Source organism: Photobacterium sp. R1 (assembly GCF_054600795.1).
In genome coordinates this window covers 115343-230685 of record NZ_BAAHZP010000006.1, presented here as the reverse complement: position 1 = coordinate 230685, position 115343 = coordinate 115343, and the positions used below count along the sequence as shown (strand labels likewise).

The window sequence follows — 115343 nt, the reverse complement described above, 5'->3', positions numbered from 1 at the left end:
TTGCGTCGTCCGCCAGGGACCACGGTAAATCACACCGCCAGCTTTAGGTGACTCATCCAGCACGGTTGAACGCACGCCATATTCAGACAAAGTCGCCGCAATCGACATCCCGGCAGGACCAGCACCAACAATCACAATTTTCTCAGACATTCTTATCCGCTCCCTCAACAACACGGTTACTGCATGTATTAATTTGCATGCCGGGCTGAACGATGGTCTGGCAGGCACGTTTTTTGTGGCGCCCGTTAATTTTGACCATGCAGCAATGGCACACACCCATGCCACAAAATGCCCCGGACGACTGGCCATAATCATTTTTCATTAATCGTCTGAATTCGCTGGCCAGCAATGTACTCAGTACACTTTCACCCGGAACAGCGTCCACTTCAGTCTCGTTCACGCGTATCCGAAACGTCTCATCGATGATTGGTGTAATATCCTGCGTTCTTGTTATATGTGTCATTTATTATCTATCTCATGTAGGTATAGTAAGAAATATCACTGACAAAACACACAGCAGTGATACCTAATGCATATTGCGAACGCTATCATGTAATTTTTTCCAACGATTGTTTTCGATCAATTTTTCACGCAATGGTTACGTTTTTTAACGAAAAATTCACAAAACCCTGAGCATACAATGCAAACGATTGCCAGTTTTGAGATCTAAAGATGGAATACGGCTTTACTTAGACAAGTCATACTTTTAGAATCGGTCGAATTTTTTTGGAGGGAGCTATTATGACGTCGATCACTATCACTCGTCCGGATGACTGGCACGTTCACCTTCGTGACGGAGATGTGCTGAAAGATACGGTTCGGGACATCAGTCGCTATATGGGACGGGCCATCGTCATGCCAAACCTGATTCCTCCCGTAACCGACACGCATGCTGCTCTGGCCTATCGTGATCGTATTCTGGCTGCCCAGCCAAGTGAAACTTTCTCCCCTCTGATGGTTTTATACCTCACCGACAACACCACTCCTGATGAAATCCGCAAGGCCAAGGCAACCGGTCATGTTTATGCGGCAAAACTCTATCCGGCCGGCGCCACAACTAACTCCGATTCAGGGGTGACCGACATCAGCAAACTGCTGCCAACCATGGAAGCCATGCAGGAAGTCGGGATGCCGCTGTTGATTCACGGTGAAGTGACCCAGCACGATGTGGATATTTTCGACCGCGAGAAAGTGTTCCTGGAAACTGTCCTGGCACCAATTGTCGCCCAAATGCCGGACCTGAAAGTGGTGCTGGAACATATCACCACCAAAGATGCGGTCGATTTTGTGAACAATGCAGGACCGAACGTGGGTGCCACCATCACGGCACATCACCTGCTGTATAACCGGAACCATATGCTGGCCGGCGGTATTCGCCCGCACTTCTACTGCCTGCCGATCCTGAAGCGCAACACGCATCAGGAAGCCCTGATTGCAGCGGCTACCAGCGGCAGCAAAAAATTCTTCCTGGGCACCGACTCTGCACCCCATGCAAAAGGGAAGAAAGAAGCGGCCTGCGGTTGTGCCGGTTCTTATACCGCACATGCTGCCATTGAACTCTATGCGGAAGTCTTTGAGCAGGCGGACGCCCTGGACAAGCTGGAAGCGTTTGCCAGCCACAATGGTCCGGATTTCTATGGCCTGCCACGTAACAGCGACACCATCACCCTGACCAAACAAAGTTGGGATGTGCCGGAAACCATGGCATTCGGCGGCGATGTTGTGGTCCCGATCCGCGCCGGGGAACAAATCAGCTGGAAAGTGGAAAACTAAACCCCTCGTTTAGCCAGAATCATCTCTTTAAGGCTCCCTTGCGGAGCCTTTTGTTTGGGGCTTCGCGAATTCATGAAATTCGCTTGCTTCATTGCCCTTTCCGTTTAGAGTATAAAAATCAATCACTTTTCCGGAGAGACTTCAGTGACTGGCTACGAATCTATCCCCTCGCTGGTGATGTTTGCTGTGCTGGGCTGGATAGCACTCAACACGATTTTTTACTTTTCTCATCGCTGGCGGATGTTTTCCGATATTACCTGGATCCTCTTACTGGGTCTGACCTACGGTGCATTTTCCGCTATGCCGGACTCAAACCTGCCGGATCTGGTTCTGGAACCGCATGTCGTCCTGTATGTCTTCGTCCCGTTGCTGGTGTTTTCCTCAACGCAGTGCATGTGCCTGTTTCATTTCCGGCATGTACTGGTTCCGGCAACGCTAGCGGGGACACTGGGCATCGTCATCAGTATGGGGGTGATTGCCGCTGTGCTTCACTGGTTGCTTGGCATTCCATGGATGCCCGCGCTGCTGTTCGGCGTCATTATTTCTGCCACAGACCCGCTGGCAATCAGTGCCTTGTTTAAAGACAACCAGAGTGTCACGGAAGATCAGAAACTGCTGGTCGAAGGCGAATCTATTCTGAATGACGGCTTTGTCGTCACCGTTGCGGGGATACTCTCGCTGGTTCTTTTCAGCGAAACCGAGCTGGATCTGGCTATCAGCAGCCTGAGTTTCTTCACCCATATCGCCGGTGCACTGGCCGTTGGTGCCCTGCTGGGCAGAGCCGCACGCTGGCTGCTGGCCCTCTTGCATGAACGGCACTATACGCTGACGACAAATATCACACTGGCACTGGCTTACGGCAGTTTTGTAGTTGCCGAAGAATTGCATTTCTCCGGAATTCTCGCTGTGTTCGCATCAGCCCTGGCCTATGGCTATAAGCCTTATGAAGATGATGCCGATCATCTGGCACATCAGGAAATCTGGGAGTATCTGGACTATGTCGCCAATGCCCTGCTGTTCTTCCTGCTGGGTTCCAGCGTGTTCACCCTGTTGTCACCCGACAACCTGTCCGTCAGCATTATCGTCCTGTCGATCACGCTGCTGTTTACCGCGCGGTTTATTTCTCTCTGGCTGATGCGCCCTATTCTGCATATTAACCACCGTAAACTGTCCCGGCTTGATTTCTGGCTGCTGAATTTCTCCGGCGCTCGCGGAGCAGTCTCAATTGCCCTGCTGCTGATGCTGCCGGCAGATTTCAGTTATAAGCCTCTGTTTCTGACCATGGCCGTGAGCATGATTTTATTCTCGCTCATTGTATATCCGGTGATCACCAAATCAATGCTCGCCCGGCACACACCCGTCAACCAGCAGCCTTAAAAAAAACAACCCGGCCAAAAGCCGGGTTGTTTCATCTGGTAGTCAAATCAGGCCTGCCTGGACGGCAAAGGAACACTGTGGAACAGACGGTAAAGCACCGGCACCACAACCAGAGTCAGCACGGTGGCAAACCCCAGACCGAACATGATGGTCACCGCCATTGGTTTAAAGAATACATCCGGCAACAGCGGAAGCATCCCCAGAATCGTGGTAATCGCGGCCATACAGACCGGACGAACCCGGCTGACCGCCGCATCAACGACAGCCTCATATTTATCTTTCCCGCTGCTGATTTCGATCTCAATCTGATCAAGCAGTACGATCCCGTTTTTAATCAGCATTCCCGACAGACTCAGGAAACCCAGTAATGCCATAAAGCCAAAAGGCGTATTTAGCAACAGCAGACCGGTTGCCACCCCAATCACCGCCAGCGGAACGGTCGCCCAGACAATCAGTGCCTCTTTCACCTTGTTAAACAGGAAGATGGTGATCAGGAACATCATCAGATACCCCATCGGCATTGAACTGAACAGCGAGGCTTTCGCATCACCGGACGATTCGTATTCGCCGCCCCATTCCAGCGCATAACCCGGCGGCAGCTCCAAAGCATCAATCGCAGGCTGAATCCGTTTCTGCACGGTCGCTGCTGTTTCATCCCCCAACGGATCCGGATCGGCCATCACCGTCAGTACCCGTTTTCTGTCTTTCCGGGCAATCAGCGGATCTTCCCAGCGAACATTGACTGCAGAAATCACCTGCTGCAAAGGCACGTAACCCTGAACCGCAGGACTCCAGATTTTCATGCCCTCAATGGTACTGACATCAACCCGTTCCTGATCCGGCAAGCGCGCCACAATTGGCATCAACGTGGTGCCTTCTCGGTAAATACCGACCGACAGACCTGAAAAAGCCATTTGCAGGAAGTCATCAACATCCTTCTTGGTAATCCCGTAACGACGGGCCTGACTTTCATTGAACACCGGCTCCAGCACCTTGCTCCGTTCGCGCCAGTCATGACGGATATTGGCGGTTCCCGGATCGGCACGCATGATATCGACCACCTCTTTCGCGAGACCACGCAGCACTGTCGGATCCGGACCAATCAGCCGCGCTTCAATTTTCGCCCCCGAAGACGGGCCTAACATGATTTGCTTCAGCTTGTATTCCAGCTCCGGGAAGTCCTTCAGCATCACGGACTGTACCATCGACATGGTCGGAACGACATCTTCAAACTGTTTCACCCGGATAATCAGCTCACCATAAGCGGCATAGCTCTTCTCCGGAGAATACGTCAGCATAAACCGCTGTGAACCCTTGCCTGCACTGGTGCTGACAAACTCCACCATGTCGTCCTGCTCAATTTGCTGCTGCAAACGGTTCAGCGCATCATTGGTTGCGCGAATATCCGTTCCTTCCGGCATCCAGACATCCACCATGAACATCGGAGACGTTGAAGCCGGGAAGAATGACTGTTTAATCAGCGTGAAACCGTAGAGGCTCGCCCCCAGCATCAGCACCAGTGCGACCACGGTCAGCCATGCCCGACGCATACAGAATTCCAGGAACTTGCGATAAGCAACAAAGACAAAACCTTTGTACGGGTCATCCGCTTCACCGCCGTCCGAAATCTTCTGTGATTTGAAGAACAGATCGCCAAAGAAAGGCGTCAGGGAAATAGCGGTAAACCAGCTCAGCATCAGGGAGATCAGCAGGACGGTAAACAGGGTGCGGGTATACTCACCCGTTGAGTCCTGCGACAGTCCGATCGGTGCAAATGCCATCACTGCGATAACGGTCGCGCCCAACAGCGGCCATTTGGTTTGCGTGACAATGTCAGACGCCGCCTGCAGCCGGGTTCGGCCTTTCTGCATCCCGATCAGGATACCTTCCACCACGACAATGGCATTGTCCACCAGCATCCCGAGCGCAATGACCAGTGCCCCCAGCGAAATTCGCTGCAGATCGATTGCCATCCACTTCATGAACACGAAAGTCGCCAGAACCGTCAGCAGCAGGATCAGGCCGATCAAGAGTCCGGAACGCAGCCCCATGAAGAACAGCAGAACTACAATCACGATGACCACAGCCTGGCCCAGACTGATCACAAAACCACTGACTGACTTATCAACTTCCGAAGGCTGGCTGTACACCACGCCAATATCAATCCCGACAGGCTGCTGCTCTTTCAGCTCTGCCAGCCGGGCCATGACCCGTTTACCGCCGTCTACCACGTTGATCCCGGACACAAAGGAAACCCCGACATTCAATGCCTGCATCCCGTCATAGCTGACGAGATTGTCCGGAATTTCTTTAAAACCGCGTTTGATCGTAGCCACATCGCGCAGATAAATCAGTCCCTGAGAACCGGCATCTTTGATGATCAGATCACCCAGCGCATCCACATTCTGGAACTCACCTGTGGTCTGAACCCGGATATATTCGTCACCAACCCGGATACCACCAGCACTGGTCACCAGATTCTGCTGCTGAAGCGTGCCATAAATTGTTTGCGGTGAAATCCCCAGATTGCTCAGACGCTGCATGGAGATTTCAATGAAAACCTGCTCCTGCTGCGTCCCCGTCACTTGCACTTTGCCGACACCGTCAACCAGTTCCAGCTCTCGGCGCAGATAATCGACGTAGTCATTCAGTTCCCGATAGGAATACCCTTCACCGGTCACCGCCAGCAAAATACCGTACACATCACCAAAGTCGTCGATGACTTTGGGTGTACCGACACCCGGCGGCAGACTCGGTTTGAGATCATTCACCTTACGGCGTAATTCATCCCAGATTTGCGGCAAGTCATTCGGACCATATTTGTTTTTCATGGTCACCGTGATTTGCGACAGATTCCGACTGGAAATCGAGTTGACCTCGTCAACGTAAGGCAACTGACCAATCGCTTTTTCAATCGGGTACGTGACTTCTTCCTCAACCTGCTGAGCCGTGGCCCCCGGGTAAGAAGTAACCACCATGGCATCCTTGATCGTAAACTCAGGATCTTCCAGCCGTCCCAGATCCAGAAATGACATCGAGCCCCCAATCAGAAAAATCAGGGTCAGCATCCAGCTGATAACTTTATTTTTAATAAAGTAGGTTGCGATATCCTGTTTCATTAGCTGGCTGCCTCCTGGTCGACAATATTCACTTGCTGACCATCACGGAGACGGTTCACGCCTTCAGTCACAATCACTTCACCTTCTTTTAAGCCGGAGACCAGACGCACGCCGTTCGGGACAACTTTATCGGTCACCACCTGGCGTTTAGTCACGGTATGATCCTCGTTTACAACCCAGACAAACTTATTCGCAGGGCCAATGTCATCTCCGTCTTCGTTAAACACGGCTTCCAGCGGGATCACCACTTCATCTGAGCGGTAAACCTGCACGCGCTGGGCATCCACTTTCACTTCCACGGCCGTCCCGTCCAGAATAAATTCGTCCTTCGGCATCGGCATGGTTAAGGTGACCTTGAATGACCCCAATTCAGGATCCGGTTCGGTGGTGTACTCTTTCAGGTAAGCGGTATATTCATGACCGGTATCCAGAACCACTTTGGTACCCGGATGTCGGTCCTGAACCTGTCTGGCCGTACTTTTGGAATAAATCATGTCCGGCGCCTGAATGAGAATATCGACATTTTTAGCACTGTGGATATTCATCACCGCTTCCCCGACCTGAACATTCTCAAATTGCTCCACGGGAACACGGGAAATAACGCCGCTAAACGGTGCATGCAGTTCGGTAAAGGTCAGCCGGAGTTTAGCCAGATTCAGCCTCGCCTTAGCGATTTGTCGCTGAGCCGCCAGCTCATCAAATTGTGACTGGGCAAGATATCCCTGCTTCACCAGCTTGGCAGAGCGGCGGTACTGGCTGTCGGCCACATTAAACTTGGCCTGCGCATCATTGACTTCAAGCTGGTAATCCGTCGGATCCAGTTGTGCCAGCAACTGGCCTTCCTTTACGAACTCCCCGGGCTTCACATTCACCTTGATGATTTCACCCGGCAGACGGAAAGACAAAACAGATTTATCGGCGGCGGCAGCAACAGCCGGAAAAGACAAAATGGGGGCGCTGTCTTCCATGGTTACGGTGTAAACCGCAACAGGCTGCGGCATTTTCGGTTCATGCTGCGCTTCCCGGCCGCATCCGGCCAGAACCAAAGCGAAAGCACAAGCGGACAAACGGACTAAAAAGGTACTCTTCATCTTAAAGACCCCGCTCCTTCACCCATTCCCGCACAACCTGACCTTCTTTCAACTCAGTCACGCCAGAAACGGCAATCGTCTCACCATCTTCCAGTCCCTCAAGAATCCGGTCATTGTCATCCAGCACAACTTCTACCTGACTGACTTTACCGTCTTCAGCAACCCGCCAGACATAGGTTTTATCATTCTGACGCAGGATCGCCCGCTCCGGCAGAGCACCAGAACCGGTAAACGGAAGCGCTACCTTCACCTGAGCCGCCATGCCCGGCAGCAGATTCTGGCCAATCGGTTTCTCCATGGTCAGCGTGACCTGATAGCTCGCTGTTTTGGTATCCGCTTCGGTGTCAATTTCCTTCAGCCTCGCCTCAAAAGCCTGATCGGGAATCGTATCGAAAATCACCTGTGCGGTGCGGTCATCACTGGCACTGAGGCGGGTCAGCAACTGTTGCGGCAGCTGAAACGAGACACTCAGCAACCCTTCACTCTGAATGTGCATCACCGGCTGTTTTGCCAAGACGTATTCATAATCATTTGCCATCGAAATGGAGACCGTGCCGTTGTAAGGGGCAATGAGCGTCGCATATTTCAGATTCGCCTGCTGTTTATCCAATTCAGCTTTGGCCTGATTTCTGGCCGCTTTCGACTGGTCAAAATCCAATTCAGACACCACATTGGTTTTCAGCAGTTCCGCATTTCGCTTGTACTGCACATTCGCCAGGCTGTAGTTTGCTTTAGCCTGATCAACCAACAGAGTCAGTTCATCCGTTTTCAGCTGGGCAAGCCGCTGGCCTTTTTTGACCTCTTCCCCATCACGCACATCCACACTTTCCAGCACTCCGGAAACCCGAAAGGCCAGTACAGCTTTATCCCCTGCCTCTACCTGAGCAGGAAAAGTTCGATAGGTCTGGCTTTCGCCAACCTCAACCACCATCAGCTTTACCGGCCTGGATGCCGGTTCCGAGGCGGATTGGTTCTTTTCGCTGCAACCGGTTAAACCAGCCGTCAGACACAGGGCCAACAAAGTGAGCCTCATTGATTGCTCTCCAATTCACGACGTCAAAATTTTTCAGCATGATGTATTTACATACACACTTTATAGCAAAAAAATGCCATTTTATTGGCTGATACCTTAATAAGAGATTAAACCAACATGAAAAAAAGGAGCCATACGGCTCCTTTGTTTTTCAAAATATTTCTGACTGAACGTTATTTATTCGATCAGGCGTCCATTTCTGCAATTTTGACTTTCCAGATATCCGGACCTGTCTGGTGCGCATTCACACCGTCAGAATCTACAGCAACGGTGACTGGCATATCCTGAACGTCGAATTCATAGATGGCTTCCATCCCCAGATCTTCGAAGGCAACCACGCGGGATTGCTTAATCGCTTTGGCCACCAGATACGCAGCACCACCAACCGCCATCAGATAAACAGCTTTGTGATTTTTGATCGATTCAATGGCGATCGGACCACGTTCTGCTTTACCAATCATGCCGATCAGACCCGTGTCGGCCAGCATCATATCGGTAAACTTATCCATCCGGGTGGAGGTTGTCGGACCCGCAGGACCCACGACTTCATCACCAACAGCATCAACCGGACCAACGTAGTAGATAAAGCGATTGGTAAAATCAACGCCTTCCGGCAGACCCTGACCGCTTTTCAGCATCTCCTGAATACGCTTATGAGCCGCATCACGACCGGTCAGAATTTTACCGGACAGCAATACAGTTTCGCCGGACTTCCATTCCTGAATTTCTTCTTTGGTGATGTTGTCCAGATTTACACGGCGCGTATTCTGACCCACTTCCCAGGTCACTTCCGGCCAGTCTTCCAGCTTCGGCGGTGTCAGTTCAGCAGGTCCGTTACCGTCCAGTGTGAAGTGAACGTGACGAGTCGCTGCACAGTTCGGAATCATACACACCGGTTTTGACGCAGCATGGGTCGGCGCTGTCTTGATTTTCACATCCAGCACTGTGGTCAGGCCGCCCAGACCCTGAGCACCAATACCCAGCTTGTTCACGCGATTGAAGATATCCAGACGCAATTCTTCTTCCGCATTCTGCGGGCCGCGCTCCATCAGATCCTGAATATCAACGGATTCCATCAGCGATTCTTTCGCCAGTACCGCCGCTTTCTCTGCGGTACCACCGATACCAATGCCCAGCATGCCCGGCGGACACCAGCCAGCACCCATCAGCGGAACAGTCTTCTCGACCCATTCTGCGATGTCGTCAGACGGGTTGAGCATCACCATTTTGGTTTTGTTTTCAGAGCCGCCGCCTTTGGCCGCCAACTGAATTTCAACTTTGTTGCCCGGCACCATATCAATGTGCACAACTGCCGGTGCGTTGTCTTTGGTGTTGATGCGTTTACCCGCAGGATCGGCAACAACAGAAGCACGCAGCGGATTTACCGGGTTGTTATAAGCCTGACGCACACCCTCGTCGATCATTTCCTGCACGGTCAGATCGCTGTCCCACTGAACATTCATGCCGATCTTCACGAAACAGGTCACAATGCCTGTATCCTGACAGATCGGGCGATGGCCTTCAGCTGACATACGGGAGTTAATCAGGATCTGCGCCATGGCATCTTTTGCAGCCTGGCTCTGTTCTTTGTGATAAGCCTTTTCCAGGGCCTGAACAAAATCCAGCGGATGGTAGTAGGAAATGTATTGCAGCGCATCAGCTACGCTGCTAATCACATCGTCTTTACGGATGACGGTCATAGTTGCCCTCGTTGCTTATTGTCGTATTGCGCGCCTGCGATTTGACGGGTCTGACCCGGACTGGACAGTAGGGTGCCAGAGGCAGACCAGAGTCTTGAGCTGAATCATCAACAAACCGGAGAAAAGTCGCGGTGCAGGCGTCGCATTTTCATTTTTATGATACTCTTGCCCGCAATCTCGCGCTATGCGCCAATCGAACACCTGTCACAAAAAAGAAAATGAAATATTCTGCTGTCTCTCAACTTCAGGTTTTGCATCTGGACTATAGCAAGGATGCTATCCTGAGCTGGTTCGAACCCCTTTCTGCTTCGCCGTGGGCGATGTTGCTGCGCTCTGCGGCCGAAGGCCACCCGGACAACCGCTACGACATCCTGGTTGCCAACCCGCTGGCAACCCTCGAAACCCGCGGCGATACCAACACCATCACCTATGCCGACGGCACCCGGGAAATCAGACAACAGGACCCGTTCGCCCTGCTGCAAACTCTGCAAGCGGATTTACTGCCCAATGCTGAACCTGTAGCCAATTTACCCTTCATTGGCGGTACACTGGGCTACTTCGCCTATGATCTGGGCCGTCAGGTTGAAAAAATGCCGTCGCTTGCCATACAGGATATCCATGCGCCGGATATGGCTGTCGGTCTTTACGACTGGGCACTGATTGCAGACCATCAGACACAAACACTGACGCTAGTCGCGCCGGAAGTGGACTCTCGCCTTTCCTGGTTAACGCAGCAACAGGCGCAGCGCCAGCAGCAATCTGCCGGATTCCGGCTGACTTCTGAGTGGCAGGCCAATATGTCACCGGAAAGCTACCGAACCAAATTCGACCAGGTCCAGGCGTATCTGAAAGCCGGTGATTGCTATCAGATCAATCTGGCCCAACGTTTTCAGGCTGGCTACGAAGGCGATGCATGGCAGGCGTACCAAAAACTGGAACACAGTAATGGTGCGCCGTTCTCAGCCTTTATCCGTCTTGAGCAGGCCGCAGTATTGTCTGTATCACCGGAGCGCTTCCTGAAACTGGAAGCCAACCAGATTGAAACCAAACCCATTAAAGGTACCCGGCCGCGTTCTGAAGATCCGGCTCAGGATCAGGCCAATGCAGATGATCTGCGACATGCAGAGAAAGACCGTGCCGAAAACCTGATGATTGTCGACCTGCTTCGCAATGATATCGGACGGGTTGCGACACCGGGCTCTGTTCGTGTTCCCAGCCTGTTTGCCATAGAAAGTTTTCCGGCAGTCCACCATCTGGTCAGTACGGTCACTGCAACGCTGAACCCGGAACAGCATTCTGCCGCTGATCTGCTCCGGGCCTGCTTCCCCGGCGGTTCGATTACCGGTGCTCCGAAGGTACGGGCGATGGAAATTATTGAAGAGCTGGAACCTCATCGGCGCAGCGTTTATTGCGGCAGTATCGGTTATCTCAGCCGCTGTGGCCGTATGGACACCAGTATCACAATTCGGACGCTGATTACAGAAAACAGCCAGATCTATGCGTGGGCTGGCGGCGGTGTTGTCGCAGACAGTGAGGCAAACAGCGAATACCAGGAAACGCTGGACAAGTTGAGCAGGATTCTGCCAATCTTGTAACAGACCCTCAACATTTCGCCGGGAGGGGGCGCTGTCAGGATAGTTTCATGATCACTCAGCATCACATGCTCAGCCGTTTTCTGCTTGCCCAGCCCGGCCAGTATGACCGCAGCCACCACAGACGCATCAAACAACTTTTGCCTGACAGCAGCCGCTTCAAACCTGCGGCTGTGATGATTCCTCTGGTAGCCCGCAATGACGGTTATCATGTGATTCTCACCCGCCGTGCCCGTCATTTGAAACATCATCCCGGCCAGGTGGCCTTTCCGGGCGGCCGGTTTGAAATTGAAGACGGCGAACTGATGACCACAGCCATCCGGGAAACGCAGGAAGAAATTGGTATTCTCTGCGATAGAAAAGATATTCTCGGCCAGCTGCCTGCACTGCCGACGCTGAGCGGGTATATGGTGACCCCCTTCCTGTCAACCATCACCGCCGACTACCAGCCAGTTCTGGATCACAATGAAGTCGACAGCATCTTTGAAGTGCCCATCACCTTCCTCCTCGACCCGCGGAATATGCGCACGCAACATTTTATGTTCCGGGGACGATCACATACGATCTACGCGATCCCATACAAGGAATATGCCATTTGGGGTGCCACAGCGCAGATCGTCAAAGCTTTGTCACATCAAATATGGGTCGATATCCCAAAGTCAGTTCAGAATACAGACTCAAACTGCTGAACCTTTCGCCATCTGAAACAGATTTATAAAAACTTTTGGTGATCAAACTCTCATTTCCTTGCAACAAATGTTAAATAGTGAGCCAGTTTTTTCACAGATCATTTTTTCATACGCCAAATAAGGGAAAATACGCCTGTTCCTGTTCCCTATCTAATTTGGATTTTCCTATGCAAACAAAAACTGCAACTGTATCTGCGGCGCCAAAAAGCCGCTGGACTGCGCAGGATACAACCTGGGTACTCTCGCTGTTTGGTACAGCGGTCGGTGCCGGTATCCTGTTCCTGCCAATTAATGCGGGTATGAGTGGTTTCTGGCCACTGGTCGCAATGACCATTCTGGTTGGCCCGATGACCTATTTTGCACACCGCGGTCTGGCCCGCTTCGTGCTGTCATCTTCCAAGCCGGGAAGCGACATTACTGAAGTTGTTGAAGAACATTTTGGCGTGAACGCCGGTAAACTCATCACACTCCTCTACTTCTTCGCGATTTATCCGATTGTGTTGATCTATGGCGTTGGTATCACCAATACCGTTGATTCTTTCATGGTCAATCAGCTGGGCATGGAATCCATGCCGCGCGCATTGCTGTCTATCATCCTGATTCTGGGCATGATGTCTGTGATGGTCGCTGGTGAGAAACTGATGCTGAAAGTGACCCAATTCCTGGTTTACCCGCTGGTCGGCATCCTGCTGTTCATGTCGGTCTACCTGATCCCGGAATGGAACCTGTCTGCCGTGAGCATGGACACCATGCCATCTCTGGGTGATTTTGCGGTGACCCTGTGGATCACCATCCCGGTTCTGGTCTTCTCGTTCAACCACAGCCCGATCATTTCTGCCTTCTCACAAGCGCAGGCTCGTGACCATGGTATCCATGCAGAAGAGAAAGCATCACGCATTCTGTCCCGTGCTGCACTGATGCTGTTGGGCTTTGTCATGTTCTTTGTATTCTCTTGCGTACTGAGCCTGTCTCCGGAAGATCTGGCTGCTGCGAAGAAAGCAAACCTGGCCATCCTGTCTTATCTGGCAAACAAACACGATAATCCGTTTATTTCATATCTCGGCCCGATCGTTGCGTTTGTTGCGATTGTATCGTCCTTTTTTGGTCACTACCTGGGTGCTCGCGAAGGCCTGAATGGATTGGTTTCTAAACAATTAAAGTCGTCTGGTAAGCAAGTTAACGAAAAGAAGATTGACAAATTTACTGTTGTCTTCATGATTGCAACTATCTGGTTGGTCGCGACAGTTAATCCTAGTATTCTGGGAATGATTGAAACATTAGGCGGCCCGATTATTGCGACTATTTTGTTCCTGATGCCAATGTATGCAGTGCATAAAGTCCCTGCAATGAAGCAGTACAAGGGCGCAATAAGCAACGTATTTGTCACGCTGATGGGCCTGATCGCTATCTCAGCCATTCTGTACGGCCTGTTCTTCTAAGCGTCGCCTGTACAGCCTTACTGACAAAATACGTAAAAGAACCGATACTTAAGAGCAGGGGAGCTTTCATCGCCTGCTCTTTTGTTTTGACTATACTCGCCAAGGAAGGGGCGGGAGTTCATCAAAAAGATAACAGTCCTGGGCTGAAGCAAGACTGCTTCCCCGACTGAGGTACTACGCATGATCAGTATTTTTGATATCTTCAAAATTGGTGTGGGTCCTTCCAGTTCGCACACTGTAGGTCCAATGAAAGCAGGTAAAGAGTTTGTCGATGACCTGCGCGAGATGGGCACTATCAACGATGTCACCAAAATCACCGTTGATGTGTATGGCTCTCTGTCTCTGACAGGTAAAGGCCACCACACAGATATTGCCATCATCATGGGCCTGGCGGGCAACAGCCCCGAAACTGTGGATATCGACAGCATTCCTGGGTTTATCGCCAGTGTCGGCGAGACCGAACGTCTTCCAATTGCTGGTAACATTCACACGGTCGATTTCCCGCGTGACGGTGGCATGAATTTCCATAACACCAATCTGCCGCTGCATGAAAACGGTATGAGCATTCACGCCTGGGCGGGTGATGTAAAAGTTTACAGCAAGACTTATTACTCCATCGGTGGTGGTTTCATCGTCGATGAAGAACACTTCGGTAAAGATGAAGAATCTGAAGTTCAGGTTCCGTTCCCGTTTACGTCTGCACAAGAACTGGTGCAGCACTGTAAGGATCAGGGCCGCTCTATCAGTTCTGTGGTCATGGCAAACCAGCGCGCCATGCATACTGACGAAGAAATCAAAGACTACTTCTCCCGTATCTGGAAAACCATGCAGGAATGTATGGACCGCGGTATGAACGAAGAAGGTATTCTACCTGGCCCGCTGCGTGTTCCGCGTCGTGCTGCGGCACTGCGTCAGCAGCTGATTACTTCTGAACGCACCAACAACGACCCGATGACTGTTGTTGACTGGGTGAACATGTATGCGTTTGCTGTAAACGAAGAAAACGCCGCTGGCGGTCGTGTTGTGACGGCACCAACCAACGGTGCCTGCGGTATCATTCCGGCAGTACTGGCGTACTACGACAAGTTCATTCAGCCTGTAGGTGAGAAAGAGTACCTGCGTTACTTTGCTGCTTCCGGCGCGATCGGCGGTCTGTACAAGCGCAATGCATCTATTTCTGGTGCAGAAGTTGGTTGTCAGGGTGAAGTGGGTGTGGCCTGTTCTATGGCTGCAGCTGGCCTGGCTGAGCTGATGGGTGCAAGTCCGGAGCAGGTCTGTATGGCTGCTGAAATTGCAATGGAACACAACCTGGGTCTGACGTGTGACCCGGTTGCCGGTCAGGTACAGGTGCCTTGTATCGAGCGTAACGGTATTGCTGCGGTGAAATCGATCAACGCATCCCGGATGGCCCTGCGTCGTGCCTCTGAGCCACGCGTGTCTCTGGACAAAGTGATCGAGACCATGCTGGAAACCGGTAAAGACATGAACGCCAAATACCGTGAAACTTCTCAGGGTGGTCTGGCAATTAAAGTGATCTGCTAAATCAGCAAATCATATAGATGAAGGGAGGCCATGCCTCCCTTTTTTTATTCTGAATTTCCCGGACGATTACGTTTTGGTCCAGATTCGGGTATTGAGCGCCAAATCTTCCACAATCCCAGTAATGAAATCCAAGTCCTGATAAATATCTTTCACGGCATCAAAATTGGCTGCAGACTGAAACAACTTGGGTTCAAAATACTCTTTTCGGGAAGGAATCCCGATATGTAAGCTGTCCCCAACGAAGGATAACGCGACACTTGCGTTGGCTTCTTTCCTGAAGGCAACCAGCCGCTGCATCAGTGAAGTCGAGATCAGATAACGTGCTTCAATCTGATCATCACTGTACACCTCAAAATGACGTTCAAATTCAGGGTCCTCCATTGCAACACGTTCACCAAAACCACTCCCCCCCAACAGATTATTCAGCGATTTTCCAACCGATGACCAGAAGCCTTCACTGTCAGGCGTGATATAAGTTTTACCATTGAAGTGTTTATTGGCATCTGCAATAAATAACACCCCTTTGAAGATGGTGTGCCAGGTTGTCCGCCTCTTGCCTTTAGAGTCTGTCCTGGTCGTCTTATACTGGGTATGAAGCTCCGAAAACTCGATCGCAGTTTTTCCCACGACGCCCCGAACGTAATCCTCCCCGTTGTAGCGGTGATAATGACGGCGATATAAGCCACTGGCCTTATACTTCTCAGGGGAAATATGATCGCTGGGTGAGTACTCAAAACTGTCGTTGAATGTTTTCAGCAGTTTTCCGACGACCTGTGTTTTGTAACCGTCCCGGTAGACATTCCATTTGAGGGAAACATAATAATACATCGCGAGTGACATCAGGCTGGGAAGCCAAAAGATGATCCACTCATTACTTTTTCCCGTAAACGCGAAGTACATCGCTATCAATAGGCTGGTCAGGATAGGCACGGCTGACAAATAACAACGTTTCACAGCTTCTTTTCGGATCTTGTCCAAGTCCTCTAGCTGGTCTTTCAGCGTGGTGTCAAAGAGTGTTTTGAGTTCCACCAGATTCTCTCTGGTTTCCATTGAAGCTTCCATGACACTCCCGATTATTTGTGGAACAGTTGGCCAACATTGATATTTTGTCTTTCCTGCTCAGGAATTTCGAACAAGACACGCTGCTTCAGGTTCATTCGGCTGGCAAAAAGACTTGAAGGAAACATTTCGATCGCATTATTCAGGTCGGTCACCGAAGCATTGTAAGCGCGGCGCGCGGCTGAGATTTGCTCTTCAGCTTCATTGATCGAACGCTGCAGCATCACAAAATTTTCGCTGGCTTTCAGATCCGGATAATTTTCAACAGCGATGTTGAAACGCGACATTGTGGCATTCAATTGCTTATCCAGCGTGACTTTCTGTTCGCCGGCCAAACCGTCGTGCTGCACCTGAGTCCGGAGTGTCGTCAGTTCCTGCAGCAATGAAGATTCATGCGCCATATAAGCTTTCACGCTCTCCACCATATTAGGAATCAGGTCAAAACGCTTTTTCAGCATTACATCAATCGATGCTTCAGCATTTTCCACCTGATTCTTCTTACCAATAAGGCCGTTATACACAGAAATCGTTGCGACGACAGCAACGAGCACAATGCCCAGTATGATCCAGATTCCCAATTGAAGTCCTCCTGTCAGTTCAGATTCGTCGGTATGCTGCTCAAACAGCATCCCTGTCTTTATTCTCAGACAAATCATCATAGCGACCAATTCAACGATTACCTGAACACAACCCTATATTTCACGACCGAAGAGCCTTTTTTATGCGCCACAGAGCAAATCTGAGCGCCCAGAGATGAGTAAAATTTCAGTCTGCGTCCGCGAATCAACTCACTGAAACATTGAGCGCATTGATGAAAACAACCAACGAGAGCCTGATCACTTCTCCTTATGGTCATAAACACTCAAAAATAGCTCGCAAAAATGCAACACCTGACGTCATCTCTGCTGTCTGTCTACGCTAATCACGATTTCCCGCTCAGGGACATTCACCGTGGGAAGATCTATCGGTCACCCTGTCGAAGCTGTCATCACATATCCGGCCCCTGCCTTCCCGCTTTATCTGCTGAGTTGCCTTGCAGAACCGGGATTCACAAACTTAAGCCACCCGACATCTGTCACCGTCCTGCCGATTCTCTGAGCGCAGATATAAAAAAGCCCCGCACATGCGTGCGGGGCAAATCGCAGTTATTCAACGATATCAAGAATTATGCAGCAGCTTTTAACGGCTCAGCAGCAACAACTTTACGCTCGCCAATTGGCAGGATCGTACGGCCGAACTCATTGTTCAGCACCTGAGCCATTGCAAAGTAAATTGCACTCGCACCACAGATGATGCCTTCAAAACCAGCGATCGTACCGATCAATTCGCTGCCTGTGAAATCACGCGCTGCCAGCAGGAAGAACAGAATCGTCAGCGAAGCAAAAACAAATTGTTTTGCACGCGGGTAGTTCAGAGAACCAATGAACAGGAAAGCAGTGAAGATGCCCCACAGCGTCAGGTACCAAGCCATGAATTTAGCTGGTGACGCTGGCAGACCCATTTTTGGCATCACAATCAGACCAACCAGAGTCAGCCAGAACAAACCATAAGAAGTGAATGACGTGGTACCGAAGGTATCGCCACGCTTAAAGCACATCAAGCCAACCAGGATTTGTGCCAGACCACCATAAAAGATCCCCATAGCCAGGATCATTGAATCGATCGGGAAAAAGCCTGCATTATGGATGTTCAGCAGAATGGTTGTCATACCAAAACCCATCAATCCCAATGGTGCCGGATTTGCAAAATTCGTAGACATTTTATTCCTCTACAGGAAAATTTAAATAAAAGTGATATGAATTAAAAAATTTGCGCAATATAGTGCGGCGCGAATTCTAATCCATGTCTGTAGGGAAAACAACGCTTTCTTTGTGCAAAAAACAACCTTTCAGGGAAAATAGCTGAAAAATCCGGATAAAAGTAAAGAACAAAAATATTCATTTACCGCGAAAGATGTTACCAAATGCATCTGAAGGCCGCCAAATCCCTGATGAAACCAGCATGTCAACCAACCTCTTTACGCTCGATGCATTCAGAGTGAAATACTGAGTTTTTGCAATTACCCAACACCCTGAAAACCACATTTCCCTGAAAAAATCATAAAAAAACCGCTGCATAAGCAACGGTTTGAAAAGGACATCATGTTTTCAGCAATTTTCGCTGATTACTGAACCTGAGCTGGTGTTTCAGAAGACTGAGGCGACGCAGCCTGTGGTTCGGTTTCCGCTGCCATTTTCGTCTCCATCGGTGGTAGCGGAATTGGTGGCGCAACCTCGGTTTGTTCAGCCAGTTTACCTTTCAGCTGGCTGATCTGACGCTGTTGCTGCATGACCAGTGCATTCAGTTCACGGATATATTTTTCCTTCCCTGCGAGCAGCTCTTCATCTGATGAGTTGTTCACAACCGCCAGCTTAACCTGCTCTGCATTGTCTTTAATCAGCCGCGCCTGTTCCTGGATCGGCTGATCACGCCAGTCTTCATCCTTCAGCGCTTTGGAGATCCGCAGTAACTTATTCTCAAACTCAAGAATATAAGCTTCATAATTGTCTTTGCTTAAATCCCGTAAGCGCTGCACTTCCAGTGAAATATGCTGAGCATGAGCCAGTTCGAAACGGATCACCCGAGTTGCCTGCTGAATGGCGTCAAAATCTCTGGGAGTGCGATCCACCAGCGCTTTCCCGGCTTCAATACTACGCTCGATTTGCGCATAGCTGGCAGGGGCATTGTCTCTGACATCCTGACGGCGCAATTCAATCATCATGGCTTCAAGCGGCGCAATGTAAATTCTCTTAATCGTTTTGACTTCCAGACTGTTGCTCCGGGAAAGGAACTCATCCTGGTCTTCCCGCGCTTCATTCAAGTCGCCGCTTTCAACAAGCGAGAACAGGCTCTCGTATAAACGATACAGTCTTGTGTATTCACTGCGGTAGTACTGCTTTGCGTCCAGCGACTCAAGATAATTCATCTGGGTAATCGCCGGCGACAACACCGTATCAGCGACTTTCTGTAATTTTTTCAGCTGATTCAAAGCACTTTCGGCATGTTCCAGCTCCAGTTCCAGCTGCTGAAGATATGTCGTTGATGAAAACAGAGAATAACTCTTATAGGCCGTTGAAGGCGTTGCCGTAATTTCCTGATAGATCTGTGAGGCCTTCTCCCAGCTTGCACTCAGTACCTGATAATTATCCGGAGAGTAGATGGCCAGACTTTGCGACTTTTCTATCTTTTGCTGCCAATTGCGGTAAGCGGATGTAGCTCGCTGAAAGTCCCCTTGTTCCGAAATGACAGTCGTATCATCATTGTTTAATTCAGATGTACTCGAGCAAGCACTCAAAAATACAGCAGAGAGTAGCATCAGGGCTGAAAGGCCCGTTCTTTTCATAAATAATTCCGTAATGACTTGATTTGCCAGTAAAACCATTCAGACCTATGGATGGCTATATCAATAATGCGACAGAAGTCCAACCAGTATGAAATATCTGAATCCTGCGATAGGTGAGCGATTGGTATCCATCGTCTTCCATTAGAAGCAGATGGATGCCATTTCTTCAATCATGCAAAAACAAAAGTGAGTGAATGCTCAAATAGTTTAACTGAAGCTTAACGGGTACTAAAGCCTTTACTTGCAAGGAAATCCTTCATAAAGGGTCTCGCCTGTTTGGCCAGAGTCGCCGTAATTTGCTCAGACCAGCTCACCGCTTTATTTCCACCGGTGCGGGTCTGATAATAGCGACGAACTTCCTCATCGTACTCCGACAACAGCTGACGCGGCAGTTCATGCTGATAACTGTCCTGATGAACCACCAGCGACTGCGGTAAACGCGGTTTTAACTCCGGATTCTGTTCAGGATGTCCAAGACAGAGTCCGAATAAAGGAATCACATGATCAGGCAGATCCAGCACCACCGAGACATCCGCCGGATGATTCCGGATCCCGCCAATGTACACCCCGCCCAACCCTAAAGACTCAGCTGCCAGTAAAGCGTTCTGCGCCATCAGAGCGGCATCAATCGAACCAATTAAGGTTTGCTCCGTAAAGCCAAGTTGCGCTTCGGGATGAATTTGCAGATGGCGATGGAAATCCGCACAGAACACCAGAAACTCAGCCGCAGCGGCGACATAAGGCTGATCGCCGGCCAAATGGGCAAGCTGCGCCCGCTTTTCTGTATCCACTACCCGGATAACACTGACGCACTGGATAAAACTCGAAGTCGAAGCAGCAATTGCACAATCCAATATCGTCGCCAGCATTTCTGCCTGAATCGGCTCAGAAGTAAAACGACGAATAGAGCGATGTGCGAGTATCGTTTCAATGGTCTGATTCATAATTTCTCTTCATCTGTTGGCATTGAATTGCAGACTCTATCATATGCCGAAAGTTCAGTCCCTTTTGACAGAGCGCTCAAATAATAATCAAAAGTTACACTTATCCCTTTGATTTGGCTGATGGAAATGTCACTAAAGTGACTTTTGAACAACATTTTTTTGTCATATTCCCCCTCTATTCTGCACCTCATCAAAACAGCCATAAAAGCACTCGTATATAAAGCAGGGAAATGACAATGAATAAAACAGTTTTAGCATCAGCGCTTCTGGTCGCGCTTGCATCGGGTACTGCCGCTGCCTCAACCACGGTGTATGAGAAAGATGGTCAGTCTGTCGAGATTAAAGGCCGTATGGTCGGTATGTACTACAGCTCTGACGACAAAGACGAAAAAGGCGATCAAAGTTATTTCCGCTTTGGCGCGAAAGGGAAAGCAGACATCAACAACGACCTGTACGGTGTTGGTGTTTACGAAACCGAAGTCAATGCATCTTCTAAGAAAGATGGCCTGCAAACGCGTCTGTCTTATGCCGGACTGGGTGGTAACTTTGGCGAAGCCACTTACGGCCGCCAGTATGGTGCATATACACTGATTTCAGACTATACCGATACTCTGGAAGAGTTCGGTGCTGATGCCAGTGGTACGGGCACAGACCGTTTCGGTACGGGTAAAGCCAGCTCTGTACTGAAGTACACCGGCGAGTTCAGCGGACTGGCGGTAGAAGCCAGCTACCAGCTGGACAACAACGAAGTGACCCAACCTGACGGCGATACAGCAACATCTTACGGCATCGCAGCTTCTTACTCGCTGCCAATGGGCTTTAAGGTAGGTGCCGGTTATAACCAGGGTGAAGGCGTTGACGGTTCTGACGATGCCAAAGTCGCTGCCGTGTCTGCTGCTTATGATGCCAACAACATCTACGCTGCTTTCCTTTACAGCACCGGTGAAAACTGGGAAGACAAAAAAGGAACTGAGTCAGACACAGACTATGATGGCTACGAAGTCGTTCTGGGTTATGACTTTGGAAATGGTTTCTCAGCACAGGCTGTCTATAACTTCCTGGAAGCTGATGCCGGTTCAAGTGTCGATGTAGAAGATTACTACGTTGTTGGTGCTTATTATAAGTTCAACAAACAACTGCGTACTTACGCAGAGTACAAAGCAGACCAGATCGACGGCAACGAAGACATTCTGGCACTGGCGATTCGCTACGATTTCTGATTTCGCTCTACCACTACTGCCACGCAAAGCCAGGCTGCCCAGTCTGGCTTTTTTCGTCTGTCTTGGAGGAAAGGTTGAGCACTTTGTTGCTCCCTGCTCTTCATCGGAATTTTCTATTGATGCAAATGATAATTCCGACTTTGACTGCTGACTGAGTCACGATATAGTAGCCCCACAAGACAAAGGAGAAGTTCTATGTTCGTCGTTATTTTTGGCCGCCCTGGGTGCCCTTACTGTGTTCGTGCAAAAGAGTTAGCAGACAAACTGAAAGAAGATCGTGACGATTTCAACTACCGTTATGTAGATATCCATGCCGAAGGCATTACAAAAGCGGATCTGGAAAAGACTGTCGGTAAACCAGTTGAAACCGTGCCTCAGATCTTTATTGATCAAGACCATATTGGCGGCTGTACCGAATTCGAAGCTTACGCGAAAGAAAACCTGGCTCTGTTTCAGTAATCACTGACGCAACCGGTCATCACATTGCGGGTTTTTACGTTTTTGTGAACCCCTGACAGAAAGGCTGTTTAATCAGCCTTTTTTGTGTCTCAAATCTCGAAAATCTATATCGCATTACATTTGTTTAAGATAAAATTCCGTCTCATATCTCTAGTAGAAAGCGCTGACTCCGGAAAAATTTGTTGTGAACATCGACGTTGCTGACCTGCTTCGCCAGAATGATATTCTGCTCCTCTTTGTAGTTCTTGCTGTGGGTCTTACGGTCGGAAAACTCCGAATAGCCCAGTTACAGATTGGGAACTCCATTGGTGTCTTACTCACCGCCCTCATCTTTGGAAATGCTGGTTTCATTTTTGATGCTGAAGCACTGAATATCGGCTTTATGCTGTTTATTTTCTGTGTCGGTATTCAGGCAGGTCCCAACTTTTTTGGCATTTTCTTCCGTGACGGAAAACACTATCTGCTGCTGGCATTAGTCGTCCTGATCTCAGCCATCACGATCACCATTACCATGTCGCACTATCTGGGTCTGGATCTGGGTCTGGCGACAGGTTTAATGGCCGGTTCACTGACCGCTACACCAGTTCTGGTCGGTGCGAAAGACGCTCTGAGCGGCGGCTTATCCAGCCTTTCTGACCCGTTAGTGATTCAGGAGCTGATTGACAGCCTGAGTGTCGGCTACGCAATGTCGTATCTCATCGGTCTGATCAGCCTGATTTTACTGGCAAAACTAATGCCAAAACTGCAGAAGCAGGATCTGGCCGAATCGTCGCAGCAAATTGCGAAAGAGCGCGGCATCGGCGAAGTTGCACAGCGAAAAGTCTATTTGCCGATTATTCGTGCCTATCGCGTTGGTCCGGAGCTGATCGACTGGATTGACGGCCGGAATTTACGTGAGCTGGGTATTTACCGCCAGACGGGATGCTACATCGAACGCATTCGTCGCCACGGCATTCTCGCCAACCCTGATGGGGATGCCATCCTGCAGGAAGGGGATGAAATCGCACTGGTCGGTTACCCGGACAGCCATGCCCGTCTGGACCCGAGCTTCCGGAACGGGAAAGAAGTATTCGACCGTGATCTGCTGGATCTGCGCATCGTCGAAGAAGAAATCGTGGTCAAGAATGACAACATCGCCGGAAAACGCCTGTCAGAACTGAATCTGGCTGAGTATGGCTGTTTCCTGAACCGCGTGGTTCGCGCTCAGATTGAAATGCCGATGGATCACAGCACCCTGCTCAATAAAGGGGATATCCTTCAGGTCAGTGGCGAGAAAAGCCGGGTACTGGGACTGGCAGAACGTATCGGTTTTATCTCGATTCACAGCCAGATCGCCGATCTGCTGGCCTTCTGCTGCTTCTTTATCATGGGTCTGCTGTTTGGTTCGATCACAATGACATTCGGCCAGATCACCTTTGGCCTCGGAAGCGCCGCAGGCTTACTGCTGGCCGGGATCTCACTGGGTTTCCTGCGGGCAAACCACCCTACTTTCGGCTACGTCCCGCAAGGGGCGCTGAACATGGCAAAAGATCTGGGCCTGATGGTCTTCATGGTCGGGATTGGCCTGAGTGCAGGTTCCAACCTGTTTGAGTCCATTACTCAAATCGGTCCGAGCGTCTTTCTTGTCAGTATGATGGTCAGCGTCATTCCGGTCATGCTGGCTTACCTGTTTGGGGCTTATATCCTGAACATGAACCGCGCGCTGCTGTTCGGTGCCATTATCGGTGCCCGTACCTGTGCCCCGGCGATGGACATGATCAATGAACATGCCCGCAGTACCATTCCTGCTCTGGGGTATGCGGGCACTTACGCCATCGCAAACGTATTGCTCACCGTTGCCGGTACACTGATCATCATCCTCAGCTAGCGTGCTGATTGATAACCCGGCTGACTCGCTTTCCTCAGAGTCAGCCGAGATTCAGACGTTCAATGATATAATCCTTCACAATTTTCCGGATAGGTTTGTCCCCTGCAGTCCGCTTTGTTATCAATCGGACTTTCAGAGCCAAGCCACACGCTTTTATTGCCTCAGGTAACTAAATTATGATGCGCATCCTGATAGTCGAAGACGACCCAATTTTGTGCCACCATCTGAAAACTCAGCTCAGCGAACTGGGCAACCAGGTCCAATGTGCCAATACGGCTGAAGAAGGCCTGTTTTTTGCTGAAAACTACCCCAATGATGTGGCCATCGTCGATATCGGTCTGCCGGACCGTGATGGTATCACCCTGATTCGTGAGATCCGGGACAAAGGACTGCGACTGCCAATCCTCATTCTGACTGCACGTTCAAACTGGCAGGACAAAGTCACCGGCCTGGAAGCTGGTGCCGATGATTATCTGGTGAAACCGTTCCAGAAAGAAGAGTTGGTTGCCCGCCTGAGTGCCCTGGTCCGCCGCAGTGCCGGCTTTATCAAACCGGAAATGATTGCGGGTGAAATCCGCGTCGACCTGCTCGCGAAACAGGTTTTTGTCAGCGAAAACCTGCTTGAACTGACGGCCTTTGAATACGAACTGCTTGAATACCTGATGCGTCACAGCCGTCAGGTCGTTTCCAAACAGCGTCTGCTGGATGTCCTGTATGAAGATCAGGAAGGGGATCCAAACACCATTGAGGTGATGATCAGCCGTCTGCGTAAGAAAATCAGCCAGACCGGGCAGGAAAACCCAATCTCAACCATTCGAGGTCAGGGGTATATTTTTGAGATTGCCGCGCAATGAAGCTGGCCATCTTGCCCCGTCTGCGACACCGGGTCATGATTACTTCGATTGCAATCATTGCCCTGATCACTTCGGCCCTTGCCTGGGTGATCAATGAACTCTACAGCCAGAGTTACATGGCGGCCTATTCCACGGATCTGGTCGCCCAGATGCCGCTTGTCGTGGCCCAGCTGAACCGGGCCGGTCTGATTAAAGACGTCGATAAGTGGATTGACTCGCTGGATCCCTCTGCCACCGACTACATGTCTGTCCTTTGTGACCGGAGTGACAATACCATGTGGCTCTCGGATGAAGCGAAAGCCGCTGGCCTCAGCGAGATTTGCAGCAGCCTGCCGGATGCCATGCAAACCCCGACCCTGGTCAAAGCCGAGAACGATCAAAGCTATATCGCTTACGATATCAGCCGTGACCGCGAAAACGGCAATGCCTATCAGCTGATTGTGCTTCGCTCCGGGACAGCTTATGAAACGTCATTAAGCCGGCTTCATCACCGCACGGCACTTTACCTCGGTCTCTTCGTACTGATCGCAATTGCATTTTTGATTGCCGCCTTTCACTGGAGCTTTCAGCCGCTGCGTAAACTGGCCCGGCAGCTCAATCAGGTCACTGATGCCAAGCGTGACCAGCTTGACAATAACTATCCGACAGAATTGCAGGACGTGACTCAGTCACTGAACCGGCTAATTCGGATCAGTAATGACAAAACGTCCCGTTACCGGCATGCCATGGATGATCTGGCCCACAGCCTGAAAACCCGACTGGCTGCTGCAAATGCTCTGCTGGATGATCACTCTCTGCCCCGCTGCGATCTGAACTACCGGATGCTGGAGCAAATCAGCCAGATGGATGATTTAGTACAGTACCAGCTCAAGCGGGCACTGATGGGCCAGCAGGGCCTTCAGAAAGACCGAACGCTGCTCAATCCGGTTGTCGAAAGCTTTGAAGGGATGCTGAAAAAGATTTACAGCAGCAAGGAAGTCACTCTGAAGCGACAGTTTGACGCAACCTTATGCCTGCCCGTTAACCGGACGGACCTGATGGAACTGCTCGGGAATCTGCTCGAAAACGCCTTTCGCTTTTGTATCAGCGAAATTCGTCTGAGTGCAACCCGGCATCAGGGCAAGCTCGTGATTCGCCTGGAAGACGATGGTCCCGGCGTCAGTGATGATATGCGTGAAGCTATTTTCCAGCGGGGTATCCGGGCCGATCAACGCAATCCAGGTCAGGGAATTGGTTTGTCTGTCTGCCACGACATCGTGACCTGTTATGGCGGGCGCATCTATGTTGAGAAAGCCAGCATTGAAGGGGCTGCATTTGTCATTGAACTGCCGGAAGACAATAAAAGCTGAGGCAAAAAATGACTGACTGCTGATGAGCCTGTGACATTTCACCTCCAGAATCTCAACAGCAGTTATCTGCACCCATTGATCAATACCCATAAAAAAACCGCCTTTCACGGCGGTTTTTTCGTTTTGTTTCAGTGGCGCAATTACACGTCCTGAACGTCGAATTCAACAATTGGATTCACATCAGCGTCATAGTCCACGCCTTCAATGCCGAAACCGAACAGCTTCATGAATTCATCTTTGTACAGCTGATAATCAGTCAGCTCGAACAGGTTCTCATTGGTCACCTGTGGCCACAGCTTCGTACAATGCTCCTGAATGTCTTCACGCAGCTCCCAGTCATCCAGACGCAGACGGTTGTCGCTGTCCAGCTCTGCAGCAGTACCGTCAGCTTTGTACAGACGCTGTGAGAACATACGGAAGATCTGCTCCATACAACCCTCATGAACGCCTTCTTCGCGCATTTTCTTGAAGACCATCGCGATGTACAGAGGCATCACAGGAATTGCCGCACTGGCCTGAGTCACAACACTCTTCAGAACTGCCACGTTTGCAGTACCGTTAACAGCAGACAGTTTCTTGCTCAATTCATCCGCAGCACGGTCCAGGTCCATTTTGGCCTTGCCCAGTGCACCGTGCCAGTAAATCGGCCAGGTGATTTCTGTCCCAATGTAGCTGTAAGCAACAGTCTTACAACCTTCAGCCAGAACACCAGCATCTGCCAGTGCATTGATCCACAGCTCCCAGTCCTGGCCGCCCATGACTTTCACTGTATCTTCAACTTCCTGCTCAGTTGCAGGCTCAACACTGGCTTCAATCAGTACATCTTTGTTGGTATCAACCGCGGTCGCCGTGTAGGTTTCACCCATAGGTTTCAGGCTGGAGCGGATCAGCTCACCACTGTCCGGCATTTTACGGACCGGAGAAGCCAGGGAGTACACAACCATATCAATCTGACCCAGATCTTCTTTGATCAGCTCGATAACTTTTTGCTTCATCTCGTGAGAGAACGCATCACCGTTCAGACTCTTGGAATACAGGCCTTCTTCTTTGGCGAATTTGTCGAATGCCGCAGAGTTATACCAGCCCGCAGAGCCTGGTTTTTTCTCGGTGCCCTGCTTTTCCAGGAAAACACCAATGGTTGCAGCACCGGAGCCGAAAGCAGCAGCGATGCGGGAAGCCAGACCGTAGCCAGTGGAAGAGCCAACCACCAGTACACGCTTCGGACCGTTCTCCAGTTTCGGCTGGGCCTTGGTGTACTCAATTTGCTCTTTGACGTTTGCTTCACAACCCACAGGATGAGTTGTTGTACAAATGAATCCACGAATTTTTGGTTTGATGATCATTTCGTTTTCTTCCTTTGTTCTGTTGCCCGTAGGATAAAAGGTTAGTCACTAATTCGCATCAGTTTTATGTTCGAAATCGACAAAATTAGCCAGTGGTTGGAGGTGTTGAGGCAGAATATTTGATATTGAGCCATGAGTTGCCGAAGAAAACCGCAGTCTGTCTGCATCTCATTTCCCCCGGAACAGAAGATATCATGGTCGATCGATAAAAAAATACCGCGCAAATGCGCGGTATATTTGACCACCAGGTTTATTCTTCGACTAAGCAATCAAATTGCTTATCAGGCAGCTTTCCCTGGCTGTAAGACGCCCTTTTTAAACGCTTCCGGTGCAAAGTGATCCACTTGGATCGCACGGGATCTCAATTGGTCAGCATTATGCACTTTCTCAACTTCAGCGTCTGTGATAACGCCCGCATCCAGAGCAATTTTCAGCTTCTCAGCCAGCGGCGCCTTGCGTGGCACGGTGCCAGCTTTCACTGCTTTCGCAATTTTACGCTCAACGTCACGCACACCATACATCGCAACAAATGCACGTTCCATAATCGCAACCGGATCGCCGTCTTTCTCACCGACGTAGCAATTGGTCGTCAGGCGATCACGCGCTACTCCCGGCGTCATCATGAGTTTTGAAATCGCCAGCTTCAGCTCATCCTTCGGCGCTTCATAATGAATCCCCAGCGGGAATGTCAGTGTACGCAGCACACGACCCACACCTTTACGCGGGAAGTTGTTGAAGACTTCATCGAAAGCAATACCACACTTGTGCAGGCAGTGTTGCAGCGCGTAATGCACCATAGGTAAGTCTTCCTGCTGACGCCCTTCCGTTTCAAAACGTTTCAGAACCGCAGAAGCCAGGTACAGATGACTTAAAACGTCACCCAGACGAGCCGAGACCATTTCACGGCGTTTCAGCTCACCACCCAGCGTCAGCATGGAGAAATCAGCAGCCACAGCCAGTGCACGGCTCATCCGGGACAGATGGCGGTAGTAGTAAGCCGTTTCACCTGCAACAGGTGCACGGTTGAGCTGAGAACCGGTAAACGCGTTCAACAGTGCCTTACTGACGTTACCCACTGCAAAACCAATGTGCTTGAACAGCAACTGGTCAAAATCTTTTGCCGCCTGATCGGCATCAGGATTCGCCGCAGCTTCCATTTCCTGCAGAACGTATGGATGACAACGCGTGGCCCCCTGACCGAAGATCATCAGGTTACGGGTCAGAATGTTCGCACCTTCCACGGTGATTGCCACCGGAATACCAATATACTGATTCGCCAGATAGTTCATCGGACCAGCCTGAATCCCGCGACCGGCATGAATATCCATCGCATCATTCAAAATGGTACGGGCCATTTCTGTCATATGGTATTTGGCAATCGCAGTCACAATCCCCGGCTTCTCTTTCATATCCAGTGAAGTCGTGGTCAGTGTGCGGGCGGCCTCCAGCATGTAGGTCATCCCGCCGATACGGCCCAGCGATTCTGCGACACCTTCAAAGTGACCAATCGACATGCCAAACTGCTTCCGAACATAAGCGTAAGCACCGGTAGTCCTTGAAGTCAGGTGGCCGACAGCAGTTCCCAGTGCAGGCAGAGAGATACCACGTCCTGCAGACAGACATTCCACCAGCATCCGCCAGCCGCGGCCAACGTAATCCTGACCACCGATGACCCAGTCCATCGGAATGAACACATCTTCACCCCGGGTCGGACCGTTCATGAATGCACCGCCCAGCGGGTCATGACGTTCGCCGATTTCAACTCCGGCATGATTTGCAGGAATCAGGGCACAGGTAATGCCGATATCTTTCTGGTCACCAATCAGGCCATCCGGATCCTGAAGTTTGAATGCCAGTCCCAGAACCGTAGCAACCGGTGCCAGCGTGATGTAACGCTTGTTCCAGCTCACACGGATACCCAGCACTTCTTCACCTTCGTGTTCGCCGTAGCAAACAACACCCATATCCGGAATACCACCAGCATCTGAACCCGCTTCCGGGCCAGTCAGGGCAAAACAAGGAATATCTGTGCCATCGGCCAGACGCGGCAGCCAGTAATTTTTCTGTGCTTCCGTACCATAATGAGTCAGCAGTTCGCCCGGACCCAGAGAGTTCGGCACCATCACAGACACCGCCGCACTCTGGCTGCGGGTCGCAATCCGAGTCACAATCGTTGAGTTCGCATGTGCCGAAAACTCACGACCACCATACTGCTTACCAATGATCAGTGAGAAGAACTTTTCTTTGCGCAGGTATGTCCATACCTCAGATGGCAAATCACGGTCTTCCCGAACAATCTGGTTGTCATCCAGCATTGCCAGCAGGGTTTCCAGCTCATTATCAATGAAATGCTGTTCTTCCTCGCTCAGCTTGGGGGTCGGATATTTCAGCAACGTGTTCCAGTCTGGTTTTCCGGCAAACAACTGGCCATCCCACCAGACACTCCCCGCTTCCATCGCTTCTCGCTCTGTGTCGGATAGCGGCGGCAGTACTTTCTTAAAAACCTTGAAAGCCGGATCACTGATGTAGCGTTGTCTCAAGCTTTTGTTACTCATGGGTCACGTCCTTTTGTCTCTCTGCCTCATCTTGGCAACATTTATTGTTTTGCAGGGTTCAGTATGAGTTTTCTATTGCATTGCTGACTGGTGACGTCATCTCGATGGGGGCTGCAACGCCTGCAGCCAGATACGGCACCATACGATCAATTAAATCAGCGGTGGTGACGGCACATTTGAAATCGTTCTCTGCAATTTCCCGCAGCGCTGTACTGGAAGCCATCGTGAATACTGAAGCGCCCAGGGTGAAATGCAGACGCCAGAAAAGTGTTTCCGGATCCAGAGAAGGGTTCGCACGGCAAACGGCTTTTGTGAACAGATTCAGCACCTGACTGTAGCGGGTGACAATAAACCAGCGCAGGTGCCCCTGAACATCTGTATAGCCACGGCCAATCAGAGACATAAAAATCGTCGCGCCATTCGGGCGGAAATCACTGAGCTTCAGCAGCGGCTGTTTAGTACAGCGAAAGACATCTTCCATCGAGAAATCATCGCGGGTCAGCAGCACTTCCAGCTCTTGCTTCAGGGCAGGCATGAACTCTTCCAGATAGCGGCTGAGCACTGCACGAATCAGGGTTTTCTTATCACCATAGTGATAGTTCACAGAGGCCAGGTTGACTCCCGCTTTGCTGGTAATAGTACGCAGCGAAGTTTCCTTAAAGCCATGCTCAGCAAACAGCAGCTCAGCGGCATCCAGAATTCGGCTTTTTGTATCAGCTTTGATTGCCATGTTAAGTCACCCGTATTAAACACACGTTTAAACTCTACACCCTGCTAACAGATTTAACAAGCGATGAACAGAGTCGTGAGATTGAATAACAGAAAAAAATATAAAAAATGAGAGATGAAATGGGAACCATGCTTTATTGACGTAGTCATACATAGTGCCACTGCTTTTTCTTAGAAGATTTTCTTCAAAGCCCGTTTCCATTTGGTTACGGGTTTTCTTTCATTTGAAGCCAGTGAACGCCACATCGCCAACCTTAAATGCATTCTTCAAACAAATATCAGCTTTATTCCCGCTTCGAAATCAGCCAGTTAGAAAAAAACATGAAAAAAGTAATGTGAATGCGGAACTAAGCCCATGCCCTCAGGTCATAACAAGTGACATTAAGATTAACGAATTGACTGATTCACCGGCCGCCCATGAATGGTTCATTGAACAGCTTTAATCGACAATGCCACTGCTGCTAAACTCCTAATTGTGTTAAGGATACATTCCTCCCGCTGACAATTCAGCGGGATTTTTTTATCTGCGTCACGAAGCAAAATTCAGTCTGCAAGTCGGCTGAAGTCAGTACTCCGGCGCCAGTGACAACAGATCCTCATGTTGCCAATCAAGTCCCAACTCGCGGGCAGTCCTTTCTGCATTGATCCATTTTCCGTTTTCACCTTCTTGCAGAAACTCAGGAACCGGTAACCCGGCCAGCCTTGCCATTTCACGGTAATAAAGCTCACGACTCGGATGCTGCGGTGCACATAAATGCAGGGTGGTCATTGTCGGCCAGCGTTTCAGCATTGCCATGACAGCACGAATGACGTCATCGAGATGTACCAGATTCACAGGCGCCCTGCCGTTGGCAATTGCCTGCCCGCCGGCCAGGTATTTAACCGGGTGGCGATGAGGGCCAATCAGACCGGCAAGCCGCAAGACGATCAGATCCTGTCCCCACATCTGACGCAGACTTTGCTCCAGATGGAAATGAGCCTGACCAGATATCGTCGTGGGAACAGGTATCGTGTCTTCAGTGACTTCCCCTTCTGCATCACCATAAACTGATGTCGTGCTGATAAAAATCATCCGCTTGCAGCCCGCTTGTTTTGCAGCCTGCGACAAACCGGTAATTTTTTCGATATAAGATGCAGCAGTCATGTTACGGCGACCCGGCGGGACGTTCACGATGAGCAGATCGGCCGACAAAAAATCTTCAAGGGATGCAATATCAGCAGTACCTAACGGCAGCTGCAAGACAACACCATCGATCCCCGCTTGCCGAAGACTTTGAATACCAGACTCACTCTGTTTTGTGCCTGTCACCGGAAAACCGGCCTGACTCAGAGATTTAGCAAGAGGCTGCCCCAGCCAGCCACAACCGCAAATACTGATACGCATTTTTGTTTCCATTGAGATATTCCTTGTCGTCAGCGGGCGTTGTATTTTTGTTGTACATTTAATTCAATCTGTAAATTAATTCCGCCACTTGAAAATTAATAACGCAAACCAGCGGAATACTCGGTATTTCATTCATTTTTCCCCTTTAAAATCATTTCAAAACTGAAAGGGAAAGTAGATCGTGATCAAACTATAATAAAAAGGAAAAGTGATTTTCAGAGATTTACTAGGAGGCGTGAAAAGAAAAGTAGTATAGTTTCATCATATTCGACATCGTTCCTACGATCTCGCCAATTTTGAAATTCAGTAACGAATCGCGGTTATCGCTATGAATACCCTTGAAAAAATACAAAACAATCTGGAAAACTTCAGTAAGTCCGAGCGTAAAGTTGCTGAAGTGATCATTGCTTCCCCGCAAACCGCTATTCATTCAAGCATCGCGACACTGGCCAAAATGGCCGATGTCAGTGAGCCAACGGTCAACCGTTTTTGTCGTCGCCTGGATACCAAAGGCTTCCCGGATTTCAAACTCCACCTTGCCCAAAGTCTGGCAAACGGCACACCTTACGTGAACCGTAATGTTGAAGAAGACGACAGTGCTGAAGCCTACACGGCAAAAATTTTCGAATCAACAATGGCTTGCCTTGATGTTGCGAAAAGTAGTCTGGATGCCATGCAGATAAACCGCGCTGTGGATCTGCTCACGCAAGCCAAGCGTATTTCTTTCTTCGGGCTGGGTGCTTCAGCGTCCGTCGCGCATGATGCCATGAACAAATTCTTCCGCTTTAACATCCCAATTGTCTGTTTTGACGATGTTGTGATGCAGCGGATGAGTGTCATCAACTGCAGTGATAACGATGTTGTGGTTCTCATTTCTCACACCGGCCGGACCAAAAACCTGGTAGAAATTGCTGCCATGGCCCGTGAAAATGGTGCCACCGTGATCGGGATTACCGCTAAGGACTCGCCACTGGATCGTGAATGCTCGCTGTCTATCTGCCTGGATGTCCCGGAAGATACCGATATCTACATGCCGATGGCCAGCCGCGTCGTCCAGATGACTGTCATTGATGTGCTTGCCACAGGCTTTACCCTGCGCCGTGGCCCTGGCTTCAGAGAAAACCTCAAGCGCGTGAAAGAGTCGATCAAAGACTCCCGTATCGCGAAAGAAGGTCTGTTTTAAACGCAGAGCTCCGGCTACGGAAAAACAATCTCCGCAAAACCAATACGCTGAAAATCCCTGAAAGCATGGCTTTATCGCCATGCTTTTCTTTTTTATACTCTCAGAGTTTGAAACAGAACATTCACATTCAATTTTCATGGATGAAAATGACGAACATGGACTGTTAAATTCATCAATTCATTGTCCTATGTCGCCTTTTCATCACAATCACCTGTAATAATATTACAGATAGTGATAACACTATATAGCCACGCATCCTCAGGATGCCTGGGTATTATAATTACCTCATCTCAACGTATCCTTTCGACTAGATGGAGAGCTTCATGTCTCAAAGGCTAAGACGTACCAAGATTGTAACCACACTCGGCCCTGCTACCGATCGCGACAACAACCTCGAAGCCATCATTGCGGCCGGTGCTAACGTGGTACGCATGAACTTTTCTCACGGCAGCCCTGAAGACCATATCCAGCGCACTAAAAAAGTACGTGAAATTGCCGCTAAACTTGGCCGCCACGTTGCCATTCTTGGCGACCTGCAAGGCCCGAAAATCCGGATTTCGACCTTTAAAGAAGGCAAAATTCACCTGGCTGTCGGTGACACCTTTACGCTCGACAGCGAGCTGCCAAAAGGCGAAGGCAGCAAACAGGCTGTAGGCCTGGACTATAAAGAATTACCCAAAGATGTCGGCCCTGCCGATGTTCTGTTGTTGGATGACGGCCGTGTTCAGCTTGAAGTCACTCAGGTCGAAGGAAACAAAGTTCACACCAAAGTGATTGTTGGTGGTCCGCTGTCAAACAACAAAGGAATCAACAAAAAAGGCGGCGGCCTGTCTGCCGAAGCCCTGACTGAAAAAGATAAAGCCGACATCATCACTGCTGCGGCAATGAATGTTGATTACCTGGCTGTCTCCTTCCCGCGTAACGGCGAAGACATGCACTACGCTCGCCGCCTGGCGACAGATGCAGGCCTGAATGCGCGTCTGGTAGCAAAAGTTGAACGTGCTGAAGCTGTGGCCAGTGAAGAAGCCATGGATGACATCATCCTGGCTTCCGATGCCGTTATGGTCGCCCGGGGTGATCTGGGTGTTGAAATTGGCGATCCGGAACTGATTGGCGTTCAGAAGAAACTGATTCGACGCGCGCGCAGCCTGAACCGTACGGTTATCACCGCCACACAGATGATGGAATCAATGATCACAAGCCCGATGCCAACCCGTGCCGAAGTCATGGACGTTGCTAACGCCGTGCTGGATGGTACCGATGCCGTAATGCTGTCTGCGGAGACAGCGGCTGGGGATTACCCGGTTGAAACGGTACAAGCCATGTCGAGCGTGTGTCTGGGTGCGGAAAAAGAGCACAGCGTCAATGTTTCTTCTCACCGTATGGACCGTACTTTTGATACGGCCGAAGAAACCATTGCGATGTCTACCATGTATGCCGCAAACCACATGGTGGGTGTGAAGGCTATGATTACCCTGACAGAGTCCGGCCGTACTCCGCTGATGATGTCACGCATCTCTTCTGGTCTGCCTATCTTTGCGCTGTCGCGTAATGAACAGACTCTGAATCGTGCGGCGCTGTATCGTGGCGTTACACCAGTGTATTTTGACCGTGAAGGTGATGCGGGTCTGGATGTTGCAAAACACGCCGTGAACGATCTGAAAGAACTGAATCTGCTCAAATCGGGTGACCTGGTCATTATCACGCAGGGCGACATCATGGATACAGTCGGCAGCACGAACAACATGCGAATTCTGACTGTAGAATAAAGCTCGCTGCATTCAGTAAAAGAAAAAAGCTTGCGTACACCGCAAGCTTTTTTTCTTTCAAACAGTCACAATTCTGGCTGAATCCAGTGCGGATTGATCCGGGCGGTCAGAATATGATCTTCCCATCGCCCATTAATCAGCAGATATTCTCTAGCCACGCCTTCCTGTTCAAAGCCAGCTGATTTCAATACCGCTGCACTTCGCTGATTTCGAGGAATATACGCAGCCATCACCCGATGAAAATGCTGCTCCTCAAACATCCAGCGGATCGCGGCATTCAGGGCCCGTCGCATGATCCCCTTCCCCTGCAGCTTTTCATCCAGCGAATATCCCACATGACAGGCATAAAAAGGATGACGGACCAGATTGCTAAAATTAATCACGCCGCAGACTTCGTCTGACCCTTCTCTGAAAATCACAAAATAATAGGCCAGATGATGCTTATGAAGCTCTGTCAGCTGTGCCAGCCGTCGCTCCCACCCTGCCACCGTAAAAAAAGCAGGATCCCGAAGCGGCTCCCAAGGCTGAAGAAAATTTTTATTGCGCTGATAATAAGCAGCAATCTGATGTGCATCTCTGTTGGTCACCAGACGAACTGTCAATTCATCGACTTTCAAAGAGGATGAGCGCTGAATAATTGAATGAAACAAGCTGACCTCTGCTTACTGCATCTATACTTTCTAGTTAACGCGACCGGCATTTTTTGTCGAGCGTTGAATGGCCTGACCCAGGCAGAATTTGTCGCTCTCTGACTATCTAAGGCAACTATGTACTACGATCTCATCCACACGGAGCTCGGCCTTATTTTTCTGCAAGCCGACCAAGAGGGGCTTAAATTACTCGCCTTTGCCAGTGACGGTTTCCAACCCTCTCCAAGCTGGATTCATCACCCTGAGAAAATGCACGAATATTCCAGTCAGGTAAAGGAATACCTCAGAGGCCAGCGCCAGCAGTTTTCTCTGTCCCTGGCACCAACAGGCACAGACTTTCAAAAGAAAGTGTGGCTGGCAATTCAGGAAATTCCTTACGGGCAAATCATGACCTGCCAGCAAATTGCTGCACAGCTGGGAAACAAAAAGGCACATCAGGCGGTCGCACTGGCAAAGAATGTGAATCCCATCCCTCTGGTTATCCCCTGCCACCGTGTGGCTTGTGACCATCCCAGATTAAGCTGTCGTTTCGGGCTGGATCTGATTCATCGCCTGCGAGAACTGGAAGCCGGTCATATTCAGCCTCAGCTCTTACCGCTCTGAACTGTCTTCAGTTACAGAGCGGTTCACAGGTTAAGGTTTATTAATACCGTACTCACGCAGTTTATTTGCGACTGCCGTGTGAGAAACACCCAGGCGTTTCGCCAGTTTGCGGGTTGACGGATAACTGCGGTACAGGTTTGACAGAATGCCGGACTCATACCGCTTCATGATGTCATCCAGTGTCCCGTCAAGCGTCTCTTCGTTGATCACGCTGGCAGACTCATGTTCCGGCAAATGAATATCATCCACCGTCATTTCATTACTTTCCAGCTGTGTCATCGCACGGAACAGCACATTGCGAAGCTGGCGGATGTTCCCCGGCCACGCATACTGACTCAGCATCTGAGACAATTTGTCGGAAAGCGCAGGTTTCGGCTGCTGAAGTTCCTGAGCAAACTGAGACACAAACAACTCAGCCAATGGCACAATATCCGCAGCACGCTCCCGCAATGGCGGTACAACCAGCGACAGCACATTCAGACGATAGTAAAGATCCTCACGGAACTGTCCCGCAGCCACCAGATCCGGCAAGCGTTTCTGCGTCGAGCAAATCACCCGGACGTCGACCTTCACTTCATGTTCTTCACCCACGCGGCGGAAAGTACCGTCTTGCAGGAATCGCAGCAGTTTCACCTGCAGATGAGAGGACATCTCACCAATTTCATACAGGAAAACGGTCCCGCCGCTGGCTTGCTCGAAAATCCCTTTTTTGCCCGGTTCACCGCCTGTCCCGGCAACCCCGAACAATTCAGTTTCTGCAGCATTGTCTGGCATGGAGACACAGTTCACCAGCAAAAACGGTTTATCCCGTCTCAGAGAACGCTGATGGCAGGCACGGGCAAGCATTTCTTTACCGGTACCGGTTTCACCCTGAATCAGCAGCGGAGCATCCAGCAGCGACAATTTCTTCGCCTGCGCTATCAGATGGCGGAAACGCGAAGACTGACCAACCAGATGTTCGAAACCGTTATCACCGCTAATCTGACGCATCGCCAGCGGCATTTTCGCTTCAGAAAGTGATTTCAGCAGAATCACAGCACTGGCCAGCACTTCATTTTCCGCATCATCCGTAACATAAACCGGCAGGACTTCCATCAGATAATCCAGCCCGGCCAGTACGACCATTTCGCTGTAATGTTTGGCGCCGTCTTTCTCCAGCCAACGGTTGAAGTTAAACCCCAGAACACTGTGTATGGTCTCACCGAGGACTGCTTCACGGGATTTCCCCAGAACCAGCTCCGCGGGCTGATTGGTCAGGTCAATTTTGCCGTGCAGGTTGACCGAGAAAAACGGATCCGGCAACGCTTCCAACAAAGCTTTCAACTCTTTGTGCTCACGCTCGCTGGGCATGAACTGTATTTTGCGAACATCTGTAACACCGTCCAGCTGACGGATTTGAGACATCAGCTGACGAAATTCTTCGAATTCGATTTCCGGACAATTGAGATAAATGATCCCGCTACGATCGATTTCGATACCGTGCAAATCCAATTCACGGCTGGCGAGAATATCCAGTAGTTCGCGGGTCATTCCTAGCCGGTCGACACAAAAGACTTGTAGTCTCATAGCAATTGCCTATTCACTCCAGACTAACTGTCAACAATTCGTGACACGGAAGAAGTGTGCGCGGAAGTTTCCGGATCGTCAAGACAGTAAATGCACAAGGTGAGAGCTGTATCGTGATGATATGGCGGCAAAAAAGCCCAATTGATGATTCATGCCATAGATTGAATAAAAAACAACCAGCCTGAATCCCTGGCTGGTTGTCTGCAATATCCTGAATCAGGTCTTTGGTGTCTCTGATTGATCCGCCCCCAAGCGCCCGATTAAATCCCGGCGAATATCGCTTAATGCCGGTGCCTGATCCGGCTGCCAGGGCAATGGACGCATCAGATTCATCGCCTTCAGCCCCAGCCGCCCGGTCAGCAGGCCAATCCCCAGTCCCTGCGCAGCTCTGGCGGACAAACGCCCCGTCAGGTGGACAGACAACAGATCCATACTGCTGTCTGTGATTAACTCACTGGCCCCGGCAATCGCCATATTTTTCAGAACCAGTTTAAACAACTGAATTCGGGACCAGTAACCCAGTTCAATCCCATAGACAGCCGCAATCTGGTCAATCAAACGGAAATTACGCCAGGCCACCAGTAAAGCATCGGCAATCGCCAGCGGGCTGACTGCCACCATCAAAGCGGCTTCACGGGCATACTTCACCACCAGTTTCTTCGCCTGCTTATCCTGCTGACTGACCACCAGGTGATCGTACATCTGCATTACTTCCGCATCGTTATGCGTGGCGGCAAGCGACGCCAGCCATCGGCTGTAACCGGCATTTTCATGCGTAATCCCGCCTTGTTTTGCCAATCGGGTACAGAACGCTTTCCCCTGGCCGATACCGTCTTCCGCCAGCAATTGCTCTGCCTGCTCACGCTCCGTCTGCCGTGCTTTCAGACACCGCAGACGCACCCATTCACGGCCAATCGCACCAATTCCCGTGGCAGCCACAGAAGCCACCAGCACACTCCAGCCCAGTGATAGCCAGTCGCCACTCTGATAAGCCGTAGCGACATAATCCACACTCTGCCAGACGGTCAGACCCACGCCCCCGAGCAGCAACGTCTTCAGCCAGCGTCCTTTTGAGCTGCGCTTGCCCAGTGTTTTCTGCAACTGCGCCTCAGCCTGCGTTTCCTGCTCATCTTCAGGTCCGGCGGGCAGAAAGCTCTTCTGTTCGCCGGCAAATTCATAACGGGCTTTCAGCTCAGGCGACGCCTGAGCCTGTTCTTGTTCGTCGAATACAATCTTGCTTTGATACGATTTCGTCATCGTAATTTATCTCCCAGCAAAAACGACAGGGTTTTGTCCATCCGGATATGCGGCAACGGCTCATCACTTTGTTGTGGCAACGGCCGGAAGCTGACAAAGTCAAAGCGCTGCGCTTGCCAGAAACTGTCATCCGGCAGTCGTCTCGGAACTTCTCCCGGAAACAGGGTTTGTGCCTGTCCGGATAACGTATGCCCCCGCAGCGCCGGTACCTGCGTTCCCTGATGCGTGACAAAACCCGGTTCAGTCGCCTGAATCGCCGCCAGACTGGTACAACTCATATTGATGCCTTCAAACGATGCGGTCTGCCAGGCTTCGTTAACCATTTGCTGGAGCAGGCTGACCAGATTCGGGTGCTGTTCCGGGGTTACATGATCCGCTTTGGTGGCGGCAAACAGCACTTTATCAATCCGGGGCGAGAACAGACGACGCAACAACGAGCTGCGGCCATAATGAAAACTCTGCATCAGTTGATTGAGTGCGTGACGCATGTCGTTGAAAGACTCCGGCCCGGCATTCAGCGGCTGCAGACAATCAACCAGAATGATCTGCCGGTCAAAGCGAGAAAAATGCTCGCGGTAGAAGCCTTTCACCACATGCTGCTGATAGTACTTATAGCGGCTGCGCAACATGCCAAAGTTGGTGTTATCACCTGCATCCCTGAGCTGGCTTTCGCTGTATTTCTCCAGCCACATGAAAGGAAAGAACTGCAGCACCGGCGCACCGGCCAGTTCCCCCGGTAACACAAAACGCCCGGGCTGAACCCAGTGCAAACCCGCTTCAGCCTTACATTTATAGAGATATTCCGTAAATTGCGCGGCCAGTTTCGCCAATGCGCTTTCATCTGCAGCCGCCAGCGGGTCGAAGGCTTCTCCTGCGCTCAGCCAGCTCTTTGCCAGTGCCTGACGACGTCCCGTCATCAGCCGGGCCTGTTGTTTTGACCACGCCAGATAGTCCATCTCCAGCAACGGTAAATCGAGCAGCCATTCTCCCGGATAGTCAATAATATCCAGATACAGGGTGGCGGTATCCTGCAACAATTTCAGCGGGCCTTTCTGCGGCTTGAATCGCAATGCCATTCGGATCTGGCTGACATCCCGGGTCGGCTCAGGCCAGTGCGGCGGAGTCGTCAGCAAAGCCTGCATCCCCTCTTCATAACCGAAAGCTGGTACATGCATGTCAATCTGAGGCACCCGGCGGGCCCCCAGCAGATAACCATCGCTGACGGCCGGAAATAAAGGCAGCCTCGGGTTGGTACTGACATGCTGTAACTGATTAACCAACGAAGTAATAAATGCCGTTTTCCCTGCCCGGGATAATCCAGTCACGGCAAGCCTGACGTGCCTGTCCAGACCTCGGTTCACCAGCTTATTGAGCTCTTGCCCCAAATGAATCATATCCTGCCCTTTGAATTTGAGTTGTGATTGGCTGGAACAGAAAAGCAGGCCGCTGCCTGCTTTACTTCTGACACCTGAATTCATTCAGGTTCATTTTTACGGTTTAAAGCTGCTTAAAAGCTTTCTCGACATTGAAGGCAGAGGAAGTCACATAAGCTTCCATCTCCCGAAGCTTACTTTCCATCCCGTCCATCTCGGTCTCAAGATTATCAAGCACCTGTGATGGCGGTTGTCCCGACTGCCAGGGTTTCTGCTTCAGGGTATGCTCTTTATAAGCATTCTGCTGCATTTGTCGTTCCTCTGGCATCTTGTCCAGAAACAGGCAGGCTGCAACGTAAGCAAGGATGACAAAAAAACCTAACAGCAGAAACGCAGACACGGTGAGGATACGTACCACCCAGGCTTCCATACCGAAATACTCGGCAACCCCGGCACAGACGCCCCCCAACTTACCGTTCTTCGGATCGCGATATAAGGTTTTTGTCATGACTTCTGCCTCCAGTGCGGTGCTTCAGCATCCAGTATTTTTTCCAGCGTGATAATCCGCTGCTGCATTTGCTCAGCCCGCTCCACCAGCGCCTGTAATTTACTCGCCTCCTCACCGGAGAGACCCTGCGCGGAATGACGTTTACTGCGATAGTGCAGAATCAGCCACAAGGGGGCGACAAATACCAGAAAGACAATCAACGGCCCGATAATGAATCCCATAGACATGCTATTTCTCCTTCCTAGGCGTTATTCTTTGTCTTTCATACCAGCTTTCAGACGCTCAAGCTCCTTTTCAATCTCATCCTGCGCCTGAAGATCGGCAAACTCCTGTTCCAGGCTCTTGCCCCGGCCTAAATTATAGCTATCGGCTTCAGCTTCCATTTCATCAATACGACGCTCGTACTGTTCAAATTTAGACATCGCCTCATCAACTTTACTGGTGTCCAGCTGACGACGCACATCACGGCGGTTCCCCGCAGCCTGATGACGCATCACCAGTGCCTGCTGACGGGCGCGGGTTTCCTGCAGCTTCCGCTCCAGCTCAGCCACTTCATTCGCCAGCTTATTGATGGTTTCATCCACCAGCTTATATTCTTCCTCCAGCGCCAGTACCACATCACTGATTTTCTGTTTTTCAATCAGCGCGGCACGGGCCAGATCTTCACGATTTTTCTGCAGTGCCAGCGTTGCTTTATTCTGCCAGTCTTCAGACTGTGCCTGCAGGCTGGAAATCCGGCGTTGCAGCTCTTTTTTGTCTGCCATCGCTTTGGCAGAAGAAGTACGGACTTCAACCAGCGTATCTTCCATCTCCTGAATGATCAGGCGGATCATTTTTTGCGGATCTTCTGCTTTATCCAGTAATGAATTGACGTTGGCGTTCACGATATCCGCAAAACGAGAAAAAATACCCATAATTGTCTCTCCTTCATTGCCGTAACCGCGAAACCGGGTTACCAGCATTGTGATGTTTGATTTCACCAGACAGCCATCTGTCTATGACTCTGCGTTGTGTATTACAAAAGCCATGCCAACTTTCAAAAACATTGAATATCAGCACGTTAGCTTTACAGACATTGAAAGGGGCTGCTATCTTATGAATGTTTCAGCCAAGTATTGGCGAAATTGACCACCCCAGTTGCTGTAACCCCACTTTTTTGACTGAGACGGAAGAAATGATGCAAAAAACAGACAACCTGATTGGAGAATCAGAATCCTTTCTTGCAGCACTGGACCACGCTTCCCGCCTGGCACCGCTGGAACGCCCGATTCTGATTCTGGGCGAACGGGGAACCGGTAAAGAGCTGATTGCCCAGCGTATCCATTACCTTTCCAAGCGCTGGGATCAGCCGCTGGTATCCCTCAATTGTGCCGCCCTGAGCGAAGGTGTGATTGATTCTGAACTCTTCGGCCATGAAGCCGGTTCCTTTACGGGCGCCAAAGGCCGACATCAGGGCCGCTTTGAGCGGGCTGAAGGCGGCACGCTGTTCCTTGATGAGCTTGCGACTTCACCGCTTGGCATACAGGAAAAATTGCTCCGGGTGATTGAGTATGGAGAATATGAACGGGTCGGCGGCAGCAAAACCTGCCAGGCTAACGTCAGACTTATCTGCGCCACCAATGCTGACTTACCCGCCATGGCAGACACCGGTAAATTCAGAGCCGACCTGCTTGACCGGTTAGCTTTTGACATCATTCACTTGCCGCCATTGCGAGAGCGTAAAGACGATATTCTGCCCCTGGCAGAGTACTACGCGGTCCGTATGTGCCGTGAAATGGGTTACGGCTACTTTGCCGGTTTCAGCCCAACCGCCCGGCAATCCCTGCTACGTTATCAGTGGCCCGGTAATGTCCGCGAATTAAAAAATACTGTGGAGCGCTCCGTCTTCCGCCACAGCAGAGAAGACCAGCCTGTCTCCACGATCGTTCTGGATCCCTTCTCGCCTCCATGGCATGAAGCACCACAGACAAACAGCACTGAACCTGCTGAACAAAAAGCAGAACAAGCTCAGCCCCGATTACCGCTCGATTTACGCGTTTTTCAGGCTGAGCAGGAAGTTCAGCTCATCAATCAGGCACTGGAACAAGCCAAGTTCAACCAGCGAAAAGCCGCGCAACTGCTTGGATTAAGCTACCATCAACTCAGAGGCTTACTCCGTAAGCATGATATGGTTGGCAGCAACCAGGAAGAATAAGAAAACGACGAGATTTCAGAAAATCACTTTGGTAATTGAAGGAGATACCTTGGTGCTTGACGCGGAAAGTGGTAAATTTAGCTACTTGTTTTTACTCTACACCTTTTGATAAGAGCGTTGTTATGAACGCCTGTTTCCGATTGCTGCTCGTCTTTACCGGATTGCTGGGTTTGACCGCCTGTTCTCAGCCCCAAGAAGACAATACCATCCGTAAGTGGGGATTTATTTATTGTGGTCAGGATACCCCATGGACCTTCAATCCGCAGTTAACTGACGGCGGCCATACGGCAGACAGCCTTGCAGCCCAGATTTTTGATCGCCTGCTCCAGTTGGACCCGGTCAGTCATTTGCCGCAGCCCGCACTTGCCAGTCGCTGGGATGTCAGTGAAGACGGCCTCGAGTACACATTTACGCTCAGAGACGATGTGCGGTTTCAGCGGACTGCGAATTTTTCGCCGACACGGCGCTTTAATGCTGAAGACGTGCTGTTCAGTTTCAAGCGGATCATCGATCCCAAGCATCCGTATCATGCCGTCTCAGGTGGCCATTATCCCTGGTTTGAAAGTCAGTCGTTTGCCCGTTTAATCGATCGCATTCAGATCATCGACAAACACCAGATCAAATTTATCCTGACCCGGCCAGACAATGCGTTTCTTTCGACGCTGGCAAGCTCTTATGCGGCCATTCATTCCGCAGAATATGCTGACCAGCTGCTGCGTCAGGGACATCCGGATTATATCGATACCAGACCGGTCGGCACCGGCCCGTTCTATATGGATGAATATCAGCCACACGATCTGATCCGGCTGAAACGCCACCCTTATTACTGGCGCGGCGCACCTTTTATGCATCAGGTGGTCTTTGATATTTCTTCGCGCGGTACCGGCTCGCTGGCTAAATTACTCAACCACGAATGTGATGTGCTGTCTTCTCCGGTTGCCAGTCAGTTGCCCGTGATTAAAAACAATCCCAACTTCGAGCTCATTGCACAAACAGCCATGAATGTGGCATTCCTCGCGATCAATAACAGCATCCCGGCACTTCAGGATGTCCGCGTCCGTCAGGCGATTAATCTGGCGATCAATCGTGAAAACCTGCTCGATTCCGTCTATTACGGTACGGGAACCAAGGCCAAAACACTGCTGCCACCGATGTCCTGGGCGCACGCCTTTGATTTACCGGAAGTCCGTTACGATCCGGACTTGGCACTGAAATTACTGAAAGATGCCGGATACGACCATAACCTGCATCTGATCCTGGCTGTCCCGATGGAACCCAGACCCTACAATCCAAGCCCGCGCAAAACCGCAGAGCTGATTCAGGCCGATCTCCGTGCCGTCGGGATTGAAGTAACTTTGCTGCTGCAGGACAGGCCGCTTCGTCCGGGTTCAGCTGCGCAAAAAAGTATCGACCTGACTCTCACGGGCTGGGTTGCAGATAATGGCGATCCGGATAACTTCCTGCGCCCTCTGCTCTCTTGCAGTGCCAAGCAAGCCGGACTGAATGTCGCGAACTGGTGCAATCTGCAATTTGATAACCTGCTTGAGCTGGCTTCCCGTACCACTCAGTTGGATCAGCGGATGGACTATTACCAGTATGCGCAGGAAATATTACAGGATGAGGTCCCGGTGATCCCGCTGGCACATGGCATCCATTACCAGATCCACCATCACTCTTTGCACGGGCTGCACCTGAGTCCGTTTGGTACCCGCTCGTTTTCCAATGTGTACCGGAGCGAATAACTGAATGTTTATCTATACCATTCGCCGCCTGAACCTGTTTCTGATCACGCTTGTTATCCTGACCATGATTGGATTCAGTATTTTGCGGATTGAACCTACCAGCTACTGGAACCTGCATGAATTCTGGTCCGGCTGGCTCCTGTATCTCGAAAACCTGATGATTGGCAATCTGGGCCTGAATCAGAGCGGCAAACCCATTCTGGCGGAAATTCTTACGGTGTTTCCGGCAACGCTGGAGCTGTGTTTCTTCGCCTTCATTCTGTCGCTGATTGTGGGCATTCCGCTCGGGACACTGGCTGGTATTAAACGCGGTCGCTGGGTGGATACCTGCATTTCATCTCTGACACTGGTGGGATACTCCTTGCCCTTGTTCTGGCTGGCAATGCTGCTGATCATGCTGTTTTCACTCAAACTGGGCTGGCTGCCTGTGGCCGGACGCTACAATCTGCTGTATCAGATTGAGCCTGTGACAGGTTTCGCGCTGATCGATGCTTTCTTATCAGAAGCGTCCTATCGTTCGGCTGCACTGGTGGATGTTGCCCGGCACCTGATCTTGCCAACGCTGGTTCTGGCGATTTCTCCCACCACTGAAGTGATCCGCCTGACCCGGGCTTCTGTGGCAGATATCATGCAGCAAAACTTCATTAAAGTTGCCCAGACCAAAGGTTTGTCGATGGGTGAAATCATCATGCGGCATGTCATGAAAAATGCCATCCCGCCCATTATTCCCAAGCTGGGGATGCAGTTCTCCACCATGATGACATTCGCGATGCTGACCGAATCGATCTTCAACTGGCCCGGGATTGGCCGTTGGCTGCTGGATGCCATTGCCACACAAGACTACGTTGCCATCCAGGCAGGCGTCATTACGGTCGGCGGTTTTATTCTGTTTGCGAATATTTTGTCTGATCTGGCTGGTGCCATGGTGAACCCGCTGACCCGTAAGGAATGGTATGCCATCAAATAATATTTATCAGGAGCACAGGATTCCGACTCAGTGGGAACGATCCTGGCAGAATTATCAGGCAAACTCACTGGCCGTATTCGGACTCTGGTGCCTGGGCTTTCTGATGCTGACAACCATTTTTGCCCCTCTGCTGGTTTCCTACGGCCCCAGTGATCAGGTGGGTGAGTTTCTGATGCCCCCTTCCTGGGATGCCAGTGGTCATGTGGAATTCTTCTTTGGAACTGATGATCTTGGCCGGGATCTGTTTACCCGAATTCTGCTCGGCAGCCAGCTGACATTCGGTTATGCCCTGCTGGTGGCTTTCGCTTCTGCCATTCTGGGCATTGCCATCGGGGTGCTGGCGGGGATGACCCGGGGGCTGAAATCCAGCATCCTGAACCACGTCCTGGATACAGTGCTGTCTATCCCTTCCCTGCTGCTGGCAATTATCGTCATTGCCTACATGGGAACCGGAATCACCAGTATTCTGCTCGCGATCTGGCTGGCGCTGATCCCACGTTTTATCCGTGCCATTTACTCAGCCGTCCATGATGAAATGGAAAAAGAATACATCATTGCGGCCCGGCTGGACGGTGCAAACAGTTTTTATCTGTTGTATCACTCCATTCTGCCAAACATTCTGGTCGTGATTATCAGCGAGCTGACCCGTGCAATCTCAATCGCCATCATTGATATCGCGGCACTGGGCTTCCTGGGACTGGGCGCCCAGTCCCCTTCGCCGGAATGGGGAGCAATGCTGGGTGATTCAATTGAGCTGATTTATCTGGCTCCCTGGACAGTCACCCTGCCCGGTCTGGCCATCACGTTCAGTATCTTAGTGGTAAACTTAGTAGGAGAGGGTCTCCGCCAGGCAATCAATGCGGGGGTAGACTGATGCCATTACTCGATATCCGAAATCTCACCATCGAAATTGAAACGCCACAAGGCATGGTCAAAGCTGTAGAACGTATGAGCCTGACCCTGAATGAAGGCGAAATCCGCGGACTGGTCGGTGAGTCCGGTTCAGGAAAAAGTCTGGTCGCCAAAGCTATTGCCGGGGTGACCAAGGATAACTGGCGGGTCAGTGCAGACCGTTTGCGACTGGGCGACATCGATCTTCAGGCGCTGTCACCACGTGAACGCCGTAAAATCGTTGGCCGTGAAATCGCGATGATTTTTCAGGAGCCATCCTCCTGCCTTGATCCGTCGGAGCATGTCGGCCAGCAGCTGGAAGAAGCGATTCCGCGCAGCTCGTTCAGCGGCGCTTTCTGGCAGCGATTCCATTGGCGTCAGAAACAGGCAATCGCCCTGCTCCACAAAGTCGGCATCAAAGATCACAAACGGGTCATGAACAGCTATCCCTATGAGCTGACTGACGGTGAGTGCCAGAAAATCATGATTGCCATGGCGATCGCCAACCGCCCGCGCCTTCTGATTGCAGATGAGCCGACCAATGACCTTGACCCGATCACTCAGGCACAGATTTTCCGTCTGCTCAGCCGGATGAACCAGCTGAATAACACCACAATCCTGCTGGTCAGTCATGACCTGACGACAGTCACTCAGTGGGCAGACCGGATCACCGTCATGTATTGTGGTCAGGCGGTCGAATCCGGCAGCCGGAAACAACTGCTGACCGCACCGCATCATCCGTACACAGTCGCCCTGCTGCAAGCAATGCCTGACTTCAGTCAGGATATTCCGCACAAAAGCAAACTGACGACACTGCCTGGCTCCATTCCGCCGTTACAGCACCTGCCGATTGGTTGCCGGTTGGGGCCACGTTGTCCTTATGCCCAGCGCAAATGTGTTGAAGTGCCCAAACGCAAAAAGATCAAAAATCATAAATACAGCTGCCATTTCCCACTGAATATGCCGGAGCCAAAATCATGAGTGCCCTTTTGGAAGTTGAAAACCTGAGAAAGGAATACCATCATCGCTCTGGTCTCTTTCGTCGGCGCAGCACAGAAGCTGTCAAACCTGTCTCTTTCAAGCTGGAAGTTGGTGAAACTCTTGCATTGATCGGTGAAAACGGCTCAGGAAAATCGACTCTGGCAAAAATGCTGGCGGGTGTGGTTGAGCCGTCTGGCGGCGAAATCCGGGTCAACGATGAACCGCTGGCGTTTGAAGATTACCGGACCCGTTGCAAACTGATCCGGATGATTTTTCAGGATCCCAATACGTCTCTCAACCCTCGTATTCAGATTGGTCAGATTCTGGAAGGACCGCTGAAACGAAACACAAACATGACGCCGCAGGAGCGTGAAAATCGTATCAAAGCCACACTGCTTCGTGTCGGGCTGCTCCCGGAGCATGCGTATTTTTATCCGCAAATGCTCGCAACCGGTCAGAAACAACGTGTTTCACTGGCACGTGCGCTTATCCTTCAGCCCTGCATCATCGTCGCAGATGAAGCCCTGAACGGACTGGATATGTCTGTCCGTTCTCAGATCATCAACCTGCTGCTCGACCTGCAACAAGAAATGGGGCTGTCATACATTTATGTTTCCCAGCATATGGGAGTGATCAAGCATTTCAGTGATCAGCTGATGGTGATGCAGCACGGTGAAGTTGTGGAACAAGGCGCGACGCAGGAAATTTTCAGTGCCCCCCAGCACCCCCTGACACAAAAACTGCTCGACAGCCACTTTACGGCGCCTTCCCACGATCGCAGTACGCGTATCAGCAGCCGCTCAGCAAAAATTCACGTTTAACTGAGTACAATCCACGCCCACGCCACAGCAGCAACCACTGAAGTCATGACAGGCAGCACAACGTACATCCCGAGTGTACGGCTGCCGATAAACCAGGCCATCAGCATTTTCACCACGCTATTCACACAGGCAGCCAGCACAATTCCGATCGCAGCCGTCTGAATGCTGATCTGAAACTGACTCTGACGCCCCAGCGCCAATGTAATCGCATCCACATCAGTAATCCCGGAGACAGCTGAAAGCACATAAGTCCCCGTGTCACCGAACCATTCCTGCAATACATGAGACAGCACCACAATGACCATCAGCACCACGCCGAACATCAAGGCTGCAGGTAACGCCAGCGGATTTCGCTTCACGGCCGGAGGCTGATAATCTTCCATCGGATTGCGTTTCCAAATCCACACCGCCGGTAAATAGAAACACGCCATCATGAGCAACATCGGTACGGAGACCATGGCGACCAAATTGGCATTGATCACGGAGCAAAGCAGGATAATCCGGGGGAACATCGTCCCACAGCTCAGCAGAATGCCCCCTCCCAGCAGCGGGGAGAGAAATTTATCCTGTTTCGACAAATTGGAGAACTGCAAAGTCAGTGCTGTCGACGAGCTGAGGCCGGCAAACAGACTGGTAAATAAAATCCCTTTACGCGGACCGCCGATGCGAATCGCGAAATAGCCCACAAAGGAAATCGTGGCAATCAGCACAACCAGCCACCAAATCTCAAAAGGGTTGATCGCTTTCCATGGGCCAAACCCTTCATTGGGTAACAGTGGCAACATGACCACTGAGATTAGCAACAGCCGAAACGCAGCATCGAGCTCATATTCTTCGATTTTTGCTATCGCAGTGTGGAGCTCTTCTTTCATATCCAGAATAATGGCCGTGACAACAGCAGCCGAAGCAGCAACGACCGGCTGACCGCTAACCGCAAGACAACCCAGTAAGAAAGTCATCAGAATTCCAATCACACTGGTGATACTCAGATCAGTCGTCAGCTGCAGCCGAAAAATATAAGCAATCCCAATTACGACACTGAGCGCGACTATGGCAAATCCCAGCACAATGGCCGAGTAGATTCCGGAAAGCAGCCCAATCAGCCCCCCCATCAAACCAATCAGTGAGTAGGTCCGGATGCCCGCAACCCGCTGCCCTTCTTTTTGATTTCGGGTAACCCAGCCACGCTGTAATCCAATAATTGCTCCCAGTAATAGGGCAATCCCCAGACGCCATAGCGGTGACTGCCAGTTCACGACCTGATCCATACTCAAATCCATTTGATTGTTTTCATTGAATTTTAGAGCGTGTTTGTCTTTCTTGCATAACAGACTCCAGAATCTGTTGTGCGAGGGAGAAAAAAACAAAAATCTGAGTGAACGGCCAGAGAAAAGAACCCCCGCACAGGGCGGGGGTGGAAGGCGTCAGGAAAATCAGCCCTGAAGGGAGCGGTTAATCTCAGCAAGGACCGCAGCCGGATCAGCCGCCTGCGTAATTGGCCGGCCAATCACCAGATAGTCAGAACCGGCTTTCACCGCGTCAACCGGTGTCATCACACGACGCTGGTCTCCGGCAGCGCTGCCTGCAGGCCGGATCCCTGGTGTAATCAGTTTAAACTCAGTGCCCAGATGAGACTTAAGCATCGTCGCTTCCTGCGCAGAACATACCACACCGTCCAGACCGCTATTTTTCGTCAGGGTCGCGAGGCTGAGCACATGCTCCTGAGGCGTGCGGGTAATCCCGACACCCGCCAGATCCTGCGCTTCCATACTGGTCAGGACCGTCACCGCAATCAGCAGCGGACGATCTTTTCCGTAGGGTTCCAGGATTTCACGGGACGCCGTCATCATCCGTTCACCGCCGCTGGCATGGACATTCACCATCCACACGCCCAGATCTGCTGCAGCCTTGACTGCTCGCGAACAAGTATTCGGAATATCATGAAATTTCAGGTCCAGGAACACGGAATGACCTTTATCATGTAATTTGCGTACAAAGTCAGGACCAAACAGCGTGAACATTTCTTTGCCGACTTTCAGACGGCAGCTGCCCGGCTCGATTCGATCAACAAAGGCCAGTGCTTCATCCTGAGTCGGATAATCCAGCGCCACAATTACTTTTGGGTCTAACATGCTCTCTCCTAGACTTTGGTTCTGTCTTGCTTCTTTCAAAAGAAAGGGCCATCACCACAGGTGATCAGCCCTTTCAAAAATACGTTTGCATTTCGCTTATTCCCCGTCCAGACCGCGGATGGGCTTGACGGCCCCCCACCCTTTACAGGACGGACACTGCCAGTACAGCGAATGGCTTTCAAACCCACATTTCCCGCAGCGATAATGAGGCTTCATTTTTAACTGCTCGCCCACCAGGCCGCGCAATGTCGATAAACTGTCTTTTGCCCGGCCTTCTTCAGCTTCATCCAAATGGTAATCCATCAGCTGATAGAAACCTTTCATGGTTGGATTCTTGACGAGCTGGCGCGTCATAAAAGTCTGAGCCATCACGGCGCCTTCATGACGGGCAATTTCATCTGCCAGCATCAGTTCTGCGGTCGCACCAGCATTATTGTCAACACAGTGGCGCAGATACTGAATCCAGCCGCTTTCATTTTGAGTTGCTTCATAGCACTCAAGCAGCATAGGCAGGGTTTCACTGATGTAATCTACATCTTGCTCGGTCACCCGCTCCAGTTGCTGGGCAGCCGATTTATAATTTTTTTCTGCCATCAGAATTCGCGCCATGCTAATCGATGCGCGAACACAGTTTTTGTCAGCTGATAAGGCTTTCTTGAGTAATTGCTTTGCTTTATCCGGATTCTGAGTACTCAGCTCCAGCATCGCCTGTTCACACCAGAAGTGAGCGATATCATGACGGAGCTTATGTTTGCCCATTTTCACCAACTGGGTCGCCATCTCAATAGCACGATCCCACTCACGGGTTTGCTGGTAAATCGTTAACAGTTGCTGCAAAGCACCTTCCCGATGATCGGGCTCATCCAGCAACTGCTCAAAAATTTTTTCTGCCCGGTCAAAAAAGCCGGCGGCCATATAGTCTTTGGCCAACTGCTGCAAAGCAAGGTTTCTCTGGTCAATAGTCAGGTTGGGGCGGGCAATCAGATTCTGGTGGATGCGTATCGCACGATCAACCTCGCCCCGGCTTCGGAACAGGTTCCCCAGGGCAAGATGTGTATCTATCGTTTCACTGTCAACCTGTAAAAGTTCAATGAACAGGTCGACAGCTTTATCAGATTGATCAGACAGCAGCAGGTTCAAACCGGTCACATACTGACGTGACATATGATGTGACTTTTCCTGCCGCTTATTACTCGCGCTTCTGTTACCCATATACCAGCCATATGCTGCGGCAATCGGCAATAACAGAAACAACAGCTCTAGCATGAAATAATTATTCCTTGGCGGTCTCTGCAGAACGCAGCTGTTCTAGTTCTTTTTCTTGCTTGGCGACTTTTTTCGTTAAGCGGTTTTTTGTAAAGCGGGCTTTCAGATACATTGAACCACAAACCAGCCAGCCAATCGCAAAGCCGATTCCAAAGGTGACACCTAAAAGCGTAGATAACTGAAACTGTCCCTTGGCAATCAGAAAATCGAAGTCAACCATCACCTGATTCTGTGCACCTAATGCCAGCGTAATCAAAAAGCACGCTATCAGAATAATAATGCCTACTATTTTCATCGTGAATCCTCTCACTAGATCAAAAACTTGATGGCTAGATTATGCAGTAAAACGACTCATCAGACCATGATCAACAGACATAAAAAAACGGCATACTTACAGCATGCCGTTTTCTTGTGCTAAATACGATTATCCTGCATTCGGCGTATTCACGCGATCACGCAACTCTTTACCTGGTTTAAAGTGAGGAACGTACTTGCCGTCCAGCTCGACCTTATCCCCAGTTTTTGGATTACGGCCAACACGCGGTGCGCGATAATGCAAAGAGAAACTACCAAAGCCACGGATTTCAATACGGTCCCCTTCAGCAAGGGTTGTGGCCATATGCTCAAGGATTTCCTTGATCGCATCTTCTACTTGTTTCGCAGAAAGATGTGTTTGTTGGCTGCAGAGCCTTTCGATCAATTCAGACTTCGTCATAATCACCCCGTTTTTTAGTATGTTTCTCAATAGTATAACCGTTAAGGGGGAAAATACTTCCCCCTTGGGGCAAATTATTCGCCTTTAGCAGCTTTGAACGCGTCAGCCATAGCGTTACCGAACGCAGCATCATCTTGCTGGTTCAGGCTAGCCATTGCTTCTTGCTCTTCGTCTTCGTCTTTCGCACGTACAGACAGGTTGATTACGCGGTTCTTACGGTCAACACCGGTGAACTTCGCTTCAACCATATCGCCTTCAGACAGGATCAGAGTCGCGTCTTCTACGCGGTCACGAGAAGCTTCAGATGCACGCAGGTAACCTTCTACGCCTTCAGCCAGCTCAATAGTTGCGCCTTTCGTGTCAACAGCAATTACTTTACCGTTAACCAGAGTGCCTTTCTTGTTCATCGCAACGAAGCCGTTGAACGGGTCTTCTTCGATTTGCTTGATGCCCAGAGAAATACGCTCACGCTCAGCGTCAACAGCCAGAACAACTGCAGAGATCTCGTCGCCTTTTTTGAAGTCACGAACTGCGTCTTCGCCTGCAACATTCCAAGAAATGTCAGACAGGTGAACCAGACCGTCGATGCCGCCGTCCAGACCGATGAAGATACCGAAGTCAGTGATAGACTTGATCTTACCAGTTACGCGGTCGCCTTTAGCTTGCGCTTCAGCGAACTGCTGCCATGGGTTAGATTTACATTGCTTCAGACCCAGGCTAATGCGACGACGCTCTTCGTCGATGTCCAGAACCATAACTTCAACTTCGTCACCCACGTTAACCACTTTAGATGGGTGGATGTTCTTGTTGGTCCAGTCCATTTCAGACACGTGTACCAGACCTTCAACGCCTTCTTCGATTTCAACGAAGCAGCCGTAGTCAGTCAGGTTAGTTACGCGACCAGACAGCTTAGTGCCTTCTGGGTAACGCTTAGCGATAGCAACCCATGGATCTTCACCCAGTTGCTTCAGACCCAGAGATACGCGAGTACGCTCACGGTCGAACTTCAGAACTTTAACGTTGATTTCGTCACCAACATTAACGATTTCTGAAGGATGCTTAACGCGTTTCCAAGCCATGTCAGTGATGTGCAGCAGGCCGTCAACACCGCCCAGATCTACGAATGCACCGTAGTCGGTCAGGTTCTTAACGATACCTTTAACTTCCATGCCTTCTTGCAGAGAAGCCAGCAGCTCATCACGCTCAACGCTGTTTTCAGACTCGATAACAGCACGACGAGAAACAACAACGTTGTTGCGCTTCTGGTCCAGCTTGATAACTTTGAACTCTAGCTCTTTGCCTTCCAGGTGAGCAGTGTCACGTACTGGACGAACGTCAACCAGAGAACCAGGCAGGAACGCACGAATGCCGTTCAGCTCAACAGTGAAGCCACCTTTAACTTTACCGTTGATGATACCAATAACGGTTTCAGCATCTTCGTAAGCTTTCTCAAGCTGGATCCAAGCTTCGTGACGCTTCGCTTTCTCACGAGAAAGTTGAGTTTCACCGAAACCGTCTTCAATCGCGTCCAGAGCTACGTCAACTTCAACGCCAACTTCGATTTCCAGCTCACCAGCAGCATTTTTGAACTGCTCAGCAGGAATAGCTGACTCAGATTTCAGGCCAGCGTCAACCAGAACGAAACCGTTCTCAATGGCAACTACAGTACCTTTAACGATCGCGCCAGGGCGTGTTTCGATTTCTTTTAGAGACTCTTCAAAGAGTTGAGCAAAAGATTCAGTCATTTAAATAATCTTCAGTATATGAACAACCATGGGTATCCTACCGCATGGGGTTGAAAACAAAGTCAGTTATCACTCCTTGACACCGACATACCATCAGGCTGATTTCTCAGCCGACAATTTTTCTTCAATGTGAGCCAGCGCCTGTTGGGTCACCTGCTCAATCGACAGATGCGTAGAGTCTAGCACTAAAGCATCTGCTGCGGGACGCAATGGTGCTACCGCTCGGTTGCGGTCGCGATCATCACGTTCCTGAATTTCGCTTAAAAGACTATCAAAGTTAACACTTAAGCCTTTTTGTTGCAACTGGTTCATGCGACGCTTGGCGCGTTCCTCAGCGCTCGCATCCAGGAAAATTTTCACTTCGGCACCCGGAAAAACAACGGTCCCCATGTCCCGGCCGTCTGCGACCAGACCCGGTTCGCCACTGAATGCACGCTGACGACGAAGCAATGCTTCACGGACACGGGGTAAAGCCGCGACTTTTGATGCCGCATTTCCGACTTCTTCGGTACGCAAGGTTGATGAGACATCCTCACCTTCCAGAATCACCCTGACCAGTTCACCCTCAGCAAGAAACTGCACATCAAGATGAGCAGCCAGGGGAACTAAAACGTCTTCAGAGTCCAGTTCTACGCCATGATGAATTGCTGCCAGTGCCAGTACACGGTAGATAGCACCGGAGTCCAGTAAATTCCAGCCCAGCTTTTCTGCTAACAGCATGCAAAGTGTTCCTTTACCGGCTCCACTTGGCCCATCAACAGTGATCACTGGCGCGTTTGTAGACATAGAATTCTCCGAATTTGTTTAACCTTCAGCAAAGTTGCTGTTTTAACGCGGGCCGTATTATACGGTAATTTTGACTCAGAGGCACTTCAAGTCGCGGAAAAAATTCACCCGGCATTCAGGCCGGGTGAATCGTCAGCGCATCAATTATCAATTATTCGTGGCTGAGTGAGGCCAGTTTCTCGAAATAATCCGGGAAGGTTTTGGATGTACACTTCGGATCATTGATTGTGACAGGTGTATCCTGACTCAATGCCACCAGCGAGAAACACATCGCCATACGGTGATCATCATAAGTATCGATGGCAGCATGCCGGAGCTGTGCCGGCGGGGTAATGATGATGTAATCCTCGCCTTCTTCGACGGTCGCACCAACTTTACGCAGTTCTGTCGCCATCGCGGACAGACGATCCGTTTCCTTCACGCGCCAGTTATAGACGTTGCGAATCGCCGTTGTTCCTTCAGCAAACAGCGCGGTGGTTGCAATCGTCATAGCTGCATCCGGGATATGGTTAAAGTCCATGTCTACGCCATGCAAACTGCCGCGGCGGGCAATGACGTAATCTTCACCCCATTCGATCTCAGCTCCCATTGCAGCCAGAGCTTCAGCAAACTGGGTATCTCCCTGAATACTGGATTTCCCAATTCCCGTCACTTTGACTTCACCGCCTTTAATCGCTGCAGCAGCCAGGAAGTAAGATGCTGAGGATGCATCTCCTTCCACCAGGAAATCGCCCGGTGACTGGTATTGCTGACCACCTTTCACGATAAAGCGTTGATAGTTATCGTTTTCAACTGAAACGCCAAACTGCGCCATGATGTGCAGCGTAATATCGATGTAGGGTTTGGAAACCAGCTCACCTTTAATTTGAATCACAGTGTCGCCAGATGCCAAAGGTGCGCTCATCAGGAAAGCCGTCAGAAACTGACTGGAAATCGACCCGTCAATCTCAACTTCACCGCCTTTGAGGCCGGTTCCCTGGATGCGCAGCGGCGGGAAACCTTCATTTTCAAGATAAGTCACTTCCGCACCCGCACTCTGAAGTGCTTCGACCAGATGCCCGATCGGACGCTCTTTCATTCGCGGTTCGCCAGTCAGTACGTACTCACCCGCACCCAGGCACAATGCAGCAGCGAGGGGGCGCATCGCAGTGCCTGCGTTGCCTAAAAACAACTCAAGCGATTCTGGAGTATGGAAAGCCTGGCCTAATCCCTGCACTTCACATACGGTCTTGTCTTCTGAAAGCTGATAAGTCACGCCCAGTTTTGTGAGCGCATTGAGCATGTGACGAATATCATCACTGTCGAGCAGATTCGTGAGGCGAGTTGTGCCTTTCGCCAGCGCAGCCAGCAGCAATGCACGGTTCGACACACTTTTGGAACCAGGCAGGTTCACTTCTCCATCAATACGCTGAATTGGCTGTAAGGTTAAACTCTCCATTGGGTGTTTTATCTGTCCTGTTGTATTTGCGTTTTTGCAGAGTAGCGAATATTTCTGGGTGATGCCAGAGTAAAACACATCGTCTCCACATCCAGCCTGCGCTGACACCCAATGCATCATGCTCTTGCACAGCACTGGCAGCAAGTATTCCACTGTCTCTTCAGGCGCAGACTTCTCAATTCAGCTGGCCTGACAGGACATCCCGATGTCACATTCTTCAGGTGAATAAAGCGATGATATCCCGCTACAACTTCTCCCAAAAACAGTCTTTTATTGCTAAAAAAAACAAAAGCCGCCCAAAAAGGCGGCTTAGAGAAATTCAGACCTGGACACAATCAGGCATTTTCACGCTCAAATTCAGCCATAAAATCAACCAGAGCCTGGACACCTTGAATTGGCATCGCGTTATAAATGGATGCTCGCATCCCCCCGACCACACGGTGACCCGCCAGCGCCTTCAGACCTGCCGCATCCGCCTGCTGCAAAAATACTTTATCCAGCTCAGGGTTCTTCAACTGAAACGGCACATTCATCAAAGAACGGTTATCCGGGTGCACTTCGTTCCGATAGAAATCAGACTGGTCGATAAAGTCGTACAGCACCTTGGCTTTGGCTTCATTCCGGGCCTGCATCGCTTCCACGCCACCAATGCCCTTCAGCCATTTGAATACTTCGCCAGCCAGATACCAGGCAAAGGTCGGTGGTGTATTAAACATCGAGTCTTTTTCCGCCAGAACTTTATAGTCCAGGATACTTGGCAAAATCTGTTTTGCTTTACCCAGCAAGTCATCACGTACGATCACAATCGTCAGACCGGCAGGGCCGATATTTTTCTGCGCACCGGCGTAAATCACACCGTACTGAGACACATCAATCTTGCGCGAGAGAATGGTAGAAGACATATCTGCCACGATTGGCTTGTCCGTCTGAGGCAGGTCACGGATCTCAATACCATCGATTGTTTCATTCGGGCAGAAATGAACGTAAGCAGCATCGTCTGACAATGGCCACTCACCGGCTGGAAGGACAGCTGTCTTCCCGTCACGTTCACAAGCAATCGAAACGATGTTTGGCTGACAGTACTTTTTCGCTTCTTCAATCGCACTGTGCGCCCAGTAACCGCCGTCGATATAATCTGCGCGCTCAGCATCTCCCAGCAGGTTCATTGGAACTGCCGCAAACTGCGCTCTTGCACCGCCATGGCAGAAAAGCACATGGTAGTTATCAGGAATGTTCAGCAAATCCCGCAAGTCGCGCTCGGATTGCTTAGCAACTGCGATAAAGTCTTTACTGCGATGGCTGATTTCCATGACGGAAGTTCCCAGACCATTCCAGTTCACCAATTCCTGTTGGGCTTTTTCCAAAACCTCTGCTGGCATCATTGCCGGACCGGCACAAAAGTTATAGACCTTATCCATGATGAGAAACATGCTCCTGCTTTGCAAAAATGACATGATCAGGTTGTTGGCAGCACCAATCATCCGATCTTCGTCCTGATTTTTTACACCTTTCGCCCTTTACTGAAAACCTTTTTTGTTGCGCAAACGACAAAAAAAGCCCGCTGAAGGCTGAATTAAGATGAAAGACCGTATTTTGCTAAAAAAATGTTATAAAAAAACGCAGCTCTGAGGCTGCGTTTTCTGTTCCGTCAGCGAAAATTAATCTTCGCTGCTTTCTTCCGCATCATCCGCAGATACCTGTGGCGTTTCATCAGTTGCGACATTCGCTTCATCTGATGCTTCACCTTCAGACATTTCACCTTCACTGAAAGGCAAATCATCTTCTTCCGGTTCTTCAATGCGTTGCAGACCAACAACCTGCTCGTCTTCCGCAGTACGAATCAGCGTCACACCCTGCGTATTACGGCCCACGCGGCTGACTTCAGCCACACGGGTACGAACCAGTGTGCCAGCATTGGTGATCATCATAAATTCATCACCATCCTGCACCTGGACAGCCCCAACCACAGAACCGTTTCGCTCAGAGACTTTGATTGAGACCACACCCTGTGTCGCACGGCTCTTCGCCGGATACTCTGCCAGATCGGTCCGCTTACCATAACCATTTTCAGTTACGGTCAGCACATCACCCTCATTGTGAGGCACAATCAGCGAAACAACTTTGTCGTCTTCTGCCAGCTTGATACCGCGAACACCTGCCGCCGTACGGCCCATGCCACGTACCTGCTCTTCAGAGAAGCGAACAACTTTACCTGCTGCTGAGAACAGCATGATGTCGTTCTGGCTGTCAGTGATGTCCACACCAATCAGTGAGTCACCGTCACGCAGGTTCACGGCAATGATACCGGCACTGCGAGGACGACTGAAATCAGTCAGCGGTGTTTTCTTCACGGTTCCGTCAGCCGTTGCCATGAAGATGAACTTGTCTTCTTCATATTCTTTGACTGGCAGAATGGCGGTAATACGCTCGTTCTCTTCCAGCGGCAGAATGTTCACAATCGGCTTACCACGGGCTGTCCGGCTGGCCTGAGGCAGCTGGTATACTTTCAGCCAGTACATCCGGCCACGACTTGAGAAACACAGAATCGTATCGTGCGTATTGGCAACCAGCAGACGCTCAATGAAGTCTTCATCTTTCATTCGCGTTGCCGCACGGCCTTTACCGCCACGACGCTGTGCTTCATAGTCAGCCAGCAGCTGATATTTCACATAACCGTGGTGTGACAGAGTAACCACAACGTCTTCCTGACTGATCAGATCTTCCAGGTCGATGTCATGGCTGGCTGCAGTAATTTCAGTACGACGTACATCGTTAAACTGCTCTCTCACCAGCTCCAGTTCTTCGCGGATGACTTCCATCAGACGCTCGGCACTGCTCAGGATCAGCATCAGTTCTTCGATCTGTGTCAGCAGACCTTTATACTCGTCCAGAATCTTCTCGTGTTCCAGACCGGTCAGTTTGTGCAGACGCAGATCCAGAATCGCCTGAGCCTGCTGCTCAGTCAGATAGTACCGACCGTCGCGAACACCCAAATCCTCTGCTAACCACTCAGGACGTGCTGCATCAACGCCAGCACGTTCCAGCATGGCTGCAACGTTACCCAGTTCCCATGAACGAGCCAGCAGACCTTCACGGGCAATCTGTGGCGTCGCGGCGTTCCGGACCAACTCGATAATCTCATCGATATTCACCAGCGCAATCGCCAGACCTTCCAGAATATGCGCGCGCTCACGGGCTTTACGCAGTTCGAAAATAGTCCGACGGGTCACCACTTCACGACGGTGGTTAACGAAGCTTTCCAGCATTTCTTTCAGGTTGAACAGCTTCGGCTGGCCATTTTTATCCAGCGCCACCATGTTGATACCGAAAGTGGTCTGCAGCTGAGTCTGCGCGTACAGGTTATTCAGGACAACCTCGCCCACTGCATCACGACGGCACTCAATCACAATGCGCATCCCGTCTTTGTCAGACTCGTCACGCAGTGCACTGATGCCCTCGACTTTCTTCTCTTTCACCAGCTCGGCGATTTTCTCAATCAATCGCGCTTTATTGACCTGATACGGAATTTCGGTAACAACAATGGTCTCTTTACCATTCTTGTCAGTTTCAATGTCCGCCTTCGAGCGCATGTAGATTTTGCCGCGGCCGGTTTTATAGGCGTCAATGATTCCTTTACGACCACTGATCTGTGCCGCAGTCGGAAAATCCGGACCCGGAATGTAATCCAGCAGCTGGTCAATCGTGATCTGGTCGTTGTCCATGTAAGCCAGACAGCCGTCAATCACTTCACCCAGGTTATGCGGTGGAATGTTGGTCGCCATACCTACGGCAATACCGGACGCACCGTTGACCAGCAGGTTAGGAACTTTAGTTGGCAGAACCGCAGGAATACGCTCTGTACCGTCGTAGTTGTCAACATAGTCGACAGTTTCTTTATCCAGGTCCGCCAGCAGTTCGTGAGCAATTTTGCTCATCCGCACTTCGGTATAACGCATTGCCGCAGCGGAGTCGCCGTCAATGGAGCCGAAGTTGCCCTGGCCGTCGACCAGCATATAACGAAGGGAGAAAGGCTGCGCCATACGAACAATGGTGTCGTATACCGCACTATCACCATGAGGGTGATATTTACCGATCACGTCGCCCACAACACGGGCAGATTTTTTGTATGGTTTGTTCCAGTCATTGCCCAGTACATTCATCGCGAATAGTACGCGGCGATGCACCGGCTTCAGGCCATCACGCACATCAGGAAGAGCACGACCCACGATGACAGACATCGCGTAGTCGAGATATGAGCCTTTCAGCTCCTCTTCAATGTTTACCGGCGTGATCTCTTTTGCAAGATCGCTCATGGAGCCACTATCCCTCAGGTAGATTCTGTCGTATTTTTATACGTGCAAGGTGCGGGAATATAGCATATTTCCCACTTAATAGGCACACCTTTCGGCGCCTTTCTTGTGAGTAATTTTGCGAATTGAAGATAAACTTCCCCGTCTGCATCCTGACAACTGACGGATTCCCCACCCGAAATTGTTTGATTTTCACCCACATCAAACAACACCGGTGAAGAAGCCATCAATCCCTTCATCCACAGCGAGTTCCGGGCTCAGGATTCATAATCAAGGATTTCAAGTCAGACGGCTTTCGTTATAATGCCCGCTCTGACATCAAAGGAAATGGCGAGCAATAATGACCAAGCAGTTAAATGTCGACCCGGCAGAAATCAGTAAATTCGAAGACATGGCATCCCGCTGGTGGGATCTGGAGGGTGAGTTTAAGCCCCTGCACCAGATTAACCCGCTGCGCCTCAACTATGTGATCGACCATGCCGGTGGTCTGTTTGGTAAGAAAGTGCTCGATGTCGGCTGTGGCGGCGGTATTCTGGCAGAAAGCATGGCCAGAGAAGGCGCTCTGGTGACCGGACTGGACATGGGCAAAGAACCACTGACTGTTGCCCGCCTGCATGCACTGGAAACCGGCACCAAGCTGGACTACATCCAGCAAACAGTTGAAGAGCATGCAGAACAGAACGAAGGAACTTACGACGTCGTCACCTGCATGGAAATGCTGGAGCATGTACCAGATCCGGCATCAGTGATCGCATCCTGCGCAAAACTGATCAAACCGGGCGGGCATGTGTTCTTTTCAACTCTGAACCGGAACATCAAGTCGTATCTGTTTGCGATTGTGGGTGCAGAGCAAGTGATGAAACTGGTGCCAAAAGGCACGCACGATCACAAAAAGTTTATTCGTCCGTCAGAGCTCATGGCGATGGTCGATCTGACCGAATTAGAGGACCGTCACATCACGGGTCTTCACTACAACCCGCTCACCGACACTTATAAGCTGGGTCGCAATGTCGATGTAAACTACATCCTGCACACCACCAAACCTGAATAAAACGCAGCAGCATCAGCCAGCCGGGTAGACACTCGTCTGGCTGTTGATACCTGACTTTTCACGCCTCACTCCATTTTCTGTACAACGGCTCAAATGATTCAGTTTCCTGATAAGCTTAAGTCATCTCTCTGATCATTCCGGAGCAAAGGAACCTGCCGATGCTGGACATTCAACTTCATGCCGTACTTTTTGATCTGGACGGAACGCTGCTTGATACGGCTCCGGATATGGCTCGTGCAGCCAACAGAGTTCTGGCTGATCACCAGATTCAGCCGCTGACACCAATGCAAATTCAGGCAAACACCAGCTATGGTGCGAATGGCTTACTCAAAGCAGGTTTCGGGGCAATCCCGGCTCATCTTGATCCCTTGCATCTCCGGAAGTTATTTCTTGACTATTACCACAGTGAAATATGTCTTGAAACAAAAGCTTACGATGGGATTTTATTGCTTTTACGTTATCTGAATGAGAACGAGATCCCATGGGGAATAATGACAAACAAGCCTGGATTTCTCACCCAGCGCCTCCTGCCCTTTTTTCCGGAACTTTGCCAGACGGAAGTGATTGTCTGCGGTGACACCCTTGATAAAGCGAAGCCACACCCGGAACCCCTATGGCATGCATGCGAGCTTTTGAAGGTTCTGCCGGAAAACTGTCTGTACGTCGGTGATATCGAAAAGGACATGATTGCAGCCCGGGCTGCAGGGATGCCTGGCGCTGTCGCAGGCTGGGGCTACATTGGAGAAGAGCATGATCCCAGCCTATGGCAAGCTGACGTGATCCTGCCAGAACCTGAGTCTTTGATCCACCTCCTGGAGCAACAAAATCGTGACGGACGCGCCTTTTTTAATCAATCATACTGCCCCTGAAAATAGAGACGGAAATCGGGAAAAATCAAGGGAAAAAAATTTTTTCCTTCCGGAAAATTTACCCGATTTTGTTTGCATTTTTCTATGATACTGGCAAGTCTGATGAAATAGGTTAGTATGTACTGACTATTCATTTTACATCCCCACGTTATCCACAAGCGGTCAAAAAATACCAGCTTGCAAATTCGGATGCTCATCACTATCTTGTTTGCCTCATGGCTTAACACCCCAACATATAGTGTTTTGGTCTATTATTTTAACTGTAACGAAGATCACAAACTTTGTTTACTTTTTTAATAAAACCTTAAAAAAAGCACTATTAATCAGGGAAAACTGGGAAAACGATTAAAAATGAATCAACAGCTAACTGTTACCAAGCGTGATGGGCGCAAAGAACGCATCGATCTGGACAAGATCCACCGTGTCATTACCTGGGCTGCTGAAGGCCTGGAGAATGTTTCTGTGTCGCAGGTTGAGCTGAAGTCTCACATCCAGTTCTATGATGGGATTAAAACCGAAGACATTCATGAAACCATCATCAAAGCAGCGGCTGACCTGATTTCTGAAGAGTCGCCTGATTACCAGTACCTGGCAGCACGCCTGGCTATCTTCCACCTGCGCAAGAAAGCCTATGGTCAGTTTGAGCCACCAACACTGTTCAACCATGTCACAAACATGGTCGATAAAGGCAAGTACGATAAGCACCTGCTGGAAGACTACACTCCAGAAGAATTTACAGTGATGGATGATTTTATCGATCACTGGCGTGACATGAATTTCTCTTACGCAGCTGTAAAACAGCTGGAAGGGAAATATCTGGTTCAGAACCGTGTCAGCGGCGAGATCTACGAAAGTGCCCAGTTCCTTTACGTCATGATCGCTGCCTGCCTGTTCAGTAAGTACCCGAAAGAATCGCGTCTGGACTACATCAAGCGGTTCTATGATGCCGTTTCTACGTTCAAGGTTTCACTGCCGACACCAATCATGTCTGGTGTGCGGACACCAACCCGTCAGTTCAGCTCTTGTGTTCTGATCGAGTGTGACGACAGCCTGGATTCTATCAACGCAACGGCCAGCGCCATTGTTCGTTACGTGTCTCAGCGTGCCGGTATCGGTATCAACGCAGGCCGTATTCGTGCTCTGGGTTCAGAAATTCGTGGCGGCGAAGCATTCCACACCGGTTGTATTCCGTTCTACAAGTATTTCCAGACCGCGGTCAAATGCTGCTCACAAGGCGGTGTTCGTGGCGGTGCGGCAACCCTGTTCTACCCAATCTGGCACCGTGAAGTTGAATCCCTGCTGGTTCTGAAGAACAACCGTGGTGTTGAAGAGAACCGTGTCCGTCACATGGACTACGGCGTACAGATCAACAAACTGATGTACACCCGTCTGATCAAAGGCGAAAGCATCAGCTTGTTCTCTCCTTCTGACGTCCCGGGACTGTACGATGCATTCTTCGCCAACCAGGAAGAGTTCGAGCGCCTGTACGTGAAATACGAGCAGGACGACAGCATTAAGAAACAGACTGTGAAAGCCATTGATCTGTTCTCTCTGCTGATGCAGGAGCGTGCTTCAACGGGCCGTATCTACATCCAGAACGTGGACCACTGTAACACGCACAGCCCGTTTGACCCGGCTGTCGCGCCGATTCGCCAGTCTAACTTATGTCTGGAAATCGCACTGCCGACCAAACCACTGAACAACGTTGAAGATGAAAACGGCGAGATCGCGCTGTGTACACTGTCTGCATTCAACCTGGGTGCAATTGAGAACCTGGATGAACTGGAAGGACTGGCCGATCTGACCGTTCGTGCACTGGATGCACTGCTGGATTACCAGGACTATCCGCTGCCGGCTGCCCGTCGTTCGACCATGAACCGCCGTACACTGGGTGTGGGTGTGATTAACTTCGCTTACTATCTGGCGAAGCATGGTGTCCGTTACTCCGACGGCAGTGCGAACAACCTGACGCATCAGGCTTTCGAAGCCATTCAGTATTACCTGCTGAAAGCTTCTGTCGGTCTGGCGAAAGAGCGTGGTGCATGCCCGGCATTCAACGAAACCACCTATTCGAAAGGTATCCTGCCGATTGATACCTATAAGAAAGATCTGGATAAAATCTGTGCTCAGGAACTGCGTTATGACTGGGATGCGCTGCGTTCAGAGATCATGACTCACGGCCTGCGCAACTCCACCCTGTCTGCTCTGATGCCATCCGAGACATCGTCTCAGATCTCGAATGCGACCAATGGTATTGAACCACCACGTGGTTTCGTTTCCATCAAAGCATCCAAAGACGGCATCCTGAAGCAGGTGGTACCTGAGTACAACAAATACAAAGACAACTACGAGTTGCTTTGGAACATTGGCAGCAATGACGGCTACCTGCAACTGGTCGGTATCATGCAGAAATTCGTCGACCAGGCGATCTCTGCCAATACCAATTATGACCCGAGCATTCAGCCAGGCGGCAAAGTGCCAATGAAACTCTTGCTGAAGGACCTGCTGACAGCGTATAAACTCGGTGTCAAAACCCTGTACTATCACAACACCCGTGATGGCGCTGCTGATGCGCAGGGCGATGTCGCTGCAGACGACTGCACCAGCTGCAAGATTTAACACTAACAAAACAAATGGGAGCTTCGGCTCCCCTTTGATGTTGAGGACACAATGGCATACAGCACTTTCTGTAAAACCAATAATAACGCGCTGAAAGAACCCATGTTCTTCGGCCAGCCCGTGAACGTGGCGCGTTATGACCAGCAAAAATTCGAAATCTTCGAAAAACTGATCGAAAAGCAACTGTCTTTCTTCTGGCGCCCGGAAGAAGTCGACGTATCCAGCGATCGCATTAACTTCAATAATCTGCCGGATCACGAGCGCCATATTTTCATCAGCAATCTGAAATATCAGACGCTGCTCGACTCGATTCAGGGCCGCAGCCCGAACGTAGCGCTGTTGCCGCTGGTTTCGATCCCAGAGCTGGAAACCTGGATTGAAACCTGGTCATTTTCTGAGACCATTCACTCGCGCTCTTATACGCACATTATTCGCAATATCGTGAACGACCCGGCTGTGGTATTTGACGATATTGTTACCAATGAGCACATCATCAAACGTGCCGGTGACATTTCCCATTACTATGACCAGCTGATTCACAGCACCAATGATTATCACCGCCTGGGTGAAGGTGTTCATACCGTGAACGGCGAAACCGTAGAAGTCAGCCTGCACGAACTGAAGAAAAAGCTGTATCTGTGCCTGATGTCGGTCAACGCCCTGGAAGCAATTCGTTTTTACGTCAGCTTCGCGTGTTCATTCGCATTCGCCGAACGTGAGCTGATGGAAGGGAATGCAAAAATCATCAAGCTGATTGCCCGGGATGAAGCGCTGCACCTGACAGGAACCCAGCATATTCTGAACCTGATGCGTACAGGTCAGGATGACCCGGAAATGGCCGAAATTGCCAGTGAATGTGAAACGCAGTGCTTTAACATCTTTAAAGAAGCTGCGGAGCAGGAAAAAGAATGGGCTGAGTATCTGTTTAAAGACGGCTCTATGATTGGCCTGAACAAAGACATTCTGTGTCAGTATGTCGAGTACATTACGAACCTGCGCATGTCCGCCGTCGGTCTGAAGCCAGCCTACCCTGGCGCGACTCAGAATCCGATTCCATGGATCAATGCCTGGTTGTCTTCTGACAACGTTCAGGTGGCGCCTCAGGAAGCGGAAATCAGCTCTTACCTGGTTGGTCAGATTGACAATGACGTCAGCGCAGACGATCTGGGCGACTTCGAGCTATGACCCAACTGACCATTACGGTGAACGGACAACGGGTTCAGGGCAATAACTATGAGCCCCTGCTCCTTCAACTGGAACGTGCGGGATTACAGCCCGAGTTCCAGTGCCGCAATGGAATGTGTGGTGCCTGCCGGTGCAAACTGAAAGAAGGCAGCGTGGATCAGCATGAAGCGATGGCGTTTGTTGCGCCGGGTGAAATTCTTGCCTGCCGCGCTGTCCCGACATCAGATCTGGACCTGGAGTTTACGTACCAGTTACAGACGCCTTAAGTTCGGCAGACAGCAATCGGAAATTAAAAAAGCCAGTTTGAATAAATCAAGCTGGCTTTTTAATATCCGGAACAGACTTATTTGGATTCGGCCGGTAAAAACAGCTCACTCAGGGTTTCGAAAGTCACATAACTGCCGATGACCGGCTCTCCGGACTGCCAGCGACGCAGCATATCCAGCATCAGAGTCGCAACCAGCTTGCGATGTGATTTATTGGCGTACTGACGCTTTGTGCTGACATGCTGTGCCCAGTCCCCTCCGGGGGTTGAAAGCGCAACAGCAACCGCACCGTCATGCAAAGGTCCGCAGACTAAGGCTAAGTCTGAACTGGTTTGATGCCGGGCAGCTGCCGCCATCGCCAGAGCGGCTCCCATCGGCTCAGCATCGCTCACGGAAGGCTCAACTTTCGTGGTCAGTAACCATCCCTGATTCAGCGCAGACTGGGTATGGGGATTATCCTGCAGCCAGTTCATCACATCCCCGCCGGTAAACTGCTCAGCAACCGTCAGGGTGTAAGGCTGCTGTTCTAAAACACGACCGATGCTGTCCAGCAGATTGGCTTCGACACCAACAATGTTGTCTCCCAGCCGGGTCTGTATCGCTTCGAAAACCGAGGCGGACTGAACATCTCCCTTCGGCGCAAATAATTTCACCTCGATGAATGGCATGGCTGAACGGTAACCAAGCTGGAAAGACGGCGGCAGGTCCAGAGTCGAAAGTGTATCGTTAATCCCGGATTCTGACAGGCCAAAACAATACAGGCGATGACACGCCATCATAGACACTTCCGGATGAAGTTTTTTCAGGCGCGGCAAAATTTCATCTTCGACCATCTTTTTGAATTCGCTTGGAACACCCGGCGTGAAAAAGAGATGCGCACGATTGAGCTTCATCATGAAACCACAAGCCGTCCCCACCGGATTGTCCAGCAGCTCAGCTCCTTCAGGCAGCATGGCCTGCTTCAGGTTTGCCTGAGGCATTTCCCGGCCATACACCCGGAATTTTTCGATCATCTGCTCAACCCAGAATTCAGATTGCTCCAGACCAGCCCCTGCGGCAATGGCCGCCGCCTGCGCCGTCAGATCGTCCGTTGTAGGACCCAGCCCGCCATTTACGATAACGATATCTGCCGTCAGACTGCACTGTTCAATTTCAGAAGCCAGGCTTTCCAACTGGTCACCAACCGTCGTCCTGCGTGACAGCGCAAAGCCATGCTGAAAAAACAACCGGGAAAGCCATGCTGCATTGGTATCTACAATATCTCCATGCAGGACTTCTTCGCCGGTACTGATCATGACCACTTGCAACATGTTCTTCCTCTTCGGATTCAAAATTTTACTCACTGTAACACTTCGCTAACGGCGAGAAAATGCACATCATGCTTATTTAAATTATCCAGCACAGACAATATGTTGCATACAGTTTTCAATAAACGGACTGTAAATATAAATTTACACTCATTTAAACTTAAGTTGACAGTCGTTTTATCCAGGATTAAAGTAGCAGCTGAGAATTACAGCTGACATAATGATTAATTGTTAGCTAAAAATACCGTATGTTGTACAAATGTTATGAGAAAACACTTCATGAAGACTTATTATCGTCGGCCACAATGGTCGACAGCGTTGTAAAGAAAGTTGAACAAATCAATTCCTTCCAACCCGTTACACCATTGTGGCTATATTTTTTCTTCGGAGAGAATCAGCCTGAACAGCCCCCTCTCCCATCAAATAAACCAATAAAAATACAGGGAGTTTTCCTCGATGAGCATGAACAAAACGTTCGGTAGTACATTGATAATTGCCGGCACAACCATTGGCGCCGGAATGCTGGCATTACCTCTGGCCTCCGCCGGGCTTGGGTTTACGACAGCGACGTTAACCATGGTAGGAATCTGGGCACTGATGGTGTACACCGCCCTGCTGATGCTGGAAGTCCACCAGCACGCCGAACAATCTGCGACCCTGCATACACTTGCCCGGGAACTGCTAGGGAAAAAAGGCCAGCTCGTGGCAAACTTTGCCATGATGTTTCTGTTTTACGCATTATGTTCCGCTTACATCGCCGGTGGCGGCGAGCAGCTGCATGACAAGCTGACCAACTGGCTGGGTCTGAATGTGATTCCTCAGGCTGGCACAATCATCTTTACACTGATCATTGCCACCATCGTGTCTATCGGTACTCACTCTGTTGACCTGGTCAACCGTATCCTGTTTGCTTTGAAAGTTATTGCGCTGACCGTCATGCTGAGCTTACTGCTGCCTCATATTCAGGGCGAGCATCTGGTCGACATGCCGGTTGAGAAAGGGCTGCTGATTTCCGCACTGCCGGTTGTCTTCACTTCTTTCGGATTCCACGGCAGTATTCCCTCGATCGTGCGTTACGTGGGGATTGATATGAAAGCATTGCGCAAAGTGATGATTATTGGCGCCTCTGTGCCGCTGGTCATTTACCTGCTCTGGCAAATTGCCAGCCAGGGCATCCTGAGTCAGTCACAGCTGATTGACAACGCGAACCTGAGAAGCTTCATTTCGGTGCTCAGTACGCTGCTGCACAACCCGATGGTCAGTCATGCTGTCTCTGTCTTTGCAGATCTGGCGCTGGCGACCTCTTTCTTAGGCGTGAGTCTGGGCCTGTTCGACTTTTTGTCCGACACGCTCAACCGTCAGAGTTCGGCATCAGGCCGCCTGCAAACAGCTGTTTTTACCTTCGTACCACCATTATGTTTCGCGCTGTTCTACCCGCAGGGCTTTATCATGGCACTGGGTTACGCTGCGATTGCACTGGTTATCCTGGCGATCTTCCTGCCGGTTGCGATGGTTCATGTGCAGCGTCAGCAAAGAAAAGAGGGTTATCAGGTGATTGGCGGTCAGCCAGCCTTGTTCATGGCCGCAACAGCAGGTGTCGTGATTATCACAGCACAGCTACTGCAGATGGTTGGTGTCATCCCGGCGGTCGGCTAATTGCTTCTGGAACATCGGGTCGCTCAAAGCGGCCCGACATTTTTTGATACGTGACCATTGAAAAATATGGGTAAGACAACGAGATAAATTGATAAGTTTAAATATTAGACAACAAACATCTGTAAATGCATAAAAACAAATAAAACCATCAGTAATTGCATATTTATAGATTACATTTCAATAAATTACACAAATATCACACACTGTTTTTGAACAAAGATCACGCTTTATGCCCTGGTACATATATGCGTAACGTATTTTAGGCTATCGTTGAGACATCGAACCTTTAAAGCCATCCCTTTATCTGGTATGAGCCAATCCTTTACGACCTTTGAGCATCTGCAATCCCCAGTATGGGTTTTCGATATCGAAAACAAAGCCATCGTCTGGGCTAATTCCGCTGCGCTGCCTTTATGGGAAGCAGAGAGCCTTCATGAACTGACTACACGGGATCTTGGCCGTGATATGTCTGATGCCGTTGAGGCGACCCTGAATGATTATCTTCAGATGTTCAAACGGGGTGAAGCGCTCAAACTGTGGTGGAGCTACAGTCCCAAAAGCAAAGTTAAGAATGCATTATGTTACTTTTCCGGCATCCCTCTGACAGATGGCCGGATGGCGATGCTGGTGCATGTGATCGCCGAAGAAGCCAGCCTGAGACGGGAGCTGGCATTTTCCGATGGTTCCAATCTGGCATTGCTGTTTTCCTCAGAAGGCAAGTTGCTCAGTGCGAACCGTGCTTTTGTCCATGCGTTTGGCGAGCAGCTTGACAGCCTGGCGACCTTCGTCGGCGATATTAAACTGGCCCAAAAGTGGCTTCAGGAGGCCAGTGAAGGTGGCATCCTGAACCACAGAAAACTCTGCTGGACCGGACGCAATTACGACTGGTTCAACATTGACGGGAAATGGCTGGCAGACAAACAACAGCTGTTGCTCAGCCTGGTTAATATCAGCCAGGAAAAAGAGCAGTTGAAGCAAGCCAAATATCAGTCTGAGCATGATTATCTGACCGGCCTGCTCAACCGTCGTGGCATGATCAACGCCATTCATGCATCTCAGCATACCTCTCAGCCTTATACCCTGCTGTTTCTGGATATCGACGGCTTTAAGCTGATCAATGACAGCTACGGCCATGCCATTGGTGATAAGATGCTGCGTGCCATTGCGATTCGTCTGAGCGAAATTGTGAAGTTCAATGGATTGCTGGCGCGTTTTGGGGGCGATGAGTTCATTATTCAGCTTGATCAGCGCCAAATTGATGAGCCAGCCCAGTTTGCCCGTAAGTTGATCGCCAGCCTGAATAAACCATTCCACCTGAAAGAAGTCGGCGAGCTTTCCATTGGCTGCAGCATCGGGATGGCGAGTTTCCCGACCGATGCCAAGAAGATTGAAACCCTGATCACTCAGGCGGACATGGCCATGCATCGTGCGAAGCTGAGAGGCCGCAACCGCTGCCACCACTTCTCACCGGAAATGGCAGAAGATCTGTATCGTAAAATGACCCTGCGCCATCACCTGACACTGGCGATGGATGCGGAAGCATTCGAGCTTTATTATCAGCCGATTGTCGATTTGAAGAATCACCGGCTCGGTGGTTTTGAGGCGCTGATTCGCTGGTACGACGAAGATCTCGGTCAGGTTGCACCATCAGAATTTATCCCGCTGGCAGAAGAGACCGGCCAGATTGTTCCATTAGGCAAATGGACACTCAAACAAGCCTGCATGCAGTTGTCGAGCTGGAATAAGACATTCGGGAAGCGTTTTACAGTCAGTGTGAACCTGTCACGGGCACAGCTCCATGCCAGCCTGGCCACTTACATTTCAACGCTGCTGGTTCAATACGACATTGCCCCATCTCAGTTAGCGCTTGAGCTCACTGAGTCGGCCATGTTGCAGGAGTACGATGAAGCCAAGCAATGCCTGGTTGATTTGGCAGAGCTGGGCATCGAGCTGCACCTAGATGACTTCGGAACCGGTTATTCCTCATTGTCTCAACTGCAGAACCTGCCGATCACTCAGGTCAAACTGGACCAGAGTTTCGTGCAGGCGAATACGCAAAGCAGCCGGGCCATTGTGGAAGCAACCTGTGCAATTTGCGACAAGCTCAACTTGAAACTAGTTGCGGAAGGGGTTGAAACCCTGGAACAACTTGAGTTCATTCAAAGCTGCCAGTTTGATTACTGTCAGGGGTACTACCTGGGTAAACCTATGCCGGCCCATGAACTTGAACGACGCCAGTTCAATCTGTTCAACGCCATCCCGATCGCCAGCTGATGAAAACAAGGCAGAAGAAAGTTAACGTAAGGTTCAGCCTTCTTCTGCCCTGTTCTTGGCGATTTTTCTCTGATCATGCCCACATTGGGCTCAATCCCTGCCACATCGCGGCCATCCCGGCAAAAGTACAGAGGACCAGCAGCGCATACCGCAACCATTCTGTCTTCACCAGATGCTGGACTTTATAAGCCAGTAAGGTCGTGATGATCGGTGCCGGTAAAATGAGTAATGCATACTTCAGGTGCCAGACACTGAAATGATCCGTTGCCGACAGCGCTATCAGAGACAAAACACAACTAAACGCAAAATACAGAGCCAGGTTCGCTCTGAGTTTCCCGGCTTCTGCATGCTGCAGGACCAGCGCCATCGGCGGGCCGCCAATACTGGTGGTCGTTCCCATCAGTCCGGATGTAAACCCAGCAATAAAAAGCGCTTTCGGCGTGGGTTTAAACCGCACCTTCATCAGACTAATCAATACAGCCAGCAACACCCCGCCGCCGAGAATCAACGCCAGATGCTCAGCACTGATATAAAGCAGTATCCAGCCCGCGACCATAGTACCGGGGACACGACCAATAAACGCCGCACTCATCCCCTGAAACGAAATCTGTTGCCTGTATTGCCACATGTTGATCAACGCAAGCACCAGACCAACAAAAGTGACCACACCCGGAACAAAACGCGGCTCGAAGAAATAAACAACCGGCGCTGCGACAATTGCCATCCCAAAGCCGACGGTACTTTGCACGAAACAACCGGCCGACAAGGCCAGCGCACAATAAATCAGGGTACTGAGTTCCATTCATTCTCCAGTTGCGCGTGAATCAGAATATTTCGCGGCGTGACAGGCTTTTCACAAAAAGTCCCGACCCGCACCTGATAACCGGCACTTTCCATAAAGATTGCCCGATCATAAACCAGCCATAACTCCAGCGGTCGCCGGAATATCTGCCGCACCAATTCCATGCGTTCGATTTGATAAAAGCGTTTTTCACCGGCCTGCTGCCAGTGCTGATAGTCCACACCGTCTGGTAAGACAATCCCTTTTTTCTCTGCAGCCCAACGGCAAAAAGCCTCAAACCCTTCATTCAGGAGGGCTTTCTGAACATTCGGAACCGGCAAATAGGTCTCGCTGCCGGCCAGCGTTTGCTGCAAAGCATCAAACCCCAACCGGTAACTGACTTCCACAAAGCGCTGGTTGCGTACCCGCTGACCTGCCGTTACCGTCTCCTGCAATGGCATTTTCAAGTCGTGCTTAGACAGCGTTAGTCGGCTTGATTTCGCATCCGCTGATAAGGGCTGGTATACCGCATTGCGGATCAAGTGATAGCAGCAGGGTGAAACACTGACAGCCTGCCCTTTTCGGGCCTCAACCTGTTTGAGCAACGTGACATGCAGGTCGCCACAGGCATGTAAGGCAACCGCATGCTGCTTTGGCTGAATCAGTTGTACACTTTCCGGTGAAAAAGCGTCACCCTGAACAAACGTCATGGGCAGTGAAAGCTGTGCCGCCATCTGTTGTCCGTCGTCACATAACGCTTGCTGCCACTCCAGACTGGTCACCGGAGTCTGATGAGCTGCAGCCAGCACTCGTCCCAAATGTCCTTTTCCGGCACACCACTCCAGCCACGGCAGCCCATGTAGCGGTAATACACTCTGAAAAGCCTGAATCTGATGCCACTTACGCCCGGGAACGCCTGTATCCAATCCTCTCGGCAAAGAAGACATCGCATCAGACACTCTGGGCAAAACCGGTAAAGAGGTCAGTTCAAAAAGCGCTGCCGCATCGGGTAAAAACGGTCGGATTGCATCTCTGAGTTTTTCCGCGTCCTGCAACAGACAAGAAATTTCGTCATCAGAAAGCTGATCCAGCCAGTCTGACAGCGCAGGCAGGTGTTCTTGCCAGGGATAATCCCTGCAGGCAAAAGGCATAAACTGCCAGAGCGCACGATGCTTGGTCAGCAGAACATCCAGCTGACGGAAAACTTCTGAATAAGCAGACATGGTAAACCAGTGACGAAGAACAGACAGAAAGCCGGTATTTTATCTCATACTCAGCTGCAGAAGTAAGGGACAGAAAAAGAAAAAGCCGCGTCTCGCGGCTTTTGATGATCATGGTCCGATAAACATGATTAACGGACGGGCAGCTTGATATTGGCAAACATCGCTTCAATTTCTTCATTGCTTTTCAGGGCCAGCGCCTGATCAACAACATTCCGGGTCAGATGCGGTGCAAACCGTTCCATGAAATCGTACATGTATGTGCGCAGGAAAGTCCCTTTCTTAAAGCCAATCGTCGTGGTACTGGCTTCGAAAATATGGCTGGCATCAATGGCCACCAGATCCTGATCCGTTGCAGGGTCAATCGCCATACTGGCCATAACCCCCACCCCGATGCCCAAACGCACATAAGTTTTAATGACATCAGCATCCGTCGCTGTGAAGACAATACGTGGTGTCAGACCCGAACGGTTAAAGGCATCATCCAGTTCAGAGCGGCCGGTAAAGCCAAACACATAAGTTACCAGCGGGTAAGCCGCCAGATCATGGATGGTCACATCGCGCTTCTGCGCCAGCGGGTGATCAGCCCGGACCACAATGGAGCGATTCCAGTGATAGCACGGCAACATAATCATGTCCTGATATAAATGCAGGGCTTCTGTTGCTATGGCAAAAACAGTGGTTCCTTTAGAAACGGCGTCGGCAATCTGAGACGGCGTTCCCTGATGCATATGCAGTGAAACCTTCGGATAACGCTCAATAAACCCCTGAATGACCTGAGGTAAAGCATAACGGGCCTGAGTATGAGTCGTCGCAATGTGCAGCGTCCCCATTTCCGGATGCGTATATTCCCCGGCGACCGATTTAATGCTTTCGACTCGCGAAAGGATATCCCGGGAAATACGGACAATGTTTTCACCCGCCGGAGTCACTTTGGTCAGGTGCTTGCCACTGCGCTCAAAAATCTGAATACCCAGTTCATCTTCAAGTAATCGGACTTGCTTACTGATGCCGGGCTGAGAGGTGTACAGGCTTTCAGCTGTAGAGGACACATTGAGATTATGATTCACCACCTCAACGATATAACGTAATTGTTGTAGTTTCATGCTACCGCCCCAAATATAGTCCGTTACATTCTAACAAAGCGTTGTTCTATTTCACTATGTTATATGCACTATCATAGTGCTTCAACGCCGCTTGTACAGTCGTACGACGGTTTGAATCAATTCAAACCATCATAATTGGACAATCGTCGGAAATCTAGACAGAGTGGCGTCTGACAGGCCATCATCGTCACACTACATCAGGCAGAAGAAATATACACACTGCGAATGTGAGGCTATGAGCAAAAATCCCCGCAATGCTATGACCTCTTTGCCAGATGGTGTATCTTATTGCTTCGTTTTTATGTGGATTATCTGATCGAGTTTTATGAGTATTCCTTTAGTGATCGGTCTGGTCGGCCTGCTGTTAGTCCTGGTTGTCGGTTATAACGTTATCATTCAGTATCGCCAGCAGCTGGAAAGCCAGAAACAGCAGGAACTGGCGAAACACATCGCCGTCATCGACTCCAGCGAAGACCTGATCAGCCATGCTCATCACCTGCCTTACAGTAAAGACTTACTTGTCTGTCTGAATCACCGGATTCTTTCAGCGCTGGAAAGTATGTACGAAATTGATCAGACGGATCGCTCCATGCCCCAGCGAATTCACAACGTCCGTGAACAGATCAAACAGCTTCAGCAGCACTATACGCCCAACGAAATGTCTGGCTTCAAAGTCCCGACAACAGACCGTCAGGCCATTGCCATGCTGCAGCTGGTCAAACGCCTGAAACAAGTGGTTAAAAGTGAACACAGTAAGGGCCGCCTGGGTACCCAGGCTTTTGTCACCGAAAACGCGCGTCTGGAAGGTCTCCAGCTGCGTATCAATATTGAAAACGTCGTCAAACGTGCTAATGATGCACGAATGAAGCGTCAGATTGGTACCGCGAAACAATTACTTCGGAAAGGTCTGGATGCACTGTCCACCAAGAACCACAATTACGCCAATCAGGCCCGTGAAAAACTTCAGGCCATGCTGGATGAAATCGACAGCTCTCAGAACCAGACACATGCAAAACAGCGTCAGGAAATGATCGAAAAAGAGCAGGACGAACTGGACGTACTCTTCCAGCCCAAGAAAAAGTGGTAATCCACGCAATCAAATACAACACAGGCCGCATTTCGCGGCCTGTGTTCTTTCTGCGGCAATCTTATCACCCTGATTCCGCTGTCATATGCTCACTGAATACCTTCGCCAGCGTCGCACGTGAGAGACTGCCCCGTAAGTTCCCCAGACTGTCCAGCACAGGTAAAGGCAGTTCATTTTCCAGAGTCAGCGGCAACACTGCTTCCAGTGGTTGTGCACAATGAATCGAAGGCAGCGCAATCAGCATCGAAGGTTCAAGACTCGAATCAGGGCGTTCAAGAGCAATGTTTTCCAGTGCATCTCGTGTGATCACGCCCAGACAACCCTGCGTATCATCCCAGACATAAGCAAAGTTCATCTGGCACTCGCGCAGAGACTGCAGCGCCTCTGCAACCGTCCCCGGCTCAATACAGGGAGCCGGTGTCGTCATCACAGCTTCAACGCTCAGCGCTTTTGAACGGTTCACATCCCGGACGAAAGCTTCGATATAATCGTCCGCAGGCCGAAGCAGAATATCGACCGGTTTTCCCTGCTGAATCAACTGACCGTCACGTAATATCGCGATCCTGTCTCCCAGTCGCAGGGCTTCGTCCAGATCGTGGGTAATAAAGATAATGGTCTTTCCCAGTTTTGCCTGTAACGCCATCAGCTGCGCCTGCATTTCACTGCGAATCAGCGGGTCCAGCGCAGAAAACGCTTCATCCATCAGCAAAATATCAGCATCCATGCACAGCGCACGGGCCAGCCCTACCCTTTGCTGCTGCCCACCAGACAGGCTGGCGGGGTAATGTCCGCCATAGCCCTCAAGGCCAACGGTCTCAAGCCAGTACTGAGCTTTGTCCTGCCATTCTCTTGCTGGCAAACCCTGTATCTGTAAACCATAACCGATATTTTGCAGCACAGTGCGGTGCGGCAGCAAAGCAAAACGCTGAAACACCATGGCCAGTCGCTTGCGCCTGAATGCCTGTAATGCCGAAGGATTCAATGCGGTCACATCGACGCCGTCGATATCGACCTGCCCGGCAGAAGGTTCGATCAGGCGGTTGAAATGGCGGATCAGAGTCGACTTGCCGGAGCCGGATAATCCCATCACCACAAAGATCTCTCCCGGATATACGGAGAGATTGATATTGTTCAGGCCGACGGTGTGGCCGGTTTGCGCCAGAATTTCTTCTTTACTCATTCCTGTCTGAAGCAATTCGAGTGCCTGCTCAGATTTCGGCCCGAACACTTTATACAGATTACGCACGTGAATCAGCGGCGTCCTTTGGTCTGCCGCAGCCTTTGATGAATCAGTCATGATGCTTTCCTGAAAGGTGCTGTTGCGTCCGGCGGGCATAGCTTTGTGATATCCGGTCAAAAATGATTGCCAGGGCAACAATCGCCAGCCCGTTCAGCAGCCCCAGGGTAAAGTACTGATTGGTGATCGACTTCAGCACGGGTTGCCCCAGCCCTTTCACCCCAATCATCGAGGCAATCACCACCATCGCCAAAGCCATCATGATGGTCTGATTGATCCCGGCCATGATGGTTGGCATGGCCAGCGGCAGCTGGACCCCGGTTAAGCGCTGCCAGCTGCTCGCACCATAAGCTTCAGCGGCTTCCAGTACTTCTTTGTCAACCAGCCGGATCCCGAGATTGGTCAATCGGATGACCGGGGGAATGGCATAAATCACCACAGCAATCAGCCCCGGAATTTTACCGATCCCCAACAGCATCACCACGGGGATCAGATACACAAATGCAGGCATGGTCTGCATAATATCCAGCATTGGAGTGATCACACTTTGCGCCCGGTCAGAGCGGGCCATCCAGACTCCCAAAGGAATTCCCGCAACGATCGCCATCAACGCAGAAGCAATAATAATACTCATGGTCCGCATGGTATCTTCCCACATCCCGAACAGACCAATCAGGACAAAGGCAATGATGACACCGCAAACCAGCTTCCAGGAGCGGCTGGCATAGAAAGCCAGTGAGGCCAGGATTGCGATCATTAGCCACCAGGGCGTTGCTAACAACAGCTTTTCAAACCCAATCAACACAGAGAGCAGCGGGTCAAAAAACGCTTCAATACTGTCACCGTATTCACGGGAAAACGTTCGGTATGCACCATCAAGCGTTTTACGAATCGCAAGTAACTGGTGACGATCAAGCTGGGGAAAATCGGAAAACCAGGAAAAATCAGACATCTTTGGTATTGCCATGGATTGCTAAAAAACACAGGCCCGGCGATAAACCGGGCCTGACTGGATCAGCGTGCAGACATCGCTTGCTTGATACGTTTCGCAGCTTCAGGAGATACCCATTGTGCCCACATGGATTCATTCTGCTGCAGGAAATAATCCGTCGCGGACTCACCATCGGCCTGATTGTCTTCCATCCACGCCAGCATCTTATTCATCTGTGCATTGGTAAATGCGCGCTTGGACAAATACGCCAGTGCCTCAGGCGCCTGCCGGGCGAATTTCTCTGTGACGACTGTATCTACCGGAGAAGGCGGGTACATGGTCGGTTTGGGATCCAGACAATCCGCCTGCGTAATACAGGACTGATAATGCTCGACATTCACCCCGGTCCCGAAGTCAACTTTCACCATCTCGTACTTACCCAGAACCGCCGTCGGTGCCCAGTAATAACCGAACCACGGTGCTTTACGCTCATACGCTTTTGCAATCGATGCAGCCAGACCGGCGCCAGAGCCGGGATCCACCAGCTCGAACCCTGCATCTGCCAGTTTCAGCGCCTCAAATAAATGTTCTGTCGTGATCTGACAGGTCCAGCCCGCCGGACACCCCATCATCGCAGACCGTTCCGGATCTTCCGGATGACGGAATAATTGCGCTTTCGCCTTCACGCCCGCAAGTGTTTTCAGGCTGGGATCGTCTTCCACCATATACGCCGGTACCCAAAATCCTTCTTCGCCGCCGTCAGACAGGGTGACACCGGCATAACGCAGCCGCCCTTCGTTGACACCAAGATCCAGTGCCTCCCGCATGGTATTGCTCCACATTTCCGGGGCAATATCCGGCTCACTCTTCTCTATCATGGACGTGGTGGTCGGAATGCTGTCGCCGGGCACCAGCTCTGCATCACAGCCATAGCCATGCTGAAGGATAAATTGATCCAGGTGCGCAAGCATCGTCGCTGAGTTCCAGTTCATGTCAGCAATCGTGACATGCCCGCATTCCTCCGCAGAAACAGTCAGACTCAGGGGCAGTGTGGCGGCGGCCAGTAACCAGGGAGCTATCTGGGGTAAACGCATAACAAATCCTTTCGTTGAGATATCCGGGTGTCCTTCGCCAGAAGCTGGTCTTGTCACCACCACTGATGAATTCCTTTTCAGTATATGCATACCCGAGAGCGATTGACGAGGACACAGACCCGGTTTTTGACCTTAAGTGATTCATTTTTGAGTTCTTTCAGCCGTCAGTGGCCGCCGAAACAGAGCTTTGTTATAATCCGCCCGCTTTTCGTCAACTCAGCCATAAGACCTCTCATGACAGACACACAACACATGATCAACACGCTTCTTTCACCCGTTCATCAGTTTCTGCATTGCGAAACACCGGACAGCTGGATTGAGGAAGCACGTAAGCCGGAAAACCTGAACGATTTACTGGTTGATCACTGTAACTGTGAGTTGAAAGCCAGCCAGACTGCGATTTATCTGATCCGAAAATATGCCGTCGATGAACAAAGCGGTCAGGCATTGCTGGACTGGGCGAAACCGTATGAAAACTTTGTCTATGGCAAGGCCAGAGATAAAGACACCTTTCATGGGAAGAAAAACGGACTCAGTGCCGAGCTGACCGCCAGAGCCGATTGTCCTTACGGACAAGATTTGATCGACAAAATGGTTCGTCTGATCAAAGAAGAGTTTCACCACTTTGAACAGGTACTGGAGATCATGGAAAAGCGCGGCATTGAATACTCCAGCCTGAATGCAGGCCGCTATGCGCGCGGTCTGATGAAAGCCGTACGTACCCATGAACCCGCAACATTAATCGACAAACTGATTATCGGTGCCTACATTGAAGCCCGCTCCTGCGAGCGCTTTGCCAAGCTGGCACCTTATCTGGATGAAGAACTGAAAAAGTTCTACATTTCTCTGCTGCGTTCAGAAGCCCGTCATTATCAGGACTACCTGAAACTGGCGGAGCAGATTGCCGGCGAAGATATCAGTGAGCGTATTCAGTTCATTGGTCAGCGTGAAGCTGAACTGATCAGCAGCCCGGATGAACGGTTCCGCTTCCACAGCGGTGTTCCTGCAGAAGTCGCCGTTAGCTGAAAACCACGCGGCTGAAATCTATCCAGCCATTTGCCAGCAGTGAAACCCCATCGAGATGCGATCGCACATTCAGCTGCTGGCGGTTCTGCCACAAGGGCTGATACATCCCGAGCGCCACGAGCCAGCGTTCAATCGCTTCAAATTGAGCCACTCTTTCTTCCCGGCAGGAATGCGAAAACACCGTCTCAATTTTTCGCATTAACTGTGACTGAGTGTCTGCACTGAGACAAGCCGACAGGGCTGTATTTGCTTTCAGCCATTCCATCCAGTCCAGTTCAGGATCCTCCCCGAAAACTTCACCAGAAATCATAATATCGGCCTGAGACAAACGTGCCATCCGGTTAAAATCGGGAAAGGTTTCAATACAACAGCTCGCTGGAATTCCGGCGTTGTTCAGCGCATGTGTGAGTTGCTCCGCCAGCGCGATATGCTCTGTCAGCTGATAAGTTACAACGTTCAGCGGACGTTCCGGCTGAGGCAGTGACTTGAGATCGACGATTTCAGAAAGACCGGCTGGATGCAGCTCCGCTTGCAGCATGCCCTCAGCGTACCGGTAATTGTCCGGCTGCAAACAATCCGGTAACGGCAACTGACGAATAAAGGCGGCCAGTCTCCTCCGGTGTTCTGCCACCGCCATCCAGCGGGTCCGATTTTCATTCAGCAAGGCATACTCACAGCCCTTTTCCCAGTTTTCCAGCCGCGAGAATTGCTGTGTACGTCCCGACACAAGCCAGGGGTGAACCACATCACTGTTCATGTCAAAATCCATGGCTTGATCACCGATATTCCAGATTTCGACCGCATCCAGCCACGGGCGGCAACCATGATAATGATCAAATGCGACCAGCCTGGTCAGCCATTCGGTCTGTTCATCCAGCAGAAAAGCCCCTGAGCCGATAATTCGGCCATCACCCGCTTGTTTCGCGATTCCGGCTGCCTTTTGTGTCAGTAACGTCGGTATAAAACCCGGCGTCATCTTTGCGATCATCCTGAAGCGCAGAGGAGTCAGTACTTCCACACCCGCAATACAGTCAAACAGCTGCCGATTGCAGCTGTCTGCAGTGCTGAGCCGCTCAAAATGCTCCCTGACAGATTGCGAAGTCAATGGCGTGCCATCATGAAACATCAGCCCTTTCCTCAGGGTAAAGAGCCAGTCATTGCCTTGTTGCTCCCAGTGAATGGCGAGGTTGCCCTGAATGTCACCCGTCTGCTCATTTTTGCTCAGCAAGCCGGCATAAAGGTAAGAGCCCAGATGAACTTCCGTTCGACGGGAAAGCTGAACCACATCCAGATCATGAATACCGCGGTAAAAAGGGATCCGCAGGACATCCCGGGTATCAACCCGTTTGGCTGATCGAAACCCGGCCAGATAATCCGCCAGAAATCCTTCCCGCGCATGTGCTGGCATCAGTGTCAGTGCCTGTTCTACCTGATTCCGCTCCAGTAAGGCGACTGCCTGCTGCGTCACAACAGCGTCTGTCGGTTTCAGCAACATAAGCGTCGGCAGGTTGCCGCGCCCGACGCCGGGAAACCACTGTATCCACCCCTCGCTGACCAGCCTTTTGATCAGCATTTGTGCATTTCGCCGGGTACAGGCCAGTTTTTCTGCCACGGTATCGAGCGACACGACCCATGTCTGCCCAACGTCCAGCTCATCTCTGAGTAACGCCAGTAATCGCCAGTAACGCATAAAAGATGAAATCCTTCTCTAATCTCTGCACTTTTTCTTCCACTTTTCCTGTCGATAATAGCGAAAGTTTCTGATGTGAAAAGGAATTTATGATGACAACTTTTGCGCAATCCCGTTTGGGGATCTGGAAAGAACCGACATTTCTGGTGCTGTTTACCAGTGCATTCTTCACGGCCTTTGGAGCCAAAATTTACAGCCTCGCGTTACCGCTGCTGGTTTATGACCTGACGGCTTCGCCGGAATGGATGGGTTGGATGCGGGCGGTAGAGTTTCTGCCCAATCTGCTGCTGGCCTTGTTTATCGGCGTATGGGTCGACCGAGTTAACCGTAAGCACTGGTCACAGGCCATGCTCATCGGGCAGAGCTTCTGTTTATTCCTGGCTTATTCCGCCGTCGAATGGATGGCTAACCCTTTATGGGCGCTCTTTCCGGCCGCTTTCATGATGATGGCCTTCGATTACGGTTATCACAATGCCCGTCTTGGCATGATGAAAACGGCATTGCCGCAACATCTCCAGAATACGGCCACAGCACGTTTCAGCACTATGTACAGTTTTCTGGAAACCGTTGGACCTGTGTTGTCGGGGGTACTCCTGCTGATGTCCGCTATCCATCAGATCTTTCTACTGCTGATCCTGTTTTATCTGCTCGCATTTATACAGTTGCAACGGCTGTCATTTGCCCCTTCCGAAACAGTGCAGCACCCTCCTGTCTTTTCTGCACTCAAGGAAGGCTGGCACGCCCTGAAGGCGGATCAAACGATGTGTTTGATCACTGCTGCTGTTGTCGTGATTAATACCACGGGTGCTGTATTTCATGTTCAGGCCATTTATTTTGCCAAGGCCGAGCTGATGCTCTCCAACCTGGAGGTCAGCTATCTGATTGCAGCCTCGGGTATCGGCGGCATGGTCGGCGGTATGGTTGCCGACAAGGTCAGACGCCGAATCGGACTGGGCAAGCTGCTCATTTTATCCATTGCACTGGAATCCTTCGGCTTTGTCATGCCTGCTGTTTCTCCGAATGCCGGGGTACTGGCAGCCGCTTTTTTCGTCATCAGCAGCATCGGGCTCATGAGTTCAATTTGCATCTGGAGTTACCGTCAGGAAGCTTTCAGTGACAAACTGCTGGGCCGTGTAGCTGGTATCACAGGTTCACTGTTTAAACTGGGAATGCCGTTTGGACTGGCAGCTTCCGGTTATCTGGTCGCACTCCTGGGGACTGCACCGCTCTTTCTGCTCTGTTTTGCTCTCCAGCTGGCCGTAGCGCTGATGCTGTGGTGCACTCAAGTCCGGCGGACGGCATAAAATCATTTCCTCCTGAATCAATTCAGGGCGGTTACCCCGATTGCTCATTCCAATCGTTTGAGGCCTCATCATTTCTTAAAGGGATCATGAAGTTAACTATACCGCAGTCACTTTGATGTGAGGGGCTGGACTGCTCACCCGTGAAAAACTGTCAGGATAAAAAAACCGCCTTTCGGCGGTTTCTTGATTACTTCTCTTTCTTAGCGTTTTTACGCTTGTCCGTAATGATCCACTGCCCGGCATCATACAGTGCGGTATAACCGGTAGGCTTTCCGTCAACCTCAGAACGAACATAGTTCTCTTTGGTTTTACGGCTGAAACGAACGACTGTTTTCACACCATCCGGATCTTCTGTCGGAGCCTCGGTCAGGTACAGGAACTTCGGCGACAGTCTGTCTTTAAAGCGAACCAGTTCTTCCACCAGCGGCGCACGGGTTTCGCGCGATTTCGGGAAAGTGCTGGCGGCCATAAACAGACCGGAAGCACCGTCACGCAGCACAAAATATGCGTCAGGATCCTGAGTACATGGCAGCTCCGGCAAATGAACCGGATCTTCCTTCGGTGGCGCAACTTCGCCGTTCTTCAGGATTTTCCGGGTATTCTTACAGCTCTCGTTGGTACAACCCATGTACTTTCCGAAACGACCGTTCTTCAGCTCCATGTCTGAGCCGCACTTGTCGCACTCAATCACAGGACCTTCATAGCCTTTCAGTTTAAACTCACCTTTTTCTACCACGTAGCCATCACAGCTTGGGTTGTTACCGCACACATGCAGTTTACGACCCTGGTCAATCAGGTAAGCATCCATCGCGGTGCCACATTTCGGGCAACGTTTCTTGGCACGAAGCGCAGCGGTTTCCACATCCTCTTCCAGGACGTTCACTACACCTTCTTCATCACCCAGATTAATGGTGGTTTTACAGCGTTCTTTCGGTGGCAGCGCGTAGCCGGAACAACCCAGGAATACGCCAGTTGAAGCCGTGCGAATGCCCATCGGACGCGAACAGGTCGGACACTCAATATCCGTCAGGACGATTTTGTTCGGCTTCATGCCGCCTTCGTCTTCCTCACGCTCGGCTTTTTCCAGTTCATCCGTAAAATCGCTGAAGAATTTGTCCAGAACCGATTTCCAGTTCGCTTCGCCTTCCGCAATCTTATCGAGATTACCTTCCATTCGCGCGGTAAAGTCGTAGTCCATCAGATCTGAGAAGCTGTCTTCCAGACGATCGGACACAATTTCACCCATCTTCTCTGCGTAGAAACGACGTTGGTCCACTTTCACATAACCGCGATCCTGGATCGTGGAAATAATGGACGCATAGGTCGACGGGCGGCCGATACCGCGTTTTTCCAGTTCTTTAACCAGTGCTGCTTCGGTAAAACGTGCAGGCGGTTTGGTGAAATGCTGTTTTGGCTCCAGATTCTCAAGCGCCAGAACATCTCCCACCTGAACCGTTGGCAATGTGGTGTCTTCATTTTTACCTGAAGGGCGCTGAACCTTGGTCCAACCGGCGAAACGTAACGTTCGGCCTTTGGCTTTCAGAGTAAAGTCCCCGGCCTGAACCGTGATCGTACTGGAATCGTATTGAGCCGCAGTCATCTGACAGGCCACAAACTGACGCCAGATCAGGTCATACAGTTTAACGGCGTCCTGATCCATGCCTTCCAGGTTTGCCGGCAGTATTTCAACGTTGGACGGTCGAATCGCTTCGTGCGCTTCCTGAGCATTTTCTTTGCTGCCGTAAACCACAGGTTTCGCCGGCAGGTAGCTCTCACCGTATTCCGTTGTAATATAGTCACGTACAGCTTCAACGGCTTCTTTCGACAGATTGGTCGAGTCGGTACGCATATAGGTAATATAGCCGGCTTCATACAAGCGCTGAGCCAGACCCATGGTACGTTTTACGCCATATCCCAGGCGTGTACTCGCTGCCTGTTGCAGCGTTGACGTAATATAAGGCGCTGAAGGCTTACTGGTCGTCGGCTTATCTTCACGCTCTGCGACTTTGAAACTGGCCTTCTCCAGCAGCGAAACTGCCGCATCGGTTTCAGTCTGATTCACTGGCCGGAAAGCTTTCCCCGCCTGCTGAGCAACCATCAGACGCAGCGCATCTTTTTCACCGGTCAGAGTGTTGGCGTGAATGTCCCAGTACTCTTCCGGTACGAATGCCTTAATTTCACGTTCACGTTCAACAATCAGCTTCACAGCGACCGACTGAACACGACCGGCAGACAAACCGCGCGCGACTTTTTTCCACAGCAGCGGCGAGACCATGAAGCCGACAACACGGTCGAGAAAACGGCGTGCCTGCTGAGCATTTACGCCATCAAGGTTCAGTTCACCCGGATGCTCGAACGCCTGTTGAATGGCATTCTTCGTAATTTCGTTAAAAACAACACGTTTATAGCGTTCTTCATCACCACCGATGAGCTCACGAAGATGCCACGCAATTGCTTCTCCTTCGCGGTCCAAATCGGTTGCGAGATATACATAGTCGGCGTCTTCAGCCAGTTTCTGAAGCTCTTGGACAACCTTCTCTTTACCGGGCAGCACGGCGTAATGTGCTTCCCAATCTTTATATGGGTTCACACCCATCTTATTGATCAGCGCATTCAGCTCTTTTTCTTTTTTGATTCGTGCTTTCTCTTCAACGCTCAGTCCTTTGGCGGACGATGCAGCGGCTTTTTTACCGGTACTGCTACTGCCACCCGTCGACAGGTCTCGGACATGCCCAACGCTGGACTTTACGATGAAATCCTTACCAAGGTACTTATTAATCGTTTTTGCCTTAGCAGGGGACTCCACAATAACGAGAGATTTACCCATATGACTCTATTACGTCCTCGTGCTCGCGAAATTCTCAAATATAAACATGTAGTTGCACGCTAAAAGTTACAGTGTAGGCACGGCAACGCTATTACAATATTGGGCTACTATACAAGAAGGTCAACCTGTTTTTAATAAATCCAGATTGATTGGTCGCCCCTTCTACACTTGTAAACACGGTGTTAAGTGTCCCAATTTTTTCAAATCATCCCTGATAATTCTTATATCAAAGCCAGTAAATTGACTGGGCGCAGATCATTACCACCTCAACGACACTTTGACTATTCCCAGCCCGGTTTATTTGTGTCAGCTCACACAAATATGCTGTTACTGATAATGAAATCGTGAAGAATGATTATTTTATATGCATCAAATTGGACAAATTGATTCAATGATCTTCAGCACAGTCAAATAAGCGACAAGGCAAAAGAAATAAAAAATAAATATCGGTAAAAACAGCTGTCAGTCACACTGAAAATATATGGAGATAACCCGCATTACTGCGGGTTATCTGTTTCATCAGGCTTACATAATCGGCCGCTGACCGCGACCAATCCATTTCAGTAGCAAACTGTCAGCAGCTTCACTGCCGGCACCTGCCAGACGCTCTGCCAGCTTTTTACGCTGAACATAGCGCACTTGCAGGACTTCACGCTCTTTGCAGGCCGCCATGATGTAGTCATCACTGGTGCCAATCTGATCAACCAGACCCAGCGCAAACGCCTGTTTTCCGAACCAATGTTCTCCGGTTGCCACTTTTTCCAAATCCAATGACGGCCGATGTTCGGCAATAAAGTCTTTGAACAGGCCATGCGTTTCTTCGATTTCACTCTGAAACTTCTCGCGCGCCTTATCCGTATTTTCACCAAACATCGTCAGCGTTCGTTTAAACTCACCTGCCGTGATCTGTTCAAATTCAATATCGTTTTTTTTCAACACTTTACTAAAGTTCGGCAGTTGTGCGATCACACCAATTGAACCAACCACAGCAAACGGTGCGGAGATGATCTGATCCGCCACACAAGCCATCATGTAGCCACCGCTGGCAGCAACTTTATCGACAGCAATCGTGAGCTTCACCCCCGCCTGTTTCAGGCGATCAAGCTGTGAAGATGCCAGACCATAGCCGTGCACCATTCCACCGCCGGTTTCCAGACGCAGCAAGACTTCATCACCTTCCGCAGCTACAGCCAGAATCGCTGAAATTTCTTCACGCAAACCCGCCACTTCTTTCGCATCAATACTGCCGTGGAAATCCAGCACAAAGAGCCTCGGCTCACGGGCAGTTGAAAGTTCGCCGGATTTTGCAGCCGTTTTGATTTCATTCTGACGCGCTTTGTTTTTTTCCTTTTCTGCTTTTTTCTCAGCTTTTTCACGAGCTTTCAGCAGTGGTTTATCGAACAGATGAGACTCCAGATGGTGGATCGTCTCTTTGTACTGCTCAGTCAAATCGTTCACTTCGAGTGAACCTTTACGCGCTCCGTGACGACCGCCTGTGCTTTTAACAATGACCAGGATGCTTACAATCGCTACGACCACCGTCGCGATCTTGGCCAGAAAAAGACCGTAATCAAACAAAAAATCCAAGAGAAATTCCTCATATTCTGGTTTTGTTTCATTGTAATACCAATCCAATCAAGCCTCTAGGGGCTATTCACATCAATCTCTTCGAGCTACCCTATGCTTTTTTGTCTTCAGGTTGTCACTCTGACAGTGATGCGCCTACAATAGCGGCACAAAATGCCCGACTTAGAAGGAAATCAAGTGAATTATCAAACTGCGGCTGACTCTCTGAAAAATCGTATCATTCTGGTGACTGGTGCCGGTGATGGTATTGGCCGTCAGGCTGCGATCAGTTATGCAGCTCATGGCGCTACCGTCATTCTGCTGGGCCGGACTGTCGCCAAACTTGAAGCCGTTTATGATGAAATTGAAGCGCTGGGTTATCCTCAAGCGGCCATCATTCCTCTGGACATGAAAGGCGCGACCAAACAAAACTACGTGGATATGGCTGATACCATCAAGGATCAGTTTGGCCGTCTTGACGGCGTACTGCACAACGCCAGCCTGCTGGGCGTTTTGAGCCCGTTTGATCAACTGGGTGAAGACACTTACGACGACGTGATGCAAGTCAACGTGAAAGCACAGTTTCTGCTGACTCAGGCCATCATGCCACTGCTTAAAAATTCAGAAGATGGCCGCATCATCTTTACGACCTCTACCGTCGGCCATGTCGGCCGTGCATTCTGGGGCGCTTACTCGATTTCTAAGTTTGCCACGGAAGGGATGATGCAGATTGTGGCTGAAGAGCTCAGTAATACCAATGTCCGTGTCAACGCAATTAATCCGGGTGGTACCCGTACCGGTATGCGTGCCAAAGCCTTCCCGGGTGAAGACCCGAAAACGCTGAAAACACCGGCGGATATCATGCCGCTGTATCTGTACCTGATGGGACCGGAAAGCCGGGATGTCAACGGCCAGTGCATTGACGCACAGCCTAAAGACTGAATCCAGTTTCCAGCACGAACAAAAAAGCAGATGCAAAAAAGCCGACCCTTAGGCCGGCTTTTTTCATATTTCTGAACCACTTACCTTACTTACGGGTACGTGGTTTTGCAGGTTTGTTTTTCAACGGATTTCGGCGATTCGCCGCGTTGCCGGTTGGCTTTCGCTTTTGACCAGCCGGACGCTCAGAAACTTCCGCAGCCTGGTTACGCGTTGAAGTCCGGCGACTATCACGACGGCGGCCACGTGATTCATCATTCACGCGCTCTTCATGACGACGGACAGCACGACGGATCTTACGAACCCCTTTCTTACGCTTCTGGCCTTCAACTGTCAGATGAGTCTGGGTCTCTGGCGACAGCTCAACAACATTTCGCAGATAGTTCACTTCCTGGAGCTCCAGCTCCATCCAGCCGCCGCGCGGCAAATCTTTGGTCAGGAAGATATCACCATAACGAACACGCTTCAGACGGCTGACCGTCACGCCCTGAGAATCCCACAGACGACGGACTTCACGATTACGACCTTCAGTGATCACTACGTAAAAGGTGTGGTTCATTCCCTCACCACCGGTATAAACCACGTCTTCAAAACGGGCCATGCCATCTTCCAGCTCAACACCGTTGACCAGGTTTCTCACCATCTGCTCGGTGACTTCCCCGAATACACGCACCATGTATTCACGCTCAACACAACGGCTTGGGTGCATCAGGCGGTTTGCAAGTTCGCCATCCGTTGTAAAAAGAAGCAGGCCTGATGTATTCGCATCCAAACGACCGACGGAGACCCAGCGGCCTTCCTTAAGACGAGGCAGGCGATCAAATACCGTTCTCCGTCCTTCCGGATCATGTCGGGTACACAGCTCACCTTCAGGTTTGTTATAAGCAAGCACGCGGCACACTTCTTCAGAAGGCTTGACCAGCTCCACTTTATGGCCGTCAATACAGACCAGCGCATCCAGATTTTCCAGGCGATCACCCAGCTGAGCGACTTTCCCGTCAATGCTGACACGCCTTTCCTGAATCATTAGCTCCACTTCACGACGTGAGCCATGGCCGGAACGTGCAAGAATCTTCTGTATTTTTTCACTCATCAGACAAACCTTTGTCGCCTTCACAGGCGTCGAAACATTCTAAAAACATCGTCGTACCTCTGATACAGCCCGTCCAGAAAGTACGAGATACCCGCCATTTATCTCTAATGAGATAAAGGCGTCAATCCTTAAATAAGACAGCCGGGAATTATGCCAAACTCTTCGGTTTGATACCACTGAAAAAGCAGGGTGAGCAGGATTGTTTCCGCCTGCGCTTCCCTGCATTTCAAACCCGATCAGCGCCTCAGTGAGGGCTTATTCAAACGGGGTAATATCCCCTGCCCCTTGCCGGACGATTTCAATCGTGTCGTTACTGAAGTCCACAACTGTGGTGGGCTGCTCACCCAGAACACCGCCATGAATAATCAAATCAACCGCATGAGCCAGATCGTCCCGGATATATTCCGGATCGGATTCAGCCGTTTCTTTTCCGGGCAGAATCAGGCTGGTTGACATCATCGGCTCACCCAAAGCTTCAAGCAAAGCCAGCGCCACTTCATTATCAGGCACACGGATGCCAATGGTCTTCCGCTTTGGATTCATCAAACGACGCGGCACTTCCTTGGTTCCTTTGAAGATAAAGGTGTAAGCACCGGGCGTGTTATTCCGCAGCAGACGATACGCATCATTTTCTACCCGTGCATACAAAGACAGCTCTGACAAATCCCGGCACAGCAGGGTAAAATTATGCTTCTCATCCAGTTTACGAATCCGGCAGATACGCTCCAGCGCCTGCTTGTTCGACAACTGGCACCCCAGCGCGTATCCCGAGTCAGTCGGATACACAATGACTCCGCCGTTTCGGATAATCGCCACCGCCTGACTGATCAGTCTGGCCTGAGGATTATCCGGATGAATATAGAAAAATTGACTCATCATTCCTCCTGGCCTGTACCCGCTTCAGGGCACAGGCGTACATCATAACTTACTCCAAACCCCAGTCCTGCCAGACGGGTACCGAGACTTTTGGTAACCAAAGATTCCGGCCCAGCTCTGTCCAGGGGGACGGATAGTGAAAATCAGACCCTTGAGACGACAACAGACCAAACTGCTGAGCATAGTCGGCCAGATTGCGCCGTTCCTGCTGTGCCTGCTGAGGTTGCGCGACTTCCATCGCATCCCCCCCCGCTCCGACAAAGACGGTCAGCAGACGTTTCAGCCATTTGGCTGTCATGTTATACCGTCCCGGATGCGCCAGGACTGCCTGTCCGCCCGCTTCATGAATAACACTGACAGCTTCAGCAATACTGCACCAGTTCGGTGGCACATAACCCGGATTGCCCCGCGTCAGATATTTTTTGAATACCGCCTGCATGGTTTTGGCGTGCCCGTTTTCGACCAGCCATTTGGCAAAGTGAGCACGGGTTAATGTTGCTTCACCCGCTATCGCCTTTGCTCCGGCATACGCACCAAAAATTTTGTTTTTTTCCAGCCGCTCTCCCATCAGTACGGCACGGGCTTCACGTCGTTCAGCCTGAGCTGTAATCAAACGGGTGAGCGCCGGGCTTTCCGGATCGATGTTTAAACCGACAATGTGAATATCAAAATTATTCCAGACTGTCGATATTTCAATACCTTTGACCAGTTTTAAGGCCAGATTTTGCCCATCGATTGCCTGCTGGGCAGCATCCAGTCCGGCGATCGTATCGTGATCCGTAATCGCAAGTACATCGACCCGGAATTCAGCGGCCCGCTGAACGAGTTCTGCCGGAGCTAACCGGCCATCAGAGGCCGTGGTATGACTGTGAAGATCAAACAACATAAAAAGAAAGTCTTGACATAATACTCTTGAACTAGTTTACTAGTACGTAATTACCCAACAACGTATGACTCAGGTTCTGTTTATGTTACAGCAAAAACAACATCATCTTCGCGCTTTCTTCACCTGGTGGTGGCACAACCTATAACGGGTCGTGAGTTTTGCTGTGCCAGCCGCACAGAGCCATGAACCCGCCGACTGCGGGTTTTTTTGTACCTGACCATTGAAAACAAACAATTTCCACATTTGGCTAGCAAGGACAACAACATGATTATCGTACTGAAACCAAACGCAACTGAAGCTCAGGCAAAAGATATTCTGACCCGTATCGAACAAGCTGGTCTGAAACCCCTGTATATGCCTGGTGTAGAACGTATTGTCCTGGGCGCACTGGGTGATGAGCGTGTACTGCAAAAACTCAACTTAGATGCCAACCCTTGTGTGGAAAATATCAAACCGATTCTGACCAAATACAAAATGGTCAGCCGTGAAGTCCAGGCCCATGACACCGTTGTCCGGTTTGGGAATGCGGCTGTTGGTGGCAACAAATTCGCGGTCATCGCCGGACCTTGCTCGGTGGAATCAGAACAACAGCTGCTGTCCGTTGCCGAAGTGGTCAAACAACACGGTGCGGTTGCGCTCCGTGGCGGTGCTTACAAGCCTCGCACCAGCCCGTATGACTTCCAGGGCATGGGGATCGAAGGTCTGAAACTGCTGAAACAGGCCAGTGAGATGCTGAACATGCCGACTGTTTCCGAAGTCATGGAAGTGGGTCAGATGGAAGCAATGTGTGAATACATCGACTGCCTGCAAATCGGCGCTCGCAACATGCAAAACTATGCTTTGCTTAAAGCAGTGGGTGAGAGCAAAAAGCCCGTGCTGCTCAAGCGTGGCCTGTCTGCCACCATTGAAGAGCTGCTGCTGGCGGCGGAATACATCTATGATGCCGGCAACCCAAACATCATCCTGTGCGAGCGTGGTATCCGCACATTCGAAACGGCTACCCGTAACACGCTTGATCTGAACGCTGTTGCCTTCCTGAAACAGAAAACCCACCTGCCGGTTGTGGTCGACCCAAGCCATGGAACCGGTGTCCGTGAGCTGGTGATTCCGCTATCCCGTGCCGCTGCGGCTGTCGGTGCGGACGGCATTATCGTTGAATCTCACCTCAAGCCGAGCGAAGCCCTGTCTGACGGCCATCAGGCACTGACCGGACCGATGTTCCAGCAACTGATGCAGGAACTGAAACCCTTTGTTGAAGCTGCAGGTAAAACATTATGAAAACAACGCCTTTAGCTGTCGGTGAACTGGACGTCCTGAGTCTGGACGTCCCTTACGTCTCGGAGCCCACCGAACTGTATTACGCCATCTGTGGCAATCGTCCGCATAATTTGCTGCTGGAGTCCGCAGAAATTGATTCCAAGGAAGATTTAAAAAGCCTGATGCTGATCGACGCGGCAGTCCGCATCGTCTGCCGTGGCCGCGAAGTCCGCCTGGAAGCACTGACAGATAATGGCCTGAACGTGCTTCAGGCAGTTGAAGCACAACTCCCTGCCAATGTGTCGCTGACCTCAGACAGCAACGCACTGATCCTGACTTTTGAAGAAAGCGGCAGAGCTATGGATGAAGACAGCCGCCTGCGTCAGTCTTCACCGTTTGATGCACTGCGTCTGATCCAGCAGATTTTCCATCGTCCGGGACAAGCACGTGAGGCCTTATTCCTTGGCGGACTGTTTGCCTACGACCTGGTCGCCAGCTTCGAACACCTGCCGGGTGTTGAACAAGGAAACCGCTGTCCGGACTATCTGTTCTATGTCGCTGAAACCCTGCTGGTTATTGACCACCAGCGCCGCAAAGGCACGCTTCAGGCCACCTTATTTGGCGGTGACTACTGCACCACCAGCTATTACGAGCTGAGCCGTCGTCTGCAACATATCAAAGAAGTCTGCCTGGAACCTGTGGCGCTGCCTGCTGCTCAGCTGCTGGACCGCTGTGAACCGGAAGTCAGCATCAGCGATGAAGATTTCTGCACGACAGTCGAGCAGTTGAAAGAGTTTGTCGTCAGTGGCGATGTCTTTCAGGTTGTTCCTTCGCGTCAGTTCAAAATGCCGTGCCCTTCTCCGCTCAATGCCTATAAGGCTCTGAAAATCGGGAACCCAAGTCCGTACATGTTCTATCTGCAGGATGCTGATTTCACCCTGTTCGGTGCCTCCCCGGAAAGTGCGCTGAAGTACTGTACGGACAGCAATCAGGTTGAAATCTACCCAATTGCCGGCACCCGCCCGCGCGGCAAAAAAGCCGACGGCAGCATCGATCTGGATTTAGACGGCCGGATTGAGCTTGAGCTGCGCTGTGACAAAAAAGAAAACGCCGAGCACATGATGCTGGTCGATCTGGCCCGCAATGACGTCGCCCGTATCAGCCAGCCCGGCACCCGCTACGTTGCAGACCTACTGAAAGTCGACCGTTACAGTCACGTGATGCATCTGGTCTCCCGGGTCGTCGGACAATTACGCGGTGAACTGGATGCCCTGCACGCTTATCAGGCGTGTATGAATATGGGCACACTGACCGGCGCACCGAAAATCCGTGCCATGCAGCTGATCCGTGATGTTGAACAACAGCGCCGGGGCAGCTACGGCGGTGCCGTCGGCTACCTGACCGGTCAGGGCGACATGGACACCTGCATTGTGATCCGTTCTGCCTACGTTGAAGACGGTTTTGCAACGGTTCAGGCCGGTGCCGGCGTGGTTTACGACTCGGTGCCTCAGGCCGAGGCAGATGAAACCCGCAGCAAAGCCCAGGCCGTTATTACGGCAATCCGCCAAGCCCACAGTGTGTCATAAGGAGCCGAACATGACTCAACCACAAGTAGATATCGTCCTGCTGGATAACTTCGACTCCTTTACTTACAACCTGGTCGATCAGTTCCGAGCCATGGGTTACCCGGTCACGATTTTCCGCAACAGCCTGAGCGCAGCGCAGGTCGAACAAGCGCTGAGCGAAAAGCGCAATCCGGTGCTGGTCCTTTCTCCGGGCCCGGGTGCGCCGTCAGAAGCGGGGTGTATGCCAGCGCTGATCAAGCGGGTCGCAGGCAACGTGCCAATGATAGGCATTTGTCTGGGACATCAGGCGATCGTCGAAGCTTACGGCGGTAAAGTCGAAGGTGCCGGTGACATCGTTCATGGTAAAGCCGCACAGATGTACCACGGCCAGCATGCGGTGTTCGGGCAGTTACCCAGCCCGCTGACCATTGCCCGTTATCACTCTCTGGTCGCAACTCAGGTCCCGGAAACGCTGAACGTTATCGCTGAGGTAGATGGCTTGGTAATGGCTGTCACCCATGAACAGGACAAAGTATGCGGATTTCAGTTTCACCCTGAGTCCATCCTGACTGCACAAGGCGCCCAGCTGCTGGCAAACACCCTTCACTGGGTCACGACCCCATCCGCCACTGTACCGAATTTTTAAGCTATGGGAGACGCTCAGATGAACAGCACTATTTACCCAATCACCGAAAAACTGTACGACCAGCAAACACTGACCAAAAATGAAAGTCAGACCTTATTCGATGCCATCATCAAAGGTGACGTTGAACCTGCGATGCTGGCTGCTATTCTGACGGCTCTGAAAATCAAAGGGGAAACCCCGGATGAGATTGCTGGTGCCGCGACCGCGATGCTGGCTAATGCCGCGCACTTCCCGCGCCCGGATTACGACTTTGCCGATATCGTCGGCACCGGCGGAGATGGTGCAAACACAATCAACATTTCGACCACATCGGCCTTTGTTGCCGCCGCGTGCGGTGTCAAAATCGCGAAACACGGCAATCGTGGCGTCTCGAGCAAATCCGGTTCTTCTGATCTGCTGGATAAATTTGGTATCAATCTGGCAATGAGCGCCCATGAAGCCCGCGCGGCTCTGGACGAACAAGGCGTCTGTTTCCTGTTCGCGCCTCAATATCATAGCGGTGTCCGCCATGCGATGCCTGCCCGCCAGGCGATGAAAACCCGGACCATTTTCAACCTGCTGGGCCCACTGATTAATCCGGCCCGCCCGACCATTGAACTCATGGGTGTTTATGATGCAGCACTGGTCCGCCCGATTGCCGAAACCATGATTGCCCTGGGTATGAAACGTGCAGCGGTCGTCCATGGCAGCGGATTGGACGAAGTCGCCATTCACGGCCCGACGTTGGTGGCAGAAATCATCAACGGTGATATTCGCGAATATACGGTCACGCCGGAAGATTTTGGCTTGCAAACCCATCCGTTAGATGCGATTAAAGGGGGAGACCCTGAAGAAAACCGTGCCATTATCAAAAACATCCTGACAGGAAAAGGCACAGTCGCACAGCAAGACGCTGTTGCCGTCAATGTTGCACTGCTGCTTCGCTTGTTTGGTCAGGAAGATCTCAAAGTGAATGCCCAGCAGGCAATTGAAGTCATGCAATCCGGCAAAGCCTACCAGCTGGTAGAGCAACTGGCCGCACGAGGTTAAGAATGGAAACTGTACTCGCCAAAATCGTCGCCGATAAAAAAATCTGGGTGGAAGCACGCAAGGCGACACAGCCACTGGAAAATTTTATTGCAGATGTAACCCCGAGTGACCGGGATTTTTATCAGGCACTGACCGGAGAAGGCGCAGCATTCATTCTGGAATGTAAGAAAGCCTCCCCTTCAAAAGGGCTAATCCGGAAAGATTTCGATCTGGACCATATCGCCCGGGTGTACAGCCGCTATGCCAGCGCAATTTCCGTCCTGACTGACGAGAAATATTTTCAGGGGAATTTTGATTTCCTGCCGCAGGTCCGCCAGCACGTGACACAACCTGTACTCTGCAAGGACTTCATGATTGACCCTTATCAGGTGTATCTGGCCCGCTATTATCAGGCTGACGCCATCCTGCTGATGCTGTCGGTCCTGAACGATGATGAATACCGAGAACTGGCCACCCTGGCTGAGCAGCTGAATCTGGGCATTCTGACCGAAGTCAGTAATGAAGAAGAACTGGAACGCGCCATTGCACTGAACGCCAAGGTCGTCGGCATCAATAACCGCAATTTGCGTGATCTCAGCATTGACCTGAACCGGACCAAACAACTGGCGCCACGACTGCCTGAAGATACGCTGGTGATTTCAGAATCCGGAATTTATACCAACCAGCAGATACGCGACTTATCACAATTCGCCAATGGATTCCTGATTGGCAGCTCACTGATGAGTGAAGCGAATCTGGAACTGGCCGTACGCAGTGTTCTGTTTGGAGAACACAAAGTCTGTGGCCTGACCCACCCGGACGATGCCTGTGCGGCATACCAGAGCGGTGCCGTGTACGGCGGCCTGATTTTCGTTGAGGACTCACCCCGCGCCGTTGACCAAGAGCTGGCAAGACTGGTGATGAGCGGCGCGCCACTCAAGTACGTCGGGGTATTCCGCAATGCCGATGTCGATGCCGTCGCCAAACACGCTCATGCTTTAAAGCTGGCCGCAGTTCAACTACATGGCAACGAGTCACCTGAATACATCGAGACACTCAAGCCTCAGTTGCCTGAAGATTGTGAAATCTGGAAAGCTCATGGAGTCAGCGATGTACTGCCGGACTTATCGGCCTGGCCGGCTGACCGGCATTTACTGGATACTCAGGTTGGTCAGCAAAGCGGCGGCACGGGTCAGCAATTTGACTGGTCGCTGTTAGACCAGTGCGACGCAAAAGAACGCATTATGCTTGCCGGCGGACTCGGACCGGATAACGCCAGAGAAGCCGTCAGCAAAGGCTGCCGCGGCCTTGATTTTAACTCTGGCGTGGAAAGCAAACCCGGCAAAAAAGACAGACAAAAATTACTCTCGGTGTTCAAAGCACTGAAGCCTTAAAGACTGAATCGGCTGTCACCGACAGCGATCAATTCAGACACCGAGAACGATCAGGACAGGAATAGGACAGCACACACATGAGCAAACTCGACCCGTATTTTGGTGAATTTGGCGGCCAGTTCGTGCCGCAGATTCTGGTCCCTGCACTGGACCAATTAGAAGAAGCCTTTATTGATGCACAGAAAGACCCTGCCTTTGAGCAGGAGTTTCTTACCCTGCTCAAAGAGTATGCCGGTCGTCCGACCGCACTGACACTGTGCCAGAATCTGACCAAAGGCACCAAAACCAAGCTTTATCTGAAACGTGAAGATCTGCTGCACGGCGGCGCGCATAAAACCAATCAGGTACTGGGACAAGCCCTGCTGGCCAAACGCATGGGCAAAAAAGAAATCATCGCTGAAACCGGGGCCGGCCAGCACGGTGTTGCAACAGCGCTGGCCTGCGCCCTGCTGGGCCTGAAATGCCGTGTTTACATGGGTGCCAAAGACGTTGAGCGCCAAAGCCCGAATGTCTTTCGCATGAAACTGATGGGCGCTGAAGTGATTCCGGTGCATTCCGGCTCTGCGACTCTCAAAGATGCCTGTAATGAGGCCATGCGTGACTGGTCTGCCACTTATGATAAAGCGCATTATCTGCTGGGCACAGCCGCCGGCCCGCACCCGTTCCCGACCATTGTGCGTGAATTCCAGCGCATTATCGGGGAAGAAACCAAAGCACAGATCCTGGAAAAAGAAGGCCGCCTGCCAGATGCCGTGATCGCCTGTGTGGGCGGGGGATCCAATGCCATTGGGATGTTTGCCGACTTCATTGAGGAAACCAGTGTCAAACTGATTGGTGTGGAACCTGCGGGGAAAGGTCTGGACACCCATATGCATGGTGCGCCGCTAAAACACGGCAAACTGGGCATTTTCTTCGGCATGAAAGCACCGCTGATGCAGGATGAACATGGTCAGGTGGAAGAGTCATACTCAATCTCTGCCGGTCTCGACTTCCCGTCCGTCGGTCCTCAGCATGCCTATCTGAATGCGACCGGTCGCGCGGAATACGGTTCGGTCACTGATGACGAAGCCCTGGATGCCTTCCAGGCGCTCGCACGCAACGAAGGCATTATTCCGGCACTGGAATCGGCCCATGCACTGGCCTATGCGCTCAAACTGATCGAAGAGGCTCCTGAAAAAGAACAACTGCTGGTGGTGAACCTCTCCGGCCGGGGCGATAAAGACATCTTCACTGTACATAAAATTCTGGATGAAAAGGGAGCGCTGTAATGGACCGTTATCAAGCTTTATTCAGCCGTTTAGCGGCCAAACAGGAAGGCGCGTTTGTTCCTTTCGTGGCGCTGGGCGACCCGACTCCTGAACTGTCTCTGCAGATTATTGATACGCTGGTTGAGTCCGGAGCGGACGCGCTGGAGCTGGGCATTCCGTTTTCCGACCCGCTTGCCGACGGTCCGACCATTCAGGGAGCGACCATTCGTGCGCTTGATGCCGGCACCACGCCGGATGTCTGTTTCGACATGCTGAAAAAAGTCCGGGCCAAATATCCGGAACTGCCCATCGGGCTGCTGATGTATGCCAACCTGGTCTTTGCTGGTGGCATCGAACACTTCTATCAGCGTTGTCAGGCGGCTGGCGTCGACTCGGTACTTGTCGCGGATGTGCCTGTCGGAGAATCCGCTGAGTTCAGGGCTGCAGCGGAAAAATACGGGATCCACCCTATTTTCATTGCACCGCCAAATGCAAATGAAAGCACACTGAAAACCGTGGCTGAGTTCGGCGGTGGCTATACCTATTTGCTGTCTCGTGCCGGTGTGACCGGTGCGGAAACCAAAGCAGGAATGCCGGTAGACCATTTGCTTGCCTCACTGGCTCAATTCAATGCGCCACCATCTTTGCTGGGCTTTGGCATCTCCGAACCAACACAGGTCACTGCAGCCATTCAGTCGGGGGCAGCCGGAGCGATTTCGGGCTCAGCCGTGGTGAAAATTATCGAACAGCATCTGGACAACCCTTCAGAAATGCTCAACACACTCGGTCAGTTCATACATCGCATGAAGCAAGCGACGAAACGCTGATTTCGAACTGAACCGAAAATGCCCCGGGGTCGCATGCGTTCCCGGGGCATTTTTTTAACAAGGCATTCACACCCAAGATCAACAAATAATCACCACGGTGCATAGCCATCCACAAGGTTCGGTGAAAATCTGCGCCAATTTATCAACAGAAGTGGAAAGTATCGAAATGCATCATTGATTATCGCATTATTCTGCTGTAAAACCTCACTTCGCAAAATATTGACTCAAAGTCGGTAACATTTACGAAACATAAGACTTTCACAACTTAACAACTTCCAAAATAAGGTATTCAAGGTGCTTAAACGACAAGGACTACTTGGCAACATTGGGGTACAGGTTGTCATCGCCATGTGCTTGGGGGCGCTGGCCGGTGCAGTGATGGGACATTCTGCAAGCATGTTCGCGCCACTGGGTAGCATTTTCATCCACCTGATTAAAATGCTGGTGATCCCGCTGGTTGCGGTTGCCATTATCTCCGGTGCTGCTGGTCTGGGTAACAGTCAGTCTGCCGGTAAGATCGGTCTGATCACGCTGGGCTTCTTTGGCCTGACTTCCGCGGTTGCTGTGGCACTGGCCCTGTTTATGGGTGAAGTGTTCCAGCCGGGTATGGGTGTTGACCTGGCAGGTGTTCAGGGCATGTTTGCCAATACCTATGCTGATAAAGGTGAACTGCCTTCATTCTGGGCAACTATTCTGGGTATGATCCCAACGAACATTTTCCAGTCTCTGAATGAAGCAAACATCCTGCAGATTCTGGTGTTCTGCCTGTTCTTTGGTGTTGCGGTCTCCAAACTGGAGAAAGAACGCCGTGATCCACTGCTGAACGGTGTGAATGCTGTTGTTGACGCCATGGTATGGATGATCAACATTGTGATGAAAATCGCTCCGATTGGTGTATTCGGCCTGATGGCTGATGCAGTCGGTACCTTCGGTTTTGATGCCCTGATGGTGGTCTTCAAACTGTTTGTGGTCTACATCGCCGCGATCCTGGTTTATGGTTTCGTATTCTACCCGCTGATGATCAAGTGCTTCAGCAAAACTTCACCGCTGAAATTCCTGTCAGCGATGAAGAAACCTCAAGCTGTTGCACTGTCGACTGCATCTTCTATGGCAACCCTGCCGGTGACCATGGAAACCTGTGAAGAAGAACTGAACGTCAAGAACAGCACGGCTTCCTTCGTGCTGCCGCTGGGCGCCACCATCAACATGAGCGGTAACGCCATTTACTACGGTCTGGTTGCCATCTTCTTCGCGCAACTGTTCAATATTGAACTTGGTATGAGCGCCTACATCGCGATCATTGTGACCTCAACGCTGGGTGCTGTGGGTCAGGCTGGTGTACCAGGTCCTTCGTTCCTGGTTGTTGCTGTCCTGTTGTCTGCGGGTATTCCGATTGAAGGTCTGCCGCTGCTGTTTGCTCTGGACCGTATCTTCGACATGATCCGTACTGCGCTGAACATCACGGGAGATGCTGCCTGTGCCGTGATTGTCGACAGCCTGGTGGGTGAAGAAAAAGCGAAAGACGCCCCAATGGCGACACAGCAAAAAGCATAAGACTGACGTGCTTTTCTGAATTTCAGGCTGCCGGATCCGGCAGCCTTTTTTATTTCTGCATGACTCATCCAATTTTCGTTCAAACTTCCATCAGATCTGGGTCAGACCAGGTGCATTCTGCTTGCAAGCCAATGCATTATTGATGACCATATAAATACCTGTTCCCAAAAACCTGATTAATGATGAATTCAGAAAATAATGTTCCTCGCGGCCAGTTATTACTGCGCACGCTAGCTATGCCTGCTGATACAAACGCCAATGGCGATATTTTCGGTGGATGGATTATGTCGCAGCTGGATTTAGCCGGCGCAATTCTGGCCAAAGAAATTTCCCACGGCAAAGTCGTGACGGTCTCAGTCGATAATATTGTCTTCAAAGCCCCGGTCGGTGTGGGCGATGTGGTGTGTTGCTACGGTGAATGTAAGCGCATTGGTAATACATCCCTGTCGGTCGCGATGGAAGTCTGGGTAAAACCGGTCGGTAATGACGGCATCGGTGAGCGATACAAGGTCAGCGAAGCAACCTTCAATTATGTTGCGATTGATGCCAACGGCAGACCGCGTCCGATTCAAAAAGGATAAAATATGAGCCCTGACCGCTGGTTGGGGCTTTTTCATTCCGTTATGATAACGGCTGCATTCCACCACAATACAGGGAGACAGAACGCATGTGGTACGTCATTTTTTCTCAAGATGTTGAAAACAGTCTGGAGCGCCGCCTGAGCGTTCGTGAAAAACACCTGGCTCGCCTGAAAGCATTACAAGACGAAGGCCGTCTGCTCGTGGCCGGTCCAATGCCTGCAATCGACAGTGAGAATCCGGGAGAAGCCGGTTTCACAGGCTCAACGGTAATTGCTGAGTTTGATTCACTGGAAGCAGCAAAAAACTGGGCCGACGCAGACCCGTATATTGAAGCCGGCGTTTATGAAAACGTAATTGTCAAACCATTCAAAAAAGTACTGCCGGCCTGAATGATGATTCGAACTTCCCTCAAAACCTGGTTTACTGCTGCTGTGGCTGCAGTCATCCTGACCGGCTGCGCAAAATCGCCGGATGAACTCAATAACGAACTGGCAGAGCGCAGGGCGGCCGTGATTAACGCAAAAGCCCCCTACCCGAAAGTTGGCCAGTACCAGATTATGAAAGCCAAAGCCCATCAGAGCATTGTTGAAATCACAATCCTCTATGGCGGCGGTGGTAAAGTTCCGCCATCTAAGGCCGCACAGGCTGCCGCTGTGAATTTCTGCAACGATCCGGAACTGACCCCCATGGTCAGCGAAGGTCTGGGATACATGATCAGCATTCTGGATATGCGGGGCCGCCCTATGGTTCAGCAGCCAATCAATGAACAGTACTGCAAACAAATCTCAGCTCAGGGAGCGTCGTAAGGCAGCCTCCTGGCAAAAGGGCCGGATAGTGATCCGGCCCTTTTGTTTTTCATTTATGACGTATACTGATGGCGTCACCACGGCTGCATTCATGCTGCCTTGAGAACACCATGACTTTTAAGGCACTGTCATGATCCCGGTCGGCAAACTCCGGCGGGTTATCCAGTCGTTCGATGAAACTCAGCTCCGGCGCTTCCTGTGCCATCCCGTCTATCAGGAACTGAGGCGAAACCGCAGGCGAATTGACACAAGCCAGCACTTTACCCTGCTCACTCAGCATATCCGGTAAACGACGCAAAATTTTGGCGTAGTCCTTCGTCAGAGCAAAGCTTCCCTTCTGAAACGAAGGCGGGTCGATCACAATCAGATCATAGGGACCGGACTTCTTCAGCTTGCCCCACGACTTAAAAATATCGTGTCCCAGAAAACTCACCTGATTTAAATCATGACCATTCAGTCTGTGGTTCTCCCGGCCGCGGCTCAACGCTGCCTTGGCCATATCCAGGTTCACCACATGACTGGCACCACCGGCAATTGCAGCCAAAGAAAAACCACAGGTGTAGGCGAACAGGTTCAGAACCCGCTTGTCATTCGACTGCTCCTGAACCCAGCGTCGACCATATCGCATATCGAGGAACAAGCCATTGTTTTGCTTCTGGCCCAGATCAAGTTCGAAGCGAAGTCCGTTTTCGCTGATTTGCTGAAACGTTTTCAGCTCTCCCCAGATGACCTCCATCGGCGAACCCGGTCTGTCTCTATGCTGCAGGAGCAATGAACTGGCACCAGACAGCTGCCAAACCTGCGATTGCGCCAGCGCCTGCAGTTCATTGTTCAGTGCATCAAGAAATGCGGTATCCGGTTCTTTGAATAACGAGACCAGTACCTGACCGCCCAGCCAGTCAACCGTCAGTTGCTCCAGTCCTTCCCAGCAACGTCCCCGGCCGTGAAATAAACGGCGGGCTTCTTCCGGCGGTGACGCCAGTTGAGTCCGCAGGTGTTGAAAAAATTGGGAGAGAGCAGAAGCGTCCATGAATCACCGTACAAAGAAAAATGAAAAAAGATTAAATATCAGCCGTTCTCAAAGCTGCTCAGTCATGAGCAGATTTCAGCAGACCCGACGGAAGTGACGGCCAGTCCAGTGTCCAGGGGGATGACCAGTCTTGCAGTGCCGACTGTACCTCTGTCGTCTGCCAGAGATCACCCTGTTCAGGCGGGCAAAGAAAGCGATAGGTTGTTCCCAGATAGATAAACTGAAGCCCGTAGGCGTGAAGATAGCCGCGATCCGATGCCTCGTGACCATAAATATCATCGCCGGTAATCCCTGAACCGACACTTTTCAGCGCCACACGGATCTGATGGGTTTTACCGGTATAAGGCTTGCACAGAAACAGTCTCCGCCCTTCCCCGGCCGCCGTGGAAATAAACTGAGTCACCGCCGGGTTCTGCCGGCTGGTTTCCAGCTTCCAGCTCCGTCGGCGCGAACGGCTCATGTCGCCCATCACTGTCCCCTGTTTTTTCTTCGGCTTTTTACTGCCGATCGCCAGGTAGTACTTCTCCACTTCCCGGCGGGCAAAGCTCCCCGACAGCGCCGATGCAGCATCCGCATGGCGACCAAGCAACAGGATACCGGAGGTCATCTTATCCAGACGATGTATCAGGTACAGCTGTGCATCACCCGTCGCTGCCGCGATCTCTGCCAGCAGGGGCTGATCATTGTCATCTTTGTGGACACTGACATTCGCATGCTTGCAAATGACCAGAAAATCGGGAGTTTGGTGAAGCAGTGTAAACATGGCTCAGTGCTATTTCGATCAGGAAAGCGGCAGTATACCGACTCTTCCGGACAGTGCCAGTTTTCTGCGCCCCGCCACCGCGCTACTGCAGAAAAAAGACCAGCAACATCAGCACCGGACAGACAATCCGGACATACCAGGGCCAGATCCGCCAGAACAGGCTGGCTTCCAGTTCCGGATATCCCGCTTTAATTTCGTTCAGAACCTTATCCCGATGCCATATCCAACCCACCAGAATGGCAAAAATCATCCCGATGATCGGCTGTGCAAAAGCCGTCGTCATGGTAATCACAAAGCCAAATAACGACTCAAAATTAAAAACAATCACCGTAGAAACGACACTGATCACCCCGCCAATCCACCATACGGCCCAGTGCCGGGTATGATTCAGCTCTTCAATCACACAGGAAACCGGCACTTCCAGCATGGAAATTGACGACGTCAGTGCGGCAATGACCATCAGGATAAAAAACAGGGTACTGACGAGGATGCCTACACCTCCCATCGTCTCAAACATCGATGGCAGCACACTGAACACCAGAGTATCCGACGCCAGCAAAGCACCGGTATCGTCATAAATCACCACACCATGATTTTGCGCGACAAACATGGCTGGCAGAATGAGCATCCCCGCAAGAAACGCAACACCGGTATCCAGTAAAGCCACCTGCGCTGCAGTCTTCGGCAGGTTGGCTGATTTGTCCAGATAAGAGCCATAAACCATCATGGTGCAAGCACCCAGCGACAGAGAAAAGAATGCCTGCCCCATCGCACTCACAATCAGTTTGGGCGATAAATGGCTGGCATCCGGCACCAGATACACACGCAGCCCTTCCCAGGCGCCATCCTGCGTCAGGATATAAATCACCATCACCACAAAAAGCAACAGCAATACCGGCATCAGGCGGGTCGACCATTTTTCAATGCCGTCCGTAACCCCGCTTCTGACCACCATCACCGTCAGCCACATGAACACCAGCATGAGGATCAGGTTTCTCTCCACACCAAATTCTTCCAGCCACTGGGCCTGAGCTGTCAGTCCCAGTAAATCCAGAACCGGGGCAACCAGATAACCCAGCAGCCAGCCGGCAACAATCGCATAAAAACTGAGAATCAGCGAAACGGCAATCATCCCGGCTAACCCGACGAATCCCATCAGAGCCCGTTGCTGAGGCCAGACCTTACGCAGAGAAGTGATCGGGTCGGCATTTCCGTAACGACCTATCGTCAGCTCTGCCACCAGCAAAGGGTAAGCCAGTGCGAACACCATGAGCAGATAAACGATTAAAAAGACCGCCCCGCCATTGCTGGCGGCCTGTGTCGGAAATCCCCAGATGTTGCCTAAGCCAACGGCCGAACCCGCAGCTGCCAGAATAAAACCAATACGTGAACTAAAATGCGCTCTGGTTGCCATAGTGACTACTCGGTAAAGGCATGATGCTTACAAGATAAGACACTCTGCCCGGCCCCGCACCTTCACTACTGATACACAATGAACATTTAACGCAGCCAACTTTTTCTTAAACCTATGTTTTACAGAGATTCCGGTGCAGAATAGACCCCGGGTATGCAATAGAGAGACAAGCAACATTTATGGACCACATTTATCAAGTTTTAGCCTGGCTCAGCCTGTTCGCTTACTGGATGGCTATCGCCGCTGTAACCATGCGTGTCGTATTCAAACGGCGCGTTGTCGGCGTTTCTCTGGCTTGGCTGATGATCATTTACATCATTCCCATCGGCGGCATTGTTGCCTACCTGATGTTTGGGGAGCTGAATCTTGGTAAAAAGCGGGCGCTACGGGCAAAAGAAATGTTCGACCCCTTTGCGAACTGGTTCCGGCAGCTTTATACCTGCCCCGGCCATCAGCCCCAGTTACTGAACCATCATGCCAAACCCATACACGATCTGTGCGAAAACCGGCTGGGTATCCCGGCACTGGTCGGGAACACAATGACACTGCAGGATAAACCGCATGATATTTTACGCGCGCTGATCCGGGATATTCACCAGGCGCACCGTTCTATTCATCTGGAGTTCTATATCTGGCACCCGGGCGGATTAGCGGATGAAGTTGCGACAGCACTCATTCTGGCGGCAAAACGCGGGGTGAAGGTCAGGCTTCTGCTCGATTCCGCCGGCAGCATGCGATTTTTCCGTTCCCACTGGCCACGGCTTATGCAGCATGCCGGAATCGAAATAACCGAGGCACTGGCGGTGACGCCATTCCGGATGTTCCTGCGCAGGCTGGATTTGCGGCAGCACCGTAAAATCGTCGTGATCGATGCTGAAATTGCGTATACCGGTTCGATGAATCTGGTTGACCCGGCGTTTTTCAAAACCGACGCCGGTGTGGGCCAGTGGATTGATGTGATGGTCCGGGTCACAGGGCCGACCGTTGCCGTGCTGAACTGTATTCAGGCCTGGGACTGGGAAGTCGAAACCGGACAGCGCTTTTTACCACCGGTTCCGGAATGCAGTCTGTCCCATCCTGCAACGGACAATGACATGATTCAGGTGATTCCATCCGGGCCCGGGATGCCTGATGAAATCATCCATCAGGTCCTGCTGATCAGCATTTATCAGGCCCGTGAAAGTGTGGTCATTACCACCCCGTACTTTGTGCCCAGCGAACACTTACTGCATGCTTTAATCAGCGCCGCGGAACGTGGCATAGACGTGCATATTGTTATCCCGGCCAAGAATGACTCTGTAATGGTGGAATGGGCCAGCCGTTCATTTTTCGCGGAGCTGCTGAACGCAGGCGTTACGATTCACCGCTTCAGCGGCGGCCTGCTGCACACCAAATCAGTGGTCGTAGATGGCGCTCACTGCTTAATCGGCACCGTCAACCTGGACATGCGAAGCCTGTGGCTCAACTTCGAAGTGACTCTGTCAGTCGATAATCCAGAGTTCACCCAGCAAGTTTCAGGTTTACAGCAGGAATATATGAAACAATCTACCCAAATCGATCCCCAGACATGGCAGCAACGCTCATTGGGACATAAATTTCTTGAGCAGTGTTTTTATATGTTCAGCCCGCTGCTCTAGAGAACTCTGAAATTCTGCCGGACATATGATTGACCTCTGATCCTGACGGTATTTCCGTCAGGATCAAAATGCCCAGAAATACGGCTTATATGGACGGAATCGCATATATCAGTAAAAACTGAAACACCATTACTGATATGCAACCTGAGGAACTTTTCGGAAATTGGAATTAGGATCACCTGAAACCCATATAAATAAAATCCTACCAAGCCTGTTCAGGCCATTCAAAAATCCACAAATATTTCATAAATATAAATTATTGTAAGGAATAATACTTACATACCAATCATTCTTCTGCTCACAATCATGCGATAAAAGTATTGCTTTGCTTCTTTATGTGACTATCTTTGTATTTAAGCGTTAAACACACAAAAGCTGAGGGAAGCGTGAGTCTTGGGAAGTTTTTATCATTTGCAGTCGATACCCTCAGATTCAGCTTGCCGCTGGTATGTTGCCTGATTGTATTTCCTGCATTTTCGCTCACACTGCCTCCCATCGTGATCACGGGTTTATCACAGGAAAATCATCCTGTTGAAATTGAGCTGACGCGGGAAGATATTGCCAGCTTTCAGCAAGATACCATTGTCACAACGTTGCCCTGGATAAACGGCAGCGCACGTTTTTCCGGCGTCAAACTTCAGTCACTGCTTACTCATTACCAATTAAAACCCGGCACAATTCATTTGTCTGCCCTGAATCAATACAGCGCCGAATTAAAATGGCAAGACATGGAAAAATATCAGCCTTTACTGGCAGTTCGCCGCGACAATGATTGGATGAAAGTCCGGGACTATGGTCCCTTCTGGCTCATTTTTTCTCTGGACAATTATCCGGAACTGGCCAATAGCGGTTTTCTGGACAAAATGGTCTGGCAATTAAACAAAATCAGCGTGGTGCCGTAACGTGGTCTATTTCAAATCGCTCAGGATGTTTCATTTGTCCGGAATGCCATGGATGAAAAAGCTGCTATTTGTCGCAGCGCCCCTGCTTATTCTGTTCACCTTTGTCTCGGTCAGCTCACTGGAGTCCAATGCCGAATCTGTCAGTAAGGATCAGAATCTTGCCAGCTGGTTCATGATGCAATTGAGTGATGAATACAGTGAACTGATTTTTCAGCTTCAGGAATATGAGGCCGGACGTGCCGACCGAAATACTGTACTGCTGCAGTACGAAATTCTGCTCAGCCGCTTTAACTCCATCAACGTCAGCAGTCAGGTCAAACGGCTTCATGATATCTTCGGTTCCCTGCAAACCTTCAATGAACACTATCTGCTGGTCAAAAGCTACGAACCTTCGCTGCGTCATCTGAGCGAAAGAGATCAGGCTCATGGGTTACTGATAACTCTGAAGACCAACTACGACAACATGATGGGCTATGCACTCAAAACTTTTCTCTACTCCAACAACACATTACGTTCAAAATTAGATGGTTTTATTTCCCTGCGCTGGCTCATACATGCTTTGCTGCTGTCTACGATCCTGATCGGCATGATGATGATTTACCTGCTCAAAAAAGAGTCAGAAACACACCACAAACTGGCGATGTATGACTCGCTGACAGGCATTCACAACCGGCTCTGGCTGAACCGAAAACTGAAAGATCTGGAGAAAAACGGCACCGAGTTTGCGTTTTTCCTGATTGATTTGAACGGATTTAAGGAAGTGAATGACACCCTGGGACATGGTGCAGGCGATCAGTTGCTCAAAACCGTTGCCCGCCGTTTGGATAACCTGACTCACGATGGCATGGATGTAGCCAGAATGGGGGGAGATGAATTTGCCGTCATTCAGGTTTTTCCTCATGCCGTAAACAAAGAATATGTCTCACAGTTCCTGATCAATACGCTGGATCACGTCTTGCGGATTCCCATTCTGTTAAGCCATCGCGAAATCACCGTGTCTGCCAGCATCGGGCTGAGCGTGTTCACGCCCGGCAGTAAAAGTATCTCTGATTTACTGCAAGAGGCTGATTTCTCAATGTATGAAATGAAGCAGCAACTGAAGGTTGAACACACCTTTCCCCTCAGCCCGTTGCATCAGCCCAATGCAGACATGATGTCTGAGTATATCGAACGCCGGCCTTCTTAATTAGCCGCCCAGATATCATTGTCCATCACTTTACCGGTCTCCAGTAAGGTTTTGAGGTTACTGATCACGGCAGGCCAGCCTTCACTGACATCCTGATAACTCAGCGAGCCAGACTGAAGATCGCTGTGAATGACTGTCAGTCGTGTATCTGTGCCCAAACTTTCAAGCGCAATACTCACTTGCGATGAATGCACAGCTCCATGATGGCTGTCAGCCTCCTGCCAGCTCAGGACCAGATGGTGAGGTGGGTGAACAAGGAGCACTTTCCCCGTCACATCTTCAATTTCAGATCCATCTGCACGAATATGTGCCCACCGGCTGCCCACTTTCCAGTCAGACTCATTCACATGTCCCCAATACTGCTGGGTCATTTTCGGATCCAGAAGTGCGTTCCAGACCTCAGTATCTTTCGCTGCGATATAACTGACGTATTTAAATTGTTGCAGGCTCATAGTCACTCCTTTCCACAAGACAGCGAATCAGGCAAAGACAGCAAAATGGTCAACAAGATACAACCCATATCATCGTGCACCGTTTCATCTTCTCTATTGAGAGTAGCACTCCGTTGCCCGACCAGCCTGAACCTGCAACTACTTTTAATTACAGCTGTTTTCTCATTTGCAGCAAAGTCCAGGGCTGCCCTTCAAATACGCGGATTGCCTGATCAGCCTGATAGATATCAAAGCCCGCTCCCCGGTAGCAACTGACGGCAGAAAAGTTATGCTCAAAAACGGCCAGCGAGACCTCTTCCGCACCAAACTCAACACGTGCTTTTTCGAGTGCAGCTTCAACCAATGCCCGGCCATAACCTTTACCGCGGTCAGACTCATTCACAATCAGCACACGGCAAAGCCTGCAACGTTTGGGATGCTTCTGGTTCAGTTCAACATAGCCTTTCACCTGGCCGGCAACGTGAAATAAAAAAGGATGGATTTCTGGGCGGGAAACGTGGTGTTCGATTTGATCAACTGTCAGGGGAAACTGGTAAACCGGACCTCCCCATAATAAATTGAATTCTTCATCTGCTATCCAATCGATAAGCAATGAGTAATCCTGCGGGGTAAAAGGTTCAAGCTGATAACGGGATTTGAGCCGTTCGGTGAACATGTTCTTCCTTATCACTAACTGACTGACGTATAGGTACTTTTTAATAATATGTCGCCGCGCAAACCGTTGCATTCAACGAAAGAAAAAAATCGTGTTGGTTAACAAAGTCATCTTCTGTTTCCAGAGATGAAGACCAGGATAACTCTACGTAGTGAAGTGAATCCAGTTGCACAGCGTGCGTATAGCTTCTCTATAATTGCGTTTCAGGTCAATACCTGTATGCATATTGATGAGAATAAACCACGTTTTTGAAGCCCGGGGACAAAAAAAGGAAGCAATCAATTGCTTCCTTTGAGATGTTGATACCCGCCGAAATTTATCACGAGGGGAAAATGTTGGTCCTGCTGTCCTGTCAGTCAGCAATCTCGAAGATCGAATCAATAATGATCGGCAGGTTGCCCCGAACCGACATAGCTCCGAAGACAGATCGGGCATGCAGACCTTTTTCTCCGAAAACTTCTGCCATCAGATCAGAACAACCATCCAGAACTTTCGGATGCTGTTCGAAAGTCTCAGTCGCATTGATGAACCCCTGCAGCTTCACAACCCGACTGACGTTATCCAGACTGCCAACCGCTGATTTCACTGCAGCCAGAATATCCAGACCTGCTGCGCGGGCAAATGCATAACCTTGTTCGACGTTATATTCGCGTCCCAGCTTCCCTTTCGGTACCTCGGGAAAACCGGTCACCGGGCCTTTCCCGGATACGTACAGCAAATTGCCGGTTCGCACACAGTTCACATAGTTTCCTTGCGGTTCACTGACATGCGGCAATACTAAACCTAATTCAACAATCCTTTGTTCAATTGACATTCAGTCTCCCTCAAAAGCCATGCTTTGAAAACTTACCTCAACTCTCAATGGTGTCGAGATCAAGCTCCATGAAAATACTGAGCGGATGTTCCTGATACTGACCATACGGAGGACGTACCCTGTATCCCAATGTCTGATATAACCCCAGGGCTTCGGGCTGACTCACACCAGCTTCCAGGCGTGCCACCCGGACACCATTGTGTTTCAGATAATGGTGCAATGCATCCATGATCTGCCGTGAAATGCCCAGACCGCGGTAGCTGTCCAGGACAAACATCCGCTTGATCTCGCCATATTCGCCTTCATCATCCATCATTTTGACGGCGCCGATACCGGCCAGCGCGCCGCGTACAAAAGCACCAACAAGGTGAACATTCTCTTTCATCAGAGATTCTTCACTCTCCAGATTGTTTGTCTCCGGCGGATAGAGACTGTACATGTAATCATCGGACGCGCTGAGGATGCCTCGTACGTCGTCACGGTTGGGCATAATTTTTTGAATATACATAGTGTTAACCGAACGAAATTGTCACTGCCACACAGTCAAAAAATAGTGGTAATCATTGTTATCGTATTGGAATCCCAAAACTTATAAAAAGCGGGACAGCTTTTCGTGCTTCGGTCCGGGACCGAAAAAACGGAAGCGAAATCGCATAATAGCAATCTCGCGACAGGAAATTGAGTCTAACTTGCAAATCACCGCATTTTTGTGCACTCACGCACATAGTGACCATTGCTTACAATCCGCGTTGCCATTCCTCACGCAGCGGGATGACTCCGGGATGACTGATTGCCAGATGAATCTGCGACAATAATTTTTGCTTGTCCTGCCCAAGAACACCTTTCAGAACGAGATAATTCGAAGCATGATCCGAACGGAAGATCGTTTTTTCCAACTCCAGATGTTCCAGCAATGTTTGCATCTCATGAAACAGCTCAGGTTGAGTCAACGGCCGGAATTTCCCGTCAAAACCAGCCGAGAAGCGATCCTGTCCCAGCGGAAAAGACACCACCAGCGTGGAAAGGTAATCCGGTTGCGCTTCATTCATCAGACGCGCAGAAGAAACGGCATGCTGTTCACTGAGCGCAGGGCCGCCTAAACCGTTGAGAATCATCACCGAGCTTTTCATCCCGGCCGCTTTTATTTTTTCCAGGGCCGTCAGGGAAGAGGCATAGGTTTCGCCTTTCCGGACCCGTGCCAGCACTTCATCATCACCGCTCTCGCAGCCGACATACATCAGGCTCAGACCCAGTGAGCGGAGTTCCGCTAACTGCCCGACCGTTTTATTCGTCAGATTACGGGGCAAACAATAGCTGGATATGCGCGTCACGGACGGCAAATATTGTCTGATTAACTCACAGATCAGTTTCAACCGGGCATACGGCAAGGTCATGGCATCGCCATCTGCCAGAAAAACCCGGCTGACCCTTACACCACTGGCTGCAATCATTGTCAGCTCGCGCTCAATCTCTTCCGGCTTTTTAGGCCGAAACTTTTTCTGCGGCTGAGTGTACATTTCACAAAAAGTGCACTGATTATGACTGCAACCGTTCGTGACTTGTAAAATCAGAGACTTCCACTCAGAAGGCGGGCGAAAAACGGGTTCAATATAATCCAGCATCGGCTCACGTCCTTACTTAAGACATCATCATTTTTGGAGTCATGACAATTTTTGGAGTCATGGCACCAAAGACGGAGGCGTACCTTACTACAGGTTGCAGGGAGCTGCTATAAAACAGCGGAGACTTCAGTATGCTTAGCAAGCTTCAGATAAGATTTTTACCTGATCCTGTCAGGATTGACCTACAAAGCGATAAGCGCTTCGGGCAGCGGAATACTCACCGTCCGTCCCGCCAGGCTTCTCACCCTATCTCTGCGTGCCAAAGTGCAGACGAAAAAAAACCGCTGATAGTTCAGCGGTTTCTTTAAATGTGGCGGAGAGATAGGGATTTATCGCTCGCAAGCTCGCGCCCCTTCGGGCGTTGCCTGAAGGCAACGTGGTCTCGCTGCGCTCGGCTGAACCCAACTAGGCTTCTTCACCCTATCTCTGCGTGCCGAAGTTCAGACGAAAAAAAACCGCCGATAGTTCAGCGGTTTCTTTAAATGTGGCGGAGAGATAGGGATTTATCGCTCGCAAGCTCGCGCCCCTTCGGGCGTTGCCTGAAGGCAACGTGGTCTCGCTGCGCTCGGCTGAACCCAACCAGGCTTCTTCACCCTATCTCTGCGTGCCAAAGTTCAGACGAAAAAAAAACCGCTGATAGTTCAGCGGTTTCTTTAAATGTGGCGGAGAGATAGGGATTTGAACCCTAGATACGCTATTAACGTATGCCGGTTTTCAAGACCGGTGCTTTCAACCACTCAGCCATCTCTCCGAAATGTGGCGGTGAGGGAGGGATTCGAACCCTCGATACGTTGCCGTATACACACTTTCCAGGCGTGCTCCTTCAGCCACTCGGACACCTCACCAAATTTTTCTGTCACCGCCTGTCGCGGCAACGGCGGCTAATTTACTGGCTTGAGCCAATGGGGTCAAGGGCTTTTCCAAATTAGTTGTACTTTCTTGGCTTGAACGATGATGAAAAGATCAAATCGTTTTTTTCTTAGGCCTGACGCTGGCTTATTTCTACACTAATAAGATATCTCTTTCTCATTCCATGACGTTTCAGTATGCGCAGATTCAAATCCCTTTGCTTTCTCTTACTGCTGCTGATCCCTTTTTTTTCTTGTTTCGCCAGTGAAGAGCCGCCAAGCTCGACAGAAAATAAGCATCTCACTGAATACAGCCAGGCACTAGAGAAACAAATTGAGATCGTACAGAGCCAGGAATCCACTCCGGAGAACGAAAATTTACTGGAACGCCTGCTTCAGGCACAAGATCAACTCCAAAAATCAAAAAGTTATCTCGAACAAATCAAGACCGACCAGCAACTGTTGGATAACTTCAGTGATGAGACCAAATCACTCAAATCAAAGATCGGAGAATTCAATGCGTCGACGTTCCCTGACTTCAGCAAATGGGGACAGGACCAGCTCACCCTTGAGATTGCAGAACAGGACAACAAACTCGAGCAATTGGATCTCCGCCGCCATAACTTTCGAAACGAACTGGAAGACATTGAAAGAAACATCGACGCTTTTCCAAAACGTGCAGAGCAGCTCCACCAGCAAGTGAACGATGCCGACAAAGCGCGAAAGCAGGCAGAGCGTGACCGGGATACTCAGCTTTTACTGGTTCACAATATTGAATACGACTTTTACAGCAATCAACTCTCAGCACTGGAAAGTGAGCAGCTGTCAGCGGATAACCGCAGAACACT

At 50.7% G+C, this 115343-nt stretch carries 99 protein-coding genes, 2 tRNA genes and 2 other RNA genes (2 of these 103 running past the window's edge); 46 read left to right on the top strand and 57 right to left on the bottom strand.

The window, feature by feature from the left end:
- Together ACYP03_RS12315 and ACYP03_RS12310 are read right to left on the bottom strand one after the other, a co-directional pair.
- Nucleotides 1–150, bottom strand: partial view of an FAD/NAD(P)-dependent oxidoreductase gene (locus tag ACYP03_RS12315; RefSeq protein WP_248140667.1) — the beginning only. Its footprint begins 1236 nt before the window's first position; 150 of the gene's 1386 nt are visible here — the first part of the coding sequence; it begins with the start codon at nucleotides 148–150; its stop codon lies off the left edge, out of view.
- Nucleotides 143–463, bottom strand: coding sequence for a 2Fe-2S iron-sulfur cluster-binding protein (locus ACYP03_RS12310; RefSeq protein ID WP_256549289.1), 321 nt, complete (start codon nucleotides 461–463; stop codon nucleotides 143–145). Before ACYP03_RS12310 ends, ACYP03_RS12315 begins: the two co-directional genes overlap by 8 nt.
- A gap of 278 nt (nucleotides 464–741) precedes the next feature.
- On the opposite strand from ACYP03_RS12310, the gene pyrC reads away from it, so the two are divergent.
- Nucleotides 742–1773: a dihydroorotase gene (pyrC, locus tag ACYP03_RS12305; RefSeq protein WP_330959231.1), complete on the top strand. Its 1032-nt coding sequence runs from the start codon at nucleotides 742–744 to the stop codon at nucleotides 1771–1773.
- Between the two features lie 144 nt (nucleotides 1774–1917).
- Complete coding sequence (locus tag ACYP03_RS12300) at nucleotides 1918–3150, top strand: cation:proton antiporter (protein ID WP_248140669.1); 1233 nt, start codon at nucleotides 1918–1920, stop codon at nucleotides 3148–3150.
- Nucleotides 3151–3197: 47 nt separating this feature from the next.
- Here ACYP03_RS12300 and ACYP03_RS12295 read toward each other — a convergent pair whose 3' ends face one another.
- The 4 genes from ACYP03_RS12295 to ACYP03_RS12280 form a co-directional block, all read right to left on the bottom strand.
- A complete protein-coding gene (locus ACYP03_RS12295; protein ID WP_330959230.1) occupies nucleotides 3198–6269 on the bottom strand; it encodes an efflux RND transporter permease subunit in 3072 nt (1023 codons plus the stop codon).
- Nucleotides 6269–7360 (bottom strand): efflux RND transporter periplasmic adaptor subunit, encoded by a 1092-nt coding sequence (locus ACYP03_RS12290; protein ID WP_459780088.1) that lies wholly within the window; start codon nucleotides 7358–7360, stop codon nucleotides 6269–6271. Before ACYP03_RS12290 ends, ACYP03_RS12295 begins: the two co-directional genes overlap by 1 nt.
- A gap of 1 nt (nucleotide 7361) precedes the next feature.
- Entirely contained in the window at nucleotides 7362–8393 is a 1032-nt protein-coding gene (locus ACYP03_RS12285; protein WP_459780086.1) for an efflux RND transporter periplasmic adaptor subunit, read from the bottom strand.
- 185 nt (nucleotides 8394–8578) lie between these two features.
- Nucleotides 8579–10093 (bottom strand): fumarate hydratase, encoded by a 1515-nt coding sequence (locus ACYP03_RS12280; protein WP_459780084.1) that lies wholly within the window; start codon nucleotides 10091–10093, stop codon nucleotides 8579–8581.
- A gap of 218 nt (nucleotides 10094–10311) precedes the next feature.
- Here ACYP03_RS12280 and pabB point away from each other — a divergent pair, with 218 nt between their 5' ends.
- The 4 genes from pabB (at nucleotide 10312) to ACYP03_RS12260 (ending at nucleotide 15355) form a co-directional block, all read left to right on the top strand.
- A complete protein-coding gene (pabB, locus tag ACYP03_RS12275; protein ID WP_459780082.1) occupies nucleotides 10312–11688 on the top strand; it encodes an aminodeoxychorismate synthase component 1 in 1377 nt (458 codons plus the stop codon).
- Between the two features lie 47 nt (nucleotides 11689–11735).
- Nucleotides 11736–12374, top strand: a complete 639-nt coding sequence (locus ACYP03_RS12270; protein ID WP_248140675.1) for a CoA pyrophosphatase — start codon at nucleotides 11736–11738, stop codon at nucleotides 12372–12374.
- A 167-nt stretch (nucleotides 12375–12541) separates the two neighbouring features.
- Entirely contained in the window at nucleotides 12542–13813 is a 1272-nt protein-coding gene (locus ACYP03_RS12265; protein WP_248140676.1) for a serine/threonine transporter, read from the top strand.
- Nucleotides 13814–13993: 180 nt separating this feature from the next.
- Entirely contained in the window at nucleotides 13994–15355 is a 1362-nt protein-coding gene (locus tag ACYP03_RS12260; RefSeq protein ID WP_248140677.1) for an L-serine ammonia-lyase, read from the top strand.
- Nucleotides 15356–15421: 66 nt separating this feature from the next.
- Here ACYP03_RS12260 and ACYP03_RS12255 read toward each other — a convergent pair whose 3' ends face one another.
- From ACYP03_RS12255 to nfsA, 5 genes are all read right to left on the bottom strand, one after another.
- Nucleotides 15422–16405 carry a DUF3137 domain-containing protein gene (locus tag ACYP03_RS12255; protein WP_459780080.1) on the bottom strand — a complete coding sequence of 328 codons (984 nt, stop codon included), beginning with the start codon at nucleotides 16403–16405 and terminating at the stop codon, nucleotides 15422–15424.
- 23 nt (nucleotides 16406–16428) lie between these two features.
- Nucleotides 16429–16992 carry a LemA family protein gene (locus tag ACYP03_RS12250; protein WP_459780078.1) on the bottom strand — a complete coding sequence of 188 codons (564 nt, stop codon included), beginning with the start codon at nucleotides 16990–16992 and terminating at the stop codon, nucleotides 16429–16431.
- A gap of 587 nt (nucleotides 16993–17579) precedes the next feature.
- Complete coding sequence (locus ACYP03_RS12245) at nucleotides 17580–18173, bottom strand: acetate uptake transporter (protein WP_248140680.1); 594 nt, start codon at nucleotides 18171–18173, stop codon at nucleotides 17580–17582.
- A 405-nt stretch (nucleotides 18174–18578) separates the two neighbouring features.
- The gene (locus tag ACYP03_RS12240; RefSeq protein WP_248140681.1) at nucleotides 18579–19796 is read right to left on the bottom strand and encodes a hypothetical protein; all 1218 of its coding nucleotides are present in this window, start codon (nucleotides 19794–19796) and stop codon (nucleotides 18579–18581) included.
- Nucleotides 19797–20014: 218 nt separating this feature from the next.
- Nucleotides 20015–20740 carry an oxygen-insensitive NADPH nitroreductase gene (gene nfsA, locus ACYP03_RS12235; RefSeq protein WP_459780076.1) on the bottom strand — a complete coding sequence of 242 codons (726 nt, stop codon included), beginning with the start codon at nucleotides 20738–20740 and terminating at the stop codon, nucleotides 20015–20017.
- A 236-nt stretch (nucleotides 20741–20976) separates the two neighbouring features.
- Here nfsA and ACYP03_RS12230 point away from each other — a divergent pair, with 236 nt between their 5' ends.
- The 5 genes from ACYP03_RS12230 (at nucleotide 20977) to ACYP03_RS12210 (ending at nucleotide 26489) form a co-directional block, all read left to right on the top strand.
- Entirely contained in the window at nucleotides 20977–21960 is a 984-nt protein-coding gene (locus tag ACYP03_RS12230; protein ID WP_248140683.1) for a porin, read from the top strand.
- A 195-nt stretch (nucleotides 21961–22155) separates the two neighbouring features.
- Nucleotides 22156–22419 carry a GrxA family glutaredoxin gene (locus ACYP03_RS12225; RefSeq protein WP_248140684.1) on the top strand — a complete coding sequence of 88 codons (264 nt, stop codon included), beginning with the start codon at nucleotides 22156–22158 and terminating at the stop codon, nucleotides 22417–22419.
- A gap of 184 nt (nucleotides 22420–22603) precedes the next feature.
- Nucleotides 22604–24286, top strand: coding sequence for an aspartate:alanine antiporter (locus ACYP03_RS12220; protein WP_248140685.1), 1683 nt, complete (start codon nucleotides 22604–22606; stop codon nucleotides 24284–24286).
- A 179-nt stretch (nucleotides 24287–24465) separates the two neighbouring features.
- Complete coding sequence (locus ACYP03_RS12215; protein WP_248141678.1) at nucleotides 24466–25140, top strand: response regulator; 675 nt, start codon at nucleotides 24466–24468, stop codon at nucleotides 25138–25140.
- Nucleotides 25137–26489 carry an ATP-binding protein gene (locus ACYP03_RS12210; RefSeq protein ID WP_248140686.1) on the top strand — a complete coding sequence of 451 codons (1353 nt, stop codon included), beginning with the start codon at nucleotides 25137–25139 and terminating at the stop codon, nucleotides 26487–26489. Before ACYP03_RS12215 ends, ACYP03_RS12210 begins: the two co-directional genes overlap by 4 nt.
- A gap of 140 nt (nucleotides 26490–26629) precedes the next feature.
- On the opposite strand, the gene fabV is transcribed toward ACYP03_RS12210, so the two are convergent.
- From fabV to ACYP03_RS12190, 4 genes are all read right to left on the bottom strand, one after another.
- Nucleotides 26630–27832, bottom strand: coding sequence for an enoyl-ACP reductase FabV (gene fabV, locus ACYP03_RS12205; protein ID WP_459780072.1), 1203 nt, complete (start codon nucleotides 27830–27832; stop codon nucleotides 26630–26632).
- Nucleotides 27833–28113: 281 nt separating this feature from the next.
- Nucleotides 28114–30387, bottom strand: a complete 2274-nt coding sequence (locus tag ACYP03_RS12200; protein WP_459780070.1) for an acyl-CoA dehydrogenase — start codon at nucleotides 30385–30387, stop codon at nucleotides 28114–28116.
- A 58-nt stretch (nucleotides 30388–30445) separates the two neighbouring features.
- Nucleotides 30446–31117 (bottom strand): TetR family transcriptional repressor PsrA, encoded by a 672-nt coding sequence (locus tag ACYP03_RS12195; RefSeq protein WP_330959222.1) that lies wholly within the window; start codon nucleotides 31115–31117, stop codon nucleotides 30446–30448.
- 564 nt (nucleotides 31118–31681) lie between these two features.
- Nucleotides 31682–32512, bottom strand: coding sequence for an NAD-dependent epimerase/dehydratase family protein (locus ACYP03_RS12190; protein WP_330959221.1), 831 nt, complete (start codon nucleotides 32510–32512; stop codon nucleotides 31682–31684).
- A 316-nt stretch (nucleotides 32513–32828) separates the two neighbouring features.
- Here ACYP03_RS12190 and ACYP03_RS12185 point away from each other — a divergent pair, with 316 nt between their 5' ends.
- Together ACYP03_RS12185 and pyk are read left to right on the top strand one after the other, a co-directional pair.
- Entirely contained in the window at nucleotides 32829–33683 is an 855-nt protein-coding gene (locus ACYP03_RS12185) for a MurR/RpiR family transcriptional regulator (RefSeq protein WP_248140691.1), read from the top strand.
- Between the two features lie 323 nt (nucleotides 33684–34006).
- Entirely contained in the window at nucleotides 34007–35452 is a 1446-nt protein-coding gene (gene pyk / locus ACYP03_RS12180) for a pyruvate kinase (RefSeq protein ID WP_248140692.1), read from the top strand.
- A gap of 65 nt (nucleotides 35453–35517) precedes the next feature.
- On the opposite strand, the gene rimJ is transcribed toward pyk, so the two are convergent.
- On the bottom strand, nucleotides 35518–36102 hold the full coding sequence (rimJ, locus tag ACYP03_RS12175) for a ribosomal protein S5-alanine N-acetyltransferase (RefSeq protein ID WP_330959220.1): 585 nt from the start codon (nucleotides 36100–36102) through the stop codon (nucleotides 35518–35520).
- 117 nt (nucleotides 36103–36219) lie between these two features.
- On the opposite strand from rimJ, the gene ACYP03_RS12170 reads away from it, so the two are divergent.
- Complete coding sequence (locus ACYP03_RS12170) at nucleotides 36220–36705, top strand: methylated-DNA--[protein]-cysteine S-methyltransferase (RefSeq protein WP_248140694.1); 486 nt, start codon at nucleotides 36220–36222, stop codon at nucleotides 36703–36705.
- Nucleotides 36706–36735: 30 nt separating this feature from the next.
- Here ACYP03_RS12170 and tyrR read toward each other — a convergent pair whose 3' ends face one another.
- From tyrR to pspA, 6 genes are all read right to left on the bottom strand, one after another.
- Nucleotides 36736–38271 carry a transcriptional regulator TyrR gene (tyrR, locus tag ACYP03_RS12165; RefSeq protein WP_248140695.1) on the bottom strand — a complete coding sequence of 512 codons (1536 nt, stop codon included), beginning with the start codon at nucleotides 38269–38271 and terminating at the stop codon, nucleotides 36736–36738.
- A gap of 216 nt (nucleotides 38272–38487) precedes the next feature.
- A complete protein-coding gene (locus tag ACYP03_RS12160) occupies nucleotides 38488–39528 on the bottom strand; it encodes a YcjF family protein (protein WP_459780065.1) in 1041 nt (346 codons plus the stop codon).
- Nucleotides 39525–40922 carry a YcjX family GTP-binding protein gene (locus tag ACYP03_RS12155; protein WP_459780205.1) on the bottom strand — a complete coding sequence of 466 codons (1398 nt, stop codon included), beginning with the start codon at nucleotides 40920–40922 and terminating at the stop codon, nucleotides 39525–39527. The genes ACYP03_RS12160 and ACYP03_RS12155 overlap by 4 nt, the downstream gene beginning before the upstream one ends.
- A 103-nt stretch (nucleotides 40923–41025) precedes the next feature.
- Nucleotides 41026–41409: an envelope stress response membrane protein PspC gene (gene pspC / locus ACYP03_RS12150; protein ID WP_248140699.1), complete on the bottom strand. Its 384-nt coding sequence runs from the start codon at nucleotides 41407–41409 to the stop codon at nucleotides 41026–41028.
- Nucleotides 41406–41636 (bottom strand): envelope stress response membrane protein PspB, encoded by a 231-nt coding sequence (gene pspB / locus ACYP03_RS12145; RefSeq protein ID WP_248140702.1) that lies wholly within the window; start codon nucleotides 41634–41636, stop codon nucleotides 41406–41408. The genes pspC and pspB overlap by 4 nt, the downstream gene beginning before the upstream one ends.
- Before the next feature lie 21 nt (nucleotides 41637–41657).
- On the bottom strand, nucleotides 41658–42323 hold the full coding sequence (pspA, locus tag ACYP03_RS12140; RefSeq protein WP_330959218.1) for a phage shock protein PspA: 666 nt from the start codon (nucleotides 42321–42323) through the stop codon (nucleotides 41658–41660).
- A 263-nt stretch (nucleotides 42324–42586) separates the two neighbouring features.
- Between pspA and pspF the strand changes: the two genes are divergently transcribed.
- From pspF to ACYP03_RS12110, 6 genes are all read left to right on the top strand, one after another.
- On the top strand, nucleotides 42587–43603 hold the full coding sequence (pspF, locus tag ACYP03_RS12135) for a phage shock protein operon transcriptional activator (RefSeq protein WP_459780061.1): 1017 nt from the start codon (nucleotides 42587–42589) through the stop codon (nucleotides 43601–43603).
- A 122-nt stretch (nucleotides 43604–43725) separates the two neighbouring features.
- Entirely contained in the window at nucleotides 43726–45345 is a 1620-nt protein-coding gene (sapA, locus tag ACYP03_RS12130; protein WP_248140706.1) for an ABC transporter substrate-binding protein SapA, read from the top strand.
- A gap of 4 nt (nucleotides 45346–45349) precedes the next feature.
- Nucleotides 45350–46312, top strand: a complete 963-nt coding sequence (locus ACYP03_RS12125) for an ABC transporter permease (RefSeq protein ID WP_248140708.1) — start codon at nucleotides 45350–45352, stop codon at nucleotides 46310–46312.
- Nucleotides 46299–47186 carry a putrescine export ABC transporter permease SapC gene (sapC, locus tag ACYP03_RS12120; RefSeq protein WP_248140710.1) on the top strand — a complete coding sequence of 296 codons (888 nt, stop codon included), beginning with the start codon at nucleotides 46299–46301 and terminating at the stop codon, nucleotides 47184–47186. Before ACYP03_RS12125 ends, sapC begins: the two co-directional genes overlap by 14 nt.
- The gene (locus ACYP03_RS12115) at nucleotides 47186–48184 is read left to right on the top strand and encodes a peptide ABC transporter ATP-binding protein (RefSeq protein ID WP_248140712.1); all 999 of its coding nucleotides are present in this window, start codon (nucleotides 47186–47188) and stop codon (nucleotides 48182–48184) included. Before sapC ends, ACYP03_RS12115 begins: the two co-directional genes overlap by 1 nt.
- Entirely contained in the window at nucleotides 48181–49005 is an 825-nt protein-coding gene (locus ACYP03_RS12110; protein ID WP_248140714.1) for a peptide ABC transporter ATP-binding protein, read from the top strand. Before ACYP03_RS12115 ends, ACYP03_RS12110 begins: the two co-directional genes overlap by 4 nt.
- Here ACYP03_RS12110 and ACYP03_RS12105 read toward each other — a convergent pair.
- The 10 genes from ACYP03_RS12105 to gyrA form a co-directional block, all read right to left on the bottom strand.
- Entirely contained in the window at nucleotides 49002–50279 is a 1278-nt protein-coding gene (locus ACYP03_RS12105; RefSeq protein ID WP_248141681.1) for an MgtC/SapB family protein, read from the bottom strand. The two genes, ACYP03_RS12110 and ACYP03_RS12105, sit on opposite strands and share 4 nt — an antisense overlap.
- A 159-nt stretch (nucleotides 50280–50438) precedes the next feature.
- Entirely contained in the window at nucleotides 50439–51137 is a 699-nt protein-coding gene (gene pyrF, locus ACYP03_RS12100; protein ID WP_459780060.1) for an orotidine-5'-phosphate decarboxylase, read from the bottom strand.
- A 96-nt stretch (nucleotides 51138–51233) separates the two neighbouring features.
- Nucleotides 51234–52403, bottom strand: coding sequence for a lipopolysaccharide assembly protein LapB (gene lapB, locus ACYP03_RS12095; protein WP_248140719.1), 1170 nt, complete (start codon nucleotides 52401–52403; stop codon nucleotides 51234–51236).
- A gap of 7 nt (nucleotides 52404–52410) precedes the next feature.
- The gene (locus ACYP03_RS12090) at nucleotides 52411–52698 is read right to left on the bottom strand and encodes a LapA family protein (protein WP_459780056.1); all 288 of its coding nucleotides are present in this window, start codon (nucleotides 52696–52698) and stop codon (nucleotides 52411–52413) included.
- A gap of 129 nt (nucleotides 52699–52827) precedes the next feature.
- Nucleotides 52828–53118, bottom strand: a complete 291-nt coding sequence (ihfB, locus tag ACYP03_RS12085; RefSeq protein ID WP_248140723.1) for an integration host factor subunit beta — start codon at nucleotides 53116–53118, stop codon at nucleotides 52828–52830.
- A 74-nt stretch (nucleotides 53119–53192) separates the two neighbouring features.
- The gene (gene rpsA / locus ACYP03_RS12080) at nucleotides 53193–54863 is read right to left on the bottom strand and encodes a 30S ribosomal protein S1 (RefSeq protein WP_459780054.1); all 1671 of its coding nucleotides are present in this window, start codon (nucleotides 54861–54863) and stop codon (nucleotides 53193–53195) included.
- 93 nt (nucleotides 54864–54956) lie between these two features.
- Complete coding sequence (cmk, locus tag ACYP03_RS12075) at nucleotides 54957–55649, bottom strand: (d)CMP kinase (RefSeq protein ID WP_330959213.1); 693 nt, start codon at nucleotides 55647–55649, stop codon at nucleotides 54957–54959.
- Nucleotides 55650–55800: 151 nt separating this feature from the next.
- A complete protein-coding gene (gene aroA / locus ACYP03_RS12070; RefSeq protein ID WP_330959212.1) occupies nucleotides 55801–57087 on the bottom strand; it encodes a 3-phosphoshikimate 1-carboxyvinyltransferase in 1287 nt (428 codons plus the stop codon).
- Nucleotides 57088–57422: 335 nt separating this feature from the next.
- Nucleotides 57423–58505, bottom strand: a complete 1083-nt coding sequence (gene serC, locus ACYP03_RS12065; protein ID WP_459780052.1) for a 3-phosphoserine/phosphohydroxythreonine transaminase — start codon at nucleotides 58503–58505, stop codon at nucleotides 57423–57425.
- Between the two features lie 240 nt (nucleotides 58506–58745).
- Complete coding sequence (gene gyrA / locus ACYP03_RS12060; protein ID WP_459780050.1) at nucleotides 58746–61400, bottom strand: DNA topoisomerase (ATP-hydrolyzing) subunit A; 2655 nt, start codon at nucleotides 61398–61400, stop codon at nucleotides 58746–58748.
- 337 nt (nucleotides 61401–61737) lie between these two features.
- Here gyrA and ubiG point away from each other — a divergent pair, with 337 nt between their 5' ends.
- From ubiG to ACYP03_RS12035, 5 genes are all read left to right on the top strand, one after another.
- Complete coding sequence (gene ubiG / locus ACYP03_RS12055) at nucleotides 61738–62448, top strand: bifunctional 2-polyprenyl-6-hydroxyphenol methylase/3-demethylubiquinol 3-O-methyltransferase UbiG (protein WP_248140736.1); 711 nt, start codon at nucleotides 61738–61740, stop codon at nucleotides 62446–62448.
- 158 nt (nucleotides 62449–62606) lie between these two features.
- The gene (locus ACYP03_RS12050; protein ID WP_459780049.1) at nucleotides 62607–63317 is read left to right on the top strand and encodes an HAD family hydrolase; all 711 of its coding nucleotides are present in this window, start codon (nucleotides 62607–62609) and stop codon (nucleotides 63315–63317) included.
- Between the two features lie 351 nt (nucleotides 63318–63668).
- Complete coding sequence (gene nrdA / locus ACYP03_RS12045; RefSeq protein WP_459780048.1) at nucleotides 63669–65936, top strand: class 1a ribonucleoside-diphosphate reductase subunit alpha; 2268 nt, start codon at nucleotides 63669–63671, stop codon at nucleotides 65934–65936.
- Nucleotides 65937–65987: 51 nt separating this feature from the next.
- The gene (gene nrdB, locus ACYP03_RS12040; RefSeq protein WP_248140739.1) at nucleotides 65988–67121 is read left to right on the top strand and encodes a class Ia ribonucleoside-diphosphate reductase subunit beta; all 1134 of its coding nucleotides are present in this window, start codon (nucleotides 65988–65990) and stop codon (nucleotides 67119–67121) included.
- The gene (locus ACYP03_RS12035) at nucleotides 67118–67387 is read left to right on the top strand and encodes a 2Fe-2S iron-sulfur cluster-binding protein (RefSeq protein WP_248140742.1); all 270 of its coding nucleotides are present in this window, start codon (nucleotides 67118–67120) and stop codon (nucleotides 67385–67387) included. The genes nrdB and ACYP03_RS12035 overlap by 4 nt, the downstream gene beginning before the upstream one ends.
- A gap of 77 nt (nucleotides 67388–67464) precedes the next feature.
- Here the strand turns inward: ACYP03_RS12035 and ACYP03_RS12030 are convergent, their stop codons facing one another.
- Nucleotides 67465–68697, bottom strand: coding sequence for a CinA family nicotinamide mononucleotide deamidase-related protein (locus tag ACYP03_RS12030; RefSeq protein ID WP_459780046.1), 1233 nt, complete (start codon nucleotides 68695–68697; stop codon nucleotides 67465–67467).
- Between the two features lie 453 nt (nucleotides 68698–69150).
- Here ACYP03_RS12030 and tyrP point away from each other — a divergent pair, with 453 nt between their 5' ends.
- Nucleotides 69151–70350 carry a tyrosine transporter TyrP gene (tyrP, locus tag ACYP03_RS12025; protein ID WP_459780045.1) on the top strand — a complete coding sequence of 400 codons (1200 nt, stop codon included), beginning with the start codon at nucleotides 69151–69153 and terminating at the stop codon, nucleotides 70348–70350.
- 270 nt (nucleotides 70351–70620) lie between these two features.
- A complete protein-coding gene (locus ACYP03_RS12020) occupies nucleotides 70621–72624 on the top strand; it encodes a putative bifunctional diguanylate cyclase/phosphodiesterase (protein ID WP_459780044.1) in 2004 nt (667 codons plus the stop codon).
- A 73-nt stretch (nucleotides 72625–72697) separates the two neighbouring features.
- On the opposite strand, the gene ACYP03_RS12015 is transcribed toward ACYP03_RS12020, so the two are convergent.
- From ACYP03_RS12015 to cysB, 3 genes are all read right to left on the bottom strand, one after another.
- Nucleotides 72698–73426: a sulfite exporter TauE/SafE family protein gene (locus tag ACYP03_RS12015; RefSeq protein ID WP_248140750.1), complete on the bottom strand. Its 729-nt coding sequence runs from the start codon at nucleotides 73424–73426 to the stop codon at nucleotides 72698–72700.
- Complete coding sequence (locus ACYP03_RS12010; RefSeq protein WP_459780043.1) at nucleotides 73408–74628, bottom strand: methyltransferase; 1221 nt, start codon at nucleotides 74626–74628, stop codon at nucleotides 73408–73410. The genes ACYP03_RS12015 and ACYP03_RS12010 overlap by 19 nt, the downstream gene beginning before the upstream one ends.
- A 128-nt stretch (nucleotides 74629–74756) precedes the next feature.
- The gene (gene cysB, locus ACYP03_RS12005) at nucleotides 74757–75731 is read right to left on the bottom strand and encodes an HTH-type transcriptional regulator CysB (RefSeq protein ID WP_248140754.1); all 975 of its coding nucleotides are present in this window, start codon (nucleotides 75729–75731) and stop codon (nucleotides 74757–74759) included.
- A gap of 325 nt (nucleotides 75732–76056) precedes the next feature.
- Here cysB and ACYP03_RS12000 point away from each other — a divergent pair, with 325 nt between their 5' ends.
- Nucleotides 76057–76818 carry a DNA repair protein gene (locus tag ACYP03_RS12000; RefSeq protein ID WP_330959203.1) on the top strand — a complete coding sequence of 254 codons (762 nt, stop codon included), beginning with the start codon at nucleotides 76057–76059 and terminating at the stop codon, nucleotides 76816–76818.
- Nucleotides 76819–76882: 64 nt separating this feature from the next.
- Here the strand turns inward: ACYP03_RS12000 and ACYP03_RS11995 are convergent, their stop codons facing one another.
- The 3 genes from ACYP03_RS11995 to ACYP03_RS11985 form a co-directional block, all read right to left on the bottom strand.
- The gene (locus ACYP03_RS11995) at nucleotides 76883–78115 is read right to left on the bottom strand and encodes a quaternary amine ABC transporter ATP-binding protein (RefSeq protein ID WP_459780042.1); all 1233 of its coding nucleotides are present in this window, start codon (nucleotides 78113–78115) and stop codon (nucleotides 76883–76885) included.
- The gene (locus tag ACYP03_RS11990; RefSeq protein ID WP_459780040.1) at nucleotides 78108–79007 is read right to left on the bottom strand and encodes an ABC transporter permease; all 900 of its coding nucleotides are present in this window, start codon (nucleotides 79005–79007) and stop codon (nucleotides 78108–78110) included. The genes ACYP03_RS11995 and ACYP03_RS11990 overlap by 8 nt, the downstream gene beginning before the upstream one ends.
- A gap of 62 nt (nucleotides 79008–79069) precedes the next feature.
- Complete coding sequence (locus tag ACYP03_RS11985) at nucleotides 79070–80080, bottom strand: ABC transporter substrate-binding protein (protein ID WP_459780039.1); 1011 nt, start codon at nucleotides 80078–80080, stop codon at nucleotides 79070–79072.
- Between the two features lie 234 nt (nucleotides 80081–80314).
- On the opposite strand from ACYP03_RS11985, the gene miaE reads away from it, so the two are divergent.
- On the top strand, nucleotides 80315–81106 hold the full coding sequence (miaE, locus tag ACYP03_RS11980; RefSeq protein WP_459780037.1) for a tRNA isopentenyl-2-thiomethyl-A-37 hydroxylase MiaE: 792 nt from the start codon (nucleotides 80315–80317) through the stop codon (nucleotides 81104–81106).
- Here miaE and ACYP03_RS11975 read toward each other — a convergent pair.
- Nucleotides 81099–82796, bottom strand: a complete 1698-nt coding sequence (locus ACYP03_RS11975) for an SgrR family transcriptional regulator (RefSeq protein ID WP_459780036.1) — start codon at nucleotides 82794–82796, stop codon at nucleotides 81099–81101. The genes miaE and ACYP03_RS11975 overlap by 8 nt on opposite strands.
- Before the next feature lie 92 nt (nucleotides 82797–82888).
- On the opposite strand from ACYP03_RS11975, the gene ACYP03_RS11970 reads away from it, so the two are divergent.
- Complete coding sequence (locus tag ACYP03_RS11970; RefSeq protein WP_459780034.1) at nucleotides 82889–84100, top strand: MFS transporter; 1212 nt, start codon at nucleotides 82889–82891, stop codon at nucleotides 84098–84100.
- 187 nt (nucleotides 84101–84287) lie between these two features.
- On the opposite strand, the gene topA is transcribed toward ACYP03_RS11970, so the two are convergent.
- Both topA and sohB read right to left on the bottom strand, forming a co-directional pair.
- On the bottom strand, nucleotides 84288–86927 hold the full coding sequence (gene topA, locus ACYP03_RS11965; RefSeq protein ID WP_459780032.1) for a type I DNA topoisomerase: 2640 nt from the start codon (nucleotides 86925–86927) through the stop codon (nucleotides 84288–84290).
- Between the two features lie 525 nt (nucleotides 86928–87452).
- Nucleotides 87453–88514: a protease SohB gene (sohB, locus tag ACYP03_RS11960; protein ID WP_459780030.1), complete on the bottom strand. Its 1062-nt coding sequence runs from the start codon at nucleotides 88512–88514 to the stop codon at nucleotides 87453–87455.
- Between the two features lie 177 nt (nucleotides 88515–88691).
- On the opposite strand from sohB, the gene ACYP03_RS11955 reads away from it, so the two are divergent.
- The gene (locus tag ACYP03_RS11955) at nucleotides 88692–89435 is read left to right on the top strand and encodes a YciK family oxidoreductase (RefSeq protein ID WP_459780028.1); all 744 of its coding nucleotides are present in this window, start codon (nucleotides 88692–88694) and stop codon (nucleotides 89433–89435) included.
- Nucleotides 89436–89520: 85 nt separating this feature from the next.
- On the opposite strand, the gene rluB is transcribed toward ACYP03_RS11955, so the two are convergent.
- The 3 genes from rluB to rnm form a co-directional block, all read right to left on the bottom strand.
- The gene (rluB, locus tag ACYP03_RS11950; protein ID WP_459780027.1) at nucleotides 89521–90525 is read right to left on the bottom strand and encodes a 23S rRNA pseudouridine(2605) synthase RluB; all 1005 of its coding nucleotides are present in this window, start codon (nucleotides 90523–90525) and stop codon (nucleotides 89521–89523) included.
- Between the two features lie 255 nt (nucleotides 90526–90780).
- Nucleotides 90781–91401 carry an L-threonylcarbamoyladenylate synthase gene (locus ACYP03_RS11945; RefSeq protein ID WP_248141684.1) on the bottom strand — a complete coding sequence of 207 codons (621 nt, stop codon included), beginning with the start codon at nucleotides 91399–91401 and terminating at the stop codon, nucleotides 90781–90783.
- 49 nt (nucleotides 91402–91450) lie between these two features.
- A complete protein-coding gene (gene rnm / locus ACYP03_RS11940) occupies nucleotides 91451–92287 on the bottom strand; it encodes an RNase RNM (protein ID WP_459780024.1) in 837 nt (278 codons plus the stop codon).
- 264 nt (nucleotides 92288–92551) lie between these two features.
- Between rnm and ACYP03_RS11935 the strand changes: the two genes are divergently transcribed.
- The 11 genes from ACYP03_RS11935 to gspS2 all read left to right on the top strand — a co-directional run bounded on the left by ACYP03_RS11935 (nucleotide 92552) and on the right by gspS2 (nucleotide 103172).
- Nucleotides 92552–93565, top strand: a complete 1014-nt coding sequence (locus ACYP03_RS11935) for a bifunctional 3-deoxy-7-phosphoheptulonate synthase/chorismate mutase (RefSeq protein WP_248140771.1) — start codon at nucleotides 92552–92554, stop codon at nucleotides 93563–93565.
- Nucleotides 93562–95130 (top strand): anthranilate synthase component 1, encoded by a 1569-nt coding sequence (locus tag ACYP03_RS11930; RefSeq protein ID WP_459780021.1) that lies wholly within the window; start codon nucleotides 93562–93564, stop codon nucleotides 95128–95130. Before ACYP03_RS11935 ends, ACYP03_RS11930 begins: the two co-directional genes overlap by 4 nt.
- Nucleotides 95131–95140: 10 nt before the next feature.
- Nucleotides 95141–95755, top strand: a complete 615-nt coding sequence (locus ACYP03_RS11925) for an aminodeoxychorismate/anthranilate synthase component II (RefSeq protein WP_459780019.1) — start codon at nucleotides 95141–95143, stop codon at nucleotides 95753–95755.
- Nucleotides 95756–95773: 18 nt separating this feature from the next.
- Nucleotides 95774–96784 carry an anthranilate phosphoribosyltransferase gene (gene trpD, locus ACYP03_RS11920; protein ID WP_459780017.1) on the top strand — a complete coding sequence of 337 codons (1011 nt, stop codon included), beginning with the start codon at nucleotides 95774–95776 and terminating at the stop codon, nucleotides 96782–96784.
- A gap of 2 nt (nucleotides 96785–96786) precedes the next feature.
- Nucleotides 96787–98157 (top strand): bifunctional indole-3-glycerol-phosphate synthase TrpC/phosphoribosylanthranilate isomerase TrpF, encoded by a 1371-nt coding sequence (gene trpCF, locus ACYP03_RS11915; RefSeq protein WP_459780016.1) that lies wholly within the window; start codon nucleotides 96787–96789, stop codon nucleotides 98155–98157.
- A gap of 77 nt (nucleotides 98158–98234) precedes the next feature.
- Complete coding sequence (gene trpB, locus ACYP03_RS11910; protein WP_459780015.1) at nucleotides 98235–99425, top strand: tryptophan synthase subunit beta; 1191 nt, start codon at nucleotides 98235–98237, stop codon at nucleotides 99423–99425.
- Nucleotides 99425–100231, top strand: a complete 807-nt coding sequence (gene trpA, locus ACYP03_RS11905; RefSeq protein WP_459780013.1) for a tryptophan synthase subunit alpha — start codon at nucleotides 99425–99427, stop codon at nucleotides 100229–100231. Before trpB ends, trpA begins: the two co-directional genes overlap by 1 nt.
- Before the next feature lie 249 nt (nucleotides 100232–100480).
- Nucleotides 100481–101785, top strand: a complete 1305-nt coding sequence (locus ACYP03_RS11900; protein ID WP_256549382.1) for a dicarboxylate/amino acid:cation symporter — start codon at nucleotides 100481–100483, stop codon at nucleotides 101783–101785.
- 182 nt (nucleotides 101786–101967) lie between these two features.
- Nucleotides 101968–102366: an acyl-CoA thioester hydrolase YciA gene (gene yciA / locus ACYP03_RS11895; protein ID WP_248141686.1), complete on the top strand. Its 399-nt coding sequence runs from the start codon at nucleotides 101968–101970 to the stop codon at nucleotides 102364–102366.
- Between the two features lie 86 nt (nucleotides 102367–102452).
- Nucleotides 102453–102755, top strand: a complete 303-nt coding sequence (locus tag ACYP03_RS11890; RefSeq protein ID WP_459780010.1) for a YciI family protein — start codon at nucleotides 102453–102455, stop codon at nucleotides 102753–102755.
- Nucleotides 102756–102758: 3 nt separating this feature from the next.
- A complete protein-coding gene (gene gspS2, locus ACYP03_RS11885) occupies nucleotides 102759–103172 on the top strand; it encodes a type II secretion system pilot lipoprotein GspS-beta (protein WP_459780008.1) in 414 nt (137 codons plus the stop codon).
- A 49-nt stretch (nucleotides 103173–103221) separates the two neighbouring features.
- Here the strand turns inward: gspS2 and ACYP03_RS11880 are convergent, their stop codons facing one another.
- The 3 genes from ACYP03_RS11880 to ACYP03_RS11870 form a co-directional block, all read right to left on the bottom strand.
- Nucleotides 103222–104202, bottom strand: coding sequence for a class I SAM-dependent methyltransferase (locus tag ACYP03_RS11880; protein ID WP_248140788.1), 981 nt, complete (start codon nucleotides 104200–104202; stop codon nucleotides 103222–103224).
- Nucleotides 104203–104260: 58 nt separating this feature from the next.
- The gene (locus tag ACYP03_RS11875) at nucleotides 104261–104965 is read right to left on the bottom strand and encodes a TIGR01621 family pseudouridine synthase (protein ID WP_248140790.1); all 705 of its coding nucleotides are present in this window, start codon (nucleotides 104963–104965) and stop codon (nucleotides 104261–104263) included.
- An 82-nt stretch (nucleotides 104966–105047) separates the two neighbouring features.
- Nucleotides 105048–106379, bottom strand: a complete 1332-nt coding sequence (locus ACYP03_RS11870) for a sodium-dependent transporter (RefSeq protein WP_459780005.1) — start codon at nucleotides 106377–106379, stop codon at nucleotides 105048–105050.
- 179 nt (nucleotides 106380–106558) lie between these two features.
- On the opposite strand from ACYP03_RS11870, the gene cls reads away from it, so the two are divergent.
- The 3 genes from cls (at nucleotide 106559) to ACYP03_RS11855 (ending at nucleotide 110104) form a co-directional block, all read left to right on the top strand.
- Nucleotides 106559–108016: a cardiolipin synthase gene (gene cls, locus ACYP03_RS11865; protein WP_459780002.1), complete on the top strand. Its 1458-nt coding sequence runs from the start codon at nucleotides 106559–106561 to the stop codon at nucleotides 108014–108016.
- A gap of 386 nt (nucleotides 108017–108402) precedes the next feature.
- Nucleotides 108403–108918 carry a putative pterin-binding protein gene (locus ACYP03_RS11860; protein ID WP_248140796.1) on the top strand — a complete coding sequence of 172 codons (516 nt, stop codon included), beginning with the start codon at nucleotides 108403–108405 and terminating at the stop codon, nucleotides 108916–108918.
- Nucleotides 108919–108970: 52 nt separating this feature from the next.
- The gene (locus tag ACYP03_RS11855; protein ID WP_459780000.1) at nucleotides 108971–110104 is read left to right on the top strand and encodes a diguanylate cyclase domain-containing protein; all 1134 of its coding nucleotides are present in this window, start codon (nucleotides 108971–108973) and stop codon (nucleotides 110102–110104) included.
- Here the strand turns inward: ACYP03_RS11855 and ACYP03_RS11850 are convergent.
- From ACYP03_RS11850 to ACYP03_RS11810, 9 genes are all read right to left on the bottom strand, one after another.
- Nucleotides 110101–110556, bottom strand: a complete 456-nt coding sequence (locus ACYP03_RS11850) for an SRPBCC domain-containing protein (protein ID WP_248140800.1) — start codon at nucleotides 110554–110556, stop codon at nucleotides 110101–110103. The two genes, ACYP03_RS11855 and ACYP03_RS11850, sit on opposite strands and share 4 nt — an antisense overlap.
- A 148-nt stretch (nucleotides 110557–110704) precedes the next feature.
- The gene (locus ACYP03_RS11845; protein ID WP_248140802.1) at nucleotides 110705–111211 is read right to left on the bottom strand and encodes a GNAT family N-acetyltransferase; all 507 of its coding nucleotides are present in this window, start codon (nucleotides 111209–111211) and stop codon (nucleotides 110705–110707) included.
- 352 nt (nucleotides 111212–111563) lie between these two features.
- Nucleotides 111564–112025 (bottom strand): RidA family protein, encoded by a 462-nt coding sequence (locus ACYP03_RS11840; RefSeq protein ID WP_330959182.1) that lies wholly within the window; start codon nucleotides 112023–112025, stop codon nucleotides 111564–111566.
- A 37-nt stretch (nucleotides 112026–112062) separates the two neighbouring features.
- On the bottom strand, nucleotides 112063–112533 hold the full coding sequence (locus tag ACYP03_RS11835) for a GNAT family N-acetyltransferase (protein ID WP_248140805.1): 471 nt from the start codon (nucleotides 112531–112533) through the stop codon (nucleotides 112063–112065).
- Nucleotides 112534–112762: 229 nt separating this feature from the next.
- Nucleotides 112763–113647, bottom strand: coding sequence for a radical SAM protein (locus tag ACYP03_RS11830; RefSeq protein WP_248140807.1), 885 nt, complete (start codon nucleotides 113645–113647; stop codon nucleotides 112763–112765).
- Between the two features lie 311 nt (nucleotides 113648–113958).
- Nucleotides 113959–114086, bottom strand: a non-coding RNA gene (locus ACYP03_RS11825) — RtT sRNA.
- Nucleotides 114087–114132: 46 nt separating this feature from the next.
- A non-coding RNA gene (locus tag ACYP03_RS11820) (RtT sRNA) lies at nucleotides 114133–114260 on the bottom strand.
- 47 nt (nucleotides 114261–114307) lie between these two features.
- A tRNA-Ser gene (locus tag ACYP03_RS11815) sits at nucleotides 114308–114398 on the bottom strand.
- 6 nt (nucleotides 114399–114404) lie between these two features.
- Nucleotides 114405–114492, bottom strand: a tRNA-Ser gene (locus ACYP03_RS11810).
- A gap of 201 nt (nucleotides 114493–114693) precedes the next feature.
- Between ACYP03_RS11810 and mscM the strand changes: the two genes are divergently transcribed.
- Nucleotides 114694–115343, top strand: partial view of a miniconductance mechanosensitive channel MscM gene (mscM, locus tag ACYP03_RS11805; RefSeq protein WP_459779996.1) — the 5' end (the start) only. 2665 nt of this gene lie beyond the right edge of the window; only the first 650 of its 3315 coding nucleotides appear in the window; its start codon is at nucleotides 114694–114696; the stop codon falls past the right edge of the window.

Bases quoted from the DNA above. Each gene is read 5' to 3' on its own strand.
- ACYP03_RS12310 (WP_256549289.1), bottom strand. From the start codon at position 463: ATGACACATATAACAAGAACGCAGGATATTACACCAATCATCGATGAG.
- pyrC (WP_330959231.1), top strand. From the start codon at position 742: ATGACGTCGATCACTATCACTCGTCCGGATGACTGGCACGTTCACCTT.
- ACYP03_RS12295 (WP_330959230.1), bottom strand. From the start codon at position 6,269: ATGAAACAGGATATCGCAACCTACTTTATTAAAAATAAAGTTATCAGC.
- ACYP03_RS12290 (WP_459780088.1), bottom strand. From the start codon at position 7,360: ATGAAGAGTACCTTTTTAGTCCGTTTGTCCGCTTGTGCTTTCGCTTTG.
- ACYP03_RS12285 (WP_459780086.1), bottom strand. From the start codon at position 8,393: ATGAGGCTCACTTTGTTGGCCCTGTGTCTGACGGCTGGTTTAACCGGT.
- ACYP03_RS12280 (WP_459780084.1), bottom strand. From the start codon at position 10,093: ATGACCGTCATCCGTAAAGACGATGTGATTAGCAGCGTAGCTGATGCG.
- pabB (WP_459780082.1), top strand. From the start codon at position 10,312: ATGAAATATTCTGCTGTCTCTCAACTTCAGGTTTTGCATCTGGACTAT.
- ACYP03_RS12270 (WP_248140675.1), top strand. From the start codon at position 11,736: ATGATCACTCAGCATCACATGCTCAGCCGTTTTCTGCTTGCCCAGCCC.
- ACYP03_RS12265 (WP_248140676.1), top strand. From the start codon at position 12,542: ATGCAAACAAAAACTGCAACTGTATCTGCGGCGCCAAAAAGCCGCTGG.
- ACYP03_RS12260 (WP_248140677.1), top strand. From the start codon at position 13,994: ATGATCAGTATTTTTGATATCTTCAAAATTGGTGTGGGTCCTTCCAGT.
- ACYP03_RS12255 (WP_459780080.1), bottom strand. From the start codon at position 16,405: ATGGAAACCAGAGAGAATCTGGTGGAACTCAAAACACTCTTTGACACC.
- ACYP03_RS12245 (WP_248140680.1), bottom strand. From the start codon at position 18,173: ATGTCTACGAATTTTGCAAATCCGGCACCATTGGGATTGATGGGTTTT.
- ACYP03_RS12240 (WP_248140681.1), bottom strand. From the start codon at position 19,796: ATGAAAAGAACGGGCCTTTCAGCCCTGATGCTACTCTCTGCTGTATTT.
- nfsA (WP_459780076.1), bottom strand. From the start codon at position 20,740: ATGAATCAGACCATTGAAACGATACTCGCACATCGCTCTATTCGTCGT.
- ACYP03_RS12230 (WP_248140683.1), top strand. From the start codon at position 20,977: ATGAATAAAACAGTTTTAGCATCAGCGCTTCTGGTCGCGCTTGCATCG.
- ACYP03_RS12225 (WP_248140684.1), top strand. From the start codon at position 22,156: ATGTTCGTCGTTATTTTTGGCCGCCCTGGGTGCCCTTACTGTGTTCGT.
- ACYP03_RS12215 (WP_248141678.1), top strand. From the start codon at position 24,466: ATGCGCATCCTGATAGTCGAAGACGACCCAATTTTGTGCCACCATCTG.
- ACYP03_RS12210 (WP_248140686.1), top strand. From the start codon at position 25,137: ATGAAGCTGGCCATCTTGCCCCGTCTGCGACACCGGGTCATGATTACT.
- fabV (WP_459780072.1), bottom strand. From the start codon at position 27,832: ATGATCATCAAACCAAAAATTCGTGGATTCATTTGTACAACAACTCAT.
- ACYP03_RS12200 (WP_459780070.1), bottom strand. From the start codon at position 30,387: ATGAGTAACAAAAGCTTGAGACAACGCTACATCAGTGATCCGGCTTTC.
- ACYP03_RS12195 (WP_330959222.1), bottom strand. From the start codon at position 31,117: ATGGCAATCAAAGCTGATACAAAAAGCCGAATTCTGGATGCCGCTGAG.
- ACYP03_RS12190 (WP_330959221.1), bottom strand. From the start codon at position 32,512: ATGGAAACAAAAATGCGTATCAGTATTTGCGGTTGTGGCTGGCTGGGG.
- ACYP03_RS12185 (WP_248140691.1), top strand. From the start codon at position 32,829: ATGAATACCCTTGAAAAAATACAAAACAATCTGGAAAACTTCAGTAAG.
- pyk (WP_248140692.1), top strand. From the start codon at position 34,007: ATGTCTCAAAGGCTAAGACGTACCAAGATTGTAACCACACTCGGCCCT.
- ACYP03_RS12170 (WP_248140694.1), top strand. From the start codon at position 36,220: ATGTACTACGATCTCATCCACACGGAGCTCGGCCTTATTTTTCTGCAA.
- tyrR (WP_248140695.1), bottom strand. From the start codon at position 38,271: ATGAGACTACAAGTCTTTTGTGTCGACCGGCTAGGAATGACCCGCGAA.
- ACYP03_RS12160 (WP_459780065.1), bottom strand. From the start codon at position 39,528: ATGACGAAATCGTATCAAAGCAAGATTGTATTCGACGAACAAGAACAG.
- ACYP03_RS12155 (WP_459780205.1), bottom strand. From the start codon at position 40,922: ATGATTCATTTGGGGCAAGAGCTCAATAAGCTGGTGAACCGAGGTCTG.
- pspC (WP_248140699.1), bottom strand. From the start codon at position 41,409: ATGACAAAAACCTTATATCGCGATCCGAAGAACGGTAAGTTGGGGGGC.
- pspB (WP_248140702.1), bottom strand. From the start codon at position 41,636: ATGTCTATGGGATTCATTATCGGGCCGTTGATTGTCTTTCTGGTATTT.
- pspA (WP_330959218.1), bottom strand. From the start codon at position 42,323: ATGGGTATTTTTTCTCGTTTTGCGGATATCGTGAACGCCAACGTCAAT.
- pspF (WP_459780061.1), top strand. From the start codon at position 42,587: ATGCAAAAAACAGACAACCTGATTGGAGAATCAGAATCCTTTCTTGCA.
- sapA (WP_248140706.1), top strand. From the start codon at position 43,726: ATGAACGCCTGTTTCCGATTGCTGCTCGTCTTTACCGGATTGCTGGGT.
- ACYP03_RS12125 (WP_248140708.1), top strand. From the start codon at position 45,350: ATGTTTATCTATACCATTCGCCGCCTGAACCTGTTTCTGATCACGCTT.
- sapC (WP_248140710.1), top strand. From the start codon at position 46,299: ATGCCATCAAATAATATTTATCAGGAGCACAGGATTCCGACTCAGTGG.
- ACYP03_RS12115 (WP_248140712.1), top strand. From the start codon at position 47,186: ATGCCATTACTCGATATCCGAAATCTCACCATCGAAATTGAAACGCCA.
- ACYP03_RS12110 (WP_248140714.1), top strand. From the start codon at position 48,181: ATGAGTGCCCTTTTGGAAGTTGAAAACCTGAGAAAGGAATACCATCAT.
- pyrF (WP_459780060.1), bottom strand. From the start codon at position 51,137: ATGTTAGACCCAAAAGTAATTGTGGCGCTGGATTATCCGACTCAGGAT.
- lapB (WP_248140719.1), bottom strand. From the start codon at position 52,403: ATGCTAGAGCTGTTGTTTCTGTTATTGCCGATTGCCGCAGCATATGGC.
- ACYP03_RS12090 (WP_459780056.1), bottom strand. From the start codon at position 52,698: ATGAAAATAGTAGGCATTATTATTCTGATAGCGTGCTTTTTGATTACG.
- ihfB (WP_248140723.1), bottom strand. From the start codon at position 53,118: ATGACGAAGTCTGAATTGATCGAAAGGCTCTGCAGCCAACAAACACAT.
- rpsA (WP_459780054.1), bottom strand. From the start codon at position 54,863: ATGACTGAATCTTTTGCTCAACTCTTTGAAGAGTCTCTAAAAGAAATC.
- cmk (WP_330959213.1), bottom strand. From the start codon at position 55,649: ATGTCTACAAACGCGCCAGTGATCACTGTTGATGGGCCAAGTGGAGCC.
- aroA (WP_330959212.1), bottom strand. From the start codon at position 57,087: ATGGAGAGTTTAACCTTACAGCCAATTCAGCGTATTGATGGAGAAGTG.
- serC (WP_459780052.1), bottom strand. From the start codon at position 58,505: ATGGATAAGGTCTATAACTTTTGTGCCGGTCCGGCAATGATGCCAGCA.
- gyrA (WP_459780050.1), bottom strand. From the start codon at position 61,400: ATGAGCGATCTTGCAAAAGAGATCACGCCGGTAAACATTGAAGAGGAG.
- ubiG (WP_248140736.1), top strand. From the start codon at position 61,738: ATGACCAAGCAGTTAAATGTCGACCCGGCAGAAATCAGTAAATTCGAA.
- ACYP03_RS12050 (WP_459780049.1), top strand. From the start codon at position 62,607: ATGCTGGACATTCAACTTCATGCCGTACTTTTTGATCTGGACGGAACG.
- nrdA (WP_459780048.1), top strand. From the start codon at position 63,669: ATGAATCAACAGCTAACTGTTACCAAGCGTGATGGGCGCAAAGAACGC.
- nrdB (WP_248140739.1), top strand. From the start codon at position 65,988: ATGGCATACAGCACTTTCTGTAAAACCAATAATAACGCGCTGAAAGAA.
- ACYP03_RS12035 (WP_248140742.1), top strand. From the start codon at position 67,118: ATGACCCAACTGACCATTACGGTGAACGGACAACGGGTTCAGGGCAAT.
- ACYP03_RS12030 (WP_459780046.1), bottom strand. From the start codon at position 68,697: ATGTTGCAAGTGGTCATGATCAGTACCGGCGAAGAAGTCCTGCATGGA.
- tyrP (WP_459780045.1), top strand. From the start codon at position 69,151: ATGAGCATGAACAAAACGTTCGGTAGTACATTGATAATTGCCGGCACA.
- ACYP03_RS12015 (WP_248140750.1), bottom strand. From the start codon at position 73,426: ATGGAACTCAGTACCCTGATTTATTGTGCGCTGGCCTTGTCGGCCGGT.
- ACYP03_RS12010 (WP_459780043.1), bottom strand. From the start codon at position 74,628: ATGTCTGCTTATTCAGAAGTTTTCCGTCAGCTGGATGTTCTGCTGACC.
- cysB (WP_248140754.1), bottom strand. From the start codon at position 75,731: ATGAAACTACAACAATTACGTTATATCGTTGAGGTGGTGAATCATAAT.
- ACYP03_RS12000 (WP_330959203.1), top strand. From the start codon at position 76,057: ATGAGTATTCCTTTAGTGATCGGTCTGGTCGGCCTGCTGTTAGTCCTG.
- ACYP03_RS11995 (WP_459780042.1), bottom strand. From the start codon at position 78,115: ATGACTGATTCATCAAAGGCTGCGGCAGACCAAAGGACGCCGCTGATT.
- ACYP03_RS11990 (WP_459780040.1), bottom strand. From the start codon at position 79,007: ATGTCTGATTTTTCCTGGTTTTCCGATTTTCCCCAGCTTGATCGTCAC.
- ACYP03_RS11985 (WP_459780039.1), bottom strand. From the start codon at position 80,080: ATGCGTTTACCCCAGATAGCTCCCTGGTTACTGGCCGCCGCCACACTG.
- miaE (WP_459780037.1), top strand. From the start codon at position 80,315: ATGACAGACACACAACACATGATCAACACGCTTCTTTCACCCGTTCAT.
- ACYP03_RS11975 (WP_459780036.1), bottom strand. From the start codon at position 82,796: ATGCGTTACTGGCGATTACTGGCGTTACTCAGAGATGAGCTGGACGTT.
- ACYP03_RS11970 (WP_459780034.1), top strand. From the start codon at position 82,889: ATGACAACTTTTGCGCAATCCCGTTTGGGGATCTGGAAAGAACCGACA.
- topA (WP_459780032.1), bottom strand. From the start codon at position 86,927: ATGGGTAAATCTCTCGTTATTGTGGAGTCCCCTGCTAAGGCAAAAACG.
- rluB (WP_459780027.1), bottom strand. From the start codon at position 90,525: ATGAGTGAAAAAATACAGAAGATTCTTGCACGTTCCGGCCATGGCTCA.
- ACYP03_RS11945 (WP_248141684.1), bottom strand. From the start codon at position 91,401: ATGAGTCAATTTTTCTATATTCATCCGGATAATCCTCAGGCCAGACTG.
- rnm (WP_459780024.1), bottom strand. From the start codon at position 92,287: ATGTTGTTTGATCTTCACAGTCATACCACGGCCTCTGATGGCCGGTTA.
- ACYP03_RS11935 (WP_248140771.1), top strand. From the start codon at position 92,552: ATGATTATCGTACTGAAACCAAACGCAACTGAAGCTCAGGCAAAAGAT.
- ACYP03_RS11930 (WP_459780021.1), top strand. From the start codon at position 93,562: ATGAAAACAACGCCTTTAGCTGTCGGTGAACTGGACGTCCTGAGTCTG.
- ACYP03_RS11925 (WP_459780019.1), top strand. From the start codon at position 95,141: ATGACTCAACCACAAGTAGATATCGTCCTGCTGGATAACTTCGACTCC.
- trpD (WP_459780017.1), top strand. From the start codon at position 95,774: ATGAACAGCACTATTTACCCAATCACCGAAAAACTGTACGACCAGCAA.
- trpCF (WP_459780016.1), top strand. From the start codon at position 96,787: ATGGAAACTGTACTCGCCAAAATCGTCGCCGATAAAAAAATCTGGGTG.
- trpB (WP_459780015.1), top strand. From the start codon at position 98,235: ATGAGCAAACTCGACCCGTATTTTGGTGAATTTGGCGGCCAGTTCGTG.
- trpA (WP_459780013.1), top strand. From the start codon at position 99,425: ATGGACCGTTATCAAGCTTTATTCAGCCGTTTAGCGGCCAAACAGGAA.
- yciA (WP_248141686.1), top strand. From the start codon at position 101,968: ATGAATTCAGAAAATAATGTTCCTCGCGGCCAGTTATTACTGCGCACG.
- ACYP03_RS11890 (WP_459780010.1), top strand. From the start codon at position 102,453: ATGTGGTACGTCATTTTTTCTCAAGATGTTGAAAACAGTCTGGAGCGC.
- gspS2 (WP_459780008.1), top strand. From the start codon at position 102,759: ATGATTCGAACTTCCCTCAAAACCTGGTTTACTGCTGCTGTGGCTGCA.
- ACYP03_RS11880 (WP_248140788.1), bottom strand. From the start codon at position 104,202: ATGGACGCTTCTGCTCTCTCCCAATTTTTTCAACACCTGCGGACTCAA.
- ACYP03_RS11875 (WP_248140790.1), bottom strand. From the start codon at position 104,965: ATGTTTACACTGCTTCACCAAACTCCCGATTTTCTGGTCATTTGCAAG.
- ACYP03_RS11870 (WP_459780005.1), bottom strand. From the start codon at position 106,379: ATGGCAACCAGAGCGCATTTTAGTTCACGTATTGGTTTTATTCTGGCA.
- cls (WP_459780002.1), top strand. From the start codon at position 106,559: ATGGACCACATTTATCAAGTTTTAGCCTGGCTCAGCCTGTTCGCTTAC.
- ACYP03_RS11855 (WP_459780000.1), top strand. From the start codon at position 108,971: ATGAAAAAGCTGCTATTTGTCGCAGCGCCCCTGCTTATTCTGTTCACC.
- ACYP03_RS11850 (WP_248140800.1), bottom strand. From the start codon at position 110,556: ATGAGCCTGCAACAATTTAAATACGTCAGTTATATCGCAGCGAAAGAT.
- ACYP03_RS11845 (WP_248140802.1), bottom strand. From the start codon at position 111,211: ATGTTCACCGAACGGCTCAAATCCCGTTATCAGCTTGAACCTTTTACC.
- ACYP03_RS11840 (WP_330959182.1), bottom strand. From the start codon at position 112,025: ATGTCAATTGAACAAAGGATTGTTGAATTAGGTTTAGTATTGCCGCAT.
- ACYP03_RS11835 (WP_248140805.1), bottom strand. From the start codon at position 112,533: ATGTATATTCAAAAAATTATGCCCAACCGTGACGACGTACGAGGCATC.
- ACYP03_RS11830 (WP_248140807.1), bottom strand. From the start codon at position 113,647: ATGCTGGATTATATTGAACCCGTTTTTCGCCCGCCTTCTGAGTGGAAG.